The 115343-nt window shown below is 41.6% G+C and carries 115 protein-coding genes, 1 pseudogene and 1 other annotated feature (1 of these 117 running past the window's edge); of the genes and pseudogenes, 88 read left to right on the top strand and 28 right to left on the bottom strand.

Going from position 1 to position 115343, the window contains the following annotated elements:
* From BM049_RS05675 to BM049_RS05580, 20 genes are all read left to right on the top strand, one after another.
* Window positions 1-88, top strand: the 3' end of a protein-coding gene (locus BM049_RS05675) for an ATP synthase subunit I (protein WP_091529383.1). It extends 191 nt beyond the left edge of the window; 88 of the gene's 279 nt are visible here — the last part of the coding sequence; its start codon lies beyond the left edge, outside the window; it ends in the stop codon at window positions 86-88.
* Window positions 85-765 (top strand): F0F1 ATP synthase subunit A, encoded by a 681-nt coding sequence (locus BM049_RS05670; RefSeq protein ID WP_091529381.1) that lies wholly within the window; start codon window positions 85-87, stop codon window positions 763-765. The genes BM049_RS05675 and BM049_RS05670 overlap by 4 nt, the downstream gene beginning before the upstream one ends.
* Before the next feature lie 10 nt (window positions 766-775).
* Window positions 776-1045 (top strand): F0F1 ATP synthase subunit C, encoded by a 270-nt coding sequence (locus tag BM049_RS05665; protein WP_218147219.1) that lies wholly within the window; start codon window positions 776-778, stop codon window positions 1043-1045.
* Between the two features lie 4 nt (window positions 1046-1049).
* On the top strand, window positions 1050-1802 hold the full coding sequence (locus BM049_RS05660; protein ID WP_091529378.1) for a F0F1 ATP synthase subunit B family protein: 753 nt from the start codon (window positions 1050-1052) through the stop codon (window positions 1800-1802).
* Between the two features lie 12 nt (window positions 1803-1814).
* Window positions 1815-3326: a F0F1 ATP synthase subunit alpha gene (locus BM049_RS05655; protein ID WP_091529377.1), complete on the top strand. Its 1512-nt coding sequence runs from the start codon at window positions 1815-1817 to the stop codon at window positions 3324-3326.
* The gene (locus BM049_RS05650; RefSeq protein WP_091529375.1) at window positions 3326-4183 is read left to right on the top strand and encodes a F0F1 ATP synthase subunit gamma; all 858 of its coding nucleotides are present in this window, start codon (window positions 3326-3328) and stop codon (window positions 4181-4183) included. Before BM049_RS05655 ends, BM049_RS05650 begins: the two co-directional genes overlap by 1 nt.
* Before the next feature lie 280 nt (window positions 4184-4463).
* Window positions 4464-5555, top strand: a complete 1092-nt coding sequence (locus tag BM049_RS05645) for a serine hydrolase domain-containing protein (RefSeq protein ID WP_091529374.1) — start codon at window positions 4464-4466, stop codon at window positions 5553-5555.
* Between the two features lie 65 nt (window positions 5556-5620).
* Window positions 5621-6808 (top strand): PQQ-dependent sugar dehydrogenase, encoded by a 1188-nt coding sequence (locus tag BM049_RS05640; protein ID WP_245751870.1) that lies wholly within the window; start codon window positions 5621-5623, stop codon window positions 6806-6808.
* A 207-nt stretch (window positions 6809-7015) separates the two neighbouring features.
* Window positions 7016-8038: a serine hydrolase domain-containing protein gene (locus BM049_RS05635; protein WP_218147217.1), complete on the top strand. Its 1023-nt coding sequence runs from the start codon at window positions 7016-7018 to the stop codon at window positions 8036-8038.
* 300 nt (window positions 8039-8338) lie between these two features.
* Complete coding sequence (locus BM049_RS05630; protein ID WP_091529372.1) at window positions 8339-8812, top strand: helix-turn-helix transcriptional regulator; 474 nt, start codon at window positions 8339-8341, stop codon at window positions 8810-8812.
* Window positions 8813-8814: 2 nt separating this feature from the next.
* Window positions 8815-9534: a creatininase family protein gene (locus tag BM049_RS05625; RefSeq protein WP_091529370.1), complete on the top strand. Its 720-nt coding sequence runs from the start codon at window positions 8815-8817 to the stop codon at window positions 9532-9534.
* A gap of 97 nt (window positions 9535-9631) precedes the next feature.
* Window positions 9632-10246, top strand: a complete 615-nt coding sequence (locus tag BM049_RS05620) for a hypothetical protein (protein WP_091529368.1) — start codon at window positions 9632-9634, stop codon at window positions 10244-10246.
* 611 nt (window positions 10247-10857) lie between these two features.
* Window positions 10858-12789: an endonuclease MutS2 gene (locus BM049_RS05615; RefSeq protein WP_218147216.1), complete on the top strand. Its 1932-nt coding sequence runs from the start codon at window positions 10858-10860 to the stop codon at window positions 12787-12789.
* Window positions 12786-13727, top strand: coding sequence for a GNAT family N-acetyltransferase (locus BM049_RS05610; RefSeq protein ID WP_091529367.1), 942 nt, complete (start codon window positions 12786-12788; stop codon window positions 13725-13727). The genes BM049_RS05615 and BM049_RS05610 overlap by 4 nt, the downstream gene beginning before the upstream one ends.
* A 120-nt stretch (window positions 13728-13847) precedes the next feature.
* Window positions 13848-14576: an SAM-dependent methyltransferase gene (locus tag BM049_RS05605; RefSeq protein WP_091529365.1), complete on the top strand. Its 729-nt coding sequence runs from the start codon at window positions 13848-13850 to the stop codon at window positions 14574-14576.
* Between the two features lie 137 nt (window positions 14577-14713).
* A complete protein-coding gene (locus BM049_RS05600; protein ID WP_091529362.1) occupies window positions 14714-15529 on the top strand; it encodes a class I SAM-dependent methyltransferase in 816 nt (271 codons plus the stop codon).
* 354 nt (window positions 15530-15883) lie between these two features.
* A complete protein-coding gene (locus tag BM049_RS05595) occupies window positions 15884-16402 on the top strand; it encodes a methyltransferase family protein (RefSeq protein ID WP_177188606.1) in 519 nt (172 codons plus the stop codon).
* Window positions 16403-16562: 160 nt separating this feature from the next.
* Window positions 16563-17393 (top strand): exodeoxyribonuclease III, encoded by an 831-nt coding sequence (locus tag BM049_RS05590; protein ID WP_091529359.1) that lies wholly within the window; start codon window positions 16563-16565, stop codon window positions 17391-17393.
* A 333-nt stretch (window positions 17394-17726) separates the two neighbouring features.
* Window positions 17727-18410 (top strand): CPBP family intramembrane glutamic endopeptidase, encoded by a 684-nt coding sequence (locus BM049_RS05585; RefSeq protein WP_091529358.1) that lies wholly within the window; start codon window positions 17727-17729, stop codon window positions 18408-18410.
* Between the two features lie 186 nt (window positions 18411-18596).
* Window positions 18597-19271: a TIGR00266 family protein gene (locus BM049_RS05580; protein WP_091529356.1), complete on the top strand. Its 675-nt coding sequence runs from the start codon at window positions 18597-18599 to the stop codon at window positions 19269-19271.
* A 153-nt stretch (window positions 19272-19424) separates the two neighbouring features.
* On the opposite strand, the gene BM049_RS05575 is transcribed toward BM049_RS05580, so the two are convergent.
* Window positions 19425-19865 (bottom strand): phosphatase PAP2 family protein, encoded by a 441-nt coding sequence (locus tag BM049_RS05575; RefSeq protein ID WP_177188605.1) that lies wholly within the window; start codon window positions 19863-19865, stop codon window positions 19425-19427.
* 384 nt (window positions 19866-20249) lie between these two features.
* Here BM049_RS05575 and BM049_RS05570 point away from each other — a divergent pair, with 384 nt between their 5' ends.
* Both BM049_RS05570 and BM049_RS05565 read left to right on the top strand, forming a co-directional pair.
* A complete protein-coding gene (locus BM049_RS05570; protein ID WP_091529353.1) occupies window positions 20250-21122 on the top strand; it encodes a hypothetical protein in 873 nt (290 codons plus the stop codon).
* 157 nt (window positions 21123-21279) lie between these two features.
* Window positions 21280-24741, top strand: coding sequence for a hypothetical protein (locus BM049_RS05565; protein WP_218147215.1), 3462 nt, complete (start codon window positions 21280-21282; stop codon window positions 24739-24741).
* 385 nt (window positions 24742-25126) lie between these two features.
* On the opposite strand, the gene BM049_RS05560 is transcribed toward BM049_RS05565, so the two are convergent.
* Entirely contained in the window at window positions 25127-26341 is a 1215-nt protein-coding gene (locus tag BM049_RS05560; protein ID WP_091529352.1) for an HD-GYP domain-containing protein, read from the bottom strand.
* Between the two features lie 165 nt (window positions 26342-26506).
* On the opposite strand from BM049_RS05560, the gene BM049_RS05555 reads away from it, so the two are divergent.
* Both BM049_RS05555 and BM049_RS05550 read left to right on the top strand, forming a co-directional pair.
* A complete protein-coding gene (locus BM049_RS05555; RefSeq protein ID WP_091529350.1) occupies window positions 26507-27115 on the top strand; it encodes an N-acyl amino acid synthase FeeM domain-containing protein in 609 nt (202 codons plus the stop codon).
* Window positions 27115-27873, top strand: a complete 759-nt coding sequence (locus BM049_RS05550; RefSeq protein WP_091529348.1) for a ThiF family adenylyltransferase — start codon at window positions 27115-27117, stop codon at window positions 27871-27873. The genes BM049_RS05555 and BM049_RS05550 overlap by 1 nt, the downstream gene beginning before the upstream one ends.
* Window positions 27874-28156: 283 nt before the next feature.
* Here BM049_RS05550 and BM049_RS05545 read toward each other — a convergent pair whose 3' ends face one another.
* Both BM049_RS05545 and BM049_RS05540 read right to left on the bottom strand, forming a co-directional pair.
* Window positions 28157-29662, bottom strand: coding sequence for an LTA synthase family protein (locus tag BM049_RS05545; protein ID WP_177188604.1), 1506 nt, complete (start codon window positions 29660-29662; stop codon window positions 28157-28159).
* Between the two features lie 819 nt (window positions 29663-30481).
* Window positions 30482-30745, bottom strand: coding sequence for a YesK family protein (locus BM049_RS05540; RefSeq protein WP_091529345.1), 264 nt, complete (start codon window positions 30743-30745; stop codon window positions 30482-30484).
* A 196-nt stretch (window positions 30746-30941) separates the two neighbouring features.
* On the opposite strand from BM049_RS05540, the gene BM049_RS05535 reads away from it, so the two are divergent.
* The 7 genes from BM049_RS05535 (at window position 30942) to BM049_RS05505 (ending at window position 37400) form a co-directional block, all read left to right on the top strand.
* A complete protein-coding gene (locus tag BM049_RS05535) occupies window positions 30942-31931 on the top strand; it encodes a Gfo/Idh/MocA family protein (RefSeq protein WP_091529343.1) in 990 nt (329 codons plus the stop codon).
* A gap of 47 nt (window positions 31932-31978) precedes the next feature.
* The gene (locus BM049_RS05530; RefSeq protein WP_143079461.1) at window positions 31979-32569 is read left to right on the top strand and encodes a DUF7010 family protein; all 591 of its coding nucleotides are present in this window, start codon (window positions 31979-31981) and stop codon (window positions 32567-32569) included.
* 47 nt (window positions 32570-32616) lie between these two features.
* Complete coding sequence (locus BM049_RS05525; protein WP_091529339.1) at window positions 32617-33927, top strand: SH3 domain-containing protein; 1311 nt, start codon at window positions 32617-32619, stop codon at window positions 33925-33927.
* 44 nt (window positions 33928-33971) lie between these two features.
* Window positions 33972-34469 (top strand): DUF7000 family protein, encoded by a 498-nt coding sequence (locus BM049_RS05520; protein ID WP_091529338.1) that lies wholly within the window; start codon window positions 33972-33974, stop codon window positions 34467-34469.
* 362 nt (window positions 34470-34831) lie between these two features.
* Window positions 34832-35632, top strand: a complete 801-nt coding sequence (locus tag BM049_RS05515; protein ID WP_091529336.1) for a TspO/MBR family protein — start codon at window positions 34832-34834, stop codon at window positions 35630-35632.
* A gap of 22 nt (window positions 35633-35654) precedes the next feature.
* Complete coding sequence (locus BM049_RS05510) at window positions 35655-36614, top strand: hypothetical protein (protein ID WP_091529334.1); 960 nt, start codon at window positions 35655-35657, stop codon at window positions 36612-36614.
* 159 nt (window positions 36615-36773) lie between these two features.
* Window positions 36774-37400, top strand: coding sequence for a flavodoxin family protein (locus BM049_RS05505; RefSeq protein ID WP_091529333.1), 627 nt, complete (start codon window positions 36774-36776; stop codon window positions 37398-37400).
* 56 nt (window positions 37401-37456) lie between these two features.
* Here BM049_RS05505 and BM049_RS05500 read toward each other — a convergent pair whose 3' ends face one another.
* On the bottom strand, window positions 37457-38278 hold the full coding sequence (locus BM049_RS05500; RefSeq protein WP_245751869.1) for an ABC transporter ATP-binding protein: 822 nt from the start codon (window positions 38276-38278) through the stop codon (window positions 37457-37459).
* Between the two features lie 141 nt (window positions 38279-38419).
* Here BM049_RS05500 and BM049_RS05495 point away from each other — a divergent pair, with 141 nt between their 5' ends.
* From BM049_RS05495 to BM049_RS05400, 20 genes are all read left to right on the top strand, one after another.
* Window positions 38420-39406 (top strand): ABC transporter substrate-binding protein, encoded by a 987-nt coding sequence (locus BM049_RS05495; RefSeq protein ID WP_091529331.1) that lies wholly within the window; start codon window positions 38420-38422, stop codon window positions 39404-39406.
* A gap of 2 nt (window positions 39407-39408) precedes the next feature.
* Complete coding sequence (locus tag BM049_RS05490) at window positions 39409-41373, top strand: iron ABC transporter permease (RefSeq protein WP_218147214.1); 1965 nt, start codon at window positions 39409-39411, stop codon at window positions 41371-41373.
* A gap of 374 nt (window positions 41374-41747) precedes the next feature.
* Complete coding sequence (locus BM049_RS05485) at window positions 41748-42626, top strand: DUF6671 family protein (protein WP_218147213.1); 879 nt, start codon at window positions 41748-41750, stop codon at window positions 42624-42626.
* Window positions 42627-43677: 1051 nt separating this feature from the next.
* Window positions 43678-45081 carry a sensor domain-containing diguanylate cyclase gene (locus tag BM049_RS05480; RefSeq protein ID WP_091529327.1) on the top strand — a complete coding sequence of 468 codons (1404 nt, stop codon included), beginning with the start codon at window positions 43678-43680 and terminating at the stop codon, window positions 45079-45081.
* A gap of 510 nt (window positions 45082-45591) precedes the next feature.
* Window positions 45592-46098 carry an RNA polymerase sigma factor gene (locus BM049_RS05475; protein WP_091529325.1) on the top strand — a complete coding sequence of 169 codons (507 nt, stop codon included), beginning with the start codon at window positions 45592-45594 and terminating at the stop codon, window positions 46096-46098.
* Complete coding sequence (locus BM049_RS05470; RefSeq protein WP_091529324.1) at window positions 46088-47344, top strand: anti sigma factor C-terminal domain-containing protein; 1257 nt, start codon at window positions 46088-46090, stop codon at window positions 47342-47344. The genes BM049_RS05475 and BM049_RS05470 overlap by 11 nt, the downstream gene beginning before the upstream one ends.
* A gap of 97 nt (window positions 47345-47441) precedes the next feature.
* On the top strand, window positions 47442-47657 hold the full coding sequence (locus BM049_RS05465; protein ID WP_091529322.1) for a hypothetical protein: 216 nt from the start codon (window positions 47442-47444) through the stop codon (window positions 47655-47657).
* A gap of 206 nt (window positions 47658-47863) precedes the next feature.
* Window positions 47864-48874, top strand: coding sequence for a tRNA dihydrouridine synthase (locus tag BM049_RS05460; protein ID WP_091529321.1), 1011 nt, complete (start codon window positions 47864-47866; stop codon window positions 48872-48874).
* Window positions 48875-49065: 191 nt separating this feature from the next.
* Window positions 49066-50310: a DUF4153 domain-containing protein gene (locus BM049_RS05455; RefSeq protein WP_091529319.1), complete on the top strand. Its 1245-nt coding sequence runs from the start codon at window positions 49066-49068 to the stop codon at window positions 50308-50310.
* Between the two features lie 203 nt (window positions 50311-50513).
* Entirely contained in the window at window positions 50514-50936 is a 423-nt protein-coding gene (locus tag BM049_RS05450) for a MarR family winged helix-turn-helix transcriptional regulator (protein WP_091529318.1), read from the top strand.
* Between the two features lies 1 nt (window position 50937).
* Window positions 50938-51792 (top strand): SDR family oxidoreductase, encoded by an 855-nt coding sequence (locus tag BM049_RS05445; protein ID WP_091529316.1) that lies wholly within the window; start codon window positions 50938-50940, stop codon window positions 51790-51792.
* A 129-nt stretch (window positions 51793-51921) separates the two neighbouring features.
* Window positions 51922-52452, top strand: coding sequence for a GNAT family N-acetyltransferase (locus BM049_RS05440; protein WP_091529314.1), 531 nt, complete (start codon window positions 51922-51924; stop codon window positions 52450-52452).
* A 169-nt stretch (window positions 52453-52621) separates the two neighbouring features.
* Complete coding sequence (locus BM049_RS05435) at window positions 52622-53161, top strand: GNAT family N-acetyltransferase (RefSeq protein ID WP_091529312.1); 540 nt, start codon at window positions 52622-52624, stop codon at window positions 53159-53161.
* Window positions 53162-53222: 61 nt separating this feature from the next.
* Window positions 53223-53402 (top strand): hypothetical protein, encoded by a 180-nt coding sequence (locus tag BM049_RS05430; RefSeq protein ID WP_091529311.1) that lies wholly within the window; start codon window positions 53223-53225, stop codon window positions 53400-53402.
* Between the two features lie 64 nt (window positions 53403-53466).
* On the top strand, window positions 53467-53988 hold the full coding sequence (locus BM049_RS05425; RefSeq protein ID WP_091529309.1) for a GNAT family N-acetyltransferase: 522 nt from the start codon (window positions 53467-53469) through the stop codon (window positions 53986-53988).
* A 32-nt stretch (window positions 53989-54020) separates the two neighbouring features.
* A complete protein-coding gene (locus BM049_RS05420; RefSeq protein WP_091529308.1) occupies window positions 54021-54530 on the top strand; it encodes a GNAT family N-acetyltransferase in 510 nt (169 codons plus the stop codon).
* Between the two features lie 35 nt (window positions 54531-54565).
* Window positions 54566-56740, top strand: coding sequence for a DNA helicase RecQ (recQ, locus tag BM049_RS05415; RefSeq protein WP_091529306.1), 2175 nt, complete (start codon window positions 54566-54568; stop codon window positions 56738-56740).
* Window positions 56741-56926: 186 nt separating this feature from the next.
* A complete protein-coding gene (locus BM049_RS05410) occupies window positions 56927-57778 on the top strand; it encodes an aldo/keto reductase (protein ID WP_091529304.1) in 852 nt (283 codons plus the stop codon).
* A gap of 313 nt (window positions 57779-58091) precedes the next feature.
* A complete protein-coding gene (locus BM049_RS05405) occupies window positions 58092-58292 on the top strand; it encodes a cold-shock protein (RefSeq protein ID WP_091529302.1) in 201 nt (66 codons plus the stop codon).
* Window positions 58293-58453: 161 nt separating this feature from the next.
* On the top strand, window positions 58454-58735 hold the full coding sequence (locus BM049_RS05400) for a VOC family protein (RefSeq protein WP_091529301.1): 282 nt from the start codon (window positions 58454-58456) through the stop codon (window positions 58733-58735).
* 381 nt (window positions 58736-59116) lie between these two features.
* Here BM049_RS05400 and BM049_RS05395 read toward each other — a convergent pair whose 3' ends face one another.
* The 3 genes from BM049_RS05395 to BM049_RS05385 all read right to left on the bottom strand — a co-directional run bounded on the left by BM049_RS05395 (window position 59117) and on the right by BM049_RS05385 (window position 63928).
* The gene (locus BM049_RS05395; protein ID WP_091529299.1) at window positions 59117-60940 is read right to left on the bottom strand and encodes an ABC transporter substrate-binding protein; all 1824 of its coding nucleotides are present in this window, start codon (window positions 60938-60940) and stop codon (window positions 59117-59119) included.
* Window positions 60941-61003: 63 nt separating this feature from the next.
* On the bottom strand, window positions 61004-62467 hold the full coding sequence (locus BM049_RS05390) for an ABC transporter permease (protein ID WP_091529297.1): 1464 nt from the start codon (window positions 62465-62467) through the stop codon (window positions 61004-61006).
* A gap of 15 nt (window positions 62468-62482) precedes the next feature.
* Window positions 62483-63928 carry an ABC transporter permease gene (locus BM049_RS05385; protein ID WP_091529296.1) on the bottom strand — a complete coding sequence of 482 codons (1446 nt, stop codon included), beginning with the start codon at window positions 63926-63928 and terminating at the stop codon, window positions 62483-62485.
* A 118-nt stretch (window positions 63929-64046) separates the two neighbouring features.
* Window positions 64047-64327 (bottom strand) — a binding site (T-box leader).
* A 257-nt stretch (window positions 64328-64584) separates the two neighbouring features.
* Here BM049_RS05385 and BM049_RS12090 point away from each other — a divergent pair.
* From BM049_RS12090 to BM049_RS05365, 4 genes and pseudogenes are all read left to right on the top strand, one after another.
* On the top strand, window positions 64585-66315 hold the full coding sequence (locus tag BM049_RS12090) for an ABC transporter ATP-binding protein (RefSeq protein WP_091529294.1): 1731 nt from the start codon (window positions 64585-64587) through the stop codon (window positions 66313-66315).
* 227 nt (window positions 66316-66542) lie between these two features.
* Window positions 66543-67403, top strand: a pseudogene (locus BM049_RS05375) (ADP-ribosylglycohydrolase family protein).
* A gap of 136 nt (window positions 67404-67539) precedes the next feature.
* Window positions 67540-68895, top strand: a complete 1356-nt coding sequence (locus tag BM049_RS05370) for a YjiH family protein (RefSeq protein WP_091529292.1) — start codon at window positions 67540-67542, stop codon at window positions 68893-68895.
* 190 nt (window positions 68896-69085) lie between these two features.
* The gene (locus tag BM049_RS05365; protein WP_091529291.1) at window positions 69086-69514 is read left to right on the top strand and encodes a hypothetical protein; all 429 of its coding nucleotides are present in this window, start codon (window positions 69086-69088) and stop codon (window positions 69512-69514) included.
* A gap of 111 nt (window positions 69515-69625) precedes the next feature.
* Here the strand turns inward: BM049_RS05365 and BM049_RS05360 are convergent, their stop codons facing one another.
* Window positions 69626-70480 carry a CPBP family intramembrane glutamic endopeptidase gene (locus tag BM049_RS05360; RefSeq protein ID WP_091529289.1) on the bottom strand — a complete coding sequence of 285 codons (855 nt, stop codon included), beginning with the start codon at window positions 70478-70480 and terminating at the stop codon, window positions 69626-69628.
* A 244-nt stretch (window positions 70481-70724) separates the two neighbouring features.
* On the opposite strand from BM049_RS05360, the gene BM049_RS05355 reads away from it, so the two are divergent.
* Complete coding sequence (locus tag BM049_RS05355; protein ID WP_091529287.1) at window positions 70725-71630, top strand: GNAT family N-acetyltransferase; 906 nt, start codon at window positions 70725-70727, stop codon at window positions 71628-71630.
* Window positions 71631-71856: 226 nt separating this feature from the next.
* Here BM049_RS05355 and BM049_RS05350 read toward each other — a convergent pair whose 3' ends face one another.
* Window positions 71857-73653 carry a methyl-accepting chemotaxis protein gene (locus BM049_RS05350; RefSeq protein ID WP_091529286.1) on the bottom strand — a complete coding sequence of 599 codons (1797 nt, stop codon included), beginning with the start codon at window positions 73651-73653 and terminating at the stop codon, window positions 71857-71859.
* A gap of 225 nt (window positions 73654-73878) precedes the next feature.
* Between BM049_RS05350 and thpR the strand changes: the two genes are divergently transcribed.
* Window positions 73879-74424 carry an RNA 2',3'-cyclic phosphodiesterase gene (thpR, locus tag BM049_RS05345; protein ID WP_091529284.1) on the top strand — a complete coding sequence of 182 codons (546 nt, stop codon included), beginning with the start codon at window positions 73879-73881 and terminating at the stop codon, window positions 74422-74424.
* 82 nt (window positions 74425-74506) lie between these two features.
* Here the strand turns inward: thpR and heR are convergent, their stop codons facing one another.
* Window positions 74507-75292 carry a heliorhodopsin HeR gene (heR, locus tag BM049_RS05340; protein WP_091529282.1) on the bottom strand — a complete coding sequence of 262 codons (786 nt, stop codon included), beginning with the start codon at window positions 75290-75292 and terminating at the stop codon, window positions 74507-74509.
* A 219-nt stretch (window positions 75293-75511) separates the two neighbouring features.
* Here heR and BM049_RS05335 point away from each other — a divergent pair, with 219 nt between their 5' ends.
* The 14 genes from BM049_RS05335 to BM049_RS05270 all read left to right on the top strand — a co-directional run bounded on the left by BM049_RS05335 (window position 75512) and on the right by BM049_RS05270 (window position 86519).
* The gene (locus BM049_RS05335; protein WP_091529281.1) at window positions 75512-76735 is read left to right on the top strand and encodes an NADH:flavin oxidoreductase/NADH oxidase family protein; all 1224 of its coding nucleotides are present in this window, start codon (window positions 75512-75514) and stop codon (window positions 76733-76735) included.
* 123 nt (window positions 76736-76858) lie between these two features.
* Window positions 76859-78208: a hemolysin family protein gene (locus BM049_RS05330; protein WP_091529279.1), complete on the top strand. Its 1350-nt coding sequence runs from the start codon at window positions 76859-76861 to the stop codon at window positions 78206-78208.
* Window positions 78209-78358: 150 nt separating this feature from the next.
* Entirely contained in the window at window positions 78359-78592 is a 234-nt protein-coding gene (locus BM049_RS05325) for a hypothetical protein (RefSeq protein WP_091529278.1), read from the top strand.
* A gap of 21 nt (window positions 78593-78613) precedes the next feature.
* Window positions 78614-79465, top strand: a complete 852-nt coding sequence (locus BM049_RS05320; protein ID WP_091529276.1) for a DUF6544 family protein — start codon at window positions 78614-78616, stop codon at window positions 79463-79465.
* A 145-nt stretch (window positions 79466-79610) separates the two neighbouring features.
* Window positions 79611-79805 (top strand): YwbE family protein, encoded by a 195-nt coding sequence (locus tag BM049_RS05315; protein ID WP_091529275.1) that lies wholly within the window; start codon window positions 79611-79613, stop codon window positions 79803-79805.
* A gap of 115 nt (window positions 79806-79920) precedes the next feature.
* Entirely contained in the window at window positions 79921-80910 is a 990-nt protein-coding gene (locus tag BM049_RS05310) for a prenyltransferase/squalene oxidase repeat-containing protein (RefSeq protein WP_091529273.1), read from the top strand.
* A gap of 44 nt (window positions 80911-80954) precedes the next feature.
* Window positions 80955-81458, top strand: coding sequence for a YcxB family protein (locus tag BM049_RS05305; protein WP_091529272.1), 504 nt, complete (start codon window positions 80955-80957; stop codon window positions 81456-81458).
* A gap of 72 nt (window positions 81459-81530) precedes the next feature.
* Window positions 81531-82283, top strand: a complete 753-nt coding sequence (locus BM049_RS05300; protein ID WP_091529270.1) for an alpha/beta fold hydrolase — start codon at window positions 81531-81533, stop codon at window positions 82281-82283.
* Between the two features lies 1 nt (window position 82284).
* Entirely contained in the window at window positions 82285-82851 is a 567-nt protein-coding gene (locus tag BM049_RS05295; RefSeq protein ID WP_091529627.1) for a DUF4256 domain-containing protein, read from the top strand.
* A gap of 113 nt (window positions 82852-82964) precedes the next feature.
* A complete protein-coding gene (locus tag BM049_RS05290) occupies window positions 82965-83918 on the top strand; it encodes a M15 family metallopeptidase (protein ID WP_218147212.1) in 954 nt (317 codons plus the stop codon).
* Window positions 83905-85227 (top strand): CapA family protein, encoded by a 1323-nt coding sequence (locus tag BM049_RS05285; RefSeq protein WP_091529269.1) that lies wholly within the window; start codon window positions 83905-83907, stop codon window positions 85225-85227. Before BM049_RS05290 ends, BM049_RS05285 begins: the two co-directional genes overlap by 14 nt.
* A gap of 250 nt (window positions 85228-85477) precedes the next feature.
* Window positions 85478-85957, top strand: a complete 480-nt coding sequence (locus BM049_RS05280; protein ID WP_091529267.1) for a DUF2975 domain-containing protein — start codon at window positions 85478-85480, stop codon at window positions 85955-85957.
* Between the two features lie 10 nt (window positions 85958-85967).
* A complete protein-coding gene (locus tag BM049_RS05275; protein ID WP_091529265.1) occupies window positions 85968-86189 on the top strand; it encodes a helix-turn-helix domain-containing protein in 222 nt (73 codons plus the stop codon).
* 45 nt (window positions 86190-86234) lie between these two features.
* A complete protein-coding gene (locus BM049_RS05270; RefSeq protein WP_218147211.1) occupies window positions 86235-86519 on the top strand; it encodes a DUF1294 domain-containing protein in 285 nt (94 codons plus the stop codon).
* A gap of 134 nt (window positions 86520-86653) precedes the next feature.
* Here the strand turns inward: BM049_RS05270 and BM049_RS05265 are convergent, their stop codons facing one another.
* Entirely contained in the window at window positions 86654-87658 is a 1005-nt protein-coding gene (locus BM049_RS05265) for an EAL domain-containing protein (protein WP_218147210.1), read from the bottom strand.
* Between the two features lie 121 nt (window positions 87659-87779).
* Window positions 87780-87926 carry a lmo0937 family membrane protein gene (locus BM049_RS11730; RefSeq protein WP_143079460.1) on the bottom strand — a complete coding sequence of 49 codons (147 nt, stop codon included), beginning with the start codon at window positions 87924-87926 and terminating at the stop codon, window positions 87780-87782.
* A 153-nt stretch (window positions 87927-88079) separates the two neighbouring features.
* Between BM049_RS11730 and uvsE the strand changes: the two genes are divergently transcribed.
* The 5 genes from uvsE (at window position 88080) to BM049_RS05240 (ending at window position 93772) form a co-directional block, all read left to right on the top strand.
* Complete coding sequence (gene uvsE, locus BM049_RS05260; RefSeq protein WP_091529263.1) at window positions 88080-89339, top strand: UV DNA damage repair endonuclease UvsE; 1260 nt, start codon at window positions 88080-88082, stop codon at window positions 89337-89339.
* A 23-nt stretch (window positions 89340-89362) separates the two neighbouring features.
* Complete coding sequence (locus tag BM049_RS05255) at window positions 89363-90088, top strand: TspO/MBR family protein (RefSeq protein ID WP_091529262.1); 726 nt, start codon at window positions 89363-89365, stop codon at window positions 90086-90088.
* A gap of 148 nt (window positions 90089-90236) precedes the next feature.
* The gene (locus tag BM049_RS05250) at window positions 90237-91244 is read left to right on the top strand and encodes a YeiH family protein (protein ID WP_245751868.1); all 1008 of its coding nucleotides are present in this window, start codon (window positions 90237-90239) and stop codon (window positions 91242-91244) included.
* Between the two features lie 27 nt (window positions 91245-91271).
* The gene (locus BM049_RS05245; RefSeq protein WP_091529258.1) at window positions 91272-92180 is read left to right on the top strand and encodes a glycerophosphodiester phosphodiesterase family protein; all 909 of its coding nucleotides are present in this window, start codon (window positions 91272-91274) and stop codon (window positions 92178-92180) included.
* Window positions 92181-92212: 32 nt separating this feature from the next.
* Entirely contained in the window at window positions 92213-93772 is a 1560-nt protein-coding gene (locus BM049_RS05240; protein ID WP_091529257.1) for a bifunctional metallophosphatase/5'-nucleotidase, read from the top strand.
* A gap of 392 nt (window positions 93773-94164) precedes the next feature.
* On the opposite strand, the gene BM049_RS05235 is transcribed toward BM049_RS05240, so the two are convergent.
* The 10 genes from BM049_RS05235 to BM049_RS05190 all read right to left on the bottom strand — a co-directional run bounded on the left by BM049_RS05235 (window position 94165) and on the right by BM049_RS05190 (window position 102200).
* Window positions 94165-95064, bottom strand: coding sequence for a cation diffusion facilitator family transporter (locus tag BM049_RS05235; RefSeq protein ID WP_091529255.1), 900 nt, complete (start codon window positions 95062-95064; stop codon window positions 94165-94167).
* 158 nt (window positions 95065-95222) lie between these two features.
* The gene (gene hisIE, locus BM049_RS05230; protein WP_091529253.1) at window positions 95223-95864 is read right to left on the bottom strand and encodes a bifunctional phosphoribosyl-AMP cyclohydrolase/phosphoribosyl-ATP diphosphatase HisIE; all 642 of its coding nucleotides are present in this window, start codon (window positions 95862-95864) and stop codon (window positions 95223-95225) included.
* Window positions 95857-96621, bottom strand: coding sequence for an imidazole glycerol phosphate synthase subunit HisF (gene hisF / locus BM049_RS05225; protein WP_091529251.1), 765 nt, complete (start codon window positions 96619-96621; stop codon window positions 95857-95859). The genes hisIE and hisF overlap by 8 nt, the downstream gene beginning before the upstream one ends.
* Window positions 96618-97322 carry a 1-(5-phosphoribosyl)-5-((5-phosphoribosylamino)methylideneamino)imidazole-4-carboxamide isomerase gene (gene hisA / locus BM049_RS05220; protein ID WP_091529249.1) on the bottom strand — a complete coding sequence of 235 codons (705 nt, stop codon included), beginning with the start codon at window positions 97320-97322 and terminating at the stop codon, window positions 96618-96620. The genes hisF and hisA overlap by 4 nt, the downstream gene beginning before the upstream one ends.
* Entirely contained in the window at window positions 97319-97897 is a 579-nt protein-coding gene (gene hisH, locus BM049_RS05215) for an imidazole glycerol phosphate synthase subunit HisH (protein WP_091529248.1), read from the bottom strand. Before hisH ends, hisA begins: the two co-directional genes overlap by 4 nt.
* A complete protein-coding gene (gene hisB, locus BM049_RS05210; RefSeq protein ID WP_091529246.1) occupies window positions 97894-98475 on the bottom strand; it encodes an imidazoleglycerol-phosphate dehydratase HisB in 582 nt (193 codons plus the stop codon). Before hisB ends, hisH begins: the two co-directional genes overlap by 4 nt.
* Entirely contained in the window at window positions 98472-99470 is a 999-nt protein-coding gene (locus BM049_RS05205) for a pyridoxal phosphate-dependent aminotransferase (protein WP_091529245.1), read from the bottom strand. Before BM049_RS05205 ends, hisB begins: the two co-directional genes overlap by 4 nt.
* Window positions 99467-100717 (bottom strand): histidinol dehydrogenase, encoded by a 1251-nt coding sequence (hisD, locus tag BM049_RS05200; protein ID WP_091529243.1) that lies wholly within the window; start codon window positions 100715-100717, stop codon window positions 99467-99469. Before hisD ends, BM049_RS05205 begins: the two co-directional genes overlap by 4 nt.
* Window positions 100718-100722: 5 nt before the next feature.
* Window positions 100723-101328, bottom strand: coding sequence for an ATP phosphoribosyltransferase (gene hisG / locus BM049_RS05195; protein WP_091529242.1), 606 nt, complete (start codon window positions 101326-101328; stop codon window positions 100723-100725).
* A complete protein-coding gene (locus tag BM049_RS05190) occupies window positions 101325-102200 on the bottom strand; it encodes an ATP phosphoribosyltransferase regulatory subunit (protein ID WP_177188603.1) in 876 nt (291 codons plus the stop codon). The genes hisG and BM049_RS05190 overlap by 4 nt, the downstream gene beginning before the upstream one ends.
* A gap of 144 nt (window positions 102201-102344) precedes the next feature.
* Between BM049_RS05190 and hisJ the strand changes: the two genes are divergently transcribed.
* The 3 genes from hisJ (at window position 102345) to BM049_RS05175 (ending at window position 104222) form a co-directional block, all read left to right on the top strand.
* Window positions 102345-103130, top strand: a complete 786-nt coding sequence (gene hisJ / locus BM049_RS05185) for a histidinol-phosphatase HisJ (RefSeq protein WP_091529239.1) — start codon at window positions 102345-102347, stop codon at window positions 103128-103130.
* The gene (locus BM049_RS05180) at window positions 103123-103344 is read left to right on the top strand and encodes a YdbC family protein (RefSeq protein ID WP_177188620.1); all 222 of its coding nucleotides are present in this window, start codon (window positions 103123-103125) and stop codon (window positions 103342-103344) included. The genes hisJ and BM049_RS05180 overlap by 8 nt, the downstream gene beginning before the upstream one ends.
* A gap of 71 nt (window positions 103345-103415) precedes the next feature.
* Window positions 103416-104222, top strand: coding sequence for an aldo/keto reductase family protein (locus tag BM049_RS05175; RefSeq protein WP_091529236.1), 807 nt, complete (start codon window positions 103416-103418; stop codon window positions 104220-104222).
* A gap of 63 nt (window positions 104223-104285) precedes the next feature.
* On the opposite strand, the gene BM049_RS05170 is transcribed toward BM049_RS05175, so the two are convergent.
* The gene (locus BM049_RS05170; protein WP_091529234.1) at window positions 104286-104882 is read right to left on the bottom strand and encodes a ribonuclease H1 domain-containing protein; all 597 of its coding nucleotides are present in this window, start codon (window positions 104880-104882) and stop codon (window positions 104286-104288) included.
* A 210-nt stretch (window positions 104883-105092) separates the two neighbouring features.
* Here BM049_RS05170 and BM049_RS05165 point away from each other — a divergent pair, with 210 nt between their 5' ends.
* From BM049_RS05165 to BM049_RS05155, 3 genes are read left to right on the top strand one after another with little or no spacing between them, the layout of a single operon-like run.
* On the top strand, window positions 105093-105761 hold the full coding sequence (locus tag BM049_RS05165; RefSeq protein WP_245751867.1) for a YutD family protein: 669 nt from the start codon (window positions 105093-105095) through the stop codon (window positions 105759-105761).
* A 10-nt stretch (window positions 105762-105771) separates the two neighbouring features.
* Complete coding sequence (locus tag BM049_RS05160; protein ID WP_091529231.1) at window positions 105772-106557, top strand: TIGR01457 family HAD-type hydrolase; 786 nt, start codon at window positions 105772-105774, stop codon at window positions 106555-106557.
* Window positions 106538-107170 (top strand): TIGR01906 family membrane protein, encoded by a 633-nt coding sequence (locus BM049_RS05155; RefSeq protein ID WP_091529230.1) that lies wholly within the window; start codon window positions 106538-106540, stop codon window positions 107168-107170. Before BM049_RS05160 ends, BM049_RS05155 begins: the two co-directional genes overlap by 20 nt.
* 169 nt (window positions 107171-107339) lie before the next feature.
* Here BM049_RS05155 and BM049_RS05150 read toward each other — a convergent pair whose 3' ends face one another.
* From BM049_RS05150 to BM049_RS05140, 3 genes are read right to left on the bottom strand one after another with little or no spacing between them, the layout of a single operon-like run.
* A complete protein-coding gene (locus tag BM049_RS05150) occupies window positions 107340-107849 on the bottom strand; it encodes a phosphatidylglycerophosphatase A family protein (RefSeq protein WP_091529228.1) in 510 nt (169 codons plus the stop codon).
* 14 nt (window positions 107850-107863) lie between these two features.
* Window positions 107864-108865 carry an NAD(P)/FAD-dependent oxidoreductase gene (locus tag BM049_RS05145; protein ID WP_091529226.1) on the bottom strand — a complete coding sequence of 334 codons (1002 nt, stop codon included), beginning with the start codon at window positions 108863-108865 and terminating at the stop codon, window positions 107864-107866.
* Window positions 108866-108901: 36 nt separating this feature from the next.
* A complete protein-coding gene (locus tag BM049_RS05140) occupies window positions 108902-109384 on the bottom strand; it encodes a divergent PAP2 family protein (protein WP_091529225.1) in 483 nt (160 codons plus the stop codon).
* 157 nt (window positions 109385-109541) lie between these two features.
* Here BM049_RS05140 and BM049_RS05135 point away from each other — a divergent pair, with 157 nt between their 5' ends.
* The gene (locus BM049_RS05135) at window positions 109542-110138 is read left to right on the top strand and encodes a peptidylprolyl isomerase (protein ID WP_091529223.1); all 597 of its coding nucleotides are present in this window, start codon (window positions 109542-109544) and stop codon (window positions 110136-110138) included.
* 31 nt (window positions 110139-110169) lie between these two features.
* Window positions 110170-111024 (top strand): ROK family protein, encoded by an 855-nt coding sequence (locus BM049_RS05130; RefSeq protein ID WP_091529222.1) that lies wholly within the window; start codon window positions 110170-110172, stop codon window positions 111022-111024.
* A gap of 47 nt (window positions 111025-111071) precedes the next feature.
* Here BM049_RS05130 and BM049_RS05125 read toward each other — a convergent pair whose 3' ends face one another.
* Window positions 111072-112247: a MalY/PatB family protein gene (locus tag BM049_RS05125; protein ID WP_091529220.1), complete on the bottom strand. Its 1176-nt coding sequence runs from the start codon at window positions 112245-112247 to the stop codon at window positions 111072-111074.
* 159 nt (window positions 112248-112406) lie between these two features.
* On the opposite strand from BM049_RS05125, the gene BM049_RS05120 reads away from it, so the two are divergent.
* The 4 genes from BM049_RS05120 (at window position 112407) to BM049_RS05105 (ending at window position 115232) form a co-directional block, all read left to right on the top strand.
* A complete protein-coding gene (locus BM049_RS05120; protein WP_091529219.1) occupies window positions 112407-112784 on the top strand; it encodes a CvfD/Ygs/GSP13 family RNA-binding post-transcriptional regulator in 378 nt (125 codons plus the stop codon).
* A 39-nt stretch (window positions 112785-112823) separates the two neighbouring features.
* The gene (locus BM049_RS05115; protein WP_245751866.1) at window positions 112824-113216 is read left to right on the top strand and encodes a hypothetical protein; all 393 of its coding nucleotides are present in this window, start codon (window positions 112824-112826) and stop codon (window positions 113214-113216) included.
* A gap of 27 nt (window positions 113217-113243) precedes the next feature.
* A complete protein-coding gene (locus BM049_RS05110; RefSeq protein ID WP_091529217.1) occupies window positions 113244-114593 on the top strand; it encodes a glucose-6-phosphate isomerase in 1350 nt (449 codons plus the stop codon).
* A 99-nt stretch (window positions 114594-114692) separates the two neighbouring features.
* A complete protein-coding gene (locus tag BM049_RS05105) occupies window positions 114693-115232 on the top strand; it encodes a GNAT family N-acetyltransferase (RefSeq protein ID WP_091529215.1) in 540 nt (179 codons plus the stop codon).
* Window positions 115233-115343: the final 111 nt, after the last annotated feature.

Genomic DNA, 115343 nt, shown 5'->3' with positions numbered 1-115343 from the left:
CTTGTTGGGGATGCTATTCGTGCGTTTAATAATGATTTTTAAAGTAGAGAAAACGATAGAAAAAGAGGAAAGGGGGGACACTGAATGAATATCGATCCAAGTGAAATAGTGTACGTTGAGTGGGGATTTGCAAGAATTACTGCAACATTGGTATTTACGTGGATCATAATGATTCTTTTAGCCGGCATATCGTATATGTTCACAAGAAATTTAAAAGTAGAAGGCGAAATCTCCAAAGGACAAAATATTTTGGAAGCATTGATCGAAACCATCAACAGTCAGATCAGACAAATCAGTCAACAGGAGCCAGGCAAGTATCTTCCATTTATAGGCACACTATTTATATTCATACTTGTGTCCAATGTGCTGTCCATTGTGCCGGGCTTTATCCCACCCACAGGGTCGCTGAATACTACGGTCGCTTTAGCGCTATGTGTGTTTATGGCCGTACCCAAATATGGCATCGATGACAGAGGCTTTGCCGGATATTTAAAGCAATATATAAAGCCTACGTTTATCATGCTGCCATTTAATATCATAAGCGAAGTATCACGAACACTGTCGCTGGCTGTTCGTCTTTATGGAAACGTATTGAGTACAAGTATTATTGCGGCTATCTTATTAGGTGTTGTCCCTCTTTTTTTTCCGGTCGTTATCCAGGCGCTCGGTCTGCTGACAGGTGTTATACAAGCATATATATTCGCTATCCTTGCCATCGTATACATTGCATCAGCTACTAAAAAAGAAACAAGAGATGAAGATTGAAGGAGGAGTAATGATGGATAATATTGGCTTGATAGGCATGGTTTCAATTATCATGGCAGGCTTAACGATAGCGGTGGGCTCCATCGCGCCGGCTATCGGGGAAGGACATGCTGTGACACAGGCTTTGAAATCTATTGCCCAGCAACCTGATGAAGCAAACACGATCTCAAGAACTCTTTTTGTAGGCCTTGCAATGATCGAATCGACTGCGATTTACTGCTTTGTCATTTCTATGATCTTATTATTTGCGAATCCGTTCTGGACGATGGTAGTAGGATGATATTATGACGATAAGCTGGTTCGAAATCATTGCGCAGATTATCAATTTTTTTATCATTCTTTTTATTCTACAGAGGTTACTTTACAAACCAGTTTTGAAGGTGATGGAACAAAGACAGGAGCGAATCCAAAAAGCGCAGATTGAAGCGGATAGGAAAATGCGGGAAGCACAAAAGCTGATGGACAGGTATGAAAAAAAGATAGAAAATATACAAAAAGAGAGAGTCGATATTTTAGACGATGCTAGAACACAAGCACAGCAAAAAAGAGAACGTCTGTTAAACGATTATATAATGGAAGCTGAAAGTAAGCGGCATGCTTATTTAAAAGAAATCGAAGACGAGAAGGATAATTTTAAACGCCGCCTGAGACAAAACTTAGGAGAAAGTGCTGTTAAAATAGCGGCTCATATTTTAAATATGATTTCTTACAAGGAACTTGAAAGCGAAGTCTTTAATACGTTTATTCTTAATTTAAGGAATGTAAAGCAAAACATACCTGATCTGGAGGATTTAAAAAAAGAACAGCACGTGCAAGTGCGTTCCTATCGAGACCTGTCGCAGCACGAAAAGACATCGATCGAGGAAGCTTTAAAGGGACAGTTGAGAAGCCTGGAAGAAATACATTATGAAACAGATCCCGAATTGATCTTAGGCTATGAATTATTTTTAGAAACCTATACTGTTCATACTAATATCAGGAACTACTTAACTGAGATAGAAAAAGAAATCATTAAGAGTCTTGACAGTAACGGATAAGGAGTGCTTCCAATGTTAGAAAATCAGTTCAATGCTTTGGAAGAATCCGTAGAAAAAGCCTTAGCAAAGAATCTTGAGCAGGTCAATATAGAGGAGAGCGGGACGATAGTTTCGATCGACAGTGGGATCGCTCGGGTTAAAGGGCTGACTAATGTAAAAAATGAAGAACTGATAGCCTTTCCGAATGGGACGATGGGGTTGGCATCGAATCTGGATTATAATGATATAGGTGTGATACTCCTTGGAGGGTATGATGACATTAAAGCAGGTCAAAAAGTGAAACGGACACATAAAGTGGCTGACATACCGGTTTCAGAAGAGTTTTTAGGAAGAATCATTAGCCCTTTGGGGAAAATACTGGATGACCAGGGTTCTGTGACCCCGGAAAAATTTCTTCCATTGGAAAGAAAAGCGCCATCGATCGTGAAAAGAGCGCCTGTACTGGAGCCGTTACAAACAGGTTTGAAAGTCATCGATTCCCTTGTGCCTATAGGCAAAGGTCAAAGAGAACTGATCATTGGTGACAGACAGACCGGAAAGACTACGATTGCAATCGATACGATCATTAATCAAAAAGACACTGATGTGGTGTGTATATACTGTACGATCGGACAACAGATCACATCTGTGTCAAAAATTATCAAAACGCTGAAAGCAAAGGATGCGATAAAAAATACGATCGTTATGGTCGCGGGATCCGAAGATCCTGCGGGCGTTCAATATATAGCCCCATATGCGGCTATATCCTTAGCAGAATATTTTATGGAAAAAGGCAGAGATGTACTCATTGTTTATGACGATTTAACTAGTCATGCAAGGGGCTACAGGGAACTGTCTCTTTTGCTGGAACGGCCACCCGGACGAGAAGCCTATCCAGGAGATATTTTTTATATCCACTCTAAACTTCTCGAGCGGTCTACCCACTTAAAAAACGAATTGGGGGGAGGCAGTATTACGTCGCTGCCAATTATTGAGACCCAGGCAGAAAATTTATCTGCATATATCCCCACAAATCTTATTTCGATTACGGATGGGCAAATATATCTTTCACCCAGGCTCTACCAGAAAGGTAACCTCCCGGCAGTCCAGATAGGGTTATCTGTATCCAGGATCGGTGCCAAAACCCAGCTTCCGTCATACCGGAATATCACCAGTGCGTTAAAACTCACCTATTCTCAGTTCGAAGAGTTAGAATCGTTTGCGAGTTTTGGGACAAGATTGGATGATTCGACCAGAAGAACGCTTGAACGGGGATGGAGAATACGCCAGATTTTAAATCAGCCGCAGCATGCTCCAATCGAAGTGACAGAACAAATAGGTGTATTGATGGCTGTCACCATGGGGGTGCTTGACGAGGTGGCGCTGGACAGAATTGTTGAGGCAGAAGAACATATAAGAAAAGCTGTGAGAGAAGACGATGAATTTCGCAGACATTTATTAAGCGATGAAAAACTGAAAGATGATGTGAAAAATACGTTTATAGAGAAAATAAACGAGCTGCTTAAAAGGGAGATGGATATCTAATGCAGGGGTTACAGGGGTTAAAGAAGAGCATAGATTCCGCAGAAAGTCTCAGAGCCATTGTAAATACGATGAAAGTACATGCATCGGTCAACATCAATCAGTTTCAACACGCTGCCCAAGCCTCCATGGAATATCGGCACATCTTGGATATGTCTCTATTTATTGTTTTATCGGAAGAAGAAATCGTGCCATCTGAAGAAGTTGAAAAGGGCAATATCCTTCACGTTGTATTCGGATCAGACCATGGCCTTGCTGGCAGGGTCAATGAGAGAATTAGTTTGTTTGCCCTGGAGCATGTATCCCAAGATTCGGGTGATATAGTGATCGTCATTGGGCAGCAGATATTTCAGAGATTGAAAAATGATGTGACTATTTACAAGACTTTTATGCAGCCACAATCAACAGACACCATTTATTCCATGGTAAACAAATTACTCGTTCAAATCGATGAACTGCGAGATGAAATGGCTGTAAAAAAAATTGTGCTGTATTATAACAAGCCGGATAGCACTTCCATGTTTGAGGAAAATACAGAATTACTTTTTCCGATCGATTTAGTGGAGTTGTCAAAGAATCAAGTGCAATGGGAATCAAAGGTCGTCCCTGCTTATTTCGCGGAAAAGCAGGCAATCATTTCGGATCTCATAAGAGAATATTTTTTCATCACATTATACCGTGCCTTTTGCTTCTCCTTGGCATCGGAAAATGCAAGCCGGCTGGCATCGATGCAATCTGCAGAAAAAAATATAGAAAATCAATTAAAGGAATTGAACGACTTATACAGACGACAAAGACAAACCAGCATTACGGAAGAATTAAATGATATCATCTCAGGATTTAAAGCACTAAGAGAATAAGTACAGCTATAAAAGAGCGCAGATTCCTATCATGTTATACGTTAAAGGTGTAAGGACACCAATGAGTAAGATTGTCTGGAGTTATTCATTTTTTTATGGCTTACATTTTTGAAGTTTTGAATAGCCAGGCACAAGTCGAATGCTTTTGTTATTTGTAACATTTTTCAGCTTCAGTTAAGAAGTGCAGTATTTAAATATGTTAAGAATCAGACTTAAATAATTAACGACTTAAATCAGGAAAGACGACGTTTACTCTTTAACAGAAAGGAGCGCGTGATATATGAATAAGGATGATTTAACCACATCGATAGACCGATCATTTAGAAGGAAAGTACAAAAAGACAAAAAACTTAAGAATGCTTATTTACTGGTTCATTCAGAAAAGGCAGGGATCCACATAAATATTGCAGAAGGAGCCACGGGTAATGTACCTGCCGATCCACAGCAGCCACACTATATGGCTAGTGTAGGCAAACTGTTTACTTCAACTATTATTGGTCTATTGGTTGAAAAGGGGGAGTTGTCTTTTGATGATGCTATGTCTAAACACCTGCAATCGGAACTGATAAAGGGGCTGCATCTGTACAAAGGAAAGGACTATACGGAAGAAATTAAAATCAGACATCTTTTAAATCAAACATCAGGGCTAGCTGATGATTTCAGGATCCTTCTGGATAAGCTGGTCAAGGATCAGAGTCTGAATTTATCTCCAGAAAAATCCGTGATGTGGGTCAAGAAGAATGCGAAACCCCATTTTCCTCCCGGGAAAGGTTTTAAATACACAGATACAAATTACCATTTGCTGGGTTTGATCATTGAAAGGATTACAGGTGAACCCTTTCATGCGGCCTTAACTAAATATATTTTTGAACCGCTTGATATGAGACACTCATACATGTTGCACTATTCTGCACCAGCGGAAATATCCCAGTATCCGACAGCTGATTTTTTTATCAAAGAAACCAGATTAAATGATAGGGAAGGATATGGCCGTCTGGATTATTCAGGTGGTGGAGTGGTGGCTACTAACGAAGATCTGTTAAAATTCATGAAAGCATTAGTGAACTATCAACTAGTGACAAAAGATACTCTTGAAGATATGAAGAATACTACTGCAAAATTCGGTTTAGGTATTGACTATGGCTATGGCATCTGGAAGATAAAAACCGTACCTTTATTGATGCCCGCAGCCTTAAATTCCTGGGGAGCTGCAGGTGCCACAGGGGCATTTATGTTTTATCACCCCGAAACAGAGTCTTACATCATTGGAAACTTTAATGACTTTTCTTATGAAAAAAAAGGTGTTCAATACATGCTGCGAAGTGTTTTGAGACCGCTGTCAAAGTATACCCGATCGATTGGACAGACTTAACTCGTTTTGAACCGCCACTTAAAGAAAACTCACTGTTATGGTAATGAAGGAAGAGGTGGAGAATAATGAAACTAATCCTCTTATGCCTGCTTTCAGGGATAATGGTTTCTGGCTGTGCGGATACAGATGAAACAACTGAAAGTAACGGTCAGGAGATCACTTCAAGTGAACAGGGAAATGATGATGGTCAGCAAGAGCGGGAAGAAGGGCAAGAACAACAGAGAAATGAGGAAGAAGAGCATCAGGAAGAACAGGCAGAACAAGAAGAACAAGAAGAACAAGAAGAAATAATCGAAGAACCAGAGGTCGTCGCAGAAAATCTCGAGATACCCTGGACGATCGAAAAAGAGGAAGAGACCTTCTTCTTGACAGAGAGAACCGGAACCATCATACGAATAGAAAATGGAGAAGCGACAAGGCAGGAAGTGGAGCTGGAACAGGACCTTTCCTTAGTTCCAGAAGCAGGGTTACTGGGATTCGTACTGGATCCCGACTTTTCAGAAAATAACTTAGCCTATGCATATTACACTTACGAAGACAGTAACGGGCCGTTGAACCGGGTCATTACCTTAGAGTTGAACGAAGAGGTGTGGACAGAAAAGAGTGTATTGCTTGATGAGATACCAAGTGGGCGAGTACATCATGGAGGCCGACTTAAAATCGGACCTGACGGTTTGCTCTACGCAACGACCGGTGACGCTTCTGTACCCGAACTGGCACAGGATCTGGATTCGCTGGCGGGCAAAATCTTGAGAATGAACCTTGATGGATCGATACCGGAGGACAACCCGTATCAAGATTCTTATGTTTACAGTTATGGTCACCGAAATCCTCAAGGGCTGACCTGGGCGTCTGACGGGACGATGTACGCAAGCGAACACGGCAGCGATGCAAATGATGAGATCAATCAGATAGAAGCGGGTGAAAACTACGGCTGGCCGATCATTGAAGGCAATGAGGAAGAAGAAGGGATGAGAACACCGCTATTTACTTCTGGAGATGAAGAGACCTGGGCCCCTTCTGGAATGGATTACTATGACGGGAAACTATATGTCGCAGGACTAAGGGGATCAGCTGTGTATGCATTTGATCTTGAGACCGAAGAACAGCGAGAAGTGATCTCAGGTTTTGGTCGCATTCGTGATGTTGAGATAGCAGATGAGTTGCTTTTTTTCATCAGTAATAATACAGACGGTCGCGGCGATCCGGAAGGAAATGACGACCAGCTGTATCGGCTCTCCATTCCGGATTAAATGAAGTTAAAGGGTGGTCGACAAAGCAGGCGGCAAAAATAAAGCGAGAAAGTCTGATATTAATCCAGGTGTGAAAAATTTCGAAAAACTTATTAAGTGGTTTAAGCTCTCTCAAATCTTTGTATGGGAGAGCTTCCTCTTACGGGGCATTAACATAGAATCTTGTAGTGCAGCATTATTAATAAGGTACGAAAGGATGATAGCACTGTGGACACTACCAAAATCGAAAAAAATTTCAAGAAATTGACGTCCTCTAATAAAATTTTTGAGAGCGTACTGATGATTGGTAATGCATCTGGGGATTTCAACTTTACTAGAGAGTATAAGCGAGATATTGATACTCCGATGCTTATGGCTAGTACAACAAAGCTTTTAACAACTACCTGTATTTATGCCTTGGTTCAGGAGGGTAAATTAAATTTAAAAGATGAATTATCTAATTATTTGTCTAAAGAAGAGATTTCCGGACTTCATGTTTTTAAGGGTAAAGAGTATACCTTTGAGCTTACTATAGAGCATTTACTATCACAGACAAGTGGTTTGCCTGATTTTTATCTGACAGGGACGAAACCTGTTTTTTCAAAAGTGAAAGATCGGGATTTCTCCTATTCATTTGAAGAGGAACTTGAATGGATTAAACATATGAAAGCCCGATTTATACCGGGAACGAAAAGAAAAGCTTACTATTCAGATGTTAACTTTGACTTGCTGGGTAAAATCATTGAGGCAGCAAATGCTTCTACGCTGCAGGAGGCTTATGAAAAATACATATTTTCTCCATTGAACCTCAAACACACCTATCTTGCTAACACGGAAAGTGACTTCATCCCACATACGTACTATAAGGATCAGCGTTTATATAGGCCTTTGTTTATTCGCAGCTGTTATGCGAGTGGCGGGGGAGTCACAACGGCACGGGAACTAATGATTTTTATCAAGGCTTTTTGGAAGGGAGAACTTTTTGATAAAACTTTCTTCTCCAAGCAGGCACAGAGCAATCCGCTTCAGATGTCTTTCTACCCTATTCACTATATGGGGGGATATATGAAAATCACTGCATCATACCCGTTTGGGAAAAAATACACATTGGTTGGTCACTCGGGTTCGACAGGTGCTTTTGCCTTCTATTGTCTGGAGAAGGATCTGTTTATTGTCGGTGATGTCTCGCAAATCGCCTCGCCCAGTACTGGTGTCAGATTAGCCATGCGCACTGTGCTGGCAGCTGAGTGATAAAACTATTCAAGACTATAGTGAGGTCTGCAATTAAATAAGCACGTGAAAGGGGTACAATTCACTGACAGTAGTCAAAAAGATTTCACTTACTATTTTGAACCAGAAGGCAAATCGCCAATTGTTCTAAGCTTAGTGCCAAAAAATATTAGTTTAAAATTTCCCATTGATAGAGGATGATATAAGCTGTAAGAGATGAAAATAAATGAGTTAAAAATGAATCCTGCAATATCGTGCATAGAAAATCGGGAAGATTTTGCATGTCTCTATTATAGTTGGGATGAGAAGGAGGTTAAGAGGATGGACTGGTTACAAAGAATGAATGGAGCGATAAATTATATAGAAGATAATCTCACTAATGAAATAGACTACGCTGTAGCAGCAAAAATGGCTTGTTGTTCTGTCTATCATTTTCAACGAATGTTTTCTTTTATTATTGATATTCCATTATCGGAGTATATTAGACGCAGGCGGCTTACTCTTGCAGCATTTGAAGTTCAAAATAGTGATGTTAGAGTAATAGATCTTGCACTAAAATATGGTTATCAGTCACCGGATGCCTTTACCCGTGCATTTTACAAGCTGCATGGGGTAACGCCTACAATGGCCCGTAATATGGGGACTCAGTTGAAAGCCTATCCTCGCATTTCTTTTCATATTTCAATAAAAGAAGACAAAGAGATGAGTTACAGAATAGTAGAAAAGGGTGAATACAAAGTAGTTGGGAAAAGTATTACAATCGGAATTGATCAAGACCCATATAAAGGAGTTTAAAAATGCATTATGGGAAGCTGACCTACTTAGAAATCGCACAGAAAGCCAAAGAGGATTACAGCATCATTATTCCAACCGGGTGTACAGAACAGCAGGGACCCCATGTCACCGTTGATTTTGATACCTGGTTCGCAGAAGAATTGATGATGGATGTATCCGGAAAAGCTTTGGATAAATACAATATAAAAACACTGGTGCTGCCTGCAATCCCCTTTGGTCCTACACCGGAACATAAAAATTTTGGAAGTGGTTATATCAATATTCCTCAAAAGTTGCATGAGGAAATAATCTCCGCTGTTCTTCAGTCTCTTTCTGATCAGGGATTTAAAAAGTTGTTCATTTGGCGAGGTTGTGGTGGACATAAGGTTGATCGTGTAATTGATAAATTCAATTCTCAGAACGAAGAAGCTGAAGTTTCGACTTTACAGCATCCTTTTTATGAAGCCTGGTGCTCCTGCGGTGATCCCAAGGTAGCCGGTGGACATGCGGATAGCTTTACAACGTCGGTCACACTATACAGGCATCCGGAAAATGTAAGGGAAGATAAAATAAAAAATCCTCATAGTGACGAACCCGATTGGGGAGATCCTGATTTAGATTTCAGCAATTATTCTAAAACGGGGGTTATCGGTGATCCTACTCAAGCGAGTGCCGAGCTGGGGAAAAGGCTGTGGGACGATGTTGTCGACCGGGTAGTAGAATTACTGAAGAAAGATCACTGATGGGGTTGACTTGAATAAAATATGGGAAATGAAATAGCTGCAAAACATCTTAGAGTCGCATCCCTGAATTTAAATCTAACATAAGAGGTGTAGCGAAATGAATAAAAGCACTGTAGCAGAGGAATTCCTCGAATACCAAGACAAAATCGGGGATAGAAAAGGTCTGTATGAATCAGTAACGAAAAAGTATGACGTCAAACGTGTCCTTTATCCAGGCAGTCATATTGATATTGCGCCATCTTTAGTTATACCTCAGGCAATTTACGTGGATAATTTCAAAGGTGCCATTAAATTTTTCAGAAAAATAGAGCCAATCAAGGAATATATCAATGAAAATAAAGAGTATGAGGCTCCATGTGACATCGTGTTTTTAGGTCAGGACTATACAGAAGCCTTGGATATCGAACCGGTCGATCTGATCATTTCTCAATATGGTGGCTTTGTTGGGCAGGCAACCAAAAAGTATTTGAAGACGGGCGGTATTTTATTGTGCAACGATAGTCATGGCGATGCTACTTTAGCAAAATTCGATGATGATTTTGAATTCATCGGGGTCGTTGGAAAGAATAATAAAATCATCCGTACCCATTTGGATACCTATTTTGTGTTACCAAGTAGTCAAAGTATTGATCTGGCAAAGATAAACGAACAGATGAAAGGCCCCAAGTATAAATCCACAGCTGAAAATTATATTTTCCGCAAAATCAAATAATGTACTAAAGGTCTATCCAGCGTGACTTCGCGAAAGGTCAAAATTCAGCGGGTTTTTAGACAAAAAAACAGCGGCATATCAAAGCCCTCGGATGTAAAACAGCTACAATAAATATACGAATGTCTTACCTATTCTCGGTCTTGTTGAAGAGGCTGCTCCATATTTGTCGCGTAATGCCTATCGCCAAGTATTCATGGTTTACAACCGTCTTCGTCTTCGCTATACTTGAGTTGGAAATATATCCCTTCACAAATAAGGAGTCTTTTTTATGAGTGCGTGTGTTCTTAATTAATCCATACAATTGGATATGACTTGAAATGGTAAAAAATCAGCTGGATGCTGGTTTATTTGTGTTGCCTTTCAAGAATATTAAGAACAAGCTAGCATGCGGATAAAGCGAAGACTTTTAAGCTATGGCTATTTGTCATAGTTTTTTTATTTGGAGGATTACTATAAGTGAGAGCAAAATCTTATCTCATTCACTTTTGGTAAACGCTTCCATATAAAGAAGTGTGAAGGGTCTATCAACCGTTTTAAGCTTGGCTTAAAACGGTTTTTTGTATATAAAATATGATGTTTAAAACATGAATTAAATAACAAGGAGAATCACAGTGGAAAATAATACTTTTGAAATGTTAGAGTATACCAGGATTTTAGAACAGGTTTCCAGAGAAGCGTCAACTGAAAAAGCAAAGCAGGTCATTAAGAAGAGTCAACCGTTATTCAATAAACAGCAGCTTGAGCGTATGTTTGAAGAGAATAGAGAGGCGGTAGCTATTTTAAAGAAAAGTGCAAGTGTACCGATTTATCCTTTGAGCGGAATAGAGCACTTTTTACAGCAGAGTCATAAAGGTCTCGCTTTAAGAGTGGACCAGTTATCAGAAGTTTTATCTTTCCTGAGACACTGTCAAAAACTGAAACAGTTTATGAAAGATAAAGAATCATTAGCTCCAATCATTGCTACTTATGTCTGGTCGATCGCAGATCTGACAGAACTGGAAAGTGAGCTGGAAGGAAGCTTGAATCATGGACAGATCGATGACCAGGCTACGCCTGAATTAGCAAAGACCAGGAGACTGATAAGGAAAAAGCAAACGGAAGCCAGAGAAAAGGCTGAATCCCTCGCTCGGTCTCCCCGGTTAAAAACCTATTTACAGGAGAGTCATGTCATCGAGAAAAACGGGAACTATGCACTGCAAATAAAAAGAGAGTTTCAAAACAAAATAGAAGGAACAGCTGTTGATGTATCGTCATCAGGGGCCACGGTATTCATCATGCCAAAAACAGTAGAAACAGTTATCCAGGAGCTTGATCTATTAAGGATATCTGAGGAGAATATAGTGCAACAGATTTTACACACACTGACCGGCATGATTCTTGAGAAAGAAAACGAAATCACTATTGCAGTGGAAACGATGCTTTATTACGACGTATTGTTTGCCAAGGCAAAATATGGTCTGGTGATCGGGGGAACGATACCCGAATTAAATGAAAATCACACGCTTACTTTGAACAACGCCCGTCATCCCTTGCTTGGAAGTAACGCGGTTCCCTTATCTTTTTGTTTAAACAGGGCTGACCGTGCCTTGATCATTACAGGTCCAAATACAGGAGGGAAGACGGTCACGTTAAAAACATTAGGTCTGCTGGTTTTGATGGCACAGACAGGGCTCATGATTCCAGCAGAAAAGGGGACGAGTCTTCACCTGTTTTCACGTGTGTATGTCGATATGGGTGATGGTCAAAGTATGGATGAAAATCTGAGTACATTCAGTTCACGTTTGAAAAATATCATTCATATTCTTGAAGAGGCAAACGACAATACGCTCGTCCTCTTGGATGAACTGGGGTCCGGTACCGATCCGCGGGAAGGTATGGCATTAGCACAGATAATCATGGAGCAGCTGGTCAACAAAGGCGCAGCCTTGCTTGCGACGACTCATTACAGTGAATTGAAAAGACTGGCTCAGAAAAAATCCGGCTTTTTGAATGGGTCGATGGAATTTGACGTTGAATCTCTTCAACCGACGTATCGTCTTTTGTTAGGGGAGGCTGGGGATAGCCAAGCTTTTCCCATTGCAATGAAACTGGGCATGCATCCGAAACTCGTCCAAAAAGCTCACGAGTTGACATATGAAACAACTGGAAAGCAGTATCACTATGAAGAAAAAGAACAATTCAAACGTAGTTATCAAAAACAGCTTGCAGTCGATCGTTATTTCAAAACTAAGAAAAAAGTGAAGCAGCAAAAAGAGTGGATACTTTTTAGTCAAGGAGATAATGTGAAAATCTCTCCTGACAATGAAAAAGGAATCATCTACCAGGGGCCGGATGCTAAGGGCGATTATATCGTCCAGGTAAAGAATAATAAGAAAACCATCAACCATAAACGCTTGACGCTTCATATAAAAGCGGAAGAACTTTATCCCGCAGACTATGATTTTGATATCGTGTTCAAGTCTAAAGACTATCGGAAAAAGAAACACCTCATGGGAAGAAAATATGTAGAAAATTTAACGATCAAAGAGGAGGAGGATAAATGATTATTCGGGCAGAAAAATCTGAAGATTATATGAAAATAGGTGAACTTCACTGTTCAGCTTTTGAAAATAGCGGGTCACAGGAGGAAAGCGTTCTGGCCTGCCTGCTTCGCCAAGAAAAAGCCTATACGCCAAGGCTGTCTCTTGTCACGGAAGAAAAAGGAGACATCATCGGTCATGTCATGGTCACACCGTATACGTTCACATTAAAAAATCAGTCATTCACAGGAGGTATCCTGGCGCCCCTCGGTGTGAAACCGGGATGGCAGAAAAAAGGCGTTGGCAGCCAGTTAATGACAGCAGTCCATCGGGAAGCGGAAAAGTCAGGCCTATCATTTATTGCCCTGTTAGGCCATGACACATATTATCCTCGATTTGGCTATGAAACTCATTTATTTGGAGAGACCTCTATCCGCATATCCTTACCTTTAACTGAAAAGGGCAGAGGCAGTCAGCTGACAGCCAGAAAACCGCTGACAGAAGATACCGATGCTTTGCAGGAAATGTGGTCAAAAACACATGCTGACGTTCCTTTGGCTATAGTCCCCGATGCTTCTATTCATTCGTGGTTGAGTACCAGCAAAGACATCCAAAGTAGAATCTATAGTCTGGATGGGCGCATTGTCGGATATACACGCATCCATGAGAGAACGAAAGAAATAACATCCTTTGCTGCGGAGAATGAATCGGCAGCCAAAGATGTTTTAGCAAAGGTCGTGAATGACTATCAGCTGCAAGAAAACGTCTCTTTACCGCTGCATCCGGTAAGGATGGACTGGTTCACTCAAGAAACGATGAGTCCGAAAACAAAAGCATGGCCGGCAGGGATGATCTGCTTTCTCAAAAGTGACCCAGCCTTTGATGTCTATAAAAGAGGCGTAGAAGAAAGTGATGAAAATATAGGGATCATTCAGTGGCCCGTTCCGTTTGAAGCCATCTGATCTTACCCGTTCAGGATGAGTGATTCAATGGGTTTGGGTAAAAATTAGTTAATCCATGAATGATAACTGTAATGAATGCGCTGTTGAGACTGTAGGATTTTTCAAGGAAAGAGGAGTAGAATGGACCACAATAATATGATAACAAAATTTGATGAAAGTAAGTATTTGATCAGCATGGCACCGGTAGAAAAGGTATTAGAGGCGGGATATTATTTGAATCTAAACGATCAGAGTAACGTGCTGGATCTGTGCTGCGGGTATGGGGAAATGCTCAAGCTCTGGGGAGAGGCTTATGGAATAAATGGAAAAGGCGTCGATATTTGCGATGAATTTATTAAAAAGGGGAATGAAAGGCTTGAACAAAGCAACTTGAATCATAAAATAGATTTGGTCTGTCAAGATGTCAAAGAGTTCAAGACTGACGAACAGTACGATGTCGCTTGTCTGATCGGTGAAGTTATTTTTGGAGATGTCTCCGGTACGATCCAAGCACTGGACCCCTTTTTAAAAGAAGGTGGAAAAATCGTAATCGGAGAACCGTATTATAAACAGAAAGATGTTCCTCAGGCATTGATTGAGTTTGAAGGCGATCTTTTAACTCTGGAAGGATTATATGATACGTTTAAAAGGTCAGGATATTATGTCTCTTACATGGCCGGATGCACTGACAATGAATGGGAGAGATATATCTCCTGGTCTGCCAGAAGAGATCTGGAATGGTTGAGGAGCCATCCTAAAGACAAAGGGTTTGATAATAAAGAAAAGTGGATCGATACGTGGTATAAAATGTACTTTAATTACCGAAGACCTTACGAAGGCTGGGCCCTGTTTATTTTAGAAAAAATATAAATGGTCCCAACCCAGTGTATAATGAATGAGTAATTGTGGTTTTAAGTGTTGATCCAGCTAGGAAAGAAAATGAAAGAGAATAAAGTGGTAGATGTTCGTGGTGTCAAAAAAAAGAGAATAAGAAAAGAGGAAATGAAATGAATGGCGATATAAAGAATGATACAGAAAAAATAGAAGCAAATAAAATTGCATGGGGGAAAATAGCAGAAGATCACTATTACTATTTTAGAGAAAAATTAGCACAAGGTGATTTCAAATTAAATCCTATGGTGGAGGAGGAAATAGGTGATGTGGCTGGCAAAAAGATTCTCCACCTCCAATGCAATACTGGAGCAGATTCGATTTTACTGGCTCGCAAAGGCGCTATAGTCACTGGAGTGGATCTAGTTCCTGAAAATGTATTCTTTGCAAGAAAGCTGGCAGAGGAATTTGGAATAAACAATGCAACATTTATTGAATCAGATATATTGAAGCTGATGGATGTCCATGAAGGAGAATATGATATAGTATTGACGACAGATGGTGTGCTTGGCTGGCTGCCTGATTTAAATAAGTGGGGAGAAGTCATCTCTCATTTCCTGAAAAATGAAGGGTTTTTCTATTTACATGATGGGCATCCGTTTATGCTGATTTTTGATGAGACGGGTTTAGCTCAAGGGAAATTACTTCCTAAATATCCCTATTTTAAATCGACAGCAGATGCCGATAATCATATTGGCGGGTACGCTTCAAAAGCCAAAGAAGCCGAAAATCATTTTTGGGGACATCAATTAAGCACGATCATTAACGGCTTGGCAAATGGAAAACTCTATGTCACGCATATCAAAGAATACGACAGATGTATGCCCGGGATGGGGGGCAGTGCATTAGACGAAAATGGTCTAAGTTATTATCCAACACTGGAAGGGAAATTACCTCTGATTCTAAGCTTGAAAGCAGAGAAAAAATTATGAAAACCACTGTATATGTTATCATCAAAGCAGCGGAATGAGTGGTGAACATGAAATGATTTGACTCATGCTCGCATTCAGACTTTTATTTCCTTATAGTACAATTGCAGTGTAAGAGATCAAAGTAAACTATTCGAGATGATTCCTCCCTTGAGATCCAGTATGTTATACTTTTGACTTGCTTCAATTATTAAACGTATTGGCTCATTGAATAGGAGTATATAAATCAGTTGAGCCGTGATAGTGCCCCTGTTAGTTAAAAAAGTAGTAAGCTAGTAGGTTCTGCTTAAATCGTAAAGGATGGCAGTTATGATTGGACACTTCCTCTTTTGGATGAACATTGGGATTTGGATTTTAATGGAGATGTACATCTTTCTTGCATTAAATAAAAACACTAATAAGGAGAATACTGAGAAGAAAAGTAAGTATATTGTTTTAGCGTTGATACTTTTTGGGATGATAGGGTCTTTTCTGTTTGATCAGTCAGTGGGGGCAGCGTTTGGTCTGCCGTTCAGAGGGTGGCGTTATCTCAGTATTCCATTGATCCTTACAGGAGTCCTGGTAAGGTTCAGTGCCATCCGACAGTTGGGGTCATCATTTTCAGTAAATGTGGGGGTTCAGAAAGGAACTGAACTGGAACAGGATGGTCTTTATAAGTTCATCAGACATCCCTCCTATACAGGAGAAATAATTATCTTTCTAGGTGTATCCATTGCTTTCTTTCATCCAGTATCCTCCCTGTTTGCATTTGTTTTTCCGACCTCAGCGATTTTATATCGTATTCATACGGAAGAAAAAGTGTTACTAACTTCTTTCGGTGAAGAGTACAAAAAGTATCAGAAACGGACGAAAAAGATTATTCCGTTTATATATTAGTCATGGTTATGGCGTAGATAGAAAGGGAACTGGTTTGCTAGTGAAAAAAGTGGATCGTCTGATTCTGATTAAAAACCAGTCAAAATAATCGTCCGCTTTCTTATTTAGTGTTATCATGGAAAGAGTGATTATTTAAAAAGTAATAGAGGAGTTAATTATAATGAGACTGATTTCATGGAATATCGATTCATTAAATGCAACATTGACGAGCGATTCTAATCGAGCGGTCATGTCCCGAGAAGTAATCAATACGATCATAGCGCAGGATCCAGATGTGGTTGCGATCCAGGAAACAAAATTGCCCCGTACCGGACCAACAAAAAAGCATGAAACGATTTTAAACGAGTTGTTCCCGGAGTATGAGTATGTCTGGCGTACGTCAGAAGAACCGGCGAGAAAAAGTTATGCGGGTACGATGTTTTTATATAAAAAGCATTTAAATCCCGTCGTAACTTATCCTAAAATCGAGGTGCCGGATACCATGGATTGCGAAGGGCGTATGATCACGATGGAATTTGACAGCTTTTATGTCACTCAAGTGTATACACCTAATTCCGGATCCAAACTCGTCCGACTGGAAGAACGTCAGCAATGGGATGAAAAGTATGCACAATACTTAGCCAGTTTGGATGCGAAGAAGCCGGTCCTTGCTGCAGGTGATTTCAATGTGGCCCATAAAGAAATCGATATCGCTCATCCTGACAGAAACCGTCGATCGGCTGGTTTTACGGATGAAGAACGTGAAGGCTTCACGAAACTATTGGATAAAGGCTTCACAGATACTTTCCGATATATTCATGGTGATGTTACTGGGAAGTATTCCTGGTGGAATCAGCGTGCCAAAACAAGCAAAGTGAACAATTCAGGCTGGAGGATCGACTACTGGCTGGTCAGTGACAGACTGGCAGACAAAGTTCAGGATTCAGACATGCTGGATTCAGGAGAACGCCAGGACCATACACCGCTAGTGCTCGATATAGATTTGGATTAGGCGTCGCCCATGACCTGCATTTTACCGTGATCGGCTGGAAATCTATTTAAAGGGCTGTGATTGCTCAGCCGACTCGAATTACCCTGGGTAATATTAAATGACAATATGCTCCACCCTCAAAAGCCAAAGCTTTGGGGTGGGGCTTTTTTTTATAGAAGGTAGAGAGATCACCTTTTTATCTTGAAAAAGTACAGTGTAAAAGATGCTGGATAAAATAAAATCAGCACAACGTTCAGATTCTTTGACTGAAAGTTCTGTATTTGACTCTGCTTTACAGTACAATGAGTAGAGGAACTAAAATCGGATTATTTGGTATTAAAGGAGTTTGATAAAATGAAGTTAAACAGAAAAAGCATCTTCCTGATACTTTCTATCACACTATCTGCTTTAGGTATGAGTCTCATAGACGGCTTTATCCAGCTGCCGTATCTGTACAAGTCCATTTTGAAAATCATCCTGTTCTCAGTTGTGCCAATGGGATACTTTCTCAGGTATAAAAGTGAATATCATCATTTAAAAAAACTGTTCATTCCAAAAAAGTCAGATGTGAAAATTGCCTTATTACTCGGGGTCGGCGTTTACGCTGTGATCTTTCTTGCTTATGTGGCTTTAAAAGACCACATTGATTTATCATCGATCCGCGACTCTTTAACAGGGGATATTGGTGTGAATGCGAGGAACTTCATATATGTCGCCATTTATATTTCTCTGATCAATTCCCTGCTGGAAGAATTTTTCTTTCGGGGGTTCGCTTTTCTGATTTTGAAGGAAAATACCGGGCGTTTTTTCGCCTATGTATTCAGTGCTTTACTGTTTGCTTTGTATCACGTAGGGATGATGAGTGGATGGTTTCACTGGAGTATTTATCTGATAGCCATGACAGGCCTGTTTGCCGGAGGCTGCATTTTTAATTATTTGAATGAAAAGACCGGAAATATATATCCGTCCTGGCTTGTACATATGTTTGCCAATTTTGCCATCAATACCGTGGGGTTTATTTTATTCGGTTTGATTTGATCCATAAATCTTGCAGCTCAATGTGAGTATCAAGCACACCGTCATCCGTTATTTCGAAGTTGTAATCAAGTAGCTATAGGAATATAATGTGTTTAAAATATATACTGTTATAATAGTTTGTTATTCTATATATAACGAAATCAAAACACAGTAATAGAATATCTCAACTCAAAGGAGATCAGACAAATGAAATTTGAAATACAGGGAGAATATCCGGTCCTTCGCTGCATGATAAACCGCGGTGAAACTATAATTACCAGCTCAGGGAATATGTCCTGGATGACAGAAGGGTTTGAGCTTGAAACGTCCAGTCAAGGGGGGCTGTTTAAAGGTTTATCCAGAGCCTTCTCTGGAGAAAGTATGTTTCAAAATAGGTATAAGGCCACACAAGACAATCAGGAAATCGCCTTTGCCTCTTCATTGCCGGGGAAAATCGTTCACATTGGTATGAACGGACGCGAGATTTTGACTCAACGAAGTGCTTATCTGGCTTCTACAGAAGGCGTTGATTTTGAAGTGGCTTTGACTAAGAAGTTTTCTACTGGACTTCTAGGCGGTGAAGGCTTTGTACTGCAGAGGTTTTCCGGCAGGGGCGATCTGTTTTTAGAGGCCGACGGCTCACTTGTGGAGTATGATTTGAAGCATGGTGAAGCTCTTCTCGTAGACCAAGGGAATGTCTTCATGTTTGATAATAGTGTCACGTATTCCATTGAAACAGTTAAAGGGTTGAGAAATATGATGTTCGGTGGCGAAGGGGCCTTCTTAGTGAAGTTACTTGGACCTGGAAAAGTTACGCTTCAAACGATGCCGATCAGTAATCTTGCTGCCAAAATAATACCTTATGTTCCAACGAAGGGTTAGGTATTAAAGATATCGGATCCAAAGGTTTAATATCATTTCATCATTGTTCGATCCCAAAGAGAATGACAGATTTAAAAGCGAATGTCCAGGTCAATCAATGACTGAAGAGACTTCGCTTTTTGTCTGTAAAGGACAAGTTCCAAGAGATACTGATCAAAGATAGAATCCTAATATGCCCGATAGGATTCCGATTATTGCGCCGGCAATGACATCTCTTGGGTAATGAACACCGCCGATGACACGTAAAACAGCTAATATACTGCCGGCTGCCATTAAAAGGATACCTAATGGGTTTGATATGAAATAGAGCGTTGTGGCAATGACAAAGGCAGAAAAGACGTGTCGGCTGGGAAAAGAGTTTCCTTCCGCTTCTTTTTTTATAATAGGTGTGTTTCCCGTCACTTCATAGGGTCTTGGAGCATCAATGACTTTTCGGAAGATACTGACGAGGACATAGGATATGGCTGGAACAAGCAGAGCCCTCCAAAAACGTGGATCACTATTATACACCAACAGTATGAGAACCATAGGATATATGGCATAGATGAAGTAGGTAATAACATTATTTAATAAATTGATTACTTTTGCATACATAGAATTGAACACCCTAAGATTTAAATTTATATTCATCATACCATATTAAATACGCAAGTAGAGTTTGAGGATTTAATTTATAAATGGAAAAACTTTTGCTTGTGCTTACCGTGATTTTCATTGGGTAACACGGTTATTACTCATATGTATAAAAAAGGGGAATGTATTGATTTTACATAGAAGTAAGTGGATAATTAAAATAAACTTCTTTAAAGTCAGCATTAGCAGAGAAAAAAATTGATTCGCTGTGTTTCTTGAAAGAAATCTATGCGGAGGTTCTATTAAGCTGCGTCGGTTTTTTAAAAGAGAGGCGTGAAAGCTGGGAGTAGTCCTGCAGTTAAATGATAAGTAATGAAGTAAACTATTCAGATCAGGAGGGAAAATATGTATTGTTTAGAAAATGACCGATTAAAAGTAGAGGTAGCAGAGCCGGGAACGGTTTATAAAGGAGCCCGTTTTGACTGGACGGGTTTCATTAGTCAGATAACTCTCGACGGAGAGGTCACTTACTGTGTCCCTGAACAATTGGAAGAAGGAAAAGGAACAGGTGGGTTGGGGTTCTGCAACGAATTCGGTATCGACAGGCCAGTCGGATATGAAAAGATCGAACCCGGGGATTTCTTTCTTAAAATCGGGGTGGGGCAGCTCAGAAAAGAGCAGGAGGCTGATTATGATTTTTTTAAAGATTACGAAGTGATTCCTGCAGAAGTAAAAACCGAAGAAGCAGCTAACTCCGTGGAGTTTGAAATCACAGACGCCACTCCAAGCGGATATGGCTATCATTTATTAAAAGAAGTCGCTATTTTTGATAACCGGCTGATCATCAGTTATAAGCTGACGAACACGGGAGACCACCCGATCCATACAAATGAATATTCGCATAATTTTATTGGGATCAATGATCGCTTCATCGATGCAGCGTATCGGTTGACGATGCCTCAAATGAAAACGATCGATGTAGCTGTTGGTTCTATAGACAGGAATGAGGATAGATTGACATGGCCGGTGAGCCCTGAGGCAGATTTCTATGCCAGTATCGACTGGGAACCAGGGAATGGAGCATATAACTGGGAAGTGTTCAATGATAATGCCCAAGCGGGTGTCCGTGAGCTGTCTGAGTTCCAGCCATCCAAAATAGCCTTATGGGGACACCGCCATGTGGTTTGCCCGGAAGTTTTCGCAGATATCAGTTTGGATGTCGATGAAAGCCTGTCATGGAAACGTGTGTACGAATTTTATAAAAACGCTGAAAACTAAAAGAATCTCTTACTGGCGCCTTATCGAAGAGGTCGATCATGAAAGTCAGCCTCTTTTTTAAGGCCGATGTTCTTGAAGTTAATTGCACTTGTAACCGTTAAACTATATAATTGAAACGGATCGGATAAATATAAAATTTAAAGAAAGAAAGGATTAGATGATGACTAAGACAGATAAGTTGTACTTTGGGAAGACAGCGTTAAAGCCTGAAACAAAAGACGTTTCAATGCAAACGGTGTCAGTGGACGAAGAGACATATTTCAAGATCGATAATTATGATCAAATGGATCCGTTTTTCATGACAGTAGTAAGTGATGCTGATCACTGGATGTTTGTATCCAGCACCGGCGGACTGACGTGCGGACGAAAAAATGCCGAGTCAGCCTTGTTTCCCTATTATACGGATGACAAGATCCACGACAGTATAGAAACGACGGGGCCCCACACGGTATTGATCGTCAATAGAGAGGGAAAGGATTTTCTGTGGAAACCCTTCTCCCGTCACAACAGCAATGTATATGAAATCACGCGAAACTTATATAAAAATGTTACAGGAAATAAAATCATGTTTGAAGAAATCAATCATGACCTGAAAGTAAGCTACAGCTACACCTGGAAAAACAGTGATGCCTTTGGGTTTGTAAAGGAATCCAATCTGACCAATCTTACTGAAGAAAAAACCGACATTCAAGTCCTTGACGGTATTCGAAACATTCTGCCTTACGGGGTCAACACATTGCTCCAGGATACGAAAAGCACCCTCGTAGATGGGTATAAACGTTCTGAATTGCTGGAAGGCTCTGGACTGGGCATCTATACCCTCAGTTCGATTCTGACGGACAAGGCCGAACCAAGTGAATCGTTGAAAGCAACGACAGTATGGTCAAAAGGACTGGATGAACCGGGCTATCTTCTATCAGAACAGCAACTGGATGCCTTCTCGGAGAACAGAGGGGTCGAGACAGAAAACGACGTGAAAGGACGTAGAGGGTCTTATTACGTTGTGGACACGATCACCTTGGAGAAATCCAAATCAAGAGAGTGGATCATCGTTGCAGAGCTCAATCAGAGTGCTGCAGATGTTGAGAAACTCCAAAAAAATATCCTTGATACTGAAGCGCTTAACCTTAAAGTCGAAAAAGATGTCGAAAGAGGAAGCGAGACGCTCAAAAAGCTCGTGTTCGAAGCAGACGGTTTTCAGCAGACAGCTGATGAAAAGGCCAGCTATAGGCATTTCTCCAATACTCTGTATAACATTATGCGCGGAGGTATCTATGCAGGCGGCTATGACATCGACAGGGAAGATTTCAAATCTTTCATAAAATCATGGAATAAAGAAGTCTACAGTAATGTGTCAGGTTTTCTGAATGAACTGCCTGAAACCGTTAAGTATAATGAGCTGTTAAAACAGGCAGGAGAGTTGAATCAAAGGGATTTCGAACGCTTAGTTTACGAATATCTGCCTTTGACATTCAGTCGACGTCACGGTGATCCTAGTCGACCGTGGAACAAATTCAATATCGAAGTAACGAAAGAAGACGGGGGTAAAGCGCTTAAGTTTGAAGGGAACTGGCGGGATATTTTCCAGAACTGGGAAGCTTTAAGCATGTCTTTCCCTGCATACACTGAAAGTATCATAGCTAAATTCGTTAATGCCTCGACTCCAGATGGGTATAATCCTTACCGCATTACAAAAGAAGGTATTGACTGGGAAACACTCGATCCAGATGATCCATGGTCGAACATCGGCTACTGGGGGGATCACCAGATGATTTATCTATTGAAACTGATGGAGATGTCTCAGGATTACCATCCAAAAAAACTGCTGGACCTGCTGCATAAAGATATTTTTGTATATGCTAACGTTCCCTACCGCATCAAAGGCTTTGATTCACTTGTCGATGATCCGAGAAACAGCATCGACTATGATGATGAAAATGAGCAGAAGATCAGTGAGCGAGTAGAGCACCTTGGCTCTGACGGCAAGTTCCTCTTTAAAGGAGACGCGCTGTATAAGGTGAACCTTATGGAAAAACTGCTGGTTTCCTTACTTTCGAAATTCTCAAACTATGTTCCAGAGGGCGGTATCTGGATGAATACACAGCGTCCAGAATGGAATGATGCCAACAACGCATTAGTAGGTAATGGCTTGTCAATGGTTACCTTGTACTACATGCACCGTTTCCAGAAATACATGAGTCAGCTTCTAGACGAAATGGGAAGGGATACTGTAGTGGTTTCCGTTGAAGTCGCTGAAATGTTTGAACAGACTCTGGCTGTACTCAAGGATAAGGCGGTTCTTCTCGGTAATGATATCAGCGATGCAGAGCGTTTCGAGATCGTGGAAGCACTGGGAAGAATCGGTGAGAAGTATAGAAACGCTGTTTATACGAATGGTTTCAGTGGAGAGAAGAAAGAGCTTTCCAAGGCTGACCTGAAGGCTTTCACAGACTTTTCCCTGAAACATTTGAATGATTCCATCAAGAAAAACAAACGCAGTGACGGTCTCTATCATTCATACAATCTGATCAGGTTCGATCAGGATGCATGCAGTGTTTCTCATTTGTATGAAATGCTTGAAGGCCAAGTATCCGTATTGAGCTCAAAAGCTCTTGATGGAGATGAAGCTCTGTCTGTTCTTAAGGCACTGAAAGCCAGTGCTATATATCGTGAGGACCAGAACAGCTATATGCTCTATCCAAACCGTGATTTGCCAAGATTCCTGGAGAAGAATGTGATTCCTGAAGAAAAAGTCATGTCTTCCGCTATATTAAAAGCTGAGCTGGAAAATGACCGGACTCGTTTTATTGAGAAAGATATCAATGGCAAGTATCATTTTAACGGGAAGTTCAGAAACGGTGAAGAGATCGAAGAGGCATTAAAAATGACTGGAGAGTACCAGGCTGAAGAAATAAGACGAGTGAAGGAAATCTTCTCCGATTTATTCAATCACCATGCCTTTACTGGCCGTTCCGGTACGTTCTATAAGTACGAAGGCCTCGGATCGATTTACTGGCATATGGTCTCAAAATTAGCGTTAGCGGCTCAGGAAAACTTTTCTGATACCTACAGACGTCATGGCATGAATGAGACAGCTGAGGCGCTTATAGCCTACTATGAGGATATCAAAGCTGGGATAGGGGTCAACAAATCACCTGAACAGTATGGTGCCTTTCCGACAGAAGCCTACTCGCACACGCCAAGTTTTGCCGGTGTACAGCAGCCCGGAATGACGGGTCAGGTCAAGGAAGATATTATTTCCAGATTCAAAGAACTGGGTGTGACGGTAAAAGAGGGTCATGTAGGATTCAACCCTCTACTGCTAAAGAAATCCGAATTTTTGGATAAAATGGTCGAATGGGATCTGCCGGAGAGCAATCTCTTGGACAAGGAAATGATCCAGCTGGATGAGCAGTCTTTAGGGTTTACCGTTTGTGCCGTGCCGGTGACATATGAACTGAAAGACAAGAAAGAAATCGTTGTCTCCTATACAGATGGGACAGAAGAAGTTTTTGAAGATACCCATGTATTGAATCAGGAGACAAGTCAGACTTTATTCAATCGCGAGGGAAGAATCAGCAGGATCAATGTCGTGCTTGACGGCAGTGATCTTCAATAGCGTTTGTGTGTTCGTATTAGAGTCTCGTGGCTCGTACAGTCACTATTGCTGCTGCAGGAATACCAGTATGACACGATAATAGAAGAAATGAGACAATATATAAATCCCCTGAAGCGAGACAAAAATGATCGTCTCGCTTCAGGGGGTTTTTAATATCAAACGCAAGGTTTTTATTCATCATGTGGTAATAGAATACTTTTTATATATATCCCACAAAAAAACATTGATATATATTTATTTTTAGGATATAATTGTGAAAAAATAGCGTAGGAGTGAGACGCTATTTTTTTGAAGATCAAGAAAACATTTAGAACAGGTTTACAGGGATACGGTGATTTAATAAATTAAGTGGTATGATTATACATAAGGATTTATTTAAAGCTTACTATAGAAAATCAGTCATTTTTTCAAATTCGTCCAAAGGATCATGGCAGTCAAAATATATTTTTAAAAAGTCAGGTCTTGCAGCTTCAATGGCTTGTGCCAAGTTGGGATCAAACTGTGAGCCTACCCCTTGGTCCAGTCGCCTGAATGCTTCTTCCAGAGGCAGTTCTTTGCGGTAAGCTCTTGTGGATGTCATGGCATCAAAGGCATCCGCCACAGCAAGTATGCGTGCTTCTAAAGGAATGGACAGTCCTTTTGAGCCAGTAGGGTAGCCTTTACCGTCCCATCTTTCATGATGATAAAGGACTCCATTTTTCAATCCTTTCAGGCCTTCGACTTTTTCGACCATTTGAGCCCCGAGCGACGTATGCGTTTTGATGATTTCATATTCTTTATCCGTCAGTGTTGTCGGCTTGGTCAGAATATGTTCGGGCATGTTGATTTTGCCGATATCATGCAGAAGACCGCTTAACCTCAGATGTTTGAGCTTCTGTTCATGCTGGTATTCAGGAAGATGTTTGGCTAAGGCGACCGCATATTGGCTCACACGTTCGCTGTGACCAAAGGTGTAAAGGTCCTTGGCTTCCATCGCCACAATGAAACTCTGAACGACCTGTTCAAGTGTCATTTCCATTGACTGGATGACCGTATTGACTTGTTTGTTGTAGAGCATATTCAGCTTAGACAGCAAGAGGTAGCTGAATGTTGCAACAATGATATATAGAAGGATACGGTTCGAAATATCTATTGTATCCGCTATGTAAGAGAGGTTGCCTGGAAAACCTATGCGTACAAAGACCATGCTCAGGAGTCCCATCACTGAGTAGAAAATGGACAGGGACCGCTTACCGTAAAGACTGGTGATGATAGGGATCAGCAGAAAGTAACTCCATGCTTCAGAATATCCTGAACCGAAATACAAACTGATGATGACGAAAACCACTGACAGTAAGACGATATGAGTCTTCAACTTTGTAGATGTACGGGTAAAGCGAAAGACTAAGAAAACGGTTGATAAGACAGCAAAAATGAGTAGTAGTATTCCCAGATCAGCTCGTGAGAGTGGGAGATTAAACCATCGGAATATAAGGTTCCAGCTGATACTCAGTATGATGTAGATCGATGCTATTTTAATTATCTGATTGTTCAGGTTCTGATCATAGTCTTCGATCAGTTCCTGCATTAATTGTTCCTTTTCATTTAAAGGTTTATTCATAGTGGTCGATCATCCTAATTTCATGTATTTTAAAGAAGTGACTATCCTTTAAGATTTTATCATTTTTTAGCATAAATAACCATGAAACTATGGTTTTTATATTTGGTAACGCTTTAAAATATGGCAAATTTTTCACTAAAAAACTATTTTTAGGAGTGTGTTATAATGGAAAGCGAAAAAGAGTATCATTTTGGAAGAGTTGAAGGAAACAAAAGTACGGAGGCAATAGCCCTTCATCATCAGCGTTATCAGGAAGTGGGGTTTTTGAAAAAGGATGACGAAGATCCATACATAGATCATTCGACATATTTTGTGGTAGAAACGGCTGATGCCAAAGAAGTGGTAGGGGTTACACGTCTTATTTTCATGTCACTGGATGACCTTCCCACGATGAAACATTTCAATATTTTCGAAATCGAAAAATTGAAATTGGCAGGGCTTGAAGATAATAAATATGCAGAAATCAGCGCATTTACCAAGATGCCGAAACACGATGTCGGATTAGGATTGATTCGCACGGTATTGAATTATTCATTGAGTAATGGTCTTACCCATTGGGTATGCTGTATTGATGAACGCGTTTATCGTTATATGCACCGTATTTTTAAATTTCCTTTTGAAGTCATCGGGGAACCGAATGTCTACCTTGGATCTAAAACGATTCCGTGTGTGCTGAATCTCTCAGAATGCCTTACGACATTGAAGGAAAAACGTCGGACATTATATGACTATCTCGTGGAGAGTGAAGAAAAAGTAATGGAGGGGATCAAGTAATGGTCAAAGAACAATTTATTCGAAATTTAGGCATTATGTCAGAAGAGGAAGTACAGAAACTACATAATACAGCGATCGCTGTTGCAGGATGCGGCTGTATCGGAGGCTTTTCAGCAGAACTCCTTGCACGAATGGGCATAGGGAAACTGATTCTGGCAGATCCTGATACCTTTGATGTCTCTAACATCAACCGCCAGTGTGCTGCGACGCACTTAACTGTAGGCCAGAGAAAAGCGGAGGCATTAAAAAACCATTTACTGACAATCAATCCCAATATGGAGATCGTGTGTTATAACGATGGAGTCACTGAGACAAATGTAGCCTCATTTTTAGACGGGGCTGATTACGTCATTGATGCGATCGATTATTTTGCTTTTCCGGAATCTGTCGCCCTTCACCGTGCCGCCAGACAGAAAGACTTATTCATCACCACTGCGGTCGCCTTAGGGTTCGGGACATCAGTTCTGACGTTTGATCCTAAAGGGCTGACTCTAGAAGACTATACAAATATACCTGAAGACATAACGATCGAGGAGCTGCAAGGTAAGACTTTTCCACCTTCTGCTTACAGCCAAAACCTTCCTGATTACGCAACGGAAGAGAATATCGCCGGCTGGGTCGAGAACCGTTCGATCCCTACGATCAGTGTCGGTCAGGCGCTTGGACCGGGTGTGCTTGTCTCAAAACTGGTCCTGCATCTCTTAGACAGACAAATGCCGAAAATCGTACCGGATTATTTCCAGCTGCAATTTGAATAAGAAAATAGTCTCTGATTATTATTTGAGCAGCCACTACATGCGATGCCCAGACCAGTTGCGTTGTGGTAAAATTCAACGGATGGTCCCACCCGCTAGAGGCGATCAGGGAATGATTATATAACTAAAAGAGCTGGTTCGGGACTCTATTTCAGTATCAATTTAAAAGAACAAAGAAAACACCGTCAAATAGAGGATTACTTCCTCTGTTTAACGGTGTTTTCAGCTTTTTCAAATTTTACCATCACTCTGCTGTTAATAATAGATATTGGCAGAAATCAATACTTCAGTACGGTAAAGTTTTATAGTAATCTGTTTCAAGGATTTTGACTGAGTAATAGAATTTGTTTTCGATCAACAGAGATATGGCATCGATATACTCGTCGTAATTTTCTTTGCTGTCTGTTTCTCTGGGTACAAATTCTTTTGTAGCTGCATTGTATTTGACTTTGTCAGTGATGAAGCTTTTATTTCTGAACATGACAAGGGGGCGGGCATCAGAAAAGATATCTGACCCCATAAACAATCTGGAATCATAGTCTATCCCGAGCAGATTATAAAGTGTAGGCACGATGTCGAGATTTGAACTTGGTTTATCTATCGTAACAGGATCCATACCCTTAGTATAAAGGAGCAGGGAGCTTTTATGGCGTTCAAAATCCTTCTCTACCTCATGCCCGGCAAGCTCGTCTATCGTGCTGTTGTCCAGACCATAAGGATAATGATCCGTTGTTAAGGCAATTAACGTTTTATCGGCAATACCTTTCTCATCCAGCTGGCTGAGCAGATTCTCCAAAGCTTTATCCAGTTCGATTTGGGTGGCCAGGTAAGCCTGGGCCTGATCTGAATAAGGCAGATCCTTGACATATTCTTTGTTTTTATAAGCGATATTGTTTCCTGCAAAAGAATACTGCATATGTCCACTGACAGTGATGTAGTAAACATGGAAAGGTTCATCATCGATATATTCAGGAACGGAGGCTTCCATCATCTCCAGGTCCGATCTCGGCCATCCGCCTTGGATGTCAAGCCCGTTTCCGATACCTGTATATTTATAGCCCATATTGGGGTGAGAAGCATCCCGATTGTAATAAGTATAACTATGGTTATGAAAGGCTGCAGTATGGTACCCGTTTTCTTTTAATTTATTTCCCATGACAAATGGAAGCTTTATATCAGCTGATGCAGAAAAACTCCAGATCCCGCTTTTGGGTACAAGACTGGTCATTGAAACATATTCCCCATCTGAGGAGCTGACATCCCAAAGGGGCACATAGAAATCAGTGAAATTGTATCCTTCATGCATCATTTTATATAGCGTGGGAGTAAGTTCCTCATCCACAGTGTAAGGGGCAAAACTTTCAGCGGTGATGAAAATCAGATTATAGCCTTCGAATTTTCCGGTATAGTCATTTTTGGCTGTTGGTTCAACTCTGGAAAAATACTGATGCATCTGTCTGATCGTTTCGTTGGTTTCACTTGACATGAGTTTTTCAAAATCGATATCCAAAGTATTGTATTCTATTTCCTTTTCAGGCTGCTTCTCGACACTCTCTTCTTTCCTGTCTGTTTTGCCCGGTTCGTTATTCGAGACCTGTAGTACGTTTTTCTTAATCTCAGGTTCTTTTAAGGGTTCCGGATCAGAGTCAGGCATCTCTGGTGCCCGTTGAGTCGGCGACCAGCCTGTAGTTAACCTTTGGAAATCTAAACGCATCGTCGTTATCATCCCTAGTCTGTCAACGGAAAGAATAGGGTCACGGGTCTGAAAATAGAGATCATAAGCCGAGTTCATATCTCTGCCACTTAACCAGATAGCAGATAGTCCTGTTAAGTGAAAAATAATTATCAAACCGAGGACAAATCCTCGGTAAAGACCATTTATTCTATCAAAACTGAACAACTTTCTGCCCATAAATAAAATGAAAAGGGAGGGTAAGAAAAACAGGATCAGCCAGAAAATATTATTCGATATTATCATCCATATGTCGCGTCGGAACTCTAATATCTGAGAAGCATTACCGGCTGAATAGAAGCTGTAAAAGGTTCTGAAAAACTGAAAATAGATGAATTGAGAAGAAAAAAGTAAACCTGTCAGACCTAGAAAAACAGCTGACAGCATCTGACTAACTCTTTTTCTGAACAAAGTGGTAAGTAAAAAGAATAGTAATGCTGGAATAAGTGAGAACAGAAAGGAAATAAATAGATTGAATGATAAGAAATTGCTGTATCCGTTAACGTTAAGTCTTAATATCCCTTCCATCCACACCAATGAGAGGGTATAAAAGGTTATCTGCCGTATACTATTGTTGATGCGATTCATGAAAGCGCCTCCTTTATATGATATATTATCATATAATGAATCTTTGTACTACATTGGAAATTTGAAAGAGATAATGGTTAGATAAATAGTAATAAAGGGTAGATAAAGTTACATCTTCTCTCTTGACGGGAGATTGCTGGTGTTCGCTGCTGTATAAGTGGAAAAGGATCTCCAGAGAAAAATAAAAAAATCGTATCAGTTGATAAAACAAAAACACTGATACGATCGATGAAGATCCTAATTTAGATTATGGATGGCAACAGATAGGTAATTACTCAGTAATGGAGATGATTAATTGGTTTCGGTTAATTTGAGTAACAGAACGGTTGTCAGCGAGGGTGCGCCTATATATATACTCCATATACCCAGACCTAGACCTGTCCACCCACCGATAAAGTAGCTGGCAGTCAAAGTGATGAGCGTGATGATAAATAAACTTCCGAATGTAATGTACAAGGCTTTTCTGGACACAGCAGTTTTCTTCTGTATAAAGTAAGCGATAAATGCCACGACAAGGGATATGCCTATGACTACTCCAACGAATCTTAAATCCATATTCGATCTCACTCCTTAAAGTATAATATTTTGATAAACGCTTTGAGTAAGCTGGTTTTAGAATATCACAAGTATTTAAATTATTGAAACCATAGGGGATAAATTGGTTATCCGTTCTTGATATCTTTTTTTCGGATTCCTGTTTATAATGGTAGTAAGCATGTTTAGTGAGTAAAAATTTTAACGGAGGTATATTATGAAGAAATTTGGATGGGCTTACATTGGGTGCGGATCGATCGCCCGTACAACAGCAAAAGAATTAGTGCAGACAGAGGATAATGAAATCGTAGCAGTCTGGAATCGGACACAGTCAAAGGCTGAAGCTTTTGCTGAAGATTTCGGCGGAACCGTTTATGACACGCCCGAAGAAGCAATCAATGCTCAAGGTGTAGAAGGGGTGTACATCAATGTGAATAACGATATGCATGAAAAATATACCCGACTTTCCATTGAAAACGGCAAGCCGGTACTCTGTGAAAAACCATTTGCGGTAAATGAAGAAGTGACAAAAGAGGTATTTGATTTTGCGGAAGAAAAAGGCGTGTATGTTTCGGAAGCGATGTGGACATGGCACAACGACACTGCTCTAAAAGTCAAGGAGTGGGTGCAATCTGGAGCTGTGGGAGACATAGAATCCGTCAGCTGTGCGTTTGAAGTCCCTCTAGTAAATAACTCAACGAACCCAAGACTGACAACACCCTCCATGTTGGGCGGAGCTCTGATGGATCTCGGTGTCTATAATGTGAGATACTGTTACGAGCTGTTTGGACTTCCGGAAAGCATAGAGTGTGAAGCAAGAATGGAAGAGGTCGATTACAGCGAAACGATTACTTTTGATTATCCTGGGTTCAAAGCCATCCTGTTTGTCTCCATGGAAAAAGAGGGAGGTAATTACTTCGAGATAAAGGGATCGAAAGGTTCGATATACGTACCTAAATTCAATTCGGCACAAGCAGCCATGCTTAAAACAGAAGATAAGGATGAAACGTTTGAAGTAAATGATCTTTTGTACGGCAAGCAGTTCTCCAATGTTGCCGGGGAGATCAGATCCGGACGAAAAACAGGTGAGAAAATTTCCGCCAAAAGCACGATCGAAGTGATGGGCTTGCTTGATGAATGCCGCAGACAGATGGGGCTTGTGTATCCTCAGGAAAAGGATAGGTATGAAGGGGGAGAACAGGACTGATGATGAAAAAAGTTGAGCCCGGTAAACGGTCAGGAGGGTAGAGATTGGTGACTAAGAAGAAAGAGTGTCTGACATTAAGCGAGGCTCAAACGGAAATGCGGTCTGCCTTTTTAGGAGGGTTTGCCGGACAACTGGTATCGGGTCTGATATGGTTGACAGCATCCTGGTTCAGTGTATACAGGTCTCCTGTGCACGGCATGATTGTTCTGTTCTTTGGATCGATGTTCATCTTTCCATTGACACAACTGACTTTACGCATATTGGGAAGACGTGCAAAAGTGAGTGATGAAAATCGTCTCTGGGCACTCGGATCGCAAATAGCTTTCATAGTACCTATCGATTTTCTGCTGGTCGGGGCTGTCATCCTCGAGAGACAACTTTGGTTCTTTCCAGCGGTTATGATCATTGTAGGAGCACATTATTTACCGTTTATGACTCTCTATGGAATGAAACTGTACGGTTTTCTGGGAATCCTGCTCATTTTAGGCGGAGTAACACTAGCGCTGTTTGGACCAGCATTATTTAGCCTCGGCGGATGGCTAACAGGGGGGCTCTTAATACTCTTTGCTTTCATTGGTCGCTTCATAGTCATAAAAGAGGAAGCCAAAAGCCGATTCGACGAACGGGTCGGGTACTGAACTGAGAATTGAAATTTTTAAATGTACGGATGGAAAGGGGTTATTAAATGTTAAAGAGAAGGTACTTAATATGGACAGTCATTCTGACGGTATCGGTGATTGGTTTATCGGGATGTATGGATCAGGCTGGCTCACAGGATGTTGTCCCGGATACCCAGCAGGAAGAAGGGGCAAGTAACGAGGAGCAGGATGAGAATCAGGCAGAGGATGAAGCGGAAGGTGAGCAGACTGAAGAATCGAATGAAGTAGCAGAACAGTCTGAAGAACCTGAAGAAGAGGAGGAAGAATCAATATCGGTCTTTGGCAATCAGGAAAACAATGTCTACATCAGCGATGACGGTGCGAATGTTAAAGCAGCCAGCAGCGAAGAAAGTGAAACGCTCGGACGCTTGATCCAAGGAAACGAAGTAAAAGTGATCGATGAAAGAGAAGAAAATGAGACAACATGGTATCAAATCAGTCATCATAACTCGAGTATGAATGAGGGATGGGTCTCGTCAGACTACACCGTCAGTGATATGAATGAACTTCATTCATCCACTTCATTCGATGATGAAGAACTGAATGACTTTTTTACCTCTCCGACACTTTTTGAGGATAACCGTGTCGTTGCATACTATGGGCACCCTAACTCTGAGGTCATGGGAATCGTCGGCCGTCATCCGGTAGAGGAACTGATCGATCTCTTGAAGGAAACGACGGAAACCTATGATGAGGCTGATGAGGATAAAGGGGCTATTCCTGCCATTTATCTCGTATATGGAACGGTTCAGCCAGGCGGAGTGGTTCTAAGAATGAATCATGACCTCGTCATGTCTTATATTGAGGCAGCTTACGAACAAGGCGTGCTGGTCTATATCGACCACCAGATGGGCAGTCATCATCCGACCTATGCCATAAATGAAATTCTGTCATTTCTGAGATACCCGAATGTCCATCTCGCACTCGATCCGGAATGGCGGACTGAAAGACCGATGCAGGAGGTTGGCCACATTACGGGACAGGAGATCAATGAAGTACAGGAAATCATGAAGGACTATATCGAATCCAATGACATACCGGGGACCAGACAGTTCGTGTTCCATCAGTTTGTCGAGAAGATGATCCATGATGTTGAAGCCGTATCTACTGATTATGAATCCGTCCTGGTGGTGCACAACACTTCAGGCTGGGGATCTCCCGACGGAAAGAAAGCCACGCATAAGCGAGTTACTGAAGCCTCGCCTATTCCATACAAGGGATTCAAGCTATGGTATCACTACTCAGATGACCCTGGTGTTCACTACGATAACCCGCTCATGACACCTGAAGAAGTGTTGAATCTGGATCCTGAACCGAATCTTGTCATTTATCAGTAATCTGACTGAAGCCACTGTAAATGCTACAGGAAGGGGAAAGTAGTATGGCCTCTCTTAATGAAAGTATGATCGCGTACGGAAAGCTGATAAAAGAAACAGAGTTACAGGAAGCCTATAAAGGATTAATGCAGTTCATGAAAGAGTTACGCACACACCTTAAAGAAAATCACCCAGACTATAACGTATCGGCAAATCTTTACCCGGGTTATCTAGATCTGACGTTTTTCTCATTTACCACTGAACTTACAAAGGCAAAAGACTTGAAGTACATGGTGGTCTTCATTCACGAGAAGACAGAGTTCCAGGTCTGGCTGTCTGGAAGAAACAGAAAAGTCATGTCAGCTTATCACGAGAAATTCAAATCATATCCAATGGGAGACTACAGATTGACCAGTGATGAAACAGGGATGTCGGCGGTTATAGAGTCCGCTCTAGTTGAGGATCCTGATTTTGATCAGCTGACTGAACTGACCCAACAAATCGAGAAAGGGATCAAACGCTTTAAAGAGGTTATCGAGAATGATTTTTTAAATAGTGATTAAATCATTTAATTATCAAAATCAACGCAACCAGCATGATTTAGTGCTCATACTGGTTGTGTTTTTTTAAAAATCAGTTTTTTGTTTTTAAAATGAGATACTGATTATTTCTAAAAGTTGAAAGAAAAAATAAAGTCAGGGGAACTCTTTTGTATTGTCGATGGAGAAGGTGAAAACTATCGACTGTATTGAGAGCGATTACTTAAATGTTTTGATATAATGAGATTGACACGAAAGGAAAGTGAATGAGTGTTTTTTTTGAATTGTTCAGGTGCCGATATCTATGACTGATCACTTATAAAAAAAGAGTATAAAATGTGTTGGGGACAAGAATGGATGAATAAAACATATAAGGAGGAGAAACAATGAAAACGAAGACTAAAGCATGGATAAGTGCCGGTTTGTTAGCTTTAACTTTGATCGTCAATGCCATGGGTGCTTTCGGTTGGATCAATGATATGTCCCAGCAGGAAGTATCAGATATGTATCCGACGCTGATCACTCCGGCACCGTCGACCTTCAGTATATGGAGTGTGATTTACACCTTTCTGATCATTTCCATCATTCTCATGCTTATCAGATATAATGATGCTTACTATGAAGAGGCGATAGAGGAAATCAACTATCTTTTCTGGCTGTCGTGCTTTTTGAATATTATCTGGATCATAACTTTTTCTTACATCCTGATCGGCTTATCGACCCTCTTCATTTTTGCCTTTTTGATCGTTATGGTTCTGATTGTAAAGAGGGTGGGTAAAATCCAGACGAAAAGACGCTGGCTGCTGCCCCTTACGTTCGGATTGTACTCAGGCTGGCTTTTTATAGCGACCGTTGTGAATATCTCGGCCTGGCTTGTTAAAATCGAATGGAATGGCTTTGGGATAGCTGAAGAAATTTGGGCTGTAACCGTTCTTCTAATTGCAGTGGGGTTGACGGCTTTTGTTTTATTCAATACGGAAAACGCCATCTTCCCGATCCCGATCGCCTGGGCTTATTTTGGCATCTACAACAAGCTGATTTCCCCGGAAGGCTATCAGGGCGATTATACTGCACTCCAATACACAGCCTTGATCGGGATCGTTCTGCTGATCGGTTTGGCAGCGATCCAGTTTTATAAAAATCACTATAAAATCATGCCCCGTCATCTTGAAAAGGATGACGTATAACTAAACTGAGGAGCGGGGAAAGATGATCGAAAGATATATCTATGCAGTGACGCGAGAGCTTCCGGAAAAATCCAGGAAAGAAACGGCTGAAGAATTAAGAGTACTGATCAACTACCGTCTTGACAAAGCAGATAAGACGTTATCAGAAGAGGAAAGAATCGATAAAGTGTTAAGAGAACTCGGTAATCCAAGAAAAATGGCAGACCGTTTCAGAGGAAGAGAAAGGTATCTAATCGGTCCCAAATACTTCTACAAGTATCTGTTTGTTCTGAAAATCGTTGTGCTGTCCATCATCATAGGTATTTCAGTTGTATCTGGACTGGCTGTATTGTTTTCCACTGAAAGCTTCGTAGAAGTGATCAGCGGCTATCTTGTTACTCTTTTTTCTGCAGTGCTGCAAGGAGTCGTTTGGGTAACGGGTATTTTTGTACTATTGGAATACAATGACGTATCCGTCGAGCCGGGTAAAGAGCAGGAAGAGTGGGATCCCTCTAAGTTACCTTCTTTACCTAAGGGAAAGGACCGGATATCAAGAGTAGAGTCAGTCTTTTCCATCGTATTTACCACCCTGTTCCTCTTGTTGTTTTTCTTCTTAAGAGATAGGATCGGGATATACTACAGGTCAGGTGGAGAGTATGGTTTCATCCCTCTTCTTGATGTAGAGGCAGTCAGCTTATTTGAATTCCTTATTTTCTTTATTTTCATCCTTAATATAACAGTCGAACTGATCAAGCTGATCAAGGGCAGATGGACGATAACCGTAGCTGGCCTCACTTCGATATTGAATATCATTTCAGCAGCCATTTCCATTTACATCATCTATTATATGGATATCTGGCACAGTCAGTTCATTGAGCGATTCGAAGAGTTCATGCCGCTCTCCTTTGAAAGGTCGCTTGTTTTTACCATTGTAATCATAATTATCGTCACCCTAATTGAAGCTTTAGCTTCTCTTTATAAAGGAATAAAGTACAGCAGCTAGCTGAGGTATCCAGCAAAGTATATCCAGCTGTGCGAGTTATCCAAAGCTTTTCCAGTGTTAAACGAGCAGACGAATATGGACCAGTGAGGGCTAAGACTTTGAAACTGAAAAAGTTATCGATACACTAAAGACAACAATGAAATCATAAGGAGGATTTTTATGTCTTTAAAAGCAGTTGTTTTGAATTGCAGTTTGAAAGGGAGCGGGGAACCGTCCAACACGCGTGCCCTGATCGATGAAGTGGTCAAGGTTTTTGAGAAGAAAAAAGTGGAAACAAAAGTAATCAGATTAGCTGACTATACTATTCCGGCTGGTATTTCGGATGATTTGGGCGAAGGAGATGACTGGCCTGACATATTTGAGGATATCAAAGCCGCTGACATCCTGATCATCGGTACACCGATCTGGCTGGGAGAAAAAAGCAGTATAGCGACAAAAGCTATTGAAAGACTATACGGAGGGAGCAGTCTGACAAATGAAGCGGGTCAGGCTATCTATTACAATAAGGTTGGTGGTGCTGTAGTGACCGGCAACGAAGATGGAGCCAAAAATGCTTCCCGTTCTATTATTTACGGTCTTTCCCATATTGGTTTCACCATACCGCCTAATGTTGATGCGTATTGGGTCGGTGAAGCAGGTCCCGGTCCTTCCTTTATTGAAGCGGAAGGTACAAAGAACGACTTCACCATGAACAGTGCTGAAACGCTTGGATATAACCTGGTACATTTCGCACAAATGCTTAAAGAACATCCTATCCCAGTTGAAGGGAATACCCTCAGCAGTTAAAAAGCAAATATAGAACTTCATACTGTAAAAAAACAGGTCTTTAAGGGCCTGTTTTTTTATATCGTAGATTTGAAAGATGGCTCGACTTTTCTTCCTTTGCTGTAAGGGATACATAAAGGGGTGCCGTATAATGGGTCTGTTGAGATCGTACATTGCATGTCATAGACATGCTGGACCATATCGCTTTTAACGATATGTTCAGGCGCTCCCTGAGCATAGATTTCACCATTTTTAATAGCGACCAGATTGTGAGCATATCGGCATGCAAGGTTTAGGTCGTGTGAAACCATGATGATCGTTCGCTTTTCTTTTTCATTTAAATCAAACAGCAGGTCCAGAATTTCGATTTGATGAGCTATATCAAGATAAGTCGTGGGTTCATCCAATAAAATGACATCAGTATCCTGGGCAAGCGTCATGGCGATCCAGGCCCGCTGGCGCTGTCCGCCGGATAGCTCATCGATGGATCTATCCTGTAGATCTTTTAATTTTGTAAGAGCAAGTGCTCTGTCTACCAGTTGTTCATCTGCTTCTGTCCACTGTTTTATCCATGATTGGTGAGGATAACGTCCTTGTTTGACCAGTTGATAGACCGTCAAGCCCTCGGGAGATACTGGAGACTGAGGCAAGATCGCCAGTTTTTTTGCGATTTCTTTTGAAGGTAATGTAGCGATTTCTTTTCCGTTCAGCAGAACGGATCCTTCTTTAGGTTTTAGTAAGCGGGCGATCGCACGGAGTAAAGTAGACTTGCCGCAGCCGTTGCTTCCAATAAAGACAGTGATTTTTTCTTTTGGGATTGTAAGATTCAGTTCTTTAATGACCAGAGTGTCTTTATACCCTAGAGAGAGAGAGTTGGTACAGATCAAGTCTTCCATCATGCATATTCTCCGTTCTTTGATTATAATTTCACATTAAACTATCGTTTGACCTTGAAATTTAGATAGAATCTGTTTATATTAATAAATGAGAATGATTTTCATTCTCATAATAACGCAAATGAAAGGATGGAACAATCGTTTATGAAAAAATATATAACGCTTTTTTCCGCTTTGATAAGTGGTTTTGTTTTGACCGCCTGTTCACAAGCAGATACAGCCTCAACGGAGAATGAAATCGATACTGAAATTACTGAGTCGATCACTGTTTCTGGTGTGCTGGGTGATGTGGAACTGGAAGAACCTGCACAAAAGGTTGTGGCTCTAGAATGGACTTACGCTGAAGATTTACTGGCTGTTGGTGTCCAGCCTGCAGGCGTCGCAGATATCGAAGGCTATAACAGCTGGGTTCAAATCGAAGAGGAGTTTGATGAAAGTGTCGTTGATGTCGGGACGCGTCAGGAACCTAATTTGGAGGCCATTGCCGAGCTTGAACCGGATCTGATCATTGGAATCAAATTCAGACATGAAGCCATACAGACTGAACTAGAATCGATTGCACCTACTGTGTTTTTTGATCCGTATCCAAGTGACGAAACGATCAGTCAGTACGATGAAATGGAGTCAACCTTTAAGGAAATAGCCGAAGCAGTCGGAAAACGGAATGAAGCCGAAGATGTACTTGCTGATCTTGATGCTACATATGAAGCGGCAAAAGCGCGTATCGAGGATGCTGACCTGAAAACGAATGATGTCATTCTAACGCAGGCCTTCAGTGCAAGTCAGGCTCCTGAGATCCGTTTGTTTACACAGAATGCTCTAGCCTCAGTCATTCTCGAAAAAATCGGATTGAATAATGTTCATGAAACGGATGAGTTTGAAGTATACGGCTTCAGTACAGTGAACGTTGAAGCATTGACAAAATATGAAGATGCAAACTACTTATACGTGGTACAGGATAGTGATAATATTTATGAGAATCAGCTTAAAGATAATCAAGTCTGGAACGGACTGTTTTTTGTTGAAGAGGAGCGTACTTATCCGTTAGGTGGAGATGCCTGGTTGTTTGGTGGACCGCTTTCAGCTAAAGTGGTGGCTGAACGCATCAGTAATACTCTGGTGGAAGATTAAACGTGTTCTCTAGTAATAAGGAGTCCCTTGTATCCTATTCTGCAGGGTTCATTTTACTGGCTTTGATAGGCATGACTCATTTAACGCAAGGCCAGGCAGGATATAGTCTACAACAGCTTCTGACTGAAGTCTGGGTAGAGGGAAGGGTTCAGGACATTGTTGTGGGACTGCGATTGCCGCGACTCGTCATCGGTATCCTTACAGGAGGAGCATTGGCATCGGCAGGTGTGATCCTGCAGACGATGACTCACAACCCGCTTGCTTCAGCGAGCACACTCGGTATCAATGCCGGCGCTTTTTTTGCTGTTGTCGTTTCCGTCATCTTTTTCCCCGGGCTATTGGGAAATCACCCTTTCATTGTAGCTGTATTCGGCGCTATTTTATCCGTTCTGCTCGTACTGAGTCTTTCTGGAAGAGAACTTGAGCCCGTTCGTGTTGCGTTGACTGGAATGGTCGTTTCTCTGATGTTTTCATCTGCGACGGGAGCACTGCAGCTGCTGTATGAGAATGAAACCAGTGGTTTATTTTTATGGGGGTCAGGTACACTGATACAACTTGACTGGTCAGGTGTCCAGTTTGCTTTTCCATTTATTCTCGTTACCTTGCTTGCCGCTATTCTGACCGGAAGTGAATTGGATGCTTTTTCTCTTGGCGAAGAATTGGCAACATCTCTGGGTCAGTCAGTCGGTAAGGTCAAACTGTTCTCATGGGTCCTTGCCATCACGCTGTCAGCTGTCACCGTAAGCGTCGTAGGGGCTGTCGGTTTTATCGGTTTGATGGCGCCGCATATCGTCAGGTTGATCGGTATCAAAGGACACAGAGCTTTACTGACTCATTCATTTTTATGGGGTAGTGTACTACTGGTTGCTGCAGATGTAATGGCTCGTTTGATCCAACCCGATCAGGAAATCCCTGTAGGAGCGATGACCGCATTAATAGGTGGACCCTGGTTGATGTTCTTGGCTTACCGGACAGCCACCGCTCAAAAAAGAGGAGAAAGAAGTCTGGGCGGAACGAAAAGACCGCTTGCTTTAAAAAGACTCTTTCCCGTCTTGCTACTTGTTCTCTGTATAGCCATGTTTATATCGCTCTCGTATAACGGAACAAATTGGGCGTCTATTTCAGAATGGACATCTGTGATCATCTGGAATTTTCGCATCCCTCGTGTCCTCATTACATTTATCATTGGGGCTATGATGGCGGCCAGTGGTGTATTACTCCAAGGGGTTCTTAGAAATCCTTTAGCTGATGCAAGTGTGCTGGGTATTACCTCCATGTCCGGAGTGGGAGCAATGGTTTTACTGGTCCTGTTCCCGGGGGTTTCCATTATCTGGATGCCGGCAGGAGCAATACTGGGTGCTATGGTTGCGATGCTGGTGATATTTCTTACTACGTCAAAAACCGGCTTTCAGCCCATGTTAGTGGCCTTGATAGGGATTTCTATTTCTGCTGTCGGTTCTGCGCTTATTCAGATCTTTGTCGTGAGAGCCAGACTTGTCGTCAGTGCTGCTCTAGTCTGGCTTTCAGGCAGCACGTATGCTAAAGGATGGAGTGATGTGTATCTCGCTCTCATGTTATTCCTTATACTCGTACCGGTAGCGCTATATCTGACCCGTTCACTGAACGCTTTGGCCTTTGGAGATGATATTGCTGCGAGTCATGGACTTTATATCACCAAAGTGCGCGCTTTTTCTCTCATTACAGGAGCAGCATTGAGTGCTGCAGCAGTATCGATCGTCGGGACTATAGGATTTATAGGCTTGCTTGCTCCGCACATTGCGCGCCGTTTGATAGGGTATTTCCACTTACCTTTGATGATTGTGAGCATGATGATCGGTGGACTGTTATTGAACCTGGCGGACTTTCTGGGGCGTGTACTGATCACGCCCAAAGAAATACCGTCCGGTCTAGTCGTTACACTCATCGGCGCTCCTTATTTACTCTATCTACTGAGAAAAATCAAATAATTAGCTGTAGTATACCTACACTGACCCGCTGTTTCTGTCTATTTCTGAGAGACATGCAATAGACAGTTAACTAGGCAGCTTTTCTTTGATCATTCAACACATGCAATACAAGCCCATTCAATAATAGTGTGAATGGGCTTGTTCTGTTACTGGTCTATTTGGAAGAATAAAAAATTAAATCAAGAAAAATAAATACATAGAGGCCATACTGTTTTAAAGTATGCTTTAGTCTGAGGCGTGAACTGAAGACACAACTGGAATCAAAAAAATTAATGTTTTCAAGAAAATAATTTGCTATGATAGACAAGTGGTTAATAGAACTTTTGTAACATTTTATGGATGTTTAGGGTTATTTTGTTTGAAAAGGAGTTTGGATGATGGAGCAAGAGGAAGTTTTGCAGTCACTGTTTAAAAACAGGACTGGTATTCTAGCGACGATGCACAAAAAAGAAGAAGTTATTTCACCTATATTAGAAAAAGAATTGGGAATCAAGACCGTTGTTCCTAAAGGTTTTAATTCAGATAAGTATGGGACCTTTACAGGAGACGTCGATCGTATCGGCGGGCAGTTTGAAGCAGCGCGTCGTAAAGCTGAAGGGGCCCTAGCGTTATATAACGAGTCCTTAGCTATTGCGAGTGAAGGGACATTTGGACCACATCCTCATATTCCCTTTATACCTTTTAACCGTGAAGTCGTCCTTTTGATAGACAAAGAGAATGATATCGAAATCAGCGGTATGGCAGCAACGACAGAAACGGATTTCAAACATAAGCGAGTGAAAAACTTTACAGACGCCTATGAATTTGCTCTATCTGCCGGTTTTCCCGAAACGGGTATAGTAGTAAAGGTAAGTGAACATTCAAAGGATCCAAATGAGATGATCAAGGGGATCACAACCAAGGAAAACCTGGAAAAGGCAGTTTTATATGCTTTAGAGGAATCAGCTGATAATGAAATTTTCCTGGAGACAGATATGCGAGCATTGTACAATCCAAAGCGCATGAAAAATATCGAGGCTGCGACTAGGGATCTTGTAAAAAACATAACCAGTCTCTGCCCAAGTTGCCAATGGCCCGGATTTAAAATAACAGACAGAACAAAAGGGCTGCCGTGTAAATGGTGTAAAAAACCTACTCAATTGACCTTGTCATATCATTATAACTGCAGTAAATGTGGTTATAGTGAAGAAGAAAAATATCCTGAGGGAATAAAGGAAGCAGACCCAGGCAACTGCCAGTATTGCAATCCGTAACTCATAAGGTATTTTTACTGTTTTTTGAAAAAAGGAAAACGGGCTGATTTCATTATGGGCAGACCTGATTAAAGTCAGTAATGACCACTGAACTTTTTACAGCTTGATGAAAGTTACGTATAGTCAAAACTTTCTGCCAAGTCGATTGTTTGAACTTAGCGGGTGGGGACTATTGGGCAGTGTAGTGACTACTCAGACGCTTGATTATTTCGGGCAGTCACGTAAAAGAGGGTCTTTTGACTGCTCCAATGAGATAGTCCTCTGGCTGGTCACTATCAGCCTGTTTTTAGGCCTTCTCAAGCGACAACTGAACATGAGAAGTCCGAACGTCCACCTTTTAGTGACAACTCAACTTAGCATTTTCTTCAGTAGACATTATAAAACAGCTTGTATCAGGCGTGGCTCTATTCTTACTGAGCGGTGACTACAGGCAGTGCATTGCACTAGAAAATCAAAGCAGGGTCCTACTCGCCAGGGTCGATTCATAGTTTGAGAGAGAAGAGTTTGAATATCTTTTTAGCAGCCACTGGGAACTTTGCAAACAGACATACCGTCCGGTCAAGGAGTATATAACCTTGATCGGACGGTATTTTTCTTCATCAAGATTTCAAAAGTTTTTTTCCGTGGATGCTGAATGATAATTACTTTATACAAGAATGTAAGTTGAAGAGGTCGATCGGTTATACATTTAATGATCAGACCTTTAAGTTAGGATAATTGGCGCGTAAGCCACAGCAGTTAATGAAATGACTTTCACAAATGAACGAAAAAACGATGCAACAAGTGTGTGTTGATATAGCTGCTTTTAACACCAGTCGATTGTTGACACTATAAGATCAGACTCTGTATAATTAGTCGAGTGATTAATATCACGAACGTTATATTGACGGTTTTGTGATATTTTTATTTAAATTGGTAAAAATCACCCTTTAAGTGACGCCAGGCTTCGGCTGCATAAATTAGTTTCGTTGTAATTGAAGGTCCTCATATTCTTCTGATCATCATATACATATCACCGTCCGAGAATTTTTTGTTTTAGAAAGGAAACAGAATGCTATCAAATAAAAAAATCAATGTAACAGCAGGTCTCTTCATTATTTTACCTCTGGTCGTTTATTATTATTTAGTCAATAATGTATCAGAAATGAGCATGAATATAGACTTGCATTTTTATTACGTGATCTTTAGCTCCGCAATCGCGTTGCTAGTTGGCTTCAGTGCCTACAAAGAATATAAAAAGAGCAGAGTCACAAAAATATTTTTTATTGCTATAGGGTTTCTCGGTGTAGGCGTGTTTTACACCTTCCATGCATTGACTACCCCAGATACGGCCATAGCCCAACGTTTCAATTTTCCGCATATTATAGATAATATAAATGTGTTTGTTTTATTCGGTGATTTAAGTCGCTTCTGGTTAGCGTTGATGCTGTTTGTTCCAGATACTTTGCTGGAACATAATGATCGAATCAGAAAGTACTTTAATGGCTACATGCTGCTCTTTTTATTGATCCTACTGTCCGGGGGTTCCTATTATGCGGTATTCAATCCGGAGATACTTCCTGCTTTTAAACATTCCGATTTGAGAGATACATATTTTGCTATACTGACAAAAGTCATCACTTTGATTTTCATAGGCATCAATGCGCTGAAATATTATTATTCTTATAAAGTGAAATCGAATATTACGATCCTTTCATTCTTGATCGGACTGTGTCTGATCATGGAATCAACGATTATGTTTATGATTTCGACACCTTGGAGTTCAGTCTGGTGGCTTGCTCATAATCTGTTCCTGTTAAGTTACATCGTCATGGGTTTCGGCCTGCTGTACAGTTATACCGGCAAAGAGAAGTATGAATATTTCGATATTCTGGGACAAATAAAAAAATATGCAAAGCTATTGGAAGAAAAAAACACACAACTCAATACTCTCGTTAATTATGATGCGCTCACAGGTCTGTCAAACAGAAGACATTTTATGGCAGCCTTGGGAGATTATATCGAGAGAGCAGAGAAAAATCATGACTCTTTTGCTCTCATGTTCATTGATCTGGATTATTTCAAAACAGTGAATGATCGTTTTGGACATCAGGTTGGGGATGAATTATTAAAAAAAGTTTCAGAAAAAATAAGCAAGTCAATTCACTCGAAGGATATGGCGTCAAGAATCGGTGGAGATGAATTTGTTGTATTATTAAATAAAGCCCAAAAAGGACACATCAAGCATACAGCAGAGCGAATTTTAGACAAACTGACTAAACCAATCGTAGTAAATGGTAACGAATGCCATATAGGCGCAAGTATCGGGATAAGTGTGTACCCTGTTCATGGGGAAACTGTAGATGAATTGATTTCTAAAAGTGATGAAGCGATGTATTGTATAAAAAAAGATGGAAGAAACAGCTACAAAATCGCGGAAAATGAGAAGGCAGAAACAACTTTTGGCGGACTATGATTTGTGGGCACAAAGTTGTGAATGCTGCCGCGCACTTTTTTCCTTTATTTTTAGAATATGTATAAAGCTGTCCATACAGAGACAGCTTTTTTTATAGTATAGTAAGAGATAAAACGATAGGTTCAACTCACACTGTCATATTAGGACTATCTGTCTAGTACATCGTTAAATAAGCCGGTGATAAAGAAGGAAGATTTTCGCCAGACGAAAAATAACTCCTATTGACTTTAAAGAAGACTTATTTGGTAGATGTGACTCCTTAAAGTACAGACACTTGTACCGAATACAGATTTGCGGTACAAGTGGATGCTGTTGATCTTGTCACTTGTCTCACAACTGTCTATTTGGAACAAGTAAATAGATAATCCACTTTCACTTGTACCGATAAGCCCTCAAAGATTATCAAGAGAGTAGATTTTGTATAGAGTGAATGTTCTTATAAAAAAAGAATGATAAAAAAGTGTAACCTTTTCCAAAGTTAAACGTATATAGAGTGAAAGGAGGGTTCAGATGAAGTCGGATGCCATGGATAACGCCTATAAAAAATATCGTAAAGGCCTGTATCTCTATGCCTTGAGTCTCTCACGAGATGAAGACTTAGCAAAAGACCTCGTCAGTGAAACCTTCTACAAGGCCTTTATCGCCTCGAACGTACCGAAAGGATCGTTCAAGTACTGGCTTTTCAGGGTGCTGAAGAACCACTTCATCGATCTGACAAGAAAGAAACACGCCTCTGTATCGATGGGGGATTATGAAAAGGTCTTACCACAAATGTCTCAAAGAGGACCGGCAAAGAGTTATCTACATAAAGAACGAGACCAGCGTTTATATGACCACCTGATGAAACTGGAGCCGGATCGTTACCGGGAGGTCATCTATCTTTATTACTACAGTGAGATGAGTATCAAGGAGATCGCAGAGACGGTCGGCTGGTCGGAAAGCAATACGAAAACGACACTTTACCGGGCACGCAAGAAACTGGGAAAAGCATTGAAGGAGGATCCGTATGAATTTTAAAGAGTTATTAAAGCGTTATAAAGAGGGAACAGCTACAGCAGAAGAGAAAGCGATCGTCGAAAAAGAGCTGGAAAAGTATGCGTCCATTGAAGACTATTATGCTGAACAGCTGCCGGACGATTTTTTAGAGAAAGATGAATATCCTGAAGAAACTATAGAGAATGCAGATGAAACGAAAGATATAAAAAAGCTGGTCAATCGCAGGCTTGCAAAGGTTGTGATGATATCTGTATTTATCGTGATCTTACTGTATGTTGGCATATTTTACGGTGTTTCAGCAGTCGTAGATCAGTTCTATTATGACCCTACTGCAGTTACTCAATCAGAAAGAGAAGAATATCCTGACTTTTTTTACGATATGACAGCGTATGTTGACTTGAATATGCCAGGGTATGTCGTCAGCTCATATACTTTCCAGGAATCTCAGGGATTTGGAACATATGAAGTGAGCTATCCCTTGAAAAACCTTTTTACAAGTGACACACAGCGGTATTTTATCGACATGAGAAGAGGAGAGTTAACTTATGCTTTCGATGGTATTTTTGGTGACGGAAATCGGTTTGATGTCTGGAAAGGATTTGAAGATATCCTACGTCCTACGCCTGAAGATGCATCGGATGAAGCTAAAGAAATGGATGAATGGTCGACACAAAGACAAAATGAGATCACGCAAGATTATATAAATGAACTGAATGACCTGACTTATATTTCTATGAGTATACTTTTCGAGGATGATCTTAAGATGAGTGAGTTTTACTCACTCGTCAATGGCTACCCTGAACTGGATATCGTATGGGCAGGTGTCAGAACAACAGAACCTAAAACACGCTGGAGTGACAACCATCCTATGCATTTAATAGGGTTTAATCCGAATACTGATGATGAGCCCATTTCAAACATGAGTCCTGATACGGAGCAATATCCGTTATTCATGCTTCATGATGTCTGGGAAGAATTTCATGATCCTGAAATCATGTTCCCGGATGCATATGAAACACACTTTAAATCACGGTTGAGCTGGTTAATTGACAGGGAAGAGTTTGTCGAGATTATTGACTATACCCCTCATAAGACGGAATTTTATAAGAATTCTTTGAAGTACGTTGAAGAACATGGCGTGGAGACGTATGGTGTGCGTGTGTACGGTACGGCCGAAGCCTTCTCTGAATATATCGATGAGATTCCGTACGAGTCGCTTTACGTCAACGAAGTATCGTCTGCGAAACCGAATATCTACTTTGATTAAAAATGATGCTGTTGAACATTATACTCATTCAAGTACAGTATTTACCTCTATAATTGCAGATATAAGTGGTATGCTAGAATCATTAGGAGAGATAAGTATGACTGATAAAAACAAACACGACAAAAATTATTATTTAGGTCTAGGTGTTGGCTTGGGTCTGGTAGCTGGCAGCGCAGTAGGGATCTTAGTCACGAGCCTGTTAGGTGGAATAGACTCAGGGATGCTCTTTGCTATCCCGATCGGTTCAAGCATCGGGATGCTGATCGGGATCGTTGTGGGAACACTCTTAGACTCGAAAAATCAGAATAACTAGTTGTTAGTAAAAAAATGGTCACAAATACCGGCCTCAATCGGTTAAGGGACACTCAAACATTTGACAAAATCGCTGTAAAAGTTAAAATAGATAAGGTTAGATATGTATTACTTTCTCATGAAAACATATCTTGATAATGATAGTAGATGTTTAGAAAACTACAGATACCTCTAAATAAGACTTGAATAGCGAAAGGATTATATATGATGAAAGAAAATTTTTGGAAAGATCTACCGAAACCGTTCTTTATCCTGGCGCCGATGGAAGATGTGACGAATGTCGTGTTTCGCCATGTCATCGCTGAAGCTGGCAGACCGGACGTGTTTTTTACTGAATTCACCAATACAGTCAGCTACTGCCATCCTGAAGGACGCAATAGTGTGCGTGGACGACTGACCTTTACAGAAGATGAACAGCCATTGGTTGCTCACATTTGGGGCGATCAGCCGGAATACTTCCGCGAGATGAGTATCGATATGGCCAAAGCCGGGTTTGCCGGTATCGATATCAATATGGGCTGCCCGGTGCCCAACGTCGCTGGAAAAGGCAAAGGCTCAGGCCTTATCCGTCGTCCTGAAGTCGCAGCCGACCTGATCGAAGCAGCTAAAGCTGGGGGCTTACCGGTCAGTGTGAAAACGAGACTGGGTTATACGAAATTGGATGAATGGCGTGACTGGATCACTCACTTGCTGAAGCAGGATATCGTGAACTTGTCGATCCATCTGCGTACGAGAAAAGAAATGAGCAAGTACGATGCGCACTGGGAAATGATCCCCGATATCGTCAAAGTAAGAGATGAAGTGGCGCCGGATACACTGATCACCATCAATGGCGATATCCCAGACCGTCAAACGGGACTGGAACTCGTTGAAAAATATGGTGTCGACGGTGTCATGATCGGTCGCGGTGTCTTCACGAATCCCTTTGCTTTTGAAACAGAAGCAAGGGAACATAGCGCCGAGGAAATGCTGGGACTTTTAAGGTTGCATCTTGATCTCTTTGACGAGTATGAGTTTTCAGCAGAAGTGCAGCAGTCATTCAAACCACTGCGTCGCTTCTTTAAAATCTATGTCCGTGGGATTCGCGGAGCTAGTGGCTTGAGAACCGCTTTGATGGAAACGAAGACGACAGACCAGGTACGTGACTTGCTGGATGAATTTGAGAAAAATCTGGAAGCAGAGACAGACGAGATCGTCAGTGTTTCTGTAGAAAACTAACTGAATAATCATTAGAGGCGTCGCTCCCATAGGAGCGGCGCCTATTTTTATAAAATTTCATTAAATATATTGATATTCATAGGTTATTTATTGTTTATCAATAAAATACCTGCTACTATAAAGGTGTCAAAATACTCCGTTAATGGTACATATATTTATCAGAATGGATAATAACATGAGGAGGTTCAATTATGGGTAATAGGAATCAGGTCATTTCCAACATCGATGACCCGCATGAACTGGAGAAGCTTTTTCGGGAAGATCCGGATGCGTTTAAACGATCATTCGAGGAAGCCTGGGAAAGAAATGCGCAATCACTGGTCCTTGCTGTCTGGCACGAACGGTTGAATTATCAGGAAGAAACTGGATCAAAGAAGGCAAGGTTCATGAATAAGGATTTTCTTTTTATGGGATTCATGGCATTACTTGCCGGGCTGACTTCACGCGGGTTGTTTCACCTTGCGCTGGAAGAATTGATTACACCAATCAACCTGGTCTTTGGTGTCGTGCCTTTTATAGCCGGATATTTTATGTATAGAAATCCTCCGAAGAAAAGCATTTTATATACGGTCATAGGCGCCTTCTTTGTGTCACTCGTTTATCTCAACCTTCTGCCGATGGAGGAATCGGACAGCATCATTCTGGCGTATCTGCATTTGCCCATATTCTTATGGGTGGTCACGGGACTGGCATTTACAGGGAATGCATATAAAAAAGGGCGAGAACGACTGACTTATCTTAAGTTTAACGGGGAATTTGCGGTGATTTATGCCAGCATGGCGATCAGCGGGATGATCTTGACCGGCTTGACGATGCAGCTGTTTTACTTTGCCGGTCTGGATATCGCGGATTTTTACTTCAGGAATGTCGTCTTGTTTGGTGCAACGGGACTCACGGTCGTGGCCTCATACCTTGTGATACGAAATTTAGAATACGGCCGGCATATTGCATCTTACCTGGCTAAGATCTTCAGTCCGCTTGTTCTTTTGACATTACTCGCCTATTTGATCATGGTCGTGTCGATTGGAGAAAATCCATTTATGGACCGCGATTTTCTATTATCCTTTAACGGCGTACTGTTGCTTGTACTGGCTCTCACTATTTTTACCATTACAGGAAGTGATTCAGACGGGAGAAGAATGGTTTCAGATTTTGTTAACAGTGCACTGATTTTTCTTGCACTGATCATCGACACAGTAGCGTTATCCGCGATAGTATTCAGACTGACATCTTATGGCATTACTCCAAACCGGGTGGCTGTTTTGGGTGTAAACGTTCTGATCTGGGCTAATCTTATCTGGATAGGAATAGCATATACCAGGTTCCTGACCGGCAAGTCAGATTTGATACCTGTTCAGAATGCTGTGACTAAGTACTTACCAATATACGGATTATGGGCAGCCATTGTCGCCTTTATCTTTCCTTGGATTTTTTAATAGCACTTTACTAAAGCAAGCGCTGATGAATGATGTACACGCTCATTCATCAGCGCTTTTTTATTCATGAGAAATAGAGGGTAGCTATCTCTTGAGAAAATAAAATCAAAATCATTCTTACATTAAAGCTGAAGATTGACATTCAAGTAATGTAAAGTTAAAATTTAGTTAGTCAGACTAACTAAAAACCTAAGGAGTATATCATGAGTGAGTATTTACTTTACAGCGCAGACATCATCGGGATGTTTTGCCGATTGAAAATGAACACAAAATCAGAAATATCTGTCAGATCAAGTGAAATGGGCGTATTGATCTTCATCCGAAAACAGAATGCTTCTGTCACACCCTCTATGGTCAGCGATTTTTTTAAGATCGCCAAGCCTTCTGTCACGTCAATGGTCAATGCATTAGTCGACAAAGAATACCTTGAGAAAAGAAAGTCAGAAGCAGACAAGCGCAGTTATATTCTCGAAGTAACTGAAGCTGGTCAAAAACTTCTGGACACAACGTTTGATGATTACATCAAAACAGTAGAAACACTTAAAAATGAAATGGGCGTGGATGATTTCTGTACATTTATTGGTTTGATGGAAAAAGCAAACACTATATTAGAAAAGGCGGATTAATATGAAAATACTTGTCACAGGAGCATCCGGAACCGTAGGGAAATACGCTGCAAATGAATTGCTCAAAATGAACGCATCGATCGTCGTTGCAGGCACTGATACACAGAAACTCCTTAAGATATATGGCAAAGATGTCGAACGAGTGAAACTGGATTTCACGAAAGAGGAAACCTTCGATGCTGCACTGCAGGAAGTAGATAGAGTATTTCTTATGAGACCGCCTCATTTGGGAAAAGCAGAAGACCTCTATCCGTTTATTCAAATCATGAAGGAACATGGCATAAAACTCGTCTCTTTTTTATCGTTAATGGGCGTTGAAAAGAATCCGATTCCTCCGCATCATAAAATTGAGAAATATATCTCTGAACTGGGTCTTCCCTTTGCGCATATCCGCCCCGGCTTTTTCATGCAGAACTTATCCGGCATTCATGCTGAAGAAATAAAAGAAAACAATAAGATCCTTGTGCCGGCGGGTAAAAGTAAAACCAGCTTTATCGATGCCGCAGACATTGGACTGGCCATAGCAACAGTACTTAAAGATCCGGAAAGATATAAAAACACGGCTCATACATTAACGGGTCCCCAGTCACTGGACTACTTTGAAGTGGCAGAGCTATTGAGTCAGGTGACAAAGAAGCATATATCATATGCCGATCCCGGATTCTTAAGCTACCGCAGTCACTATATAAATAATCGGGGATTAGACAAGAAATATGTCAACGTGACCATGGCACTCTATTTGATGACGCGACTAGGGACAGCAGAAAAAGTGACAGACGAGTTTGAAAAACTGACTGGTAAAAAACCGACCAGTTTCCGGGAGTTTGCTGAAAGGAATAGAGGCAGTTTCATGTAGCATTTAGGGTAACAGGAAGAAGCGGTGTTTATATTTAATGTCGTGTCTTATATAATGAATAAGAAGCAGCTTGAACTACCTGTTTTATATAGTTAGAAAAGCGAGTATAAGCCAACTGGCGGGATTATAATGAGTGACCTGATAATCAAAGAGGTTGAACTGGATTTTTTAGACAAAATCAAAGCCATCAGTGAAAAAACATTTGTTGAAACATTCGGACCTGACAATACAGCAGAAGATATTGAAAATTACCTCATGGAAAATATCAATACAAAACAGGTAAGACAGGAGCTTGCCAACCCAGCTTCACTCTTTTATGCTGTGGAACTGGAAGGCAACGTAGCGGCTTATATGAAATTGAATCTTGAGGATGCTCAGACAGAACAAGGGTATAGCAATTCTCTGGAGATCCAGCGGCTCTATGTATTAAAAAAGTATAAAAAGCAGGGTATCGGCCGCAAGCTGATGGATAAGGCTATCGAAGAGGCTGAAAACAGGCAGATGGACTTTGTCTGGCTGGGAGTCTGGGAAAAGAATACGGAAGCTATACACTTTTACGAAAAAAGCGGATTTGTCGCGTTCGATAAGCATGTCTTTAAACTAGGCGATGATGAACAAACTGATTATTTGATGAAATACGATGTTGATCACTTGGCCTAAAAAGTTAATACCCCGGACAGAAAAGCCCAAATCACGAAGCTTACATTTGACCTTAACGGGTTGACAGGATGATGCTGAGAGCGCACGATACAGATATTTAAGCCGAGAACAACTTGCTAGAGACCTGTTATCGAATCTTTAAAAAATAATGATGAATGGAGTGACATGAATGGAACAGGATTACGAGTACAAAAAGTTGAATACATCGGATTTAAGTCTTGACCTGTTTTCGCATTTTGATCGCTTCCAGGAAGTTACACGCTGCTGGCGTTTTGAGAAAGACAAATGGTTACTGAAGGACATAGCATTCAAGGAACAGTGGGATAAAAAAGACTATGAATCACTGACAGAGGATCTGAAAGGCACACTGGCAGCGAGTGGAGTGGTCATTGGCGTCTTTAAGGAAGGCAAGCTGGTCGGTTTTTCATCTGTTGAGAATGAAAGGTTAGGTTCCAAACATCAGTATCTGCAGCTCTCGAGTCTGCATATTTCCTATGGTTATCGACACAAAGGATTGGGGAAAAAGTTATTTGACTTGTCTTCAAGAGAAGCCAAAAAAATGGGTGCTGAAAAACTTTATATTTCTGCTCACTCGTCAGAAGAAACCATAGCTTTCTATAAAAATGTGGGCTGCAAAGAAGCTGAGGAATATAGCGAAAAATTAGTTGCAGATGAGCCTTTTGACTGTCAGCTGGAATATAAAGTCTGATGCTATGTTTCAATCGTCTAGATGTACACTATATTGATTGTTAAAAAATGGAGGTGGGAAATTGGGTATTTTCATAGGGCTCGTTTTTATCTTAGTCGTGATGGTCACTGCCTACGAGCGCATGACCGCAGGCAAAGAGGTCAGCAAACATGAAAGAAAAGTAAGCTGGACAGTATGGATCGTTGTCGGTGCGATGATCGTTGGTTTTATAGGCTGGTATTTATTAGGATGGCGGTTTTAAACCAGGTCAAGATCTGAACGAGTCACCTTTAATTATAGTATCAGCAGGAGGATTGAGATAATAAATGTTCATTGAAACGAATAGGGTTGTCATAACCGAATTTGAAAGAAATATGAGTGAGAGCGTCTATTTAGGTTCGCTTGATGAGGATACACGACGATTTGTACCTGATGAAGTGTTCGAAACACAAAATGAAGCGGAAGAGGCTGTCGAGCAGCTGATTATTGCCTATAAAAATCCGGCAGGACCGTTTGTCTACCCTATACTGATCAACAATAAAAAATATATAGGATACGTGCAGTTACTTCAGTTGGGTGATAAGTGGGAGGTCGGTTATCATATATCAAAAGACTATACCGGTCGAGGGTATGCAACTGAGGCTTTACGTGCATTTCTACCTGTGGTCATGGCACAGCTCGATATAAAAACGGTTTATGGTATTTGTCATGGGGAAAACATCGCCTCTCAGAAAGTGCTCGAAAAATGCGGGTTTGTTTTAGGATACCGGGGAATCAGTGAGTACCAGAACGAGACAACCGAAATTTGTCGCTACACATTCAAAGGTGAGTTTGGCCCTCACGCTTGAAGGAAGAAGTATAAAAGGAGAGCATATCTAAGATGTTAAGAGATTTGAAGGGGAAGCAGTTTAAAATACGTTTTGCGGAAGAAAAAGATATTGATCTGATTCTGGAAATGATTAGAGAGCTGGCCGTCTATGAAAAGATGCTGGATGAAGTGGTTGCGACAGAAGCGCGCTTAAGAGAGTATGTGTTTGAGAAAAAAATGGTCGAAGTGATCATTGGTGAATATCAGGATGAACCTGTAGCCTTTGCCTTATTCTTCCCTAATTTTTCAACATTTCTCGGGAAACCGGGTCTTTACTTAGAAGACTTGTACATAAAACCAGAGATGAGAGGGAAAGGTTTCGGACGGAAAATCTTTACTTTCCTGGCGAATTTGACACGTGAAAGAGGTTACGGGCGTCTTGAGTGGGTTTGCCTGGACTGGAATGAACCGTCGATTTGTTTCTATAAGAAAATGGGGGCTGTTCCAATGGAAGACTGGACGACTTATCGGATGCAGGGTACAGCACTGGAAAATTTGGCCGACAAGTATAAAGAGACATGAACCGTTCGTTGCAATAAACGATAGATGGAGGAAACATGAAAAATATTTTTGAGACACTGAAACATTATTACGGCTATGATGCCTTCAGACCGGGACAGCAGGAGCTTATCGAAGCCATATTAAAAGGTGAAGATGTCCTTGGGGTCATGCCGACAGGCGGGGGGAAGTCCCTGTGTTACCAGATCCCTGCCATAGCTATGGACGGTCTGACACTGGTCATTTCACCATTGATTTCATTGATGAAAGACCAGGTGGATGCCCTGCAGACAATGGGTGTGAGAGCAGCTTACATAAACAGCCAGCTATCTTATACGGACCAGCAGATGATCATGGAAGAGGCGTCAAGAGGAGAGTTGGATCTGCTTTATGTTTCTCCCGAGCGCCTCGGGAATCATCAGTTCATGTCTTACGCCAGCGGATGGAATCTCGACTTGATTGCAGTGGATGAAGCCCACTGTGTGTCTCAATGGGGACACGATTTCAGACCGAGTTACCAGCGGATTCCCGAACTCATGGCTGTTTTGCCTTCCCGTCCGGTCTTTGCAGCCTTCACGGCCACGGCGACGAAAATCGTCCAGGAAGATATGATCGATCAGTTGAGACTAAATGATCCATTTAAGCATATAGCAAGCTTTGACCGGCCGAATTTATATTTTTCAGTAGTCAAACCGAAAAAAAAAGCAGCCGAATTATTAAAAATCATCGATAAGAAAGAATCGAGCATTATTTACTGCAACACACGGAAAAATGTGGATAAAGTATACAGCACTTTAATGAAAAAAGGTTATCCCGTAACCTATTATCATGCAGGGATCAGTTCAGACGAGAGGACTCGCCATCAGGAGGAATTTCTCTATGACAGGAAGCCGATCATGGTTGCCACGAATGCCTTTGGGATGGGCATCGACAAATCAAATGTCCGAAACGTTATTCACTATAACATGCCCCTGGATATGGAAAGCTATTATCAGGAAGCTGGGCGTGCAGGAAGAGATGGGGCACCGTCAGAAGCTATCCTGTTCTATTCCGCTCAGGATATCATTACAAACACCATGCTGATCGAACAGGGAAACTCCCCTTATGCACGGCAGAATCTGAATGCGATGATCACCTACTGCAAAACCGGCGATTGTCTGAGAAAGAGCATACTGAAGTACTTTGACCAGAAAGTGCAGTGGCAAGCGTGTGATTACTGTTCGAATTGTGACGGCGAATCGGTCATAACAGATATCACAGTTGAGAGCCAGAAAATATTATCCTGCATTTACCGGATGAAACAGACTTACGGAACGGGACTGATAACAGATGTCCTTCGGGGAAAGAACACTAAACGCATACAGCAGTTAGGTTTCGATGAATTAAGCACGCATGGGATCATGTCGGAGTATACCGATGGCGACATTAAGGATATGATCGCCATCATGCTGAGTGAAGGGTATCTGCAGTTGAGCGGGGACAGCTACCCGATCATCAAGTTTACCCAGCAGACGAACGATTTGCTTCAGGCAAAAGTGACATTATCTATACGAAAACAATTGAAGCAGGACTCCGCGCCTAAACAAAAAACTGTTGAGAATATAGAACATTACGATGAAGATCTGTACGAGGAACTTAGAACTCTCCGTAAAGAAATCGCCCAGGAAGCAGGAAAGCCGCCATTTATCGTCTTCACTGACCGAAGTCTGATCGACATGTCAGCGAAGTATCCATTAACTGAAGCAGCTTTTCTAGAAACAAACGGCGTAGGAGACGTGAAAATTCAGGCATATGGCGAAGCATTTCTTGCGCTGATCAATAAATACGTAGAGAGTCACGACCTGGATGTGGAAGCATTAAGACAGACTAATGTAAAAACTGAAGAAGTGGTCGAACCGGTAAAAACATCAACATCAAGAACTTTCAGGAATACAGTAGAGGAAACGGTCACATATTTCAATGAAGGGCAGTCGATCGCTGAGATAGCTGACTTGAGAGGCTTATCTCCGATGACCATAGTGAATCATATCTGTAAGTGGATAGAAAGCGGCAAGGACATTGATCTGGAACGTTTGGTTTCATCAGTGGCAGAAAGTGAAATCAGGAACGCTCTATCAGAAGTCGGCCGCGACTTTTTAAAACCTATCAAAGAAGCAGTGGACGAATCGATAACGTATGATCAAATCAAAATCGTATTGGCTAAAATAAAGGCAGAAGAAAACAGAGTAAAATAGTTTTGTGTTTATCACACTTGAGGGAACCCAGAGAATTATAACTCTGGGCTTTTGTCTATAATAAGGTTAGATAAGAAGAGAGTATTTTTAGTAATGGGTGCAGATTGTTTATTTTTTAATCAAATTTTCGTTATAATGATAGAAGGAACGTTTTCTTTTACACTAAATAAACAGGAGGAAATAAACATGGCAAGTTTACAAGATACATACACCTTATCAAACGGTGTAAAAATCCCTGTCCTGGGTTACGGGACATGGCAGGTGACCGACCCGCAGGAAGCTGTTGAGGGAGTGGTGAATGCAGTTAAAGAAGGCTATCGTCATATCGATACAGCACAGATGTACAAGAATGAAGAGTACGTCGGAAAAGGGATCAAAGAATGTGGTGTGCCCCGTGAAGAACTTTTTGTGACAAGTAAACTTAACAACAACAATCACGGTTATGACAGAGCCAGAAAGACCATTGAAGAATCACTGGAAAGACTGGATCTGGATTATCTTGATCTGTTCCTGATTCACTGGCCAGTCGTCAAAGAAAATGGTGGAGACTGGAAACAGGATAATATCGATACCTGGCGGGCACTCGAAGATTTGTATGACGAAGGGAAACTGAAAGCGATCGGTTTAAGTAATTTTGCTGTCCCTCATCTTGAAAATATCGAGGAGAACTGCCGGATCAAACCCATGGTCAACCAGATCCGTCTCCATCCAGGCGTCCTTCAGGAAGATACGGTCGAGATGAGCCGCAAGCAGAACATGGTTATTGAAGCCTGGTCACCTCTATCTCCAATGAAATATATGGAAGAGAATACCAAAGTTCAGGCTATGTGCTCTGAGTATGGTAAATCGATCGCTCAAATCCTTTTAAGATGGAGTCTGCAGCATGGATTCGTGACACTGACTAAATCTGTACATGAAGAACGGATCAGACAGAATGCTGATATTTTCGACTTTGAACTTTCTCAAGGGGATATGGACTATCTGGATAGTCTGAAATTTGATGAACTAAGTAAACCTGACGACTTCCAGGAAAGATAAGTGCCTGCAGTTTAATAGTCTAGTTGATAATAAGTATTCACTGGTAAAAAAACTGTATTCATTTTCTATGGTTAAAGACAGAGAAACCATTGAAGTGAAAGGAAGTATAGATAAAGTTATACAGTTAAGGGCCGAGGATTGAGTCAAAATTGTGTCTAATGCCAAAATAAGTTTGCTTTTCCTTAGGCGTATGTTATACTAGGTTTAACATATTGTAAGAGACAAACAACGAACTGTGTAATGCATTCCGAATTGGCCTTTAAGCAATAATGTAAATAATTTGTGCTGAATGGCACGAGGAGGAATTTTTAAAATGGAAACAGGTACAGTAAAATGGTTTAACGCAGAAAAAGGTTTTGGATTTATCGAACGTGAAGGCGGAGAAGACGTATTCGTACATTTCTCAGCAATCCAAGAAGAAGGATTCAAATCTTTAGACGAAGGACAAACAGTTAACTTCGACATCGAAGAAGGAAACCGTGGACTTCAAGCAGCAAACGTAACTAAAGCTTAATTAACTTAAACTTTAATTTGAAGGCAAGGATATGATTGATTTCATATTCTTGTCTTTTTTTGTTGAGAAGTGCTGGTTGTTGAAACAGTGTGCTGAAGAGTTAAATAAGGATAGAAGAGAATGCAAAAAGTTTGAATTTCGTTTTTGATAGGAGCAAGATCATGAAAGCGATCGTCCGATATCTGTGGTTTGATACCGAAGCAAAGATAGCCGCTGAGTTTTACGTCAGTTTATTCGATGATTCCAAAATCACCAGTAGCTATATTTTAGAAGACATTCCATCAAGCGATTCAACGGCTGTGAATTTTGAACTTGACGGCCAGCCCTTTGCCGCCATCAGTGCAGGTCCTTATTTCACGTTCAATCCGTCACTGTCTATAATGGTGCACTGCACATCAGAAGAAGTAGATGAACTGTTGCGGGCGGCTTGGATGATCTTCTAGAGACAGGGACACGGAAGCAATCAACCATGGGACGCAGGCATTACTTCAGATGAAAAAATCAATACGAAGAAACTTGAAAAAGCTAAACACGAAAAAGGCCGAAAAAACTGTTATAGTGTGAAAAGTATTCTGATGATTGATTGAGTTATATAACGACAACTTCTTAAAGATATATTATATAAACTGTTCACTAAATGGCTATTGAGACCAGTTCCTGGGAAGATACAGTATAAACTGGTCACTAAATGACTATTGAGACTATTTCTAGTGACTGGGCGTTATTAAAGTCATCACAATACTGCTAGAAGAATGCTTTTTCTTTACTAGACGCAAAAAAAGAGGGTAGGACTTTTGTCCTACCCTCTTTTTAATTATATTTTACTATTCAGCAGAATCTTCATAGTTCTGATAGAACTCTTCTACTTTTGACTGATCAGGAATCAGTTCATTGCCTGTATCTACCAAAGGAGTCACTGTTGTGTAAGCTTTTAGTTTCAGCCCATCATAGGCTGCACTGATTTCGTCCTGATTGATGGAGTAGAGAATGGATTTACGCAAGTCGGCACTTTGAGCCACGTCACGGTCACTGTCTACATTGATCATCAAGTATTTCACGCCATTACTTTGTCTGCTCTGCAGCGTCAGGTTTTCTTCAGCTTCAACCACTTCATATTTTGTTTCGCCTAAGCCGTACATCAAGTCGATTTCTTCTGAACGCAAGGCTGACAAGGCACTGTCTTCGTCTCCAATGAAACGAACGGTGACATTGGCAATATTCGCTTCATTTTCCGTCCCATTCATATATGCCGGATTTTTCTGGAACGTCGCTTCATAATCGTTTTTCTGGATCATGATGTAAGGTCCGCTGGCATACAAATGATTGTCATAGGTGTCGCCTTCCGTTACAGCACGCTGATCGCCATAGGGCACATCGGTTGTGATGTCGAAATTATCGATATCATAGGTGTTGATGCTTTCCACCTGCTCTTGTGAGACGATGCCGGCAGACTGGTGAGCCAGGTAGTTCAAGACTTGCGGGAAAGGTTCAGTCGTTGTCAGTTTAATGACCTGATAGTTTCCGGCTTCATTATTTACATCATCTGCAGATTCGACAACAGATGAGATCGGTGCATCCAGTTCAGCTTCCAGCGCTTCAAGAACAGAACCGCTGCCGTCAGTCAGTTGTGTTTCTTCTAATTCTGAAAGGTCAGAAAGCAGGCTGACAGTGTCAATATGTTCATGAAGACTGTACGTACGGTGATCAGGGACAGCATCCGGATTTTTTGCACGATTTAACGAATAGATCACGTCAGAGCCGCTGACCATGTCTCCAGTATCGACAGCTTCCATGTCTTCAACTGCAGCAAAGTTGATATCATCACGTAAAACGAAATAGTAATCAGAGTTACCTTCTGCTATCGCATGACTGTAGCTAAGTGAACCGTCTGAAACGACCTCATCGTCATCAGTGAGGTTGACAAGTCGGACATACATATTCGTATTCAATTGATTGATGGAACCGTCATTCCCTTTGATCGGGTCTAAAGAAGTCAGATCACTCATGGTTTGAGTCAGCATCAGTGTTTCTGAATCGTTCATGGATTCGTCATTATAGGAAACAGGTTCCCAGGCAAAAGCACGAGATTTTGAAAGGCGGATGGTATCCGGATCGAGCAGATCGTGATTGAATGCCTGAGCTTTCAATGAGTTATATAGAGGAACGATATAAGCTTCTTGATCAACAAGCTCATGTTCCAGTTCGTCATACGTTTCAGTATATTCATCCGGGGTCTGCAGAGCGGCTTCATTGATCAGGGCATCGACTTCTTCATCATCGATGATACTGTTGTCACCATTGCTGGTAAAGAGGGAACGTACAGCATAGTCCGGATTTCCTGTGACTGTTGTCCAGCTTGCAATAGACAGATCATAGTTACCTGCATCTCTTAACGAGCGGTAGCTCGCATAATCCGGTTGAGTATTTAAAGTGACATCGAAACCGTTTCGGTTCAACTGGTCACGGACGATATTAAGATCCGTCTCATCAGCTGCAGAACCTAAAAGTTCAAGGGATATTTTCTCCGTTGTCTCAACTGACTCGGAATCCTCTGGAATAGAATTCGCTTCGTCCTCTGTCTGAACATCACAAGCTGCTAAAGAAAGGCTCGCAGCGATCGTCAGGAAAGGTAATAGTTTTCTTCTCATTTGTAAATCCTCCTATAATATAATGTTACTTTTTTTAAAATTGTTACCAATAGTTAGAACGGGCTAGTTCAATCGTGGGTCTGTTGCATCCCGAATGCCATCTCCAAGAAAATTAAAGGATAAGACCAGAAGTATGATTGCCAGACCGGGATAAATTGCCAGGTAAGGGTACGTTTCAAGGTACTGACTACCGATACGCAATATATTGCCCCATTCCGGCACATGAGCTTCCACACCTAATCCCAGATAACTCAAACTGCTTGTCGCAATGACGGCTGTCCCGATCGTCAACGTGGAGCGAACAATCATAGGGGCCATCGCGTTTGGAATAACATGTTTTAAGATGATCTGCTTATTGTTCTGCCCAAGTGCACGGGCGGCGTCGATATATTCCAGGTTAGTGACCTGAAGGACGTTGGCCCGCATGGTGCGTGCGTAAGATGGGATATAACCAAGACTCAGTGCGATGATCAGATTAGTCGTTGATGCCCCAAAAGCGGCAACGATCGTAATGGCCAGCAGCAGTCCAGGAATGGCATAAAGGATATCCAGAAGTCGCATGATGATATTGTCTGTCTGCCGACCGTAAAATCCTGAAATGGCTCCGAGCGCCCCTCCGATAAGCAAGGGGATGGCTGTAGCAAGAACACCGACAGATAGAGAAATCTGTGATCCGTAAACGATTCGGGTAAAGACGTCGCGTCCAAAATTATCTGTTCCGAAGGGATACTGGATACTTGGATTCTGCAGGATATTAGCATAATCATTCTGAACAGCAAATGAATAACTGAAAGTGAAAGTGCTGGTCAAAGCTAATGTCAAAAGGAACGAGATAAACAATAGACCAAGCAGTGCCGCATGGTTTCTGGTCAGTTTTTCGCGAATACTGGTCTGACGTTTTCCTTTTGAATAAGGCTGATTATCGGCATAAAAAGAAGCAGCGACCAGAAATACCAGTAAATTGCCTGTGAGTCCGGATAAGAGAAGGAGACCCAATGCAATTCTCTGAACACCAGGATTCCAGCTATAGATCTTCTGACCGAAGGCAAGAATCAGACTATGATACACTAAGGTGATAATCAAGACAGATAATCCGACAAGATAATAATTTGTAACGAAAGGCTTGAAGAGGTTCAAGCTGGTCACGGCAATGATCATCATATCTACGAGTACCATATAAATAGAATATATCAGCCCGGTACTCAGGGATTTCTTGAAGGCCATGATACCTGAAATGAACGTGAACAGATTTCCGGTCACTATACCGAAAATCATAAGGGCGGCCAGTGAACGCTCAACTGCGGTTTTTCTGTCAGCCCTGAATGCGCTCTGTCTGACACGATAAAGTAAAAGCTGATGAATGAAACTGAACCCAAGGTTTACTGCTCCGATCAGCAGAAGTGGCAGTGAAAAGCTGAAGGGCTGCAGTTCGATACTCAATATCAGCCATAATATTGAATAAGCCCATGTCAGGCCATTATTGAACTTTAATTGTTCAATGATTTGATTGGTTTGATAAGATCTCATTATTTACACCTGCTTTCATTGGCTGTTCTTAATTCGGGATCTAATACGTGGATCAAGGAAACTGTATATCAAGTCGACGATAAGATTGACGATCGACAGGGCGATGGCGATATAGATGACGCCGCCCATGACACTGGGAATATCGGGAACGAACTGCTTGTTGACGATATAACTGCCCAATCCTCTGATATTGAAGACTTGTTCGGTAACAGCAGCTCCACCAAGCATGGCACTGAATTGAAGACCGATGATCGTTATGACGGGGATCAAGGCGTTTGGTACCGCATGTCTCAAAATGACACGCTTGCTGGATAAGCCTTTTGCCCGGGCAGTCAGAATATAGTCTTCGTTGATCACTTCCAGTGTAGAAGAACGGGTCATCCTTGCCACGGAGGCCATTAACGCTGTGCCCAGGACGACAGCCGGCATGATGAGTGATGCCAGATTAGAGGCACTGTATGTTGCCGGGAGCCATCCCAAGTTTATCGAGAAAGTCAGGATGAAAATCAGGCCTTGCCAGAAACTGGGGATAGAAATACCGATCAGGGCGATAAACATAAATAAGTGATCAAATGTCGTATTGGCTTTTACAGCGGCATAAATTCCTGAAGGCAGTGCCACAGTAACTGAAAACATCAATGCAAAAAATGCGAGCTGCAAGGTGACTGGGAATCTTCGCATGATCGTGGCAACGACTCGTTCGTTTCCTTCAAATGATATCCCCAAATCAAAGGTGAAAACACCTTTTACTGTACGCCAAAGCTGTACAACATACGGATCATTCAGTCCATGTACCTGATTGAAATTCTCGACCTGCTGAGGAGTCGCTTGCTCCCCAAGGATATTCAAAGCTGCATCAGATGGCGAAAGATGGAGCAGCGTAAATACGATCACTGTAACCCCGACGATCACGAACAGCATGGCAACAAGACGATTGGCAACATAGCGGATCACAGGGACAGATACGACCCATAGAAGCAGGTACATTGGGAAGCCAAGTATAATAGACAACAGAAAACCCAATGGTTCTCTTAGCCAGCTCGTCGTTTCATGCAGAAAATCCTGTGGTCGGATATCTGATTTTCTGTATTGGTCATCGATCCGTTTTTTTATTTCCCGCTGTCTGGCTCTTTGATAGTAATGCTCCGCATTCTTTTCGATATCGGATCGGGAGACTGACTGATCAAGAAAAGCTGTTTTTCTTTCTTCCTGCCGTAGTAGTTCTTTTTTTAACTCAGCTGATTCCCCACTTTCTTCGAATTGATGCTCAATTATAGAAATGAGGCGTTTCGATTCGTCCCTGTGTTTGTTAAAGAGGTAGCGGATCAGGACAAGAAGTTGAAAGGGAAAACTCAACAGTTTCAGTCCCCAGGAAACATGGCGTTCTTGCGACGCCGTTTTATAGGCTTCACTTACAAGAAACCTGTAAGCGGCCGGTTTATTTATATCTTCTTTTTTCATGAACATGTCCTCCTTTCATTCAGTTATTCAAAAGACCTTACTAAAGTCAAAACCTATTAGGATATATAACTACAATAAAAAAAACCTTAAGCAACTGATCTTCTGTTACGAAGGATTGCTTAAGGGCAAAATATGAAATTTTACGGTTCCACCTTAAAAATACATAAAGAGACCACAAATAAGTTGTGGAGAACTTTATGACTCTTGATTCGGTACGGCGTCAAAAAAGACGGATATACCGACATGCTGTAACGGGCAAACCCGATATGATCTAAGGATTTAATCGTTCGATCATATAACTCCAAGATGCACTTCCAGGTTTTCATCCAGGTCCCCTTTCACTATCCGGGACTCGCTTTACTTTCATCCAACCTGTACTTTTCTTTTTATCGTCTTTTTGGTTGTGTACAACTGAATGTAAATATATCAGATGTATTTGGACTCGTCAAGCCTAATTGAAAAAAATACTGATTTATTGTAAGGAATCACTGGAAACACAATTGAATAATGGTATTAAATCAAGAGAAAATGGGGACCTCCACTGCCGGTAAGAGAAAAAAGGTTTCTTTTTGTGACAAATAGTGTTACATTTCTAAAAAAGCACGTGAAGAAGAGAGACTCACTATCACTGAGTCCTGAAAATGAAGGAGTAGACAATGGAAACATTATTAACTGTAGACAATCTATCGGTTTCTTTTTCAACAGGAGATACCATGCAGCAAGTAACGTCCAATGTATCATTTGACGTTAAAAAAGGTGAAACGATCGGCATCGTAGGTGAATCTGGAAGCGGGAAAAGTGTCACGGCACGCTCGATCATGCAGCTCTTGGCTCCCAATGCGCACATCCATCCGGAAAGTTCCATCGCCTTTATGGATAAGGAACTCCTCACCTTGACGGAAAAAGGCATGCGGGATATAAGAGGGAATGACATCGGTATGATCTTTCAGGATCCCATGACTTCATTGAATCCTACCATGACCATTGGTGATCAGATCACAGAAACGCTACGCTATCATGAGAAACTGTCGAAAAAAAAGGCTGAAATCAGAGCGAAAGAAATAATGGAGCAAGTCGGTATAACAAAAGTCGAAGAACGTTACAGTCAGTATGCTCATGAATTTTCAGGGGGGATGCGCCAGCGCATGATGATTGCTTTAGCTCTGGCATGTAACCCGGCCCTACTTATTGCCGATGAACCCACTACCGCCTTGGATGTGACCATTCAAGCTCAGATCCTGAACTTACTGAAGGACATCCAGAAGAAGTTTGGTACCTCGATCATAGTGATCACCCATGATTTCGGTGTCGTTGCGAATATGTGTGACCGGGTGATCGTGATGAAAGAAGGCCAGGTCGTTGAATCAGGAGAAACGCAAACTGTTTTTGAGCATCCCAAAAAGGATTATACTAAAATGTTATTGGATGCCATCCCAAATTTGCATAAGGAAAAATCAGGATCACATAAAACGAAACTCGCTGAAATACGCTCAGGTCAGCGCAGGAAACTTCTCGAAGTCTCCCGTTTGAATAAATTTTTTTCGCTTGGCAAGAAAGAAACCCTGAAAGCTGTGAATGATATCAGTTTCTCGATTTATGAAGGGGAGACGCTTGGTCTTGTGGGTGAGTCGGGTTCCGGAAAATCAACGACCGGACGGACCCTTTTACGCCTTCATGAACCGACCAGTGGTGAAACTATTTACGAAGGCTTTGATTTGAATAACTTATCTCTTGGAGAAATGAAAACGATGCGCAAGCATATCCAGATGATCTTCCAGGATCCTTATGCTTCATTGAATCCACGTATGAAAATCATCGATATTATTGGAGAAGCGATCGACGTTCATCGTCTGGCAAAAAATAAAAAGGAACGGACAGAACGTATCCTGGAACTGCTTGATCTGGTAGGCTTGGATAAAAGTTTTGCACAGCGCTATCCCCATGAGTTTTCCGGTGGACAGCGTCAGAGGATAGGGATCGCCCGCGCCTTAGCTGTTGACCCGGAATTTATCGTACTGGATGAACCTCTATCGGCTCTTGATGCTTCCATACAGATTCAAATCGTCGACTTACTGGAAGAGCTTCAGACAAAATTCAATTTGACCTATCTGTTCATTGCGCATGATCTGGCGATGGTCAAACAGATATCGGATCGGGTCGCCGTGATGTACAACGGTCAGATCGTTGAACTTGCTGATGCGCAAGAACTGTTTGATAATCCCATCCACCCGTATACACGGAAATTACTATCCGCGATTCCTGTACCCGACCCCCAATACGAAGCGACCCATGAATCGATCGAGCAACTGGATGATGAAGGATTTGATCTTGAAAAAAGCAGATTTATTGAAATCAGTCCACATCACTGGGTGGCCAAAGAGGTATAGCCGGTCAAAATCATACAGTCGAGTAAGACTCGATCTCCGAATAGGGATCGAGTCTTTTTACTGCATTAAAAGCCATAAGAAATAGCTTTAACGAAGAGGAAAACGATTTTCCGGTAACGCATTAAGAGTGGAGAGACCTGAAGAGCTAAGTTTAAAAGTCTAAATAGATGACCCCTTAATATATATTCAAGTATAATAAAGTATGTGACATGAAAGGTGGAAGTGTAATGCTTGGAGCTATTGTTGGTGATATAGTGGGGTCAAGGTTTGAACATACTGAGCATAAAGGCAAGGATTTCGAGCTGTTTACTCCAGAGTGCCGGCCGACTGATGACAGTATAATGACGCTTGCTGTGGGCAAGGCGATCATGGAGACAGAGAGAAACAAAGATGCATCTTCTAATGTAAATGATTTTGATACCATAGATTACGAAATGCTTGAAGAGTCCGCAGTTTTATACATGCAGAAGATTGGTCGAAAATATCCGCAATGTGGCTTCGGAGGTCATTTTCTAGACTGGATCTTCAGTGACGTTCCTCATCCTTATAACAGTTATGGAAATGGTGCAGCTATGCGGGTCAGTGCTGCCGGTCACGTGGGCAGGAATGAGATGGATGCACTGGAAATAGCCACAAGAGTGACAAAGGTTTCTCATGATCACATGGAGGGGATAAAAGCTGCTGAAGCAGTAACTCTAGCGATTTATTTGGCCAGGAAAGGTCTGTCTAAAAGTACGATCTTTTCCAGATTAAACGCGGACTACTATGCCTTGAATTTTAGTCTGGATGACATCAGAGAAGCCTATAGATTTGATGTCTCATCTCAATGATCTGTACCTCAGGCAATCAGAGCATTTATAGAGGCCACCTCTTTTGAGGACGCTATTCGTCTTGCTGTATCTATAGGAGGAGACAGTGACACGATCTCGGCCATTACCGGATCGATAGCTGAAGCTTACTACGGGGTCCCTTACAGTATAAAAGAAAAGGCTTTAAGTTATCTGGATGATGACCTTCTTGAAATCTATGAGGAATGGCAGGAGTTTATCGGATTCCAGATCACTGAGAAGAATATGAATGATACATAATTTTTTAATCCTTATTATGTATTTTTATACACCAAATATCCGTTTGGTGTATGTTTAAATTATAAAATTGTAATTGTAATTGTAATGTATTCTGGTGTGTGCTATTCTAAAAAACGAAAACAATGGAGGTTACTATATGATAAATAAGTTGAAATTTATATTTCTATCGCTTTTCGGTTTTGTTTTTTTTCTCGTTCCTTTTACAATTGGTGGCGAGAGCAAGATCATGCTCTCTCACATCATTGATTTTGTAAAAAATAACATACTGGATGAATTTCTTGCGTTCACAGCTGCAAGTGCCTGGGTCGTATTGATCGGAACAGTGATCTTTATATTCTATACATCCCAAAGTAAGACCATCAATAACATGTTTAAAGCATCGCCGTTAAACGTAATATTAAGAATTGTAGGTTCATTCCTATATCTGATGATACTTAACAATTGGTTTGAAGGCTATGCGTTCGCAGGTCCAATATTAGACCCATATACCGGTGGTGTCATGGCAGGAGCCGATGGGCTGTTGACGACACTTTACATAACATTCTTTGTGGGGATCCTGGCACTGCCATTACTCACTCACTTTGGTATTGTTGAATTTATCGGTATCCTGCTCGGTCCGGTAGTTGAGAAACTGTTCCGAGTTCCCGGCTATTCAATGATCGACGCGATCGCTTCCTTTGTGGGCGACGGGACGATCGGAATCGTCGTGACCGATAAGCAGTATCAGCGGGGATATTATAATAAAAGAGAAGCCTACATTATCGCAACCAGTTTTTCAGTTGTTGGTATTGCTTTCGCAGCCGCCGTTGCTGATGAGTTAGGCTTTGGGAGTATCTTCCCGATTTTTTATGGGTCTATTTTATTAGTTACGTTGATCATTGCCTTTATCACAGCACGCTTACCACTTAAGAAATTTGAACCCAAGTATTATCAGGGGAAAACACCTAAGACCGTAGAGGTTCCTGAAGATGAAACAGTCGTTGAATACGCCTATGACTCTGCTGTAGAACAGGCTAAGGATACGAAAGTTTTAGATGCGTTTATTGAAGCAATCAAAAACATCATCCATATTTATATCGGATTTTTACCAATCATTATGGCGGTCGGTACGATTTCACTTATCATTGCCGAGTATACACCATTCTTCGATATCATCAGTGCACCGCTGGTTCCTTTATATGAGTTCATAGGATACAGCACAGATGTTGCCGGACAGATGGCGCCCGCATCGCTTGCCGGTTTTGCTGACATGTATTTGCCGGCACTGTTCATAACTGGCGCTGAGAGTGAAGCTGCCCGTTTCTTTATTGGAGTTCTGGCCTTTACTCAGCTGGTATTTATGTCTGAAACCGGGATGATCCTGGTAGAGACAAAAATCGGCTTGAATTTCTGGGATGTCATTAAAGTCTTCCTGTTTAGAACGATCCTTTCTATACCGCTGTTGTATATCATTACAAATATTTTAGTTGCCATGAATGTTCTTTCATTCTAAGAACAAGCACAGGATAAATTAAAATTTAATCAGGCACGCATTCTATTCGTTTAAAAGCTTATAGGATGCGTGCTTTTTCAAATGGTGATATAGTGAAAGTGTGTACAATAGGAAAGTTTAGAAGTTAAGTCAGACTGGAATGTAATCAAGTAAGAACAGCGAAGCAGATGTTTTAAAGAGGAGGTAAATCATGGATCACATCGTCTATGTGGATGCGAAAGCAAAGGAACTGGATAAACTCATCAACAGTGAAAAAACAGCGATTATCAGAGGAGCAGCGGGGAGGAAACTTCCATATGGAAAAGTCGACATCGGAGATATGTTGTATTTTATCAATAACAATGGTGAAGGGAAAATAAAAGCAAAAGCTGCTGTAACACATGTTTTAAACACTGAAAAACTGACGAAGTCTGAATCTGAACAGCTCGTGCAGGCTAATCAGGACAAGCTGCATCTGACTGAAAAACAGTTTTCGCGGTGGGCGGGTAAAAGATATCTTGTCCTGATCGAAGTGGACCAGGTCGTTGAGGTCGAGCCTTTTAAAATAAACAGAGAGGATTACGGAAATATGGATGACTGGTTACCTGTGGGTTCGATAGACAAGGTGAAAAACAGCTAAGATATCATAATATAAATCGCTTTGAACTTACGCCCTGAAGTCAGAATAAATAATAAGCTGACTTCAGGGACCTGCATAACAGCATAAGGATGTTATGCTGTATGGAAAAGATTAGCCACTTTTATTTTTCAACGTGCCGACTGGAAAATATTTAGTCAAAAGCAGGACAAATCCCCAGGTAGCTAATGCGGGAACAGTTCCCATAACAGGGTGTTCTATTGTAATGTCTCCGAGAAAGAGGGTCGTTACCGTGTTTAACCAGGCATGAAACAGGATCATGAGCAATACACTTCTGGAGTTCAAGTACAGCCAGGAAATGATAAAGGTCTGACCAATGATGGATAGAGTAAAGCCTGCGAGTGAGAAGAGAGTGAAAAGCAGACCATCAGAATAATACAAATAAATGACATACGGGAAATGCCAGATAGCCCAGACCGTGCCCAGGATCCAGTTCATCTTTTCAAAGGAATAAGCTTTTTCAAGAAGTTCCAGCGCGAAACCTCGCCAGCCGGGCTCTTCTAATCCACTGGTCAGGATCTGGTAGATAAGGAAAGGAAAGAACATCAAAAAGGGTAGTTGGGAATTGAAAAAAGCGGCAAAAGGGATGGTCAGAACTATGCCAATGACAACCACTGCTGAGAGTATCAATAAAGGGAAAATCAGAGCAGCAAGGTACCATTTCAGCTTGACTCGCCAGCGAAAAATGTTCTGTACTAGCCGCTGACGCCCCTTCTTCTTATAGTAATACTGAGTAACGATCAGCGAAGCCACGAGTGGACCATAGACACCAAAACGAAAGATGAGGAAAGGTAGCAGTCGATCCGATTGAAGGTATTCCACTGTAATCATAGATGAAAATGAAGGATCATCAAAGCCTAGAAGAAATGCACTTATCCAGCAGAGCCACGTTATACCATAAGTTATCAATACATAGTTGACTAAAGCACGTCTGTTAATGGGGGTCATCTCGGCTCATCCTCTCCTTGTTATGTAATCAAAAAAGTGGGCAATGGAAGTGGCCATGAGCATAAATGTTTATGATACAATAACGGAGGCAATGAGGAGATAATACTGATATTCTTTTCTCAATTTTAAGTCTATTGTTTGTTTTTTTCAACACAAATGGATTTTTAAGCAGAATTGAAAAACCGTTGCTTGACACATTCGAAAACGATAACAGTAGCGGTCGATCCCCAAAGAGGTGTTATATATGAGTATAGATTTCAGAAATTATACTGGAACAGCGGGTGTTACAGAAGATTATTACAAAGTCAGAGCTTTTTTAGTTGAATCAGAAAGCACTCAGTTCACCTATGCAAGATGGGATTGGATGATCACACATGATTATCTGGATAAAAGTAAGCTAAGCAGAATCGGAATCTGGGAAGATTCAGACAAAATAGTCGGAATAGCTGTTTTTGATTTATTTTTAGGTACGGCCTACTGCTTGAGCTTTCCTGAATATGGTTTTTTGAAAAGAGAACTGATGCTTTATTCAAAGGTACATTTATCTAAGAATGGCGAAGTCGGGATTGTCATTCCTGATTCGGACATCTATATGCAGAAGATCGCTTCGGGATTGGGATTTGTTGCTACCGGCACAAAAGAAGAAGATTCGATTTATTATATCGATAAAAATAGGCAAGAAGTGACGCTTCCAAAAGGATTCAGTATAACTAGTTTGCAGGAAACCTTTGATCTATATCAGTATTACCGGGTGCTTTGGAGAGGGTTCGATCATGAATTGAACGGGGAAGGAACCTTCGTATTCACCCAAGAAAACAAAGGTTCTGGATATGAGCAGATGATACGTGCGAATGTCGATTTAAATCTGAAAATCGCTGTCGTTTCTCCTGAAGGGGACTTTGTTTCCTATTGTGGAATCTGGTATGAGCCGGAACTGGACTTTGCCGTAATAGAGCCTGTAGCTACAGATCCTGAGTATCGACGAATGGGTTTAGGTAAGGCCGCAGTACTGGAAGGCATCAGGCGTGCGGGTGAACTAGGTGCGAAAAAAGTCCTGGTTGGTTCATCACAACAGTTTTACTACAATATAGGGCTGCGGCCTTATAGTACTGCTACAGAATGGAAGGTACCTAAAAGCCAACACAGATGACAGTAATGCCTGTCACTTATTAGAAAATAAGAGGCAGACCATGTCTGAAAGCACAAGTTCGAACCCATGCCGTTATGGCAGTGAGTCTTATATTTCTTCTTCCTGTTCCATTGCCTGGAGCTTTTGTGGACCGGAGGCAATTTAAACAGCCGTTAACAGAAATCAGTGAGATCTGTTAACGGCTGTTTAAATTATTTAAGTGGGAAAGCGTTTCATCAAGGATCAGTTAGAGTTTGTAGTCCGACAGATAGGTCTTGAATTCATTGATGAGATTCTTAAAGTCACTGATCCCGCTGATCAGCTTTTCAATTTCCTGTGCATAGCTTGAGACGTTTGAACTGACTTCTTCTGTAGATGCGGAATTTTCCACAGCAATTGCTGCCAGCGATTCGATGGTTGAAAACAGCTGGGATATTTTATCTGACTGTTTCTGCAGTTCCTCTGCGGAGGTCAGCATTTTTTCTGATACATTTTCTATTTTTGTGTAGGAGTGTTCCGTCTGGCTGATTGCATGTCTGATTGCATGACTCTCATTGCTTATGACATCGAACTGGTTAGTCAAGCCGTCGACCATAGTATCCATGTCACTAAGAAAACCGAATATGTTCTCCTTGATATTATTCGCTGCTTTTTCTGATTGAGTCGCCAGTTTCCTGACTTCTTCAGCAATCACCGAAAACCCTTTGCCTTTTTCTCCAGCTTGAGCTGCTTCGATCGATGCATTCAACGCCAGAAGGTTTGTCTGATAGGCTATGTTTGTAACGAATGTAGCTATTTCTTCGATTTCGGTACCTTTGTTTTTCAGGTTGATGCTGTCATTTTTGATGTTTTCAAATTCTTTAAGGATCGTTGAAAGATTGTCCACAGTCCCATTCAATGTACCGAAAGACGTCTGAATGGTCTGTAAAGCAAATTCCAATTCTGCTTTGTTCTGGTTTTCCTGACTGGAAATACGTTCGATACTGGTTACATTTTCCTGTAATGTTTCAACGCTGTCTTCGGTTTCTTCAGCTTGCGTACTTGCTGCGTGTGCCAGTTCTTCCACAATACCGGCAATTTCTTTGCTTGTCTCATTCATTGTCGTGGATATACCTCGCAGTGTTTCACTGAATCCGTTCATTTCTTCTGTCATGCTGTTAAAGCCGATGAAATCTTCAGCTACCTCAGCTTTATAGGCATTAATACTTGAGTGTATCGTCTGGAACATATCTTGACCGGTATCGATTTCTGTAGTAATGACGAACTTTTTCTCAGTTAATGAATGTAATTCCTGGTGGATATCTTTCATCGGCCGACTCAGAAGGTAAAATCCCAGATAAGTGGCCAAAGCTGAAACTAGAGGGTATATAATATAACCGTAATCAATATTTCTTAGTAAAAAGCTTCCCCCAAACCCTATGATAAATGCGAGGAGACTAATTTTTACACCCATATCTGTAATAAAACCGAAAGAAAGAATTTTATTGAAACGGTATTTTCTCTGCTTCCTGACGACATATGGGAAGGTCAGCTGGACCACCATTTCCTCTTTTGACCGGGAGAGTTCTCTGACGGTCACTTCTTCTCCAAAATGTTCTTTGGCTCCTTCAAGCAGTCCGTGCAGGTAATCAAACATCCCTCTTTTTGAGCGGTATGTCAATTCGACATCGTTGTTTCCAATGATTTCCATATCCAGCACAGGTGGTTTTGATCCCGCAATACGTTTTCTGACAACTTGATGAACATCATTCATTGAATTTAGAAAATGAAATAAATTGGCTTTGTTAAAAAAAGATGAATAACCTTCATGAAACGCCTGGACATTATCTTTGCCAATAGCTTTCCATAAATCTTTTTCTGAGACAGCGAAGTGTTCAGCGATCTCTTTTGTAAATGTAAAAACTTTATGATCATCGATATTGTCCAAAGGAGAGATGACTTTATTAGGATTCATTCCTGCCGCTTGCATCTTTTCTTTAACGATATCTTCCGGATACATGCGGCTTAAAGTTTTTACCCAAGTTCCTACAACTGTACCTTTCAAACTTATTCCCCCTAAAAAGTAACAAAAACCAATTGCCCGGTTTCTGTTTAATACTTACTTTATGTATTATCGGTTTATAAATGATACTATTAATATATGGAACGTTATTTATTTCGAATTAGTACAAAAAAGTTGGATTTTAGACAGAGTTGGAAAACGTCAGACAAAAGATGAGTTGTTCTGTAGAAAAGCTGAATCGAAAGGACATTATAGGAAGGTGAAAGAATGAGGGTTTTTATTGCAGTCGAACTGGAGGACAAAGTGAAAGATATGCTTATACACGTTCAGGACCGACTTAGACCTTATGTCAGTACGGGAAACTATACCGATCGGAATAATTTCCACATTACCCTCAGGTTCATAGGTAATGTCGACCAGCAGGAATTGAATGTCCTGAAGCAGGTCATTGATACGACGGCTCTTCATGCAAAGGCACTGATTCTGTCTACAGATAAACTGGGACATTTCCCAAGAAAAAATAAAGAAATCATCTGGGTCGGCGTAAAGGGACAGGTGGGGAAGCTGTTTAAGTTGAAAAAACAGCTGGAAATCGAACTTGAAGAGGCAGGATTTTCGAAAGAAGAACAGGACTACACTCCCCATATTACTATGGTCAGACAAGCCGTATCGGAAAAAGGATTTGATGAAATTAAAGCTGACTTGAGAGTGCCGAAGGAAGAAATTGCGGTGAGGAGTATCGCATTAATGGAAAGTAAACGAGTAGATGGTGAACTGGTTTACACAGCGATCCACAAACAAGATTTTCACTAGCTGCAACCTTCCGTCCTTATAGAAAAAAAGACATGAAAAAACGAGATCCGCATACTTCCGGGATCTCGTTTTGATTTGTTCTCTACTGGGGTTGCATGACTCCTGCGAAAGCGAGCCAGGCTAAAACGGACTTAGCCACCAGACTCAGGACGATATAGCCTTTTTCACCATACAAGTAGTTGTCCCACTTGCCGATTTTCTTGTACTGCAGGATCATATTGATTGGAAACAAATTGAAGAAGACGAAATAACTGCCGACAATGGCATAAACAAACCAGGGGACTTCTGCCGGATTTGAGTTTCCGAATGCGTATAACAGGATCACGACCCACGGTGCTACGCCAGCAAAGCTGCCGAAAACGAAGGGTTTCCAGTTTGTTTTCTCTGTATACTGGTTGATTTCTTCCATGTCTAAACCGAATAGATTCATGGAGGCATTAGCGGCAATGATCAGAATGAGGGCACCAATATCATAGACACCGAATAACAGGGCGATCAGCACGATCATAAGTGATGAGCTGAGGGCATATTCATACCATCGGAAAGGGTTCATCCCTTTTTTTAAGTTTCTATTATAAATGGGATTACCCCAGGGACTGACAATGATAAAGTGTGCTGCAGCAGAAATAAATAAAAACAAAGAGACAGCGATCCCGAACGGCACATCAAATAAATGATTGGTTTCAGTAACAAGACGCATTTGAGTCTGATCGAATGTAAGAAAATTGGACATGACAGGTACAGTAAAATCAGCGATTCGTTCAATAAAGAGCGCAAATCCCAGCATTAAAAGACCTTGAACGAGATGAAGAAACCCCATCACTGTATTAAATTTTTTCAGTGATTCCATAGTGATTTTTTTCGACATGACAAACACCTTCTTTTCCATATTTTTGAAATTTCAAGCTATCATTTATTGCCTGTATCACCTCCTCTTTACTTGGGATAATATAGGTTTATTATAAGGAAATTATATCACATATGTTATCTACAAGCTCGACAGACACTCGTTGATCGATCACAAACTTAACATGTTACACTTAAAAGGAAAGAGTAATAGTAAATTTACATTGAGGAGAAATGATGAATGAACACTTTTAAGTTATTAGAACCACTGATATTGCCTAACGGGATCGAAATAAAGAACCGTTTTCTAAAGTCGGCGATGAGTGAAACCTTGGCTAACCGGTATCATCAACCCACTGAGGATCATATGAAATTGTATGAAAGGTGGGCAGAAGGCGGATCAGGTATTGTCATTACGGGGAATGTTATGGTCGATCATAAAGCGCTGGGAGAACCGGGCAATGTGGTTGTTGAAGATGAAAGAGATCTTGACCTATTAAAAAAATGGGCAGATGCCGGCGACAGGAATGGGTCCCAGCTGTGGATGCAGATCAATCATCCGGGTAAACAGTCTCCCCGTTCGTTATCCAAAGAACCCGTCGCTCCAAGTGCCGTCCCTTTGAATAAGTACTCAAGCCGATTGTTCAGCGTCCCCAGAGCATTAACTACAGATGAAGTAAAAGAACTCGTAGAAAAGTATATAAGGACTGCCGGGGTGGCAAAAGAAGCAGGATTCAAAGGGGTTCAAATCCATGGGGCCCATGGTTACCTCGTGAGTCAGTTTCTTTCGGCACAGCACAACCAGCGAAACGACCAGTATGGTGGGCCACTTGAAAACCGGATGCGATTTTTAATGGAAATCTATACCGGAATGAGAGAAGAACTGGGGCCGGACTTTTCTTTAAGCGTTAAGCTCAATGCTTCCGATTTCAGTGCGGGCGGGTTCAATGAACTGGAATCGCTCCATGTGGCAAAGGCATTGTCTGACGCTGGAATCGATTTGATCGAGATCTCAGGAGGAAACTATGATAACCCCAGAATGTTCAGAGAGACGGAGAAAGTCAGGGAGAATATATTCTTTATCGATTATGCTGAAAAAGTAAAGGCATCTGTGGATGTGCCTGTCGTAGTGACAGGTGGTTTCCGTTCGATCGAGAGTATGGAAGAAGCTTTGCAGCAAGATAAAACATCAATGGTCGGGTTAGCGCGGCCTTTAGTTTTGTATCCAGATTTACCGGAAAAGCTCATTAGGGGTGAACGTCTGGAAATCACTACCCCAAAGCTTACTACCGGTAGCAGCTATCTGGATGAAAAAGTGGGCGCATTAATGGGTATCAGTTACTATGAACATCAGATCGCCCGGCTTGCTGAAGGAAAAGAACCCAAGGTCACCCGTAATGGATGGAGGCCTCTACTGCACACATTGAGATCTCACGGATTGACCGGTCTGTTGCCGAGACGATAAAGGGGGGTGCAGGCAAAACGCACTTTTCTCGAGTAGCCAGAAGCAGTCAACTTTTATTGACAATAAACCCTGGTATGATAGACTTATTTTAACTAAGAGGTAACACTGTATGGAGGATATCCAATGGCAATAGCAATCATCACACTCATCATTCTGATCCTTTTAAATGGGTTCTTTGCAGCATCTGAACTGGCTTTTGTCAATCTGAATGACAATAAAGTCAAACGCATGGCGGATAATGGAGACAAAAAAGCCCAGAAGTTATATGATCTTATATCGCGACCCAGTTTATTCTTGAGTACCATCCAGATAGGGATCACTCTTGCAGGTTTTCTCTCCAGTGCTTTTGCTGCGGATTTCTTTGCAGACCCCATGGCCCAGGCACTGTACGACCTAGGTGTCCCTATGTCTCTCAGTGCTTTGAATTCGATTTCAGTTGTGGTTATCACTGTCGTGCTGTCATATTTCACATTAGTCTTTGGTGAACTCGTTCCAAAACAGCTGGCGATGCAGAAAGCTGAAGCTATCGCCAACATTGCGGTAGGGCCAGTTTCCCTGCTGGCAAAAGTCAGTGCACCTATTGTGAAATTTTTGAGCTTTTCCATCAAAATCATATTTAAATTATTCGGTGCGGATCCTAATGCTGAGAATGAAGAAGCGACAGAAGAAGATATCCGCATGCTGGTAGATTTAGGGCGTGAAAGAGGGACGATCCACCCAGTCGAAAGAGTGATGATCGAGAACATATTCGAATTCAATGATACGACGGCATCGAACATATTGACTCACCGGACGGACATGATAGGTTTATCTGCAGATTCGGATTTGAATACTGTATTGGAAACAGTGAATAAATATCAGTACACCCGTTTTCCAGTATATGAAAACAACATAGATAACATCATAGGCGTCCTCCATGTCAAGGATCTGTTTATGTACATGAAAAAAGATAATGGCTCTACCTTTATACTAAAAGAAGCTATGCGGGCACCGCATTTTGTCCAGGACTCTCAGACGATAGATAAATTGTTTGCCAAAATGAGACAGGAAAACACACATTTAGCTATTGTCCTTGATGAATTCGGCGGCACCCAGGGAATGATCACCATTGAAGATGTCATAGAAGAAATCGTTGGAGAAATAACCAGTGAAAGTATGGAACCGAATATTTACGACGAAGAGATCACGAAGCTTTCTCCAAAGCAGTACAGAGTGATCGGGACCTATCGTTTGCGGGATCTGGAACATACACTTAATGTCAGCTTTCCAACGGATGAATTTGATACAGTCAGAGGTTTTCTGATCAATGAACTGGGACATGTGCCAGCCAAAGATGACCATGCAGTAGTAGAATTCAAACACCTGACATTTGAAATTGAAGGGATGGATGAAAACCGCATCGAAACGGTCCTGATCACAGTTAATGAACAGATGGATGATAACTCAAAAGAAACGTCTGGTCAGACGACATAATATAATAACTGAAAAAGAGCTGACCATGATCATGGTCAGCTCTTTTGTGCATAAAGATTGAATTATCCAATCATTGATGTTAATCTTTTCACAAAGACAGGAGCCGGTCTTCATACATAGTTGGTTTTATTTTAAGGGAGGAGAACAGATATGAAAAATACAAAGAACATCAGCATAGTTTTATTCGCAGCTGCTTTTCTGCTCGTGTTAGGCTTTGGCGTGCGTCTAGTCGCTGATTACTATCAATATCAGGAAGGGCTGAAGTCGTACCCGTTTTATTTCTATATGGTGGGCAGAGGACTCACATTTTTAGCGCCTGCTGTATTATGCATTATTGGAGGAAGAAAGCTGCAACCTGCTCATGTGAAAAAGGATAAAAAGTAACGGAAACGGAGGACAGAGATAATGTCGCTGACCAAACGGATAGTCATTGGCTTACTGGTACTTTCAGGAGTAGTGGTAACAGGCTCATTTTTAGCTCAGAGTCTTTTTAAGCGAAATGTTAAAGCTGAAGTGGAGGAACTTTTCAGTGCAGTAGAAAAAAAAGGAGAACGGGTATCGGAAGAAGATCTGGAAGGCTTGCCGGAGAGTGTAAAGAGATGGTTTAAATATAGCGGAATGATAGGAAAAGATCGAGTGATGTCTGTCCGGTTAAAACAACAGGCTGAAATGAGACTGGGGCCAGACAGCAGATGGCTGCCGGTCGAAGCGGAACAGTACTTCACTTCAGAAGACCCCGGTTTCATCTGGGATGCAACAATAAAAGCTGCACCTTTTGTTCATATTTCCGGTAGAGACAAATATCAAAACGGCCAAGGGAGCATGCTGATAAAACCTTTGTCAATCTTTACCCTGGCTGACTCTCAAGGAGAAGAAATCGACCAGGGGACGCTGTTACGCTATCTTGCAGAAACCATGTGGTTCCCATCAGCGTTGTTGAATGACTATATAGAATGGGAAGCTATCGATGACAATAATGCCAGAGCAGTCATGACTTATGATGGTGTCTCTGCTTCCGGTATTTTTACGATAAATGATCTCGGGGAAGTTGTTCGATTCGAAGCAGAGCGGTACGGTGATTTCGATGGTGAATTTAGAATGGAAACGTGGTCGATACCAGTTAGTGCCTATAAATCATTCGAAGGGTTAAAGGTACCGACAAAAGGCGAAATCACCTGGAAACTGGATGAAGGGGATTACAACTGGTTTAATTTTGAAGTCATGGACATTGAGTATAACAAACCATATGTGTATTGAGACTTTTTTCTTTTTATTAAACGATAGGATTTTGCAGGAAATCACTAGATGCTCTATACCTGCTTACTTTCGCTTGTTTGTGTTAATATAAGGAAGAACATTAGAACATAAGTTAAACCAATTATTTAATAAGGAGCATACACATATGGATGGAACAAAACGGGCAGATATAGAACCGGGTAAAAAAGTGAAAGTCGTACAGAAGCAAGATCAGCGTTCAGGCAAACTGACAGAAGGTGTAGTCAAAGATATCTTAACTAACTCAAAATCACATCATCACGGCATCAAAGTGAGACTGGAAAGCGGTATTGTCGGACGAGTGAAAAAAATAGAAAATTGAAAAAACAGCAACTGTTGTTAATAACAGTTGCTGTTTTAGTGTAGAATAGAACTATCAATTGAAGGATAGATCACTTTTCAAGCAAATCGCACCCTCCATATGAGGAGATGATATTATGACTGGCGAATACAATCAGCTTTGGTTGGAGCAGTTGAACTATGATCCAATTGTTCCTTTAATAAAAAAGAGTGATGCAGCCTTAAAACTTAAGGTATATAAGGATTTATGTAACCGGAAAGTTCGTTTTGAGTTATGCTGGACAGCAGAAGAAGTCTTGAAATTGAAAAACAAACAGGATCCACAGGGATTTTGGAAGTATCCTCAACAACGTGATCATACGGATATGACTAACTTGAATCAGTATCAGTCATTCAAAAATTTAGGTAAACTCGTTGAAATGTATAATCTGGATCGCACTCATTCGGCCATTAAAAATGCAGCTGAATATTTCTTTTCTGTTCAGACAGATCAGGGAGATTTCCGAGGTATTTATGACAAACAGTATACACCAAACTTTACAGCCGGAATCACGGAACTTCTTATTAAAGCAGGCTATTCAAATGATGAAAGAATTATTGCGGCTCTGGACTGGTTAATAAGTACACGGCAGAACGATGGAGGCTGGGCGCTTCCATTCAGAACAAAAAAGTATAACATCGATGTCACTTATGCCTATCACAAAACGATTGAACCTGATTTAACTCAGCCTTCTTCATACATGATTACTGCAGTAGTGCTGCGGGCCTTTTCTGTACATCCGAAGTACAAAAAACGACAGGATATTATAGAGGCAGGCGAACTGGTCAGTCGTTATATTTTTAAACGAGACATCTATCCTGACAGACAGGATAAAAAATATTGGAAACAGTTTGTCTATCCGTTCTGTTATGCTGACTTAATATCTGTGTTAGATTCTCTGTCGCTTCTTGGATTCCCGCCATCTTATCCTGGCATTAAAAGAGGATTGCAGTGGCTAGTTGATGAACAGCTGGAGTCAGGCTTATGGCAGTTCAAAATTAGTTCAGGTCGAGACAAAGAACGAATACAATGTTATCTGAACTTAGCTGTCTGTAAAATTTTCAAACAGTTTTATGGAAACCAGTGACAGATTTTAGGAAAGTAATATATAAAAGAGAACGTGGGGATTGCATGATCATTAATTATGAAGTAAATGAGGAAGACTTTATTCAATTTAACCTTCACTATATAATAGATTCACCTGCTCAAAGAAAAACGTACTGGTTTTTACGTCTTTTGATCCCTCTTATGTTTTCCGTATTGATTTATTTTATAGGCACCGTTCTATTCAGCCAGCCGGCCATTTATTGGATGATTATTGCTACAGGATTTTTCGGGTTAGGGGTCCTTTATTTCCCGGATCAGTACCGAAAGGTCATCCTAAAACAAACCAGAAAGATGTTGTCAAAAGGAAAAAAAGACGGTTTGTTTGGAGAGAAAACACTGACTATCAGTGAAGATGCGGTAACGGTAACAGGTGATAAGGCTCAGGAAGAACTGAAGCTGAAAGACATAAAAAGGATCGAACAGTATGATGATATGATTCTGATATACGACAGCAGTCGTTCTGCGGTCATTGTTCCAACGAGAGAATTAAGCTGGGATGAGGTAAAAATAGTGGCCACTCTAAAGTGATCTTCAGACGGTCGACATGAGAATCGTAGTGATTTAAAGGTGAGAAACTATTTCAGGAGGGAGTGTGGAAAGATGAAATCAAAACATCGATCGTGGAAAAGATGGGCCTTAGGGATAGGTATCGTCATATTACTGATTTTATTCTCTGCCTATATCTATCTGCGGCTCAATACGTATGAGGCTTTACCAGAAGCGGCAAGCTCATTGGAAGATGACACTGTCAGCCAGGAAGATGACTGGATCAAGATCACGCCTGATGAAATCATCGGACAGATCGTTCTCTATCAGGGAGGTCTGGTGGAGAATGCTGCCTACCTGCCCTTAGCCATGAAGCTGAGTGAACAAGGATATCAGGTTTTCATTCCAGATATGCCAGTGAATTTAGCTATACTCGATACTGATGCGATCGAAGAGATCAAAGAAGCTAACCCCTCAGAAAAAGAATGGTGGCTGGCTGGTCACTCATTAGGCGGAGCCAGTGCTGCGATTTATGCCGAAGAACATGCGGAACAGATCGACGGACTAGTCTTTCTAGCTGCTTATCCAAGTGATAACAGTGACTTGTCAGATTCAGACCTTTCTATTCTTTCGATTACCGGCTCACAGGATGGTATACTTGATACTGAACAGTTCGAACAGACAAAACGTCTCTTGCCTGAAGAGACGGTCTATGCCGAAATAGAAGGCGGCAACCATTCTAACTTTGGAGCCTACGGATTTCAGGAAGGCGATAGAGAAAGTGATCTGTCCCGGAAAGAACAGCACGAGGAGATCGTACGACTGATCAACGACTTTATAACCAGCGAAGGTGAGAATATTGACTGAAGTGAATAATTTTGAAGATAAATGTATAGCTGAAGATAGTCAGATTCTAATCTCCACATTAAAAAAACGGTTTGAAGTCCATACTTACCGACACGCTGGCATCACCTGGAGTGATGTTTTAAATAGACTGGAAAACAATGATAAAGCACTTGCGACCCTTCAGGCTATGGAACAGACAAAAGGGGAACCAGACGTGGTCGGCAGAGACGCCTCTACTGGCGAACTGTTATTTTTTGATTGTTCAAAAGAAACTCCTAAAGGTCGCAGAAAAGTATGTTATGATGATGCTGCATTGAAGTCCAGAAAAAAATTCCCGCCAGAAGACAGTGCGGTAAATATGACAGAGCAAATGGGGATAAAGCTGCTTGATGAAAACCAGTACAGACATCTCCAGCAGCTTGAAGAATGCGATAGTAGAACATCGAGCTGGATCAGGACACCTGAGAAAATCAGGGCACTGGGTGGTGCGCTGTTCTGTGATCGCCGATATGATACTGTATTTGTCTATCATAACGGCGCAGACTCCTATTACGGTTCGCGTGGCTTTAGAGGGTGTCTCAAAGTTTAGTGGAAAAGTAAGAGAACAATGACAAACTTGTTCAGATTAAACAGAAATGCTGGAAATGTGTTAAGATATAGGTGAGTTTTGAGTTAGAAAGATTATCCAAAGGAGATTAATAAATGCTTATGAAAAAATGGTTACTGACGACAGGTATGATCATGAGCTTGACGATGCTTGGCGCATGCGCTCAGACTGATGAGGACCCTGCTGGCGAACCCGGTCAGGAAGATATCGACGAATCTGAGCAAATATCATCAGATGATAACGATACAGATGATGTGGAAAATCAGCCTGAAGAAAGTGATAATGAAGAGACAGATGAGTCGCCAGACGGAGATAATGGAAACAGCCAGAACGGGGAAGAGTCTGATGAAACCAAAGAAGGTGATTCTGCTGAAGAAAATGATGCGGACACTGATGAAGAAGAGCAGACAGACGTTTCAGAGAATGAGATACCTCAACTTGAACTAGAAGAGGATATCCTGAATCCGTCCAGCATAGCCGTACTCGTGAATAAACAGTATAGTCTGCCTGAAGAGTATGTTCCGGAAAATTTGGTGACAGTTGAAGTGCCTACTGTCCTGCCGAATCCGGAAATCAAGCAGATGAGACAAGTTGCAGCAGATGCCTTGAAAGAAATGTTTGATGCGGCTGAAGCAGAAGGCATCATCCTGCATGCACGGTCAGGTTATCGCTCATATAATACTCAAGTCCAGTTGTTTCGAAATTATGCATCCAATCACGGCGAGGAAGCCGCAAACAAGTACAGTGCCAGAGCTGGAGAGAGTGAACATCAGACCGGACTGGTGATGGATGTCACCAGTGAAAGTGTGAACTTGCAGATCACATCGGCTTTCGGGGCAACAGAAGAAGGGCAATGGGTAAAAGAGAATGCCCATGAATTCGGGTTCATCATAAGATATCCTGAGGGAAAATCCGAAATCACAGGGTATGTTTATGAACCTTGGCATCTGCGCTATTTAGGAGAAGAACTGGCTACCGATGTCTATGAAAGCGGTCTGACCTATGAAGAATACCTAGTTGAGAGGGGATTAGACATTGAGATCCAATAATAGAAGAAGCAGTAAACGTACAGGCCTCATACTGGCCATCGTTGCATTAGTCGTTGTCGTTATAGTGGCAGGGATCTTTGTATTTGCCAATCCATTTGAGAATAATGAAGAGACACCCGACACCACAGAAGAGATCGAAGAAACACCGGAGAATTTCGGTGAAGATCAGACAAGTGATAATGGTGAAACCGATACTGGTGATGAAACGGCTCAGGAGCCCGAAGAACCGGAGGAAACATTCATCGATATCCAGATCTCTGCCGTAGGGGATGTCATGGCTCACGGAAACCAGCTGATCGCGGCCCGGAATAATCCGGAAGGGATATATAACTTCAACTCGGTATTCGATGATGTCAAACCCTATATTGAAGAAGCGGATCTGGCACTGGCCAATCTGGAAACGACGCTGGCGGGAGACTCAAGAGAATACAGTGGCTACCCGTTATTCAATGCACCGGATGAACTGGCAGATGCTCTTTTATATGCCGGTTTCGATACGATCGTCACAGCGAATAATCATAGTCTGGATACCCGGGCTGAAGGTTTGAGACGAACGGCTGAAGTGATCGAAGAGAAAGGGATGGATGCCGTAGGAACATTCAGTTCCAGTCCCGAACCGGACGAACGATTTCTGATCAAGGATGTTGAAGGCATCAAAGTAGCGGTAATCGGGTACACAGAACATTTGAATGGACTGGGTTCCCAGTATTCTGCTGAAGAAATCGATACTATGGTCAATACGATCGATGAAGCGCAGATGGTTGCTGACATTGAACGTGTGAAAGCGCAGGAACCGGATATTATCGTAGCTTATATGCACTGGGGAAGCGAATATACCCGTGATCCAAACACAGTGCAGACAGCCAACGCTGAGATCCTGGCACGCGAAGGCGTAGATATCATCTTCGGCAGCCATCCTCATGTTGTTCATCAAGCTGAATTTATCGAAGTGGATGGCAATGAAGCATTCGTGACCTATTCACTGGGCAATTTCGTTTCCAATCAGCGCCGAGAAACCCTTGGTCAAGGAATGGAACCCACAGAAGACGGGGTCATCGTAAATGTAGATGTTCAGAAAAACGAATTGACTGGTGAGACAACGATCGAGAATGTAGAATTCATTCCGACCTGGGTCTACCGTCACAGTGATACGGGCGGAGCTCCGTATACGTATCGGATCCTTCCAGTAGAATCTGCGCTGGAAGACTCGAGCTTGTCTGAGGGTTATAAGGAACGGATGAGAGGTTCCTACGAAAGAACAATGGAAAGAATCAACATGATGGAAGAGTCGGATACAGAACAAGACTGATCTGTATCGATATCTGGACAGTTAAAAAGTGGATGCGGGATGAATGAAACCCGGATCCGCTTTTTTATGTTTATTATCGAAACGGTGACTTAGACAAGATATGAATGCCGAAGGATGGTTCACTGCATAAAACTGTCCTTTTATCGTTTAAACGATCCTTAACTATTATTTAATATCAATAATTTTTTATTGATATTCGACAAATATATAGATAGAATGAGGGGGACAAATAAAATGGGAGTGGATGTAGATGAAAAAAGAAACATGGGTATTAAAAATTGCCGTCATACTTATCATGCTACCGGTCTTGGCCATCGTCATTTTTGGTTTTCCGGCAATCATTCGTGAAGCGTCAGAGAGCAGTACGCAGATGGTGATCGTACTGTATGGCATTCTTGCAGCATTATCACTCAGTATGTTTCCATTTTCAGCAGCTTTGTATCAAGCTTATAAGCTTCTTAACTACATCGACCATGATGAAGCCTTTTCAGATAAATCAGTCGATACATTGAGAAAAATCAAACGCTATGCCTTTTCCATTGCCGCTGTTCATTTATTGAGTTTCCCGTTCTATTTTATCGTAGGGGAAGTGGATGATGCACCGGGTGTCATTCTGGTCGGGCTGATATTTGTCTCAGCACCGGCAGTTATCGCTGTTTTTGCAGCAGTCCTGGAAAAACTACTGGATAATGCTCTAGACTTAAAAAAAGACAATGAGTTAACGGTATGAGGGGGTTCCTATGTCTATACAAGTAAACTTAGATGTCATGCTGGCTAAGCGAAAGATGAGTGTCACTGAACTCTCGGAAGAAGTCGGCATCACACTTTCAAATGTTTCTATTTTAAAAACTGGAAAGGCAAGAGCAATAAGGTTTTCCACGCTCAATAAAATCTGTCAGGTCCTTGCGTGTCAGCCTGGCGACATTCTTGAATATATCGATGAAGAAGATGAGGATCATTAAGATAAGAAAAGTATACGACTTATTTAGGAATGTGGGTGATATAAAATGTTTGATCTTGATCTTATCCAAGGACTCGTGCTAACAGCTATTGGGGGAATGAACATCATCACGTTTATTCTATTTTACAGTGACAAGCAGCGAGCTTTAAAAAGAAAGTATCGAATTTCTGAGAAACAACTGCTTACATGTTCCTTTGCATTAGGCGGTGTTGGCGCTTGGCTCGGTATGGTAGTATTCAGGCATAAAACCAGGCATTTGGTATTTAGGATCAGCCTCCCGGCAGCGGCACTGATCACCGTTTTAGCGATCGTCTTTTTGTTGATACAGTAAAATAAGAGCTAACCTGAAGAAGCATATTCTCAGGTTAGCTCTTTTTTGCAATCATTTATTTGACAGCCTGAAATCGTCGCATTAAGGATCCGATCGGTTCAGCCAGGTTTAATTGATTGCCAGTTTTTCCGCTGTTAAAACTGATTTAGATCGATGATTTTTTCTTCCAGAGGATCTGGAAGGGGCTTTCCGAAGAGATAGCCTTGGAATAAATCATAGCCTTTGTCTTTCAGCCAGTCAAAGTCCCTCAAGTTTTCGATGCCTTCAGCTAGGCCCATGGCACCGTAATGTTTTGCCTTTTTCAAAAAGGCGATGGCTATAGCCTGTTTTTCAGGACACTGACTCACCCCTTGAGAAATGGTCATATCCAGTTTTACATAGGGAGGCTTCAATTCGCCAAGCAGATCGAGGGTGTTATAGCCCGATCCTACATCGTCCAGAGCATAGTCAAACCCATTGTTCTGATAATAAGTGAGTATGGATTTAAGATGATCTGCATCGTCGACCTGTTCGGTTTCTACGACTTCAAAAACAAAACGGTTGCTTTTAATAGACAAACTGTTTGCCAGGGCAGCCGTTGTTCTCAAACAATACTCTGGCTGATAGATGGCTGTTGGTATGAAATTAATAAAAGCTTTCTGATCGTCATACAACCGCTTGATCTGTCTGACACCCTGCATCCGGCACAGCCGGTCCAGTGCGAAGGTCCTGCCGCGCAGTTTCGCGGCAGGGAAGACTTTATCCGGATAAACGATCGTTCCGGCATCATCAAAAAATCGTGCGAGCATTTCGTAACCATAAATCATACCGGTCTGAGTGATGATCGGCTGAAAATACATCCGGATATTCTTAGCTTTAATAAGATCATCCAGCCATGAAGAGTTGCGATAGGTGTCATACTTTTCCAGATTCATCCAGTCTTGATGAGGGGGTTTGAAGGAAACCCCGGTATCCATATCCATTTCTTTTAAAAAGTCCACTAAGTCATTACTTGCAGCTTCAGAAGTATGTAAGATATTATTATTCCAGGTAAAGGAACGGGAATGATGAGAAAAATGTTGACAAATTATTTCTTTTATATGAAGCGGTATCTGGAATGATAACTCGCTTTTACGTATCGTGCAGTTTGGGCAATGCATAATTATTCTCCTTTTTATACTATTTTATCATCAAAAGAGATGAAAAGGTATGAGAAATATAAAAACAGTCCGGGTGGATTATTCCACCCGGACTATTTTCAATTAGCCCTGTATGACTCTGTCACGGTTTTCTTTTTCCGGTAATCATTTGCCAGATAAATACCAGTAAGGCAATAACAAGAAGAACATGGATGATAGCTCCACCGATTTCGAATATGAATCCTAATAGCCAAAATAAAATCAATAACCCGATCAGTGTCCACAACATATTATGACCTCCATATTTTTGATATTTTAATTATATCAAAGAAGTTTTATATTTATGAATAATAAGGCTTGTCTATTCAGTTCTTATTATTCGTTTCAAGTGACAGTGAATGGTAAACTTATAGTAAGAATTTATACAGAGAAGGTGATGCACATGAGTATAGGCTATGCGTGTCTGACAAAGGGCGTACCTGAAGCTAATTACAGAACCTGTCGGAAAAGCAATGCCACAGAAGAAAATCTGAAAGAGCTGATCGGGCATAACCTTAGTGTTCTAGAAAAAATGATCGATTACAATCATAAGGAGGGAATCAGACTTTTTCGAATCAGTTCAGATATCATCCCCTTCGGTTCGGATTTTATTGTCAATGATCTGGACTGGCCCACCTTATTTGAAGCTCAGTTCAACCGGATCGGGGAAAAAATAAAACGCTATGATATCCGGGTTTCGATGCATCCCGGCCAGTATACCGTTTTGAATTCACCCAGAAAAGAAGTGGTGGACCGTGCGATCGATGATCTTACATACCACACCTTATTTCTGGATTTGCTGGGGACGACTGCGGAGAGTAAAATCATTTTGCATGTCGGTGGCGTTTATGGTGATAAAGCAAGTGCGATGGATCGATTTGCAGATGTCTACCAACAATTGGACGAACGCATAAAAGATCGACTCATCATTGAGAATGATGACCGTTCCTATACTATCGAAGAGGTATTGACTTTAAGCCAGAGGACTGGGGCTCCTGTCGTGTATGATAACCTCCATCACAGATTGAACAATGACGGAGACCTCCGGACAGATTCCTATTGGATAAACAAAGCCAAAGAAACCTGGCATGAAAAAGATGGTCGTCCAAAAGTACATTATTCCCAGCAGCAGCTGAATGGGAGAGAAGGCGCACATTCACAGTTCATTCGTATCGATGAATTTATGGGCTTCTATGAAGAAATCAAACCTTGTAAGGTGGATATCATGCTGGAAGTAAAAGACAAGAATCTTTCGGCAGTCAAGTGCCAATTAGCTACAACGGCTTACCCCGAAATAGGTGATCTGGAAAAAGAATGGTCGCGCTACAAATACACAGTACTGGAACGTTCGCCCGTGATTTATGAAAGTATAAGAAATCTGTTGAAGGATAAGTCTTCCTATCCGGTCATTCAGTTTTATCGCCTGATCGAAGCAGCGCTCAGTCAGGATATCGATGTGAACAAAGCGATAAATAGTCTGGATCATGTATGGGGCTACCTGAATAAACAAACCACAGCGAAAGAAAAAGAGCGGTATCAGACATATAAAGCGAATATAGTTGAAGAGCCGAAGAATCTCGAGAGAGTCAAGCGCTTTTTATATAAACTGGCATTAAAGTATAATCAGGATTATTTGCTTGGATCGTTATATTTCGAATTTTAAAAACCATAAAGGAGGGTGTAACAATGATAACCAGAAAGAGATTAGGCATTATTTACAGCATTACATTCATACTTATGCTGGCAGTCAATTACTTTACAGCTACAGATGTGGGGATGGTTGCTGACGAAAATCCGGCAATCATTCAACCTGCCGGTTATGTCTTTTCGATCTGGGGAGTAATATACTTATTACTGTTTTTCTGGATCGTCCGGATGTTTTTCAAAAACAACAGCAGTGAGCGTGTTTATGAAAGCATTCATTACTGGCTTGTTGCCAACTTTGTTCTGAACGGGTTATGGATCATTGCGTTTACACAGCTGTGGTATCTGACATCAGTGATTATAATAATCGGATTGCTCGTCACATTGCTCGTCATCTACAAAAAAATATCCCATGTTTCAACATACTGGTTTGACCGGCTTCCTTTCTCCATCTATTTTGGGTGGGCGACAGTCGCGACGATCGTAAATATCGTGACCTGGGTCAACGAGATGGGTGTAGAAGAGGTAGTCGGATTTAATGAATACCAGTGGACGCTGGCGCTGCTGATTACAGGCACCGCCATCGCCATCTTCGTTTCTCTAGTACATCAAGACTGGCTGTATCCGTTGGTGTTCGCCTGGGCGTATGTCGGGATCATCGTGAGAAATGATTATGAACTGTTCTGGCTGACAGCAGTCTGTGGCGCAAGTATCCTGATCCACCTGGGTGTCTCTTTTTATACAGGCATCAAACGAGCCAAAAGATAGGTAATAACTAATCCTTCACTTCAAGGAAAGTACAGTCATGTGTACCTGTCATTGAGTGAAGGATTTTTTTATATGCTTATAAGTTTCACTTAAGAATAATCAAATAAATGGTATAATGATTCAAGACTTGAGTGAAAGGATGAAAAATGTGCAGCAACTACTAAAAAGATTACCAGGGGTCAGCTTGGCCGTACTGATCGCCATATTGGCTGTTTACATAGAAAACATTTTGCCGGGACACTACATAGGAGCCACAGTTATTGCCATGTTTCTGGGTATTCTTTTCCGTACCGTTTATTACGATGAAAATCAACTTCAGGAAGGTGTCCAGTATGCATCCAAAAAGATTTTAAAAGGAGCGATCATTCTCCTCGGAGCATCTCTCAACTTTTCTATAATATTGGAAGTAGGGAGCCAGACGCTTCTGGTCCTAATCTTCACGCTCCTGACAGCTTTCGGCGGAGGCTATCTGTTAGGTAAAGTATTTGATATCAACTGGAAACTGAGTAACATGATCGCAGCCGGGACTGCTATCTGCGGAGGATCAGCTATTGCTGCATTAGCTCCAGTTATTGAGGCTAAAGACAGTGATGTGTCTTACGCTATTTCGTCTACCTTCCTGTTTGATGTACTGATGATCGTTTTATATCCGATCATAGGAACCTTGATCGGATTGAGCGATACCTTTTTCGGTTACTGGGCGGGAACGTCTATTAACGATACGTCTAGTGTAGTGGCTGCAAGTTTTGCCTTTTCAGAAGTTGCCGGAGAAGTGGAAACGATGGTAAAACTGACACGCACCCTGGCGATCATTCCAACAGTTCTGATATTCTCGACGATTTACTACAGAAAAAAACTTAAACAGCCAGAACGGAGAAAAGCAAAGGTTTCACTGTCTGGACTGATTCCATGGTTTATAATTATTTTTGTATTAATGGCCCTGCTTAATTCGGTGGGTTTTATAAGTCCTGAAATTTCGGGGGTAATGAAAACGATCAGTCGTTTTCTAATGGTTGTGGCTCTGGCTGCGATCGGTCTTAAAACAAACCTTTCAGTCTTTATCAGAACGGGATTCAAACCTTTTGTACACGGCTTTATTTTGTCATCACTGGTGGTTGTCGTGTCGTATGTCGTCGTCTTATTCATTATTGGCTGATTTTGATTATATGGGAGAGTAGAAAATATGGAAAAAATGTTAAAGGCTTTCGGAATCATTTTGATGAGTGTATTCATGCTCTGGTTCCTGCTCTTTTTATTTCCGCTGTCTTCAAAAACTGATCATGATTATTTTGAAACGAAAAAACAACCGCTGGTTATTGCCCATCGGGGAGGGAAAGCGCTGGCTCCAGAAAATACATTAGAGGCTTTCAGAAATGCATCCGAACTGGGAGTGGATGTACTGGAGTATGACGTGCATATTACAGCAGATGGTCATTTGGTCGTTATCCATGATGACACAGTCGACCGCACGACAAACGGTTCAGGAAACATCAACGAAATGACCCTGGAAGAAGTGAAAGCACTGGATGCCGGGTACCATTTCAAGGATGCACACGGAGAATATGTTTTTAGAGGGAAGGGTGTTCAAATTCCCACGGTTGAAGAGGTCTTTTCAGAATTCAGCAATAAGAGGCATCTGATCGAACTGAAAGATACGAATAAACCTGTGATGTACGGGGAACTGATCGATGAAATGTGGGCACAAATTCAGACCTATGACATGGAAAAGAGTGTATTGATCGCCAGTTTTGATCATGATATCAACCTCAGATTCAAGGATGTTTCAAACGGTGAAGTGGCCATAGGAGCGGGTGAGGAAGAAACACGTCAGTTTGTCATGATGCATAAAGCATTTCTTAACGCCCTTTATCAGCCCAAAGCTTCAGCCTTCCAGTTGCCTACTGAAAGAGAAGGATTTGATCTGGCAGACTGGAAGCTGATCCGGGGAGCAAATAATCGAGGGATGCATGTCTATTACTGGACGATCAATGAGGAAGACACCATGAAAGAGCTCATAGAGCTAGGGGCCAACGGTATCATGACAGATGATCCGCATTTACTATTGAATGTGTTGTCAGAGTATCAGAATTAGCTGGAAAAATCACAGACAGAGAGGGGCATTGGATGAAGCTGACTTTATTTGAAACAAGTGATATTCATGGTTATGTCTATCCCACAGACTATCAGTCTCGCTTCCAGGATGCGGAATATGGCTTGCTTAAACTAGCTGCGTTATTGAAAAGAGAAAGAAATGAAGCGATGGGATTCAGTCTGGCTATTGAAAATGGCGACCTTATTCAGGGATCTCCGTTCACTCATTATCTCGTGAAGCATAAACATTCTGCCGGAGCATTAATGAACATTGTCAACGATCTGCAGTTTGACGCAGGCGTCATTGGCAATCACGAATTTAATTATGGTCTGGATTACCTTGAATCAGCAGTGGTCTCAGCTGCGCATCCTGTTCTATGTGCCAATGTTCTGACGAGCGGAGGAAAGACAGCTTTCGGTGAACCGTATAAAATTTTTAATAAACAAGGTATAAAGGTGGCAGTTCTGGGACTAACTACGCAATATATACCGCACTGGGAACATCCTGAGAATTATGCAGGACTAACTTTTGAGTCAGCTGTAAAAACAGCAAAAACCTATGTCCCCCTATTGAAAGAAAAAGCGGATATCGTTGTGGTCAGTTACCATGGCGGATTTGAGAAAGACCTTCATACGGGTCAGCCGACTGAAACACTCACAGGAGAAAATGAAGGCTACGCTATTTTAAGTGAAGTTCCGGGCATCGATGTTCTTCTTGCCGGACACCAGCATCGGCTTCTCGCTGAAGTGGTCAACGGTACGGCTGTCGTCATGCCGGGAAGTAAAGGGGCATACTTGGGAAAAGTCGTAATGGACCTGGAGAAAGAGAAGGGGAAAGTGACGATCAAGACGATGGAAGCTGAGCTGCTCTCTGTCAAAGATGCAGCAATAGATAAACAGCTCGCCGCAGAATACAGTTGGGTGAATGACGAAGTGGAAGACTGGCTGGATCAGCCGATAGGACATGTCAAAGGTGATATGTCGATCGATGATGTGGAGCAAGCGAGAAAACAAGAACATCCCTACATCGAATTCATCCACCGTGTTCAAATGTATTATTCAGACTGTGATATTTCAGGCACCGCTTTATTCAATAACAGGGTCAAAGGGTTCTCTGACTCGGTCACGATGAGGGATGTCGTTTTAAACTATATTTACCCTAACACGCTGGCTGTACTGAATGTCTCAGGGCAGGATCTGAAAGCGGCGCTTGAACAGTCTGCGTCCTACTTTTCACTGAATAGTGAAAACAAACTAGTAGTAAATCCAGAGTTCATGAATCCAAAACCACAGATGTACAATTACGATATGTTCGAAGGGATCGATTATGTTATAGATGTGGCTCGACCTGAGGGGGAACGTATCACAACTTTTAAGTACCGGGGCAAAGATATCAAACCTGACGACAGGCTTGATATCGTCATAAATCAGTACCGGGCCGTCGGGGGAGGAAACTATGGCATGTTCGATGCAGGGAAAATCAAGCGGGAAGTGACGATTCCCATGAATGAACTGATCGGTGATTATTTTGCAGCTTTTTCTCCAATAAAAGCTGAGGTGAACAATAATTTCAAAGTCATTTCCTCAAGATAAACCTACTAATCTTAGTATGTTTTTAAATGTGAAGTCTTACTATAGAAAGAAAAAATAATCTCATGACTGATTATGTTGTATTGTGACCAGTTCCTGAAGAATGACAGCGTCAACTGGTCACAAGAGTGTTAGAAGAATCCTTTTTCTGGATTAAACGCAGGAAGAAGTTGGGACATATGTCACAGCTCCGTTTACGGGGAGTCATTATTAATTGTTGATAAGATGACCCACAGTGCGGTTTGATATCACGAAGTCGTCCACAAGTATCAGTAGCAGTAGATTCTATAACCCCTTACTGTCTGAACACGTTCGGGAAAATCATTACAAGTTTCAATGGAAAACAGCAGGTGCAACCTTCATTAAAGGTTGCACCTGCTGTTTTTAGTATGATTTTACATTTGTTCCCGATTGAACTGATCAGTTAAATCAAAAGGTTCCACATGCACATCGGTGTGCATCACATCAAATTCTTCATACAGCATCTCTTCGATGATTTCAGTTACGTCATGACCTTCCTGTACAGTCATCTCACCGTCTACCAATATAGTCACATCCACGTATGTATTTGCACCATACATGCGCGCTTTGATCGACGGCACACTTTTTACTTTAGGGATCAGACGTATCTTACTTTTATAGAGGTAGAGGTGCTTATCTTTAAATCCATCGGATAACGAAAAGGTGCTTTCTTTGAATACTTCAACTCCTGTTTTTACAATGATCATAGCGACGATGGAAGCCATGATGGTGTCCAGCCAAACCCAGCCGACCGCTGCCCCTAGTATGGCAGCAGCTGTAGCTAGACTCGTCAGACTGTCTGCCAGATTGTCCTGAGAAACAGCTTTCAGTCCTGTACTTTTTGCCTTTTTTGCCAGATTCAAGTTGTAACGGTACAGAATAAACAGGATCACAGAACTGATCAGGGCAACGGCAGCAGCTAATCGGTTAGGCGGGACCAGTTCTCCTCTGTAAAGGCGTATGATACTGCTTTGAAATACCTGAAATCCTACAAAAAGCATAATAAAGGATGTAACCAGGCTCGCTATAGGTTCAGCTTTCCAGTGGCCATATGGATGATTTGCATCAGCAGGTTTTCGGGCTGTTTTCAAGCCCACCAAAACCGTTACAGAGGAGAGGACATCGGTCAGATTGTTGAAACCATCTGCTGATAAAGAGGTCGAACGCATAAAGTAACCCACCGCCAGTTTGGCAATGGCCAGAAGGACATAGACACCAATGGAGACTCTTGCGCCTTGCTCGGCAATTTTGACACGTTTTATTTGACTGTTCAAACTATCCCTACTTTTCCATTAGTTCATTCGCTGATTATAAATATACTTATTAATTTTATAAGAATACTGATGAAAAAACAACAAAGAGCTTCCTCAGATAAGGATCAGTCGTTAAAATAACCAGGGGATGAGGTGGACAAACGGTGCGGTCTGTTTGTTCACCAGTCCTGTACGTCAGACCGCGCCCCTTTAAAATTATTCTTTTTCTCGTGACGGGAAGCTAAAACAGCTTCAACATCTTCAATTGAAACGCCAGTCTGATAGAGCAGTACGCCCAGGTGATACAAAACATCAGCAGCTTCACTGGCCACTTCGTTTTTATCTTTATTTTTCGCTCCGATCACAACTTCAAATGCTTCTTCACCGAACTTTTTCGCTATCTTATCGATACCTTCATTCAAAAGATAATTCGTATAGGATTTATCTTCACCCATATCCGCCCGATTCTGTATCGTCGCTTCGATATCCTTCAGTGTAAAAGAAGGACCGAGGTCGAAACAGCTCTTGGATCCGGTGTGACAGGTCGGGCCGGCAGGATCGATCATGACGAGCAGAGCATCCTGGTCACAATCCAGATACATGTCTTTAACATGCTGGACGTTTCCGCTTGACTCGCCTTTTTTCCACAATCGGTCTTTAGAGCGGGAAAAGAACCAGACGACATCGTCCTGTTTTGTTTTTTCAAACGCTTCTTCATTCATATAGCCCATCATGCGAACATCTTTCGTAGTGTAATGCTGCAGAATAACGGGGAGCAATCCTTTTGAAAAATCCGGCTTCAGTGTATCGTAGTTAGACATGGCGCATCGGCACTCCTTTTAATTGGCATAAATCTTTGACTTCGTGAATCGAAACATCTTCGTCATGGAAAATAGAGGCGGCAAGGCCTGCAGATACATCAGTATCCAGAAAAAGGTCTGCAAAATGCCGGGCATTTCCTGCACCACCCGAAGCGATGACTGGGATCGAAACAGTCTCTTTGATCTTTTTAAGCAGCTCATGATCGAAACCCTGCTGCATACCGTCATAATCCATACTGGTGATCAGTAACTCGCCGGCTCCTCGTGCTTCCACTTCCTTGACCCATTCCAGAGCTTTGACATCTGTTCTCTTTTTGCCGCCGTGGGTGTAGCAGTACCAGTCCTGTTCTGCTTCTTCCCATTTCGCATCGATGGCGATACAGATACACTGTGATCCGAATTTCTCACTGGTCTCATTGATCAGTGAAGGATCATTTAAAGCAGCGGAGTTCAGACTTACTTTATCTGCACCTGCATTCAGCACAGCTGAGATATCTTCCGAAGATTTCAGTCCGCCCCCGATAGTCATGGGGATGAAGAGTTCTTTAGCAGTTTTTTGGATGACATCGAGCATCAGGGCATTTCCGGTATGTGTTGCTGAGATATCTAGGAAAACCAGCTCATCGGCGCCTAATGTATTATAGCGTTTCGCCAGTTCGACAGGATCACCGATCTCCCGGAGTCCTTTAAACTGAATCCCTTTGACGACGACACCATCTCTGACGTCCAGACAAGGGATGATACGTTTTTTGATCATGAAATTCCCTCCCAGAAAGCTTCTGTATTCGCGGCTTTTCCGACAATGGCCGCTTTGATACCGGCTTGTTCAAGACGCTTCAAATCATCTGAACTGCGTATGCCGCCGGATGCGGTAACTGGATGAGGGGTCAGTTCGACCAGTTTCTCTGTCAGTTCGAAGTTAGGTCCCTGCATTTTACCGTCTTTAGAAATATCCGTATAAATAATGCCGCCCAAGGCAAGCGAAGCCGTTTCTTCAGCGACATCATAAATCGTTTTATCCACGGATTCTGTCCAGCCGTTCACTGCGACCTGATCTTTTTTTGCATCAAGCCCCAGATAGATCTTGCCTGGATAGAGCGTGGTCATTTCTTTCAGCCACTGACTGTCCTGCATTCCACGCGTGCCTACGATAACGTAGGAGGCACCACTGGAGAGGTAGTAGTCGATCGTCTCTTTTGAACGGATCCCGCCCCCGATTTCCACAGGGTAAGTACTGGATGCGATCAATTCCTTGATGAACGTTTTTTCGCTCGGTTTTTTGTGCAAGGCACCCATAAGATCAACGATATGGATGCGTGTGACCTGTTTGAATCGGTTATAAAAAGAGATGGCTTCTTTGGGGGACCGTTCCATGATTTCTTTTGAATCATAAACGCCTTCTGTCAGGCGGACACTCTGCTGATCGATTAAATCGATTGCCGGCCAGATTTCTATCATAACTCAAAACCACCTTTCAAAGCCTGATCGAGAATGAGGAGACCCTGATCACCACTTTTTTCCGGGTGAAACTGTATGCCGATCAGCTTGTCTTTCTGAACGATAGCTACGACCGGCTCTCCGTAAGTTGTTGTCGCAACGACATTTTCTCCTGTATGCACCTTGTATGAATGAATAAAGTAGACATCTCCCTGAAGAGACGGGAGGGAAGAGTCCAGTTTGTTCCATCCCAGATGAGGAACGGGAAGAGACCCGGTGATCTTTTTGACAGTACCCGGAAGATATCCTAACCCGTCAGCATCTCCTTCTTCACTGCGCTCGAAAAGGAGTTGCATGCCAAGGCAGATACCGATAAAGGGTTTTTCTTTTTTTAATTCGTTCAGCACTGGCAGCAGATCGAGTTCCTTCAAGCGGTTCATCGCATCATTAAAGTGTCCGACCCCAGGAAGAATGATCGTGTCAGCCTCCTTTAGTTTAGTGACATTATGCGTCAAAACAGGATCATAGCCCAGATAATGCAAAGCGTTTGTCAAGTTGGCAATATTGCCTAAACCATAATCTACAATAGCGATCATTCTTCAATAACTCCTTTCGAAGATGGGAGTCTCCTGATATCCGAAGTCTGTGACGCTTTTCTAAGTGACTGTGCGAAAGCTTTAAAGAGAGCTTCGATTTCATGATGCGTATTTCCCCCGCGTAACAGATCCATGTGCACGGTCAGGCGAGCATGGATAGTCAGGGCGTAGAAAAATTCTTTGACCAGCTGGACATCAAACGTTCCCACTTTCTGGCTGGAAAAATCTGCTTCGAAATGCAGATAGGGGCGGCCGCTGATATCGACGACCGTCCGTGCCAGTGTCTCATCCATCGGCACATAAGCTGTTCCGTAGCGTTTGATCGAGGATTTGTCCTGATTCAACTCGACTATGGCCTGACCGAGGAGGATGCCGATATCTTCAGTGGTATGGTGATCATCCACATCTGTATCGCCATCAACAGTGACGTCCAGGACATAGTGACCGTGAAAGGCAAAAAGGTCCAGCATGTGATTCAGAAATCCGACACCGGTATCGATCGTTGATTCTGACAGCCCTTTATCCAGGCTCAGTTTGATCCGGGTTTCCTTTGTGTTTCGTTCTTTGTTTACAGTCATTGAGAGTCACTCCATTTTCTGACGATTTTTCTAAGCTCTGCCATTTCTTCAGTAGTGGCTATTGAATATCTTACGGCTTCTTTTAGTGTCGGATGATCTGATTCAGGATACATTCTTGGCTGGAAACCGTTCGTTTGTACATATTTTCCTAATTCCAGTGCTTTCTGTCCATATGTGAATAAAAAGTTAGTATGGCTTTCCAGTATGTTGATATGTTTTCCGGCTTCTTCCTTAAAAAGACTGTGCAGTTCCTTTGCGAGATTTCGGTTCAATGTAATAAAGTCTGTGAGTCTCTGAGGCTGATTCAGTAAATAGTGGGCAACATTTAAAGAAAAGGTATTGACCGGATAAGGATGGGCGATAGAATTCAATACAGTCATCGTTTTTTCAGTCGACATAGCGACACCTACTCTCAAACCAGCTAAGCCGTAAACTTTAGAAAGGGTTCGGAAGCGAATGACATGGTCCCCTTCAGGATAAGAGGGGAGTCCTTCCAGAAATTCAGCATAGGCTTCATCGATGATCAGGTAACCTTTTACTTCCTTCATCAAGGCAGCTGCTTTTTCAATAAATTCGACTGGATGCATCATTCCAAACGGGTTGTTGGGCTGAGAAAAGATGAACACAGAAGGACGGTATTCTTTGATTTTCTGAAAGACTTCGTCATAGTCGAAGGTCATGTCTGCATTGGCATCCACTTTGATAAGGGGACGCTTGAACTGCATCGCATATTCTTCATACATGACAAAATCAGGATCTAAAATCAGCGCTGGGCCTTCACCTAATATGATCATTGCTTTTTGGATCCATTCGTCTGACCCGTTTGCGAAAGAGACTAGATGGGGATCCAGACCGTTATAGGCCGCATAACTTTCCTGTAGCTTCTGGTATTCATTGTCCGCATACTTATTAAAGTGCGTGTCTATTGCAAGTGCGCTGATTTCATCTTCAGTGAGTGCTCTGTAGGGACTTTCATTTTTGTTTAAACGTATCATTTATTTTCCTCCATTCGACAGGCTAATGAATCGTGATGAGCCTGCAGTGATTCCTCCAGAGCCAGACGCATACCACCTGGTGCCATATTCTTAAAGGATTCTTTTTTCAGTGCAATGATCGAGTTGGTCCGCAAGAAATCATTGACCGTCAGACCGCTGCTGAATCTTGCGGTCCCGCCAGTTGGTAAAACGTGACTGGGGCCTGCTATATAATCACCGATAGCCTCCGGTGAACAGTCCCCGATGAATAAGGCACCGGCTGTATTGATCTGATCGATATAGGAGCTGGCATCTTTGGTCTGAATGGATACATGTTCACCGGCGATGAAATTCACACAGTCGATCGTTTCTGCTTTATCAACCGTGTGGACAGAGTAATGGTGATCTCTGAGACTGGTTTTTATGATGGCAGCACGCGGCTGTTCGCCGGCCAGTTCGTTCACTTTTCGTTGTATTTCTTCGATTTTTTCTTTGCTCTCACTGATCAGAAACGTGCGTGCCAGCACATCATGTTCAGCTTGGGCCAGTAGATCATAGGCAACAAAATCAGCTCGCGTTGTGTCATCAGCAACGATGACGATCTCACTTGGTCCTGCAATAGAGTCGATGCCGACATCGCCGTAGACCATCTTTTTGGCTAAAGCAACATACTGATTGCCGGGACCGGCGATTTTATCAACGGCCGGGACAGTTTCTGTACCGTAAGCCAAAGCGGCAATGGCCTGAGCGCCACCGACTTGAAAAACACGGTCGACTTTTGCTATATGGCATGCAGCAAGGATCGCCTGATTCACACCATTTTGTTGTGGAGGCGTCGTCACAACGATCTCGCTGACGCCAGCAACTTTTGCTAAAACTGCCGTCATTAAGACGGTCGAAACCAGGGGAGCCGTTCCCCCTGGGACATAGACACCGACGCGGTTCAGTGGATGAACTTTCTGATACAGTTCTGAGGCCTCACCGTCTGAGATTTTTATAGATTGTTGATAATCCCAGATGTTTTTATAAGCCAATTCCAAAGCGGCTCTCAAATCATCTTCGATGTCATGGTAGGCTGACTCAAGATCAGTCTGCATGACTTCGAGTGTGTCAAGCTTCACGTTATCAAAGGTTTCAGAATAATCATAAAGTGCCTGATCTTTGCTTTCCTGCACCGTTTGAATGATCGTCATGACCTGCTTCAGTTTGTCCCAATCTGTTTTGTTCGATGAAGCTATCACTTCTTTGAATGAATCGAATGTGTACATATCTTCTAACCCCGCTCTTTCAATTGATTTATGATGGCTTGTATCTCTGCATTTTTGGAAAAGAATGCGTGTTTGTTGGCAATAAGCCGGGCATTGATGTTATCCAGACAGACTTGTTCCTCCAGGCCATTTTCACGTAAAGTGGTTCCTGTCTGAACGATATCCATAATGGCATCAGCCATATCTATCGTAGCGGCTAACTCCACAGACCCCTTGAGGGGGATGATCTTGACGGGCTGTCTGATGGAGTCAAAATAGTCCTGTGTATATTTGACATATTTAGTTGCAACGATCGGATACGCTTCCTTTTCGGACTTCGCCGCCAGCGCAAAGTGGCAGTAACCGAAAGGAAGATCCATCAAGTTATTGATCTCTCGGCTCTGTTCATAGAGGACATCGCTTCCTGTGATACCCAGATCTGCGACACCTTCTTCGACATAAACAGGGACATCTTCACCCTTGACTAACAGGAAGCGGGTATCTTCCGTTTCTATTAACAGTTCTCTTGATATGGATTCAAGCGAGGTATACCACTGGCTTAATTTCTGCTGTCTTAAAAATGATATGAAATCTTCTAATTGTCTTCCTTTAGATAATGCTATGGTTATCACAAAAATTTTCCTCTCTCAATGTTTTTCATTAATGATAAGCTGGATAAATTAATGGCCATGCCGAAAGCTCGAGTGGGACTGGAGTACTGCCCGCCAGTCACGACAGGTTCAACGGCGTGATCAGTGTAAAATTGTAAAAAGATCCCTTTATAGTAAGACTGAGGCGGTATTGAAAACAGATCGCAGTAGACGACTGGGATACTGTTTTTCTGGAGCTGATCCTGCCAGCGTTTTATCTCTTCAACAGGTTTTCTTAAATCGGGATAGTGTGCTTTTGCATAATCCAGCTGTTCAGGCACGGGCTGACTCATGAGCCTGACGACAGGGTGAGAATCTCCCAGTCTTTCGGTCAATCCATCCAGGTTGCGTTCATCGAGATATCTCATGATCTCGGGCTCCTGCCGTTCATTTTCTGACAACAGTTTTTTGAGCAGAGAATAGTGACTGATGACAGCAACATTCAGAGAAAGTGCCATGTTTTCTTTGATGTACTGAATCAGTTCCTTCATCGTATCGATCTGTTTTCCAATGTCTTCTGTAAATATTTCCATACCAAATTGCATTTTCTCTTTGTCCATAGGGAAGACCGGGCCGGAATAAGCGATTTTATCAGTTTTTAATTTATATTTTTTTCTGTAACGCACGATGGCATCTGTCCAGTCACTGCGCAGCGATAACAGAGAATGCCCCGTCTGCCAAGTGTGCCGGGATTTCATCATTTTTAGATCGTCTTCTGAAAGCCGATCCCATTCGAACTCTTCCAGCAGAGAGAGATCCAGCAGATCGTATCCCAATAAATGGAAATGATGGAGAAAATCCATTTCTTTACGCTTTTTTTCTAATAAATACTGATTATTCTTTTCTAGACTCATCAAGCAGCTCCTCATTTCCATTTATTTATTATTTTGATACAATGATTTTATGCTTATAAAATAAAACCATATAGATTAAAAAATTTTAACATAAATAACCGTCTTATGAAAGTTTTCAAATCCGTTTATTTCTAGGAGGAACCTATGACAGCAGATAATCATGTCCATACTCATTTCTGCCCTCACGGAAGTGATGATGAAATGGAGGCATATGTAAAAACAGCCATCAGCAAAGGGCTGAACCAGCTGACGTTTACTGAGCATGCGCCGCTTCCAATAGAAGACACCACCCCTTTGAAAGACAGTGCCATGCGATCTGAAGATGTTGAAGTCTACTTGAAAAGGGGAAAAGAACTGAAAGAAAAATACGCTGAGCAAATCACCATAAATACCGGATTCGAGATCGATTATATCGAAGGGAAGGAAGAAGCAACGAAAACCTTCTTGCAGCGCTATCCTGAAACGGTGCCGCACTCACTACTCAGTGTTCATTTTCTGAAGATGTCTGAAGAGGACTATTTCTGTATCGATTATGGAAAAGATGAATTCCTGAAAAAAATGAATGATACCGGTTATGAAAAACTAGCCCAATTATATGAAGAAACACTACTGAAGGCTTTATCGGTGCCTTTCGGTAAATGGACCCCAAAAAGGATCGGCCATATCACTCTGATCAATAAATTTAGTGAGGCTCATGACCATCAAGATATAGTCAACTGGGAAGGTATACTGGAACAGGTAAAACATAACAGGTATGATCTGGATTATAACTTTGCAGGATTAGACAAACCCTTCTATAAAAAGACCTATCCTGACGAAGCCCTCGTTAAACGGGCTGTAGAAAAAGGCATCAGGCTCATCTATGGATCGGATGCCCATGAAGCAAAAGATACTGGCAGATATTTTGAAAGGGGAATGAATGATGAATAAAATCTCATACGAAGTAGTCGAACATCTTGCTGTACTGTCTGAGACACCCAAGGGATGGAAGAAAGAGCTGAATTTAGTGAGCTGGAACAACCGTCCACCGAAATTTGACATCAGAGAATGGAGTCCCGATCACACAAAAATGAGCAAGGGACTTACTTTTAACAATGACGAACTGGCTCAGCTGAAAAAAGTGCTGTCCGAGATCGATGTCTGAATGAACTGGAAATAGACATCTTGCAACTGTTATACTTGAAAAATGTCTATATCTTAAGAAGGAGAGATAATATGGAATATGTGCGCTTGAACAACGGGTTGAGTATGCCTTGCTTAGGTACGGGAACAAATACTTACGGAAAAGAGAATGATGAGTATAACGGCGAGTTAAATGGTGATTTTTCTGCGTTGGAGTCTGCTATAGAAATGGGCTATCGTCTGATAGACACAGCCATCTCTTACAGGAATGAAGCAGGGGTAGGGAAAACGGTGAAAGAAAGCGGGATCGAGCGTGAAGCGTTTTACCTGACCACAAAGATTCCTCCTCAGGATGAGTATGTAAAAGACAAAGAAACAGTGAGAAAGACATTAGATCAGAGTCTTCTGAATTTGCAGACAGACTATATTGATCTGTACCTTATTCATAAACCGATCGAAGATGAGGATAAACTGAAATTGACTTGGGAAGTTTTGGAAGAATTCGTAGCAAAAGGAAAAATCCGAACCATCGGCGTGTCTAATTTTTCCAATGAAGACCTGGAAAAACTGGGCGAGTTTGCGACCATCAAGCCGGCTGTGAATCAGATCAAGTCCAATCCTACCGAGTGGAACAATGAGTGGATCAAGTTCATGCTTGACCGTGACATCAGACCACAGGCTTGGGGGCCAATGAAAACAACAGACAAGCACCGTGAAACACTAAGTGAGATCGGGAAAGGGTACGGAAAAACCTGGGCACAGGTCCTGCTGCGGTATCAGACTCAGCGGGGAATCGTCGTTATCCCGAAATCTCATGACCCTGAAAATCAGAAAGCGAATCTGGAGAGTCTCGACTTTCTGCTATCTGATGAGGACATGAAAAGAATTACTCAGTTATAATCACTGAAGTAAATAAAACGAGGTATCCTCACTATAAAGAGGATACCTCGTTTTTATGTCTGGTCAGGCAGTGAGTGCCTGCTTGGCCAGCTCATCAGCTCGTTCGTTGTAGAGCACGCCTGTATGAGCTTTTACTTTTACAAATGAAACATTTATCTTTTTCTGATAAGCCTGGAAAAACTTGATGTAATCCTGAGATACAGTTTTATTTGCTTTCCATTGACCGGTTGCCCACATTTCGATGCCCAGATAGTCATAGTAGATAGTGATGTCTTTATAATTGTTTTCTATTGCCCACCTTATAGCGTTGAGTGCACCAAAGCACTCTCCGGCTATCTGGAAGCTTTCTGCATATTTAGGATCTTTGGCCGAATTACTCAGTTCTGCCAGCACAGTATCGTTTATCAGCAGAACCACACCGTAACTATAGGTTTTCGTTCGCTTGTTGAAAGACCCGTCTACATAGGCGATAAGTGAATCTGGACCGGCAATGCTGTTTTTTCCCGCTGCATTGTTTATGTAAGCCTGTGCTTCGTCTTGTGTCTGAAAAGATTTGAACTGAGCGCTCGGATATCCTGATACTTGTTTTTGTGCTTCCGGCCAAGTAGAATAAATACCTGGTTTACGCCCTTTTCTTACTGCATAATATTTTTTCGGCATAACTTCTCCTTTGGTAATAAAGATTTCTTATATTACTTTAGAAGAAGAAGAGACGGTTGTCAATTCCATGGAAGCAGAAAAATAAGGGATTATAAAATTGATACTATGCGTACTGTGATTGTATGTTAAAATGAACGGAGATACTATGAGAAGCTAATAACAGATGTAGAGCCTAATGGACTCTAACAGCTTTGAAAGGAAAGAATACATGTGAGTAATCAAGACAACAAAGATAAACAACCCGAAATCTCTGCTGATGCACTGGATAAAGTGATCAATCCGGAAGATAAAACCGTAAAAAAAATTGATTCTGACCATATCACCATTAAAGGCGATAAGTATAGAATTGAAAAGAATTATCGAGAAGCTCTGGATCTGGAATTGCTGGAAGAAAGATACAGTGATTTTCTGGAAAAGTATGATTATATCGTAGGGGACATGTCCTATGGAAAACTGAGGTTAAGAGGTTTTTATAAGGATGATGTAAAGAAGATCCCTATCGACATGCGTATCTCTTATCTGGAAGATTACCTGCTGGAATACTGCAGTTTTGGATGTGCCTATTTTGTACTGGAAAATATGGAACCAAATAAAAAACACACCAATCGTCAATATGATTCCGGCAGCAAGCCGAAGGCGCAGAATAAAACCGGGAAGCCTCGAAACAAGAAGAAACCTTATAAGAAAAAGAAAGCGTCTCAATCTCCAAAAAAATCAGATAAAAAGGCAACGACGGCTTCCAGTTCTAAAGGGAAACGTTCATTCACAAAAAAGCACAGGAATGGAACAGAAGATTCCGATCAGAAAAAAGAAGAAGTCAAAGAAGTAAAAAGTGACAATGGAAAGACCCGCTTCCAGATCAGAAAAAAGAAAGATTAGGAGTCATATCATGCATGTTAAAAATTACCGAGGTTATTTTATAGATCTCGACGGCACAATGTACAGAGGAACAGAACCAATACAAGAAGCCCCATATTTTGTAAAAAAACTGAAAAACAGTAAGATCCCATATCTGTTTCTCACTAATAATTCGACAAGCACTCCTCAAGAAGTGGCGGATAGATTAAACAAAACATTCAATATACCTGCAAAAGCGGAGGACATATACACAAGTGCTCTTGCCACAGCCGATTATGTTAAAGCGCTGAAAGGGAACCGTGTCTACGTGGTAGGAGAAAACGGATTGAAGCAGGCTCTGACTGACGCCGGCTGCGAACTTGTAGATAAGGACATCGATCATGTCGTTGTCGGGCTCGACAGGTATCTGACCTATGATAAGTGTGAAATCGCCAGTCTGGCTATTCAAAAAGGGGCGACCTTCGTTGCGACGAATAAAGATACGAATATCCCAACTGAACGAGGCATGAGTCCTGGGGCAGGGGCTGTGATAGCTATGATTGAAAAAGCATCTAAGATCAAACCTGTATTTGTTGGAAAACCTGAAGAAATCATGATGGCTTCAGCGTTGGATAAACTGAATCTTTCAGAGAGAGAAGTGCTCATGGTAGGGGACAATTATGAAACGGATATTATGGCGGGAATAAACAGTCGCATCGATACGCTGCTTGTGCTCACAGGGTTTACGAAAAGAGAAGATCTTGAGTATCAGGAAATCCAGCCGACATACGTGATCGATACATTGGATGAGTGGGGCGATGAGCGTGCATCACATTAAAAAAATTTCAGGGGTAAGCAGTCTGTTTCTCTTTTTAATAACTGTCAGTATAGCATTCATCATACTGTTTACACCATTATATTATTTTTCCGCCTGGTCGCTGGATCTGCCGGAACAGCTGGGTATGTCAATGGAAACGCTGATGGAGAACTATCATGTTTTACTAAGGTATCTGCATTTCCCTTGGATAACTGAATTGAACTTTCCCGACTTCACAAGTTCTGCAAGTGGACTGTTTCATTTCTACGAAGTGAAGCTGCTGTTTTATCTCAATTATTTTATTCTGATCGCCTCGTTTATTGGAAGTGTTTTTTATATGAAGTCATTGAAGAAAAATAAACGCCTCTGGACACTTCAGAAACCTTTTTTCATCGCTGCGCTTGTTCCACCGATCCTGCTCACGTTTTTAGCTGTAAGTTTTGACAGGATGTTTGTGCTGTTTCATGAGATATTCTTCAACAATGATGACTGGCTGTTTGATCCGGCCACAGATCCCATTATACTGGCTTTACCCCAGGAATTTTTCATGTATACCTTTTTACTGTTTTTCCTGCTTATTGAAATGTTCTTTATTATCGCTTATCAGTACAGTAAGAGAAATGCATTCAAATAAAAGTGTTTATTAGGCTAAGACGTAAGGCTTAACCTGTTTATTGAATGGACCAAGCAATGTAACTGCAAGATATGATAACGGAATTTTTAAATAGTTGTTTTAATGATTACACGAGAATACAGAAATAGCCGGGACATATAGCCCGGCTATTTCTGTATTTTTGAGTAGTCTATTTCATTATTTTGGAAATACCCGGATTATCATGAGCAAGTCTACTGGCGGCCGCTGCGGCGATGGCGCCTACAATATCATCCAGGAAAGTATGTGTCTGTTTGGAATGGGTGTGGTCGTCAAGGCGTTTGATCAATTTTGGCTTGGTTTTGTCCAGAAAGCCGTAGTTAGTGAACCCGATAGATCCATAAACATTGACGATGGATAAGGCAAGGATCTCATCGATCCCATACAAACTTTCATCTTCTTCAATGATCTCTTGTAAAGGACTGGACAATTTACCTTGTTCAGTCAGTACATCTAATTCGATACCGGTAAGTATAGCATTCTGGACTTCTCTTTTTCGTATGACAGCCTTGACATTTTCAAGGCAGAGATCTACCGAGAGCTCAGTGAGGTAAGGGGATTGCAGGTCATAAACCAACTCCGCGATCTCCTCTAATTCTACACCCCGGTCATTCAGTTTTTTTAATGCTACTTCATGTAGTTTGGATCCTGATTGTACCATAATAACTCCTCCTTCTATTCTTCAAACGACAACTTAGTGCTCTGGATAGGTTGAGCATGTTCTTTAGGATGAATGGAATGTACCGCATGATTCACTGCAGTGGGCGCTTCCCCAAATCCAGTGGCGATCAGTTTGATTTTTCCGTCAAAGGTGATGCTGTCTCCGGCAGCATAGATCCCGTCGATCGATGTTTCCATTTTACTGTTCACAACGATATCTGTCCGGTCAAGGTCTAATCCCCACTGCCTGACAGGCCCCAGTTTAGATACAAAACCATAATTGACAATGAAATAATCCAGGTCTATTTTTTTAAGATTGCTGCCCCTGGTTTCTTTGAAAACAACAGAACGCAACATCTTTTCTTCTCCGATGAGTTTGTGTGGGACATAAGGGGTGATGAGTTCGACACTGGAAGCTTTAAGCATCTCGACAGATCCTTCATGAGCCCTGAAACGTTCACGTCGATGAACCAAATATACCTTTTTGGCAACAGATTCTAAAGTAAGAGCCCAGTCGACTGCAGTGTCTCCACCTCCGCAGATGACAACAGTTTTATTTCTATACTGTTCGATTTGTTTAACGATATAGTGGAGGTTTGTATCTTCGTAATAATTAGCGTTAGGGACCGTGAGTTTTCTGGGATTAAAAGACCCTTGGCCTGTAGCTATCACGATGGTCTTTGAATAATGAATCCCCTTCGACGTCGTCAACTCAAAGAGCTGGGCATCCAGTTTCTGTATGTGACTGACTTCTTCCTCCAGACAGATGGTCTGATCGAAATGCTGCATCTGGGCTGTCAGCTGATGAACGAGCTCCTTCCCGGTTACACCGGCATATCCTCCGACATCATACAGGGTTTTTTCCGGATATAAGAGTGCGACCTGCCCGCCCAGTACGGGAAGTGATTCTATGATTTTAGTTTTTGCATTTCGCATACCGGCGTAAAATGCGGCAAACATGCCTATCGGGCCACCCCCGATAATGGTTATATCGTATACTTCTTCTGAATCAGTCAAGCTTAACCCTCCGTGTACAATTCCTAGTGATAGTGTTTAATAAAAGAGACTAATGACAAGTGAAATAATGATCCCTGAAATGATACCGAAAAAGACTTCGATCGGTTTATGACCCAAGAATCCTCTGGATCTCAGTTCTTCATCATCTTCTTTCAGCACTTCTTCATGATGATATTTTGAAAAAGATTTCTTAAGATCCTCAAAGTCTCTGATCAGCTCGTTGATGATGATCCCGTGTTCTCCGCTTTGACGTCTGACTCCCATAGAATCAAACATCACAATGACGCCGAATGTGAAGGCTATGGCGACGTAGGGGGAGTCCACGCCATATTCTATTAATAAGCTAGTGATCAGGGCCGTGACTCCGGCTGAGTGGGAACTGGGCATGCCTCCTGTTGACATAGCTAAGGCTACAGTCGAGGGACGCTTCAAAAAGTAGGCGACAGGGATTTTAATAAGTTGAGATAAAATAATGGCTGATAAAGCAGCCACCAAGGGGTAATTTTGTAATAGTGTCATGTAACAACGTCCTTTGTATGATTTATGAGCACCTTTTAATAATAACATGAACAAAAGAAAAAAATGATAAAAAAGTTTCACAAAAGTAAAACTTATTGGAAAACGAAATGAACTACGGTAAACTAAAGACACATCTATATATAGGAGGAATTAAAACATGAGTGAATTTCCACAGTTAAATAGTGATTTAAATACAGGGTTGCAAGCAGTGATCAAAACAAATAAAGGGGACATGACGGTCCGTTTATTCCCGGAGCATGCGCCAAAAACAGTTGAGAACTTTGTCGGTCTGGCTAAAAAAGGCTACTACGATGGTGTTATTTTCCACCGTGTCATCCCTAACTTTATGATCCAGGGCGGCGATCCTACCGGAAGCGGTATGGGCGGAGAGAGTTTCTTCGGCGGAAACTTCGAAGATGAGTTCAGTCCGGAACTGTTTAATTTAAACGGAGCGCTTTCAATGGCTAATGCAGGTCCTAACACTAACTCAAGCCAGTTTTTCATTGTGACCATGTCCGAGCTTCCGGACCAGATGGTCTCACAATTAAAAGATGCCGGTTTCCCTGATGAAATCATCAATGCCTATAAGGAAAAAGGCGGAACCCCTTGGCTGGATCAGAAACATACAGTCTTCGGACAGCTTGTAGAAGGTTACGATGTAGCTGATACCATTCAGAATGTAGATAGAAATGCTATGGATAAGCCGAATGAAGATGTCGTTATCGAAACAGTAACCATCCTGGATAATAAATAAACCAGTTACAATATGAGAAAAGAGGAATGTTATGTTAGGTGCGATCGAAGCAGGTGGCACAAAGTTTGTCCTGGCAGTGAGCGACAATAATCTTGAACATGTGGAAAAGATCTCTATTCCCACCACGACACCTGAAGAAACCTTTGACAAAGTTTTTGAATTTTTTGATAATTATACACTTGAAGCCATCGGAGTGGGGTCTTTTGGCCCGATCGATGTCAATAAGAATTCGACGACTTACGGCTATGTCACATCCACGCCCAAACTGGCATGGCAGAATGTCGATTTTTTGGGAAAACTGAAAGAAAGATATGATGTGCCAGTCTCCTGGACGACTGATGTCAATGCAGCAGCCTATGGTGAACTGAAAAAAGGTGCTGCTGTCGGAAATGGGTCCTGTCTTTATCTGACCGTCGGGACAGGTATCGGAGGAGGAGCCGTCATTAACGGTGAACCCTTGGAAGGTTATGGGCATCCAGAAATGGGACATATTCCGGTCCGGATGCATGAAGATGATACATTTGACGGGGCCTGCCCTTATCATGGAAATTGCCTCGAAGGCCTTGCTGCCGGACCAGCAATCGAAAAACGGTATGATAAAAAAGCTCAGTATCTTGAGGACCGTGAAGATGTATGGAAGATCGAAGCCTATTATCTGGCTCAGGCGCTGATGACGTATACGTTAACATTGAGTCCTGAAAAAATCATTTTAGGCGGTGGGGTCATGAAGCAGACGCAGCTTTTCCCGCTTATCAGAGATGAATTTGCCAGGCTGATAAATGGCTATGTGGCTACACCAGCTCTAGAGGAATACATCGTCTCGCCGGGACTGAAAGACAATGCGGGCATAACCGGCTGCCTGCTCCTGGCTCAGAAAGAATTATAGCAAGCAAAAAGCATTTCTCACTAGTGAGAAATGCTTTTTATACATAGTTATTTACTGTAATGATCGAAAACAGTTTTGATCCGCTTCAGGCCATCTATAAGAAGAGATTGTGGAACTGCAAAGTTCAACCGCATATAAGATTTTCCGCTCGGACCGTAGCTGACACCGTCATTCAGTCCGATTTTTCCGATCCGCGCAAATGTTTCTCTCAACTTATCGTTGTCGACACCTAAGCGTGATGCATCGAACCAGAAGAGGTAGGTGGCTTCGGGAACCATATAAACCACGTCAGAAAGTTCCTTATCAAAGAAATCAGTGACGATCGAACGGTTGGCCTCCAGCTTTTCAAGCAAAGCTACATGCCACTCGCTTGATTCTGCCAGGGCAGCTTCAGTTGCTCTCATCCCAAATGTATTAACGATATCCAGTTCAGTTTCTTCCTGAACTTTTACCAGTTTCTCCTTTAAATCTTCGTTAAAGACTAAGATGAACGACGTTTTTACACCGGCGATGTTAAAGGTCTTTGTTGCGGAATGAAGGGTGATGACCCAGTCTTTATAAGAAGCATCTAAAGTGACAGGGGACACGCAAGTATTCTCGCTGTATACGAGATCGCTATGGATCTCATCACTGATCAGGATCACACTGTATTTTTTACATAATTCCACAAGCTGGATAAGTTCATTTTCTGACCATACTCTTCCCCCCGGATTATGCGGATTACTCAGCACAAACATCTTGATATGCTCATCTTTAAACTGGCGTTCTATATCATCAAAATCCATCGAGTACTGGCCGTTTTCTAGATTCAGCGGAGTCCGGTAAACTTGGCGTTCGTTTTTGTTGACCATCGAAAAGAATGGTGGGTAAACTGGGTCATGTATCAGAACACTGTCTCCCGGGTCAGTGAAAGCCTGTACCGCTACAGCTATGGATGACAGTACTCCTGGGGAAAGAAGGATGTTCTCTCTTTTTGTCGGCATGTTGTGGTTCGTATTTTGCCAGTTACTGATAGCCGTGAAGAGGGAGTCCGGTGGAAAAGTATAACCAAGGACTTCATCATCGATCATTTTTCGGAGGGCATCTTTGATGGGGCGGGCATTATCAAAATCCATGTCAGCTACCCACATAGGTAAAACATCTGAACTGCCGAATATCTTTTCAGCTCTGTCCCATTTGACACTGCTCGTTTGTTTCCGGTCAATTGTCTTTTCAAAATCCATGTGATCGCTCCTTCAATATAATATTATAGTCTAAGTATCTTTCATCTGACTTAGTATATCAAGGGGAAAATCCATAAGATGATTTCCAAAAAAGCCTTTTTCATGCTATACTATTTTATGATAATTCGAATAATACCATGAGAGTAAAGAGGTGAATTCATGGTCTACAAAATCGGTCAGAAAGTAAGGGGAACCGTTACTGGAATTCAACCGTATGGGGCCTTTGTTTCCATTGACGAGGATACACAGGGACTTATTCATATATCAGAATTGAAACATGGGTATATAAAAGATATATCCGAAATCGTTTCGAAAGGCGACGAAATCGATGTTATGATAATGGATATCGATGAATACTCAAATAAAATAAGTTTGTCTCTAAGAAGCCTTCAGAAACCTAAGTATCATCCTTTCGCAAATCGGAAAAATATCTCCAGATATGGAAGGAAAACAGGTATCGGGTTTAAATCGATCGATGATAAAATGCCTGAATGGACAGAACGAGCTTTGAAGGAAATCGAAATCAGCAGAAAATAGACAGTCCTTAAATTTATTAATAGAAGGGTGTAAATAATAGTGATCAAGGAAAACCATTATGTAGCCAGTACCATCTTAGTAAAAGATGAAGAAGGTCGTTATGTTTTTTTAGTTAAGGAAGAAAAAGATGGATATTCATTTCCAGCCTCTGTCGTTGAACCTAAAAAAACAGGTCTAGCCTGTGTGATTAACAGGCTTAAGGAAATCGTTGATATAGACATTGAAAAATTGGAACTGACTGAATTGACCAATGCGATCGTCAATGATAATCGAATCCCCTTGTTCGTGTTTATTTATGAAGACGACACCCTTTCATCTCCCGGAGATCTCTTAATAGAAGATAATGGCTTATCATGGGTTCATTCAGAAAATATCGTCTCTACACTGGAAGAGTGGAAAATTTCCGGTGTCCCGCAATTTTTACTTATATAAATTATAAAAAATATGGAGGAAAAATATATGTCATACATTACATTTGATGACTCTAAGGTAATGGGTCAGTTTATCAATAAAGAAGAAGTGGATTACATGCAGCCTCAAGTCAGTGCTGCGCACAAGTTACTGCGTGAAAAAACAGGTCCCGGTAATGACTTTCTGGGATGGGTAGATCTACCGGAAGATTATGACAGAGAAGAGTTCAGCCGTATTAAAAAAGCGGCTGATAAAATCAAGTCTGATTCAGAAGTTCTTGTGGTTATTGGTATCGGAGGGTCTTATTTAGGTGCAAAAGCGGCTTTAGACTTTTTGAATCACTCTTTCTACAATGAATTGAATGCAGATAAACGTGAAACACCGCAGATTTTCTTTGCAGGCAACAATATCAGTTCTACCTACTTATCAGATCTGATTGAAGTGATCGGTGACAAAGACTTCTCAGTCAATATTATTTCTAAATCAGGAACAACAACTGAACCTGCTTTAGCATTCAGAGTGTTTAAAAACCTTTTGATCGAAAAATACGGTGAGGAAGAAGCGAAATCACGTATTTTTGCTACAACTGACAAAGAAAAAGGGGCATTGAAATCTTTAGCTGACGCTGAAGGATATGAATCTTTTGTTATCCCGGATGATGTAGGCGGACGCTTTTCTGTATTGACAGCTGTCGGTCTGCTGCCTATTGCTGTAGGCGGTGGAGATATCGATAAGCTGATGGAAGGGGCAAATCAGGCTCGTCAGGATTTCGCAAAAGAGAATATCACTGAAAACAGCGCATATCAGTATGCTGCCTTAAGAAACATCCTTTATAGAAAAGGGAAAGTAACAGAGTTACTGATCAATTATGAACCAAACTTGCAGTACCTTTCTGAATGGTGGAAACAGCTATTCGGCGAATCTGAAGGGAAAGACCAGAAAGGGATCTACCCATCCAGTGCTAACTTCTCTACTGATCTGCATTCTTTGGGTCAGTATATCCAAGATGGAAGAAGAAACTTATTCGAAACAGTTATCAAAGTAGATAAGCCTAAGAAATCATTGACCATCCCTGCAGAAAAAGAAGATTTGGACGGTTTGGGTTATCTTGAAGGCAAGGAAATCGATTTTGTCAACACTAAAGCCTTTGAAGGAACTGTTTTGGCTCATACAGATGGCGAAGTACCCAACTTTGTATTGACTATCCCGGATACTTCTGCTTATACCTTGGGTTATCTCTTTTATTTCTTCGAAGCTGCCGTAGCCATTTCCGGGTATTTGAACAGCGTCAACCCGTTTGATCAGCCTGGTGTGGAAGCCTACAAGAAAAACATGTTCGCTCTCTTAGGAAAACCTGGATTTGAAGATTTGGCGAAAGAACTGAACAACAGACTGTAAAACTCTTATATATATTAAAGAGAAAAGAGCATTAGCTCTTTTCTCTTTTTTTCATTTCATGTATTCTATTAAATAAATAGTTTGAGAGAGGGATTCTTTATGACGGAAATTAAAGGGGTACCAGCACAACCTAAGGATTTGAATCTTGTTAAACAGTTATTATTCGAAACAGCGGAATGGCTGAATAAAAAAGGATCTACTCAGTGGGCGGGTTTGTTAAAAGGGGAAGATGTCCATAATATAGAAGGAGCCATTGAGCGCCAGGAGGTATTTCTTGTATACCGATCTGAAAAAGTAGTAGGAACATTCGCTTTATGGAGTAAGCAGACCACCTGGGATAAAGACTTCTGGGGTAAGGACGAAACCCGTGACTACTATTATTTGCATCGATTAGCTTTGTCAGCGGATGAACATGGCAGAAAATCAGGAAGTACGCTTCTTGATAAAGCTAAAGAAATCGCGATATCAGAAAACAAATCCGGCCTACGGTTAGATTGTGTCGCATCCAACTATTATCTGAATTCTTTCTATAGTAAGAATGGATTCGTATACGTCGGAGTAGTTGAACAATACGATAATGGTGTGGATCAGCAGGATTATCATTTGTACTTCTGGGAAAACAGAAAAAAGTTTAAATGAGTATTGACACTATTCGAATTACCTGTTATTATTAATCTCGTTGCTGCAAAACATCTTTTGAAAGTCTGCAGCGAGGTTTTGAAATTTTATTGTTGACATATTGCTAACGAT

The organism is Alkalibacterium subtropicum (assembly GCF_900112455.1).
Lineage (GTDB): Bacteria > Bacillota > Bacilli > Lactobacillales > Carnobacteriaceae_A > Alkalibacterium > Alkalibacterium subtropicum.
The sequence above is the reverse complement of the archived record's forward strand: the minus strand, read 5'-3'. Positions and strand labels throughout refer to the sequence as shown.

What these genes read in the sequence shown, in the direction of transcription:
- BM049_RS05670 (WP_091529381.1), top strand. Translation starts at nt 85, where the DNA reads ATGAATATCGATCCAAGTGAAATAGTGTACGTTGAGTGGGGATTTGCA.
- BM049_RS05665 (WP_218147219.1), top strand. Translation starts at nt 776, where the DNA reads ATGATGGATAATATTGGCTTGATAGGCATGGTTTCAATTATCATGGCA.
- BM049_RS05660 (WP_091529378.1), top strand. Translation starts at nt 1,050, where the DNA reads ATGACGATAAGCTGGTTCGAAATCATTGCGCAGATTATCAATTTTTTT.
- BM049_RS05655 (WP_091529377.1), top strand. Translation starts at nt 1,815, where the DNA reads ATGTTAGAAAATCAGTTCAATGCTTTGGAAGAATCCGTAGAAAAAGCC.
- BM049_RS05650 (WP_091529375.1), top strand. Translation starts at nt 3,326, where the DNA reads ATGCAGGGGTTACAGGGGTTAAAGAAGAGCATAGATTCCGCAGAAAGT.
- BM049_RS05645 (WP_091529374.1), top strand. Translation starts at nt 4,464, where the DNA reads ATGAATAAGGATGATTTAACCACATCGATAGACCGATCATTTAGAAGG.
- BM049_RS05640 (WP_245751870.1), top strand. Translation starts at nt 5,621, where the DNA reads ATGAAACTAATCCTCTTATGCCTGCTTTCAGGGATAATGGTTTCTGGC.
- BM049_RS05630 (WP_091529372.1), top strand. Translation starts at nt 8,339, where the DNA reads ATGGACTGGTTACAAAGAATGAATGGAGCGATAAATTATATAGAAGAT.
- BM049_RS05625 (WP_091529370.1), top strand. Translation starts at nt 8,815, where the DNA reads ATGCATTATGGGAAGCTGACCTACTTAGAAATCGCACAGAAAGCCAAA.
- BM049_RS05620 (WP_091529368.1), top strand. Translation starts at nt 9,632, where the DNA reads ATGAATAAAAGCACTGTAGCAGAGGAATTCCTCGAATACCAAGACAAA.
- BM049_RS05610 (WP_091529367.1), top strand. Translation starts at nt 12,786, where the DNA reads ATGATTATTCGGGCAGAAAAATCTGAAGATTATATGAAAATAGGTGAA.
- BM049_RS05605 (WP_091529365.1), top strand. Translation starts at nt 13,848, where the DNA reads ATGGACCACAATAATATGATAACAAAATTTGATGAAAGTAAGTATTTG.
- BM049_RS05600 (WP_091529362.1), top strand. Translation starts at nt 14,714, where the DNA reads ATGAATGGCGATATAAAGAATGATACAGAAAAAATAGAAGCAAATAAA.
- BM049_RS05595 (WP_177188606.1), top strand. Translation starts at nt 15,884, where the DNA reads ATGGAGATGTACATCTTTCTTGCATTAAATAAAAACACTAATAAGGAG.
- BM049_RS05590 (WP_091529359.1), top strand. Translation starts at nt 16,563, where the DNA reads ATGAGACTGATTTCATGGAATATCGATTCATTAAATGCAACATTGACG.
- BM049_RS05585 (WP_091529358.1), top strand. Translation starts at nt 17,727, where the DNA reads ATGAAGTTAAACAGAAAAAGCATCTTCCTGATACTTTCTATCACACTA.
- BM049_RS05580 (WP_091529356.1), top strand. Translation starts at nt 18,597, where the DNA reads ATGAAATTTGAAATACAGGGAGAATATCCGGTCCTTCGCTGCATGATA.
- BM049_RS05575 (WP_177188605.1), bottom strand. Translation starts at nt 19,865, where the DNA reads ATGTATGCAAAAGTAATCAATTTATTAAATAATGTTATTACCTACTTC.
- BM049_RS05570 (WP_091529353.1), top strand. Translation starts at nt 20,250, where the DNA reads ATGTATTGTTTAGAAAATGACCGATTAAAAGTAGAGGTAGCAGAGCCG.
- BM049_RS05565 (WP_218147215.1), top strand. Translation starts at nt 21,280, where the DNA reads ATGATGACTAAGACAGATAAGTTGTACTTTGGGAAGACAGCGTTAAAG.
- BM049_RS05560 (WP_091529352.1), bottom strand. Translation starts at nt 26,341, where the DNA reads ATGAATAAACCTTTAAATGAAAAGGAACAATTAATGCAGGAACTGATC.
- BM049_RS05555 (WP_091529350.1), top strand. Translation starts at nt 26,507, where the DNA reads ATGGAAAGCGAAAAAGAGTATCATTTTGGAAGAGTTGAAGGAAACAAA.
- BM049_RS05550 (WP_091529348.1), top strand. Translation starts at nt 27,115, where the DNA reads ATGGTCAAAGAACAATTTATTCGAAATTTAGGCATTATGTCAGAAGAG.
- BM049_RS05545 (WP_177188604.1), bottom strand. Translation starts at nt 29,662, where the DNA reads ATGAACTCGGCTTATGATCTCTATTTTCAGACCCGTGACCCTATTCTT.
- BM049_RS05540 (WP_091529345.1), bottom strand. Translation starts at nt 30,745, where the DNA reads ATGGATTTAAGATTCGTTGGAGTAGTCATAGGCATATCCCTTGTCGTG.
- BM049_RS05535 (WP_091529343.1), top strand. Translation starts at nt 30,942, where the DNA reads ATGAAGAAATTTGGATGGGCTTACATTGGGTGCGGATCGATCGCCCGT.
- BM049_RS05525 (WP_091529339.1), top strand. Translation starts at nt 32,617, where the DNA reads ATGTTAAAGAGAAGGTACTTAATATGGACAGTCATTCTGACGGTATCG.
- BM049_RS05520 (WP_091529338.1), top strand. Translation starts at nt 33,972, where the DNA reads ATGGCCTCTCTTAATGAAAGTATGATCGCGTACGGAAAGCTGATAAAA.
- BM049_RS05515 (WP_091529336.1), top strand. Translation starts at nt 34,832, where the DNA reads ATGAAAACGAAGACTAAAGCATGGATAAGTGCCGGTTTGTTAGCTTTA.
- BM049_RS05510 (WP_091529334.1), top strand. Translation starts at nt 35,655, where the DNA reads ATGATCGAAAGATATATCTATGCAGTGACGCGAGAGCTTCCGGAAAAA.
- BM049_RS05505 (WP_091529333.1), top strand. Translation starts at nt 36,774, where the DNA reads ATGTCTTTAAAAGCAGTTGTTTTGAATTGCAGTTTGAAAGGGAGCGGG.
- BM049_RS05500 (WP_245751869.1), bottom strand. Translation starts at nt 38,278, where the DNA reads ATGATGGAAGACTTGATCTGTACCAACTCTCTCTCTCTAGGGTATAAA.
- BM049_RS05495 (WP_091529331.1), top strand. Translation starts at nt 38,420, where the DNA reads ATGAAAAAATATATAACGCTTTTTTCCGCTTTGATAAGTGGTTTTGTT.
- BM049_RS05485 (WP_218147213.1), top strand. Translation starts at nt 41,748, where the DNA reads ATGATGGAGCAAGAGGAAGTTTTGCAGTCACTGTTTAAAAACAGGACT.
- BM049_RS05480 (WP_091529327.1), top strand. Translation starts at nt 43,678, where the DNA reads ATGCTATCAAATAAAAAAATCAATGTAACAGCAGGTCTCTTCATTATT.
- BM049_RS05475 (WP_091529325.1), top strand. Translation starts at nt 45,592, where the DNA reads ATGAAGTCGGATGCCATGGATAACGCCTATAAAAAATATCGTAAAGGC.
- BM049_RS05470 (WP_091529324.1), top strand. Translation starts at nt 46,088, where the DNA reads ATGAATTTTAAAGAGTTATTAAAGCGTTATAAAGAGGGAACAGCTACA.
- BM049_RS05465 (WP_091529322.1), top strand. Translation starts at nt 47,442, where the DNA reads ATGACTGATAAAAACAAACACGACAAAAATTATTATTTAGGTCTAGGT.
- BM049_RS05460 (WP_091529321.1), top strand. Translation starts at nt 47,864, where the DNA reads ATGAAAGAAAATTTTTGGAAAGATCTACCGAAACCGTTCTTTATCCTG.
- BM049_RS05455 (WP_091529319.1), top strand. Translation starts at nt 49,066, where the DNA reads ATGGGTAATAGGAATCAGGTCATTTCCAACATCGATGACCCGCATGAA.
- BM049_RS05450 (WP_091529318.1), top strand. Translation starts at nt 50,514, where the DNA reads ATGAGTGAGTATTTACTTTACAGCGCAGACATCATCGGGATGTTTTGC.
- BM049_RS05445 (WP_091529316.1), top strand. Translation starts at nt 50,938, where the DNA reads ATGAAAATACTTGTCACAGGAGCATCCGGAACCGTAGGGAAATACGCT.
- BM049_RS05440 (WP_091529314.1), top strand. Translation starts at nt 51,922, where the DNA reads ATGAGTGACCTGATAATCAAAGAGGTTGAACTGGATTTTTTAGACAAA.
- BM049_RS05435 (WP_091529312.1), top strand. Translation starts at nt 52,622, where the DNA reads ATGGAACAGGATTACGAGTACAAAAAGTTGAATACATCGGATTTAAGT.
- BM049_RS05425 (WP_091529309.1), top strand. Translation starts at nt 53,467, where the DNA reads ATGTTCATTGAAACGAATAGGGTTGTCATAACCGAATTTGAAAGAAAT.
- BM049_RS05420 (WP_091529308.1), top strand. Translation starts at nt 54,021, where the DNA reads ATGTTAAGAGATTTGAAGGGGAAGCAGTTTAAAATACGTTTTGCGGAA.
- recQ (WP_091529306.1), top strand. Translation starts at nt 54,566, where the DNA reads ATGAAAAATATTTTTGAGACACTGAAACATTATTACGGCTATGATGCC.
- BM049_RS05410 (WP_091529304.1), top strand. Translation starts at nt 56,927, where the DNA reads ATGGCAAGTTTACAAGATACATACACCTTATCAAACGGTGTAAAAATC.
- BM049_RS05405 (WP_091529302.1), top strand. Translation starts at nt 58,092, where the DNA reads ATGGAAACAGGTACAGTAAAATGGTTTAACGCAGAAAAAGGTTTTGGA.
- BM049_RS05400 (WP_091529301.1), top strand. Translation starts at nt 58,454, where the DNA reads ATGAAAGCGATCGTCCGATATCTGTGGTTTGATACCGAAGCAAAGATA.
- BM049_RS05395 (WP_091529299.1), bottom strand. Translation starts at nt 60,940, where the DNA reads ATGAGAAGAAAACTATTACCTTTCCTGACGATCGCTGCGAGCCTTTCT.
- BM049_RS05390 (WP_091529297.1), bottom strand. Translation starts at nt 62,467, where the DNA reads ATGAGATCTTATCAAACCAATCAAATCATTGAACAATTAAAGTTCAAT.
- BM049_RS05385 (WP_091529296.1), bottom strand. Translation starts at nt 63,928, where the DNA reads ATGAAAAAAGAAGATATAAATAAACCGGCCGCTTACAGGTTTCTTGTA.
- BM049_RS12090 (WP_091529294.1), top strand. Translation starts at nt 64,585, where the DNA reads ATGGAAACATTATTAACTGTAGACAATCTATCGGTTTCTTTTTCAACA.
- BM049_RS05370 (WP_091529292.1), top strand. Translation starts at nt 67,540, where the DNA reads ATGATAAATAAGTTGAAATTTATATTTCTATCGCTTTTCGGTTTTGTT.
- BM049_RS05365 (WP_091529291.1), top strand. Translation starts at nt 69,086, where the DNA reads ATGGATCACATCGTCTATGTGGATGCGAAAGCAAAGGAACTGGATAAA.
- BM049_RS05360 (WP_091529289.1), bottom strand. Translation starts at nt 70,480, where the DNA reads ATGACCCCCATTAACAGACGTGCTTTAGTCAACTATGTATTGATAACT.
- BM049_RS05355 (WP_091529287.1), top strand. Translation starts at nt 70,725, where the DNA reads ATGAGTATAGATTTCAGAAATTATACTGGAACAGCGGGTGTTACAGAA.
- thpR (WP_091529284.1), top strand. Translation starts at nt 73,879, where the DNA reads ATGAGGGTTTTTATTGCAGTCGAACTGGAGGACAAAGTGAAAGATATG.
- heR (WP_091529282.1), bottom strand. Translation starts at nt 75,292, where the DNA reads ATGTCGAAAAAAATCACTATGGAATCACTGAAAAAATTTAATACAGTG.
- BM049_RS05335 (WP_091529281.1), top strand. Translation starts at nt 75,512, where the DNA reads ATGAACACTTTTAAGTTATTAGAACCACTGATATTGCCTAACGGGATC.
- BM049_RS05330 (WP_091529279.1), top strand. Translation starts at nt 76,859, where the DNA reads ATGGCAATAGCAATCATCACACTCATCATTCTGATCCTTTTAAATGGG.
- BM049_RS05325 (WP_091529278.1), top strand. Translation starts at nt 78,359, where the DNA reads ATGAAAAATACAAAGAACATCAGCATAGTTTTATTCGCAGCTGCTTTT.
- BM049_RS05320 (WP_091529276.1), top strand. Translation starts at nt 78,614, where the DNA reads ATGTCGCTGACCAAACGGATAGTCATTGGCTTACTGGTACTTTCAGGA.
- BM049_RS05315 (WP_091529275.1), top strand. Translation starts at nt 79,611, where the DNA reads ATGGATGGAACAAAACGGGCAGATATAGAACCGGGTAAAAAAGTGAAA.
- BM049_RS05310 (WP_091529273.1), top strand. Translation starts at nt 79,921, where the DNA reads ATGACTGGCGAATACAATCAGCTTTGGTTGGAGCAGTTGAACTATGAT.
- BM049_RS05305 (WP_091529272.1), top strand. Translation starts at nt 80,955, where the DNA reads ATGATCATTAATTATGAAGTAAATGAGGAAGACTTTATTCAATTTAAC.
- BM049_RS05300 (WP_091529270.1), top strand. Translation starts at nt 81,531, where the DNA reads ATGAAATCAAAACATCGATCGTGGAAAAGATGGGCCTTAGGGATAGGT.
- BM049_RS05290 (WP_218147212.1), top strand. Translation starts at nt 82,965, where the DNA reads ATGCTTATGAAAAAATGGTTACTGACGACAGGTATGATCATGAGCTTG.
- BM049_RS05280 (WP_091529267.1), top strand. Translation starts at nt 85,478, where the DNA reads ATGAAAAAAGAAACATGGGTATTAAAAATTGCCGTCATACTTATCATG.
- BM049_RS05275 (WP_091529265.1), top strand. Translation starts at nt 85,968, where the DNA reads ATGTCTATACAAGTAAACTTAGATGTCATGCTGGCTAAGCGAAAGATG.
- BM049_RS05270 (WP_218147211.1), top strand. Translation starts at nt 86,235, where the DNA reads ATGTTTGATCTTGATCTTATCCAAGGACTCGTGCTAACAGCTATTGGG.
- BM049_RS05265 (WP_218147210.1), bottom strand. Translation starts at nt 87,658, where the DNA reads ATGCATTGCCCAAACTGCACGATACGTAAAAGCGAGTTATCATTCCAG.
- BM049_RS11730 (WP_143079460.1), bottom strand. Translation starts at nt 87,926, where the DNA reads ATGTTGTGGACACTGATCGGGTTATTGATTTTATTTTGGCTATTAGGA.
- uvsE (WP_091529263.1), top strand. Translation starts at nt 88,080, where the DNA reads ATGAGTATAGGCTATGCGTGTCTGACAAAGGGCGTACCTGAAGCTAAT.
- BM049_RS05255 (WP_091529262.1), top strand. Translation starts at nt 89,363, where the DNA reads ATGATAACCAGAAAGAGATTAGGCATTATTTACAGCATTACATTCATA.
- BM049_RS05245 (WP_091529258.1), top strand. Translation starts at nt 91,272, where the DNA reads ATGGAAAAAATGTTAAAGGCTTTCGGAATCATTTTGATGAGTGTATTC.
- BM049_RS05240 (WP_091529257.1), top strand. Translation starts at nt 92,213, where the DNA reads ATGAAGCTGACTTTATTTGAAACAAGTGATATTCATGGTTATGTCTAT.
- hisIE (WP_091529253.1), bottom strand. Translation starts at nt 95,864, where the DNA reads ATGTCTAACTACGATACACTGAAGCCGGATTTTTCAAAAGGATTGCTC.
- hisF (WP_091529251.1), bottom strand. Translation starts at nt 96,621, where the DNA reads ATGATCAAAAAACGTATCATCCCTTGTCTGGACGTCAGAGATGGTGTC.
- hisA (WP_091529249.1), bottom strand. Translation starts at nt 97,322, where the DNA reads ATGATAGAAATCTGGCCGGCAATCGATTTAATCGATCAGCAGAGTGTC.
- hisH (WP_091529248.1), bottom strand. Translation starts at nt 97,897, where the DNA reads ATGATCGCTATTGTAGATTATGGTTTAGGCAATATTGCCAACTTGACA.
- hisB (WP_091529246.1), bottom strand. Translation starts at nt 98,475, where the DNA reads ATGACTGTAAACAAAGAACGAAACACAAAGGAAACCCGGATCAAACTG.
- BM049_RS05205 (WP_091529245.1), bottom strand. Translation starts at nt 99,470, where the DNA reads ATGATACGTTTAAACAAAAATGAAAGTCCCTACAGAGCACTCACTGAA.
- hisD (WP_091529243.1), bottom strand. Translation starts at nt 100,717, where the DNA reads ATGTACACATTCGATTCATTCAAAGAAGTGATAGCTTCATCGAACAAA.
- BM049_RS05190 (WP_177188603.1), bottom strand. Translation starts at nt 102,200, where the DNA reads ATGAGTCTAGAAAAGAATAATCAGTATTTATTAGAAAAAAAGCGTAAA.
- hisJ (WP_091529239.1), top strand. Translation starts at nt 102,345, where the DNA reads ATGACAGCAGATAATCATGTCCATACTCATTTCTGCCCTCACGGAAGT.
- BM049_RS05180 (WP_177188620.1), top strand. Translation starts at nt 103,123, where the DNA reads ATGAATAAAATCTCATACGAAGTAGTCGAACATCTTGCTGTACTGTCT.
- BM049_RS05175 (WP_091529236.1), top strand. Translation starts at nt 103,416, where the DNA reads ATGGAATATGTGCGCTTGAACAACGGGTTGAGTATGCCTTGCTTAGGT.
- BM049_RS05170 (WP_091529234.1), bottom strand. Translation starts at nt 104,882, where the DNA reads ATGCCGAAAAAATATTATGCAGTAAGAAAAGGGCGTAAACCAGGTATT.
- BM049_RS05160 (WP_091529231.1), top strand. Translation starts at nt 105,772, where the DNA reads ATGCATGTTAAAAATTACCGAGGTTATTTTATAGATCTCGACGGCACA.
- BM049_RS05155 (WP_091529230.1), top strand. Translation starts at nt 106,538, where the DNA reads ATGAGCGTGCATCACATTAAAAAAATTTCAGGGGTAAGCAGTCTGTTT.
- BM049_RS05150 (WP_091529228.1), bottom strand. Translation starts at nt 107,849, where the DNA reads ATGGTACAATCAGGATCCAAACTACATGAAGTAGCATTAAAAAAACTG.
- BM049_RS05140 (WP_091529225.1), bottom strand. Translation starts at nt 109,384, where the DNA reads ATGACACTATTACAAAATTACCCCTTGGTGGCTGCTTTATCAGCCATT.
- BM049_RS05135 (WP_091529223.1), top strand. Translation starts at nt 109,542, where the DNA reads ATGAGTGAATTTCCACAGTTAAATAGTGATTTAAATACAGGGTTGCAA.
- BM049_RS05130 (WP_091529222.1), top strand. Translation starts at nt 110,170, where the DNA reads ATGTTAGGTGCGATCGAAGCAGGTGGCACAAAGTTTGTCCTGGCAGTG.
- BM049_RS05125 (WP_091529220.1), bottom strand. Translation starts at nt 112,247, where the DNA reads ATGGATTTTGAAAAGACAATTGACCGGAAACAAACGAGCAGTGTCAAA.
- BM049_RS05120 (WP_091529219.1), top strand. Translation starts at nt 112,407, where the DNA reads ATGGTCTACAAAATCGGTCAGAAAGTAAGGGGAACCGTTACTGGAATT.
- BM049_RS05110 (WP_091529217.1), top strand. Translation starts at nt 113,244, where the DNA reads ATGTCATACATTACATTTGATGACTCTAAGGTAATGGGTCAGTTTATC.
- BM049_RS05105 (WP_091529215.1), top strand. Translation starts at nt 114,693, where the DNA reads ATGACGGAAATTAAAGGGGTACCAGCACAACCTAAGGATTTGAATCTT.